Annotated in this window: 101 protein-coding genes, 2 tRNA genes, 1 other RNA gene and 3 pseudogenes (2 of these 107 running past the window's edge); 48 read left to right on the forward strand and 59 right to left on the reverse strand. The window is 42.1% G+C overall.

Annotated elements, in window-relative coordinates; translation table 11 throughout:
• Positions 1-99 carry the 3' end of a PaaI family thioesterase gene (locus MSHOH_RS18565; protein ID WP_048141909.1) on the forward strand. Its footprint begins 309 nt before the window's first position, so 99 of the gene's 408 nt are visible here — the last part of the coding sequence; the start codon falls outside the window, past its left edge; it ends in the stop codon at positions 97-99.
• Positions 100-150: 51 nt separating this feature from the next.
• On the opposite strand, the gene MSHOH_RS18570 is transcribed toward MSHOH_RS18565, so the two are convergent.
• A tRNA-Gly gene (locus MSHOH_RS18570) sits at positions 151-222 on the reverse strand.
• Between the two features lie 212 nt (positions 223-434).
• Between MSHOH_RS18570 and MSHOH_RS18575 the strand changes: the two genes are divergently transcribed.
• From MSHOH_RS18575 to MSHOH_RS18585, 3 genes are all read left to right on the forward strand, one after another.
• The gene (locus tag MSHOH_RS18575) at positions 435-2177 is read left to right on the forward strand and encodes an ATP-dependent DNA ligase (protein WP_048141911.1); all 1743 of its coding nucleotides are present in this window, start codon (positions 435-437) and stop codon (positions 2175-2177) included.
• Between the two features lie 93 nt (positions 2178-2270).
• The gene (polX, locus tag MSHOH_RS18580; RefSeq protein WP_048141913.1) at positions 2271-4025 is read left to right on the forward strand and encodes a DNA polymerase/3'-5' exonuclease PolX; all 1755 of its coding nucleotides are present in this window, start codon (positions 2271-2273) and stop codon (positions 4023-4025) included.
• A 112-nt stretch (positions 4026-4137) separates the two neighbouring features.
• Positions 4138-5400: a diaminopimelate decarboxylase gene (locus tag MSHOH_RS18585; RefSeq protein WP_048141914.1), complete on the forward strand. Its 1263-nt coding sequence runs from the start codon at positions 4138-4140 to the stop codon at positions 5398-5400.
• A 196-nt stretch (positions 5401-5596) separates the two neighbouring features.
• Here the strand turns inward: MSHOH_RS18585 and MSHOH_RS18590 are convergent, their stop codons facing one another.
• A complete protein-coding gene (locus MSHOH_RS18590) occupies positions 5597-6895 on the reverse strand; it encodes an amidohydrolase family protein (RefSeq protein ID WP_048141916.1) in 1299 nt (432 codons plus the stop codon).
• 624 nt (positions 6896-7519) lie between these two features.
• On the opposite strand from MSHOH_RS18590, the gene MSHOH_RS18595 reads away from it, so the two are divergent.
• Together MSHOH_RS18595 and MSHOH_RS18600 are read left to right on the forward strand one after the other, a co-directional pair.
• A complete protein-coding gene (locus MSHOH_RS18595) occupies positions 7520-8116 on the forward strand; it encodes a helix-turn-helix domain-containing protein (RefSeq protein ID WP_048141917.1) in 597 nt (198 codons plus the stop codon).
• Between the two features lie 109 nt (positions 8117-8225).
• A complete protein-coding gene (locus MSHOH_RS18600; RefSeq protein ID WP_048141919.1) occupies positions 8226-8564 on the forward strand; it encodes a helix-turn-helix domain-containing protein in 339 nt (112 codons plus the stop codon).
• A gap of 212 nt (positions 8565-8776) precedes the next feature.
• On the opposite strand, the gene MSHOH_RS18605 is transcribed toward MSHOH_RS18600, so the two are convergent.
• The gene (locus MSHOH_RS18605; protein ID WP_048141921.1) at positions 8777-9337 is read right to left on the reverse strand and encodes a ferredoxin domain-containing protein; all 561 of its coding nucleotides are present in this window, start codon (positions 9335-9337) and stop codon (positions 8777-8779) included.
• A gap of 146 nt (positions 9338-9483) precedes the next feature.
• Between MSHOH_RS18605 and MSHOH_RS25780 the strand changes: the two genes are divergently transcribed.
• The 8 genes and pseudogenes from MSHOH_RS25780 to MSHOH_RS23225 all read left to right on the forward strand — a co-directional run bounded on the left by MSHOH_RS25780 (position 9484) and on the right by MSHOH_RS23225 (position 18006).
• The gene (locus MSHOH_RS25780; RefSeq protein ID WP_275425540.1) at positions 9484-9615 is read left to right on the forward strand and encodes a hypothetical protein; all 132 of its coding nucleotides are present in this window, start codon (positions 9484-9486) and stop codon (positions 9613-9615) included.
• 498 nt (positions 9616-10113) lie between these two features.
• Positions 10114-10380, forward strand: coding sequence for a glycosyltransferase (locus MSHOH_RS18615; RefSeq protein ID WP_052730930.1), 267 nt, complete (start codon positions 10114-10116; stop codon positions 10378-10380).
• 174 nt (positions 10381-10554) lie between these two features.
• Positions 10555-11523, forward strand: a complete 969-nt coding sequence (locus MSHOH_RS18620; protein WP_048141923.1) for a glycosyltransferase family 2 protein — start codon at positions 10555-10557, stop codon at positions 11521-11523.
• A 79-nt stretch (positions 11524-11602) separates the two neighbouring features.
• Complete coding sequence (locus MSHOH_RS18625) at positions 11603-12820, forward strand: glycosyltransferase (protein ID WP_048141925.1); 1218 nt, start codon at positions 11603-11605, stop codon at positions 12818-12820.
• Positions 12821-12823: 3 nt separating this feature from the next.
• Positions 12824-14302: a B12-binding domain-containing radical SAM protein gene (locus tag MSHOH_RS18630; protein ID WP_048141927.1), complete on the forward strand. Its 1479-nt coding sequence runs from the start codon at positions 12824-12826 to the stop codon at positions 14300-14302.
• A 50-nt stretch (positions 14303-14352) separates the two neighbouring features.
• The gene (locus MSHOH_RS18635; RefSeq protein WP_048141929.1) at positions 14353-15381 is read left to right on the forward strand and encodes a glycosyltransferase family 4 protein; all 1029 of its coding nucleotides are present in this window, start codon (positions 14353-14355) and stop codon (positions 15379-15381) included.
• A 70-nt stretch (positions 15382-15451) separates the two neighbouring features.
• On the forward strand, positions 15452-16549 hold the full coding sequence (locus MSHOH_RS18640; protein WP_158024238.1) for a heparan-alpha-glucosaminide N-acetyltransferase domain-containing protein: 1098 nt from the start codon (positions 15452-15454) through the stop codon (positions 16547-16549).
• 400 nt (positions 16550-16949) lie between these two features.
• Positions 16950-18006: pseudogene (locus tag MSHOH_RS23225) on the forward strand (transposase).
• A 74-nt stretch (positions 18007-18080) separates the two neighbouring features.
• On the opposite strand, the pseudogene MSHOH_RS18655 reads toward MSHOH_RS23225, so the two are convergent.
• The 9 genes and pseudogenes from MSHOH_RS18655 to MSHOH_RS18695 all read right to left on the reverse strand — a co-directional run bounded on the left by MSHOH_RS18655 (position 18081) and on the right by MSHOH_RS18695 (position 29180).
• Positions 18081-19114: pseudogene (locus MSHOH_RS18655) on the reverse strand (IS630 family transposase).
• Between the two features lie 88 nt (positions 19115-19202).
• Positions 19203-20981, reverse strand: a complete 1779-nt coding sequence (locus MSHOH_RS18660) for a glycosyltransferase family 39 protein (protein ID WP_048141936.1) — start codon at positions 20979-20981, stop codon at positions 19203-19205.
• A gap of 430 nt (positions 20982-21411) precedes the next feature.
• A complete protein-coding gene (locus tag MSHOH_RS18665) occupies positions 21412-22317 on the reverse strand; it encodes a glycosyltransferase family 2 protein (protein ID WP_052730931.1) in 906 nt (301 codons plus the stop codon).
• Positions 22318-22325: 8 nt separating this feature from the next.
• A complete protein-coding gene (locus MSHOH_RS22405; RefSeq protein WP_052730932.1) occupies positions 22326-24140 on the reverse strand; it encodes a class I SAM-dependent methyltransferase in 1815 nt (604 codons plus the stop codon).
• 15 nt (positions 24141-24155) lie between these two features.
• Positions 24156-25601: a flippase gene (locus MSHOH_RS18675; RefSeq protein WP_048141937.1), complete on the reverse strand. Its 1446-nt coding sequence runs from the start codon at positions 25599-25601 to the stop codon at positions 24156-24158.
• A 13-nt stretch (positions 25602-25614) separates the two neighbouring features.
• The gene (locus MSHOH_RS18680) at positions 25615-26334 is read right to left on the reverse strand and encodes a sugar phosphate nucleotidyltransferase (RefSeq protein ID WP_048141940.1); all 720 of its coding nucleotides are present in this window, start codon (positions 26332-26334) and stop codon (positions 25615-25617) included.
• Entirely contained in the window at positions 26331-27140 is an 810-nt protein-coding gene (rfbD, locus tag MSHOH_RS18685; RefSeq protein WP_048141941.1) for a dTDP-4-dehydrorhamnose reductase, read from the reverse strand. The genes MSHOH_RS18680 and rfbD overlap by 4 nt, the downstream gene beginning before the upstream one ends.
• Entirely contained in the window at positions 27113-28069 is a 957-nt protein-coding gene (gene rfbB / locus MSHOH_RS18690; RefSeq protein ID WP_048141949.1) for a dTDP-glucose 4,6-dehydratase, read from the reverse strand. Before rfbB ends, rfbD begins: the two co-directional genes overlap by 28 nt.
• Positions 28070-28088: 19 nt before the next feature.
• Positions 28089-29180, reverse strand: coding sequence for an acyltransferase family protein (locus MSHOH_RS18695; RefSeq protein WP_048141951.1), 1092 nt, complete (start codon positions 29178-29180; stop codon positions 28089-28091).
• A gap of 39 nt (positions 29181-29219) precedes the next feature.
• On the opposite strand from MSHOH_RS18695, the gene MSHOH_RS24090 reads away from it, so the two are divergent.
• Positions 29220-29378, forward strand: coding sequence for a hypothetical protein (locus tag MSHOH_RS24090; protein WP_158024239.1), 159 nt, complete (start codon positions 29220-29222; stop codon positions 29376-29378).
• Between the two features lie 191 nt (positions 29379-29569).
• Here MSHOH_RS24090 and MSHOH_RS18700 read toward each other — a convergent pair whose 3' ends face one another.
• A complete protein-coding gene (locus MSHOH_RS18700) occupies positions 29570-29815 on the reverse strand; it encodes a transposase (RefSeq protein ID WP_048141953.1) in 246 nt (81 codons plus the stop codon).
• A 523-nt stretch (positions 29816-30338) separates the two neighbouring features.
• Between MSHOH_RS18700 and MSHOH_RS18705 the strand changes: the two genes are divergently transcribed.
• Both MSHOH_RS18705 and MSHOH_RS24095 read left to right on the forward strand, forming a co-directional pair.
• Positions 30339-35306: a PKD domain-containing protein gene (locus tag MSHOH_RS18705; RefSeq protein ID WP_052730933.1), complete on the forward strand. Its 4968-nt coding sequence runs from the start codon at positions 30339-30341 to the stop codon at positions 35304-35306.
• Between the two features lie 99 nt (positions 35307-35405).
• Positions 35406-35680, forward strand: a pseudogene (locus tag MSHOH_RS24095) (hypothetical protein); the annotation flags it as partial.
• 235 nt (positions 35681-35915) lie between these two features.
• Here the strand turns inward: MSHOH_RS24095 and pscS are convergent.
• From pscS to cofD, 8 genes are all read right to left on the reverse strand, one after another.
• Positions 35916-37076, reverse strand: coding sequence for an O-phospho-L-seryl-tRNA:Cys-tRNA synthase (gene pscS, locus MSHOH_RS18710; protein ID WP_048141955.1), 1161 nt, complete (start codon positions 37074-37076; stop codon positions 35916-35918).
• A 285-nt stretch (positions 37077-37361) separates the two neighbouring features.
• Positions 37362-37640 (reverse strand): DNA-directed RNA polymerase subunit L, encoded by a 279-nt coding sequence (locus MSHOH_RS18715; RefSeq protein WP_048141957.1) that lies wholly within the window; start codon positions 37638-37640, stop codon positions 37362-37364.
• A 113-nt stretch (positions 37641-37753) separates the two neighbouring features.
• Entirely contained in the window at positions 37754-38728 is a 975-nt protein-coding gene (locus MSHOH_RS18720; protein ID WP_048141959.1) for an exosome complex RNA-binding protein Csl4, read from the reverse strand.
• Between the two features lie 409 nt (positions 38729-39137).
• Positions 39138-39731 carry an METTL5 family protein gene (locus MSHOH_RS18725; RefSeq protein ID WP_048141961.1) on the reverse strand — a complete coding sequence of 198 codons (594 nt, stop codon included), beginning with the start codon at positions 39729-39731 and terminating at the stop codon, positions 39138-39140.
• A 67-nt stretch (positions 39732-39798) separates the two neighbouring features.
• Entirely contained in the window at positions 39799-40806 is a 1008-nt protein-coding gene (dph2, locus tag MSHOH_RS18730) for a diphthamide biosynthesis enzyme Dph2 (protein WP_048141963.1), read from the reverse strand.
• Entirely contained in the window at positions 40787-41359 is a 573-nt protein-coding gene (hpt, locus tag MSHOH_RS18735; RefSeq protein ID WP_048141965.1) for a hypoxanthine/guanine phosphoribosyltransferase, read from the reverse strand. The genes dph2 and hpt overlap by 20 nt, the downstream gene beginning before the upstream one ends.
• Positions 41360-41787: 428 nt before the next feature.
• Positions 41788-43881 (reverse strand): FmdE family protein, encoded by a 2094-nt coding sequence (locus MSHOH_RS18740; protein ID WP_048141967.1) that lies wholly within the window; start codon positions 43879-43881, stop codon positions 41788-41790.
• A gap of 276 nt (positions 43882-44157) precedes the next feature.
• Complete coding sequence (gene cofD, locus MSHOH_RS18745) at positions 44158-45087, reverse strand: 2-phospho-L-lactate transferase (protein WP_048141968.1); 930 nt, start codon at positions 45085-45087, stop codon at positions 44158-44160.
• 518 nt (positions 45088-45605) lie between these two features.
• Here cofD and MSHOH_RS18750 point away from each other — a divergent pair.
• From MSHOH_RS18750 to MSHOH_RS18770, 5 genes are all read left to right on the forward strand, one after another.
• Complete coding sequence (locus MSHOH_RS18750) at positions 45606-46823, forward strand: HD domain-containing protein (protein ID WP_048141970.1); 1218 nt, start codon at positions 45606-45608, stop codon at positions 46821-46823.
• Positions 46824-46827: 4 nt separating this feature from the next.
• Positions 46828-47208, forward strand: a complete 381-nt coding sequence (gene lpdD / locus MSHOH_RS18755; protein ID WP_048141973.1) for a prenylated flavin chaperone LpdD — start codon at positions 46828-46830, stop codon at positions 47206-47208.
• Positions 47208-47759, forward strand: coding sequence for a UbiX family flavin prenyltransferase (locus MSHOH_RS18760; RefSeq protein ID WP_048141975.1), 552 nt, complete (start codon positions 47208-47210; stop codon positions 47757-47759). The genes lpdD and MSHOH_RS18760 overlap by 1 nt, the downstream gene beginning before the upstream one ends.
• A gap of 205 nt (positions 47760-47964) precedes the next feature.
• Positions 47965-48039 (forward strand) — tRNA-Pro (locus tag MSHOH_RS18765).
• Between the two features lie 539 nt (positions 48040-48578).
• A complete protein-coding gene (locus MSHOH_RS18770; RefSeq protein WP_048141977.1) occupies positions 48579-49007 on the forward strand; it encodes a hypothetical protein in 429 nt (142 codons plus the stop codon).
• A gap of 236 nt (positions 49008-49243) precedes the next feature.
• Here MSHOH_RS18770 and MSHOH_RS18775 read toward each other — a convergent pair whose 3' ends face one another.
• The 4 genes from MSHOH_RS18775 to MSHOH_RS18790 all read right to left on the reverse strand — a co-directional run bounded on the left by MSHOH_RS18775 (position 49244) and on the right by MSHOH_RS18790 (position 53950).
• Positions 49244-51376, reverse strand: a complete 2133-nt coding sequence (locus tag MSHOH_RS18775; RefSeq protein ID WP_239451058.1) for an ATP-binding protein — start codon at positions 51374-51376, stop codon at positions 49244-49246.
• Entirely contained in the window at positions 51366-52715 is a 1350-nt protein-coding gene (locus tag MSHOH_RS18780) for a DNA double-strand break repair nuclease NurA (RefSeq protein ID WP_048141980.1), read from the reverse strand. Before MSHOH_RS18780 ends, MSHOH_RS18775 begins: the two co-directional genes overlap by 11 nt.
• A gap of 194 nt (positions 52716-52909) precedes the next feature.
• Positions 52910-53275 (reverse strand): hypothetical protein, encoded by a 366-nt coding sequence (locus MSHOH_RS18785; RefSeq protein ID WP_048141982.1) that lies wholly within the window; start codon positions 53273-53275, stop codon positions 52910-52912.
• A 177-nt stretch (positions 53276-53452) separates the two neighbouring features.
• A complete protein-coding gene (locus MSHOH_RS18790) occupies positions 53453-53950 on the reverse strand; it encodes a hypothetical protein (RefSeq protein WP_048141984.1) in 498 nt (165 codons plus the stop codon).
• Between the two features lie 449 nt (positions 53951-54399).
• Between MSHOH_RS18790 and MSHOH_RS18795 the strand changes: the two genes are divergently transcribed.
• From MSHOH_RS18795 to MSHOH_RS18820, 6 genes are all read left to right on the forward strand, one after another.
• The gene (locus MSHOH_RS18795) at positions 54400-55284 is read left to right on the forward strand and encodes a PHP domain-containing protein (protein WP_239451059.1); all 885 of its coding nucleotides are present in this window, start codon (positions 54400-54402) and stop codon (positions 55282-55284) included.
• A gap of 490 nt (positions 55285-55774) precedes the next feature.
• Positions 55775-57559, forward strand: coding sequence for an ABC transporter substrate-binding protein (locus MSHOH_RS18800; protein WP_048141988.1), 1785 nt, complete (start codon positions 55775-55777; stop codon positions 57557-57559).
• Between the two features lie 22 nt (positions 57560-57581).
• Complete coding sequence (locus tag MSHOH_RS18805; RefSeq protein ID WP_048141989.1) at positions 57582-58529, forward strand: ABC transporter permease; 948 nt, start codon at positions 57582-57584, stop codon at positions 58527-58529.
• The gene (locus MSHOH_RS18810) at positions 58526-59494 is read left to right on the forward strand and encodes an ABC transporter permease (protein ID WP_052730934.1); all 969 of its coding nucleotides are present in this window, start codon (positions 58526-58528) and stop codon (positions 59492-59494) included. Before MSHOH_RS18805 ends, MSHOH_RS18810 begins: the two co-directional genes overlap by 4 nt.
• Entirely contained in the window at positions 59491-60444 is a 954-nt protein-coding gene (locus MSHOH_RS18815; RefSeq protein ID WP_048141990.1) for an ABC transporter ATP-binding protein, read from the forward strand. Before MSHOH_RS18810 ends, MSHOH_RS18815 begins: the two co-directional genes overlap by 4 nt.
• Positions 60426-61124, forward strand: a complete 699-nt coding sequence (locus tag MSHOH_RS18820; RefSeq protein ID WP_048141991.1) for an ABC transporter ATP-binding protein — start codon at positions 60426-60428, stop codon at positions 61122-61124. Before MSHOH_RS18815 ends, MSHOH_RS18820 begins: the two co-directional genes overlap by 19 nt.
• Positions 61125-61188: 64 nt before the next feature.
• Here MSHOH_RS18820 and MSHOH_RS18825 read toward each other — a convergent pair whose 3' ends face one another.
• The 4 genes from MSHOH_RS18825 to MSHOH_RS18840 form a co-directional block, all read right to left on the reverse strand.
• A complete protein-coding gene (locus MSHOH_RS18825) occupies positions 61189-61908 on the reverse strand; it encodes a dihydromethanopterin reductase (acceptor) (protein WP_048141992.1) in 720 nt (239 codons plus the stop codon).
• Positions 61909-61977: 69 nt separating this feature from the next.
• A complete protein-coding gene (locus MSHOH_RS18830) occupies positions 61978-62616 on the reverse strand; it encodes a DUF447 domain-containing protein (protein ID WP_048141993.1) in 639 nt (212 codons plus the stop codon).
• Positions 62613-63668: a triphosphoribosyl-dephospho-CoA synthase gene (locus MSHOH_RS18835; RefSeq protein ID WP_048141995.1), complete on the reverse strand. Its 1056-nt coding sequence runs from the start codon at positions 63666-63668 to the stop codon at positions 62613-62615. Before MSHOH_RS18835 ends, MSHOH_RS18830 begins: the two co-directional genes overlap by 4 nt.
• A complete protein-coding gene (locus MSHOH_RS18840) occupies positions 63655-64794 on the reverse strand; it encodes a methanogenesis marker 9 domain-containing protein (RefSeq protein ID WP_048141997.1) in 1140 nt (379 codons plus the stop codon). The genes MSHOH_RS18835 and MSHOH_RS18840 overlap by 14 nt, the downstream gene beginning before the upstream one ends.
• A gap of 393 nt (positions 64795-65187) precedes the next feature.
• On the opposite strand from MSHOH_RS18840, the gene rnpB reads away from it, so the two are divergent.
• Positions 65188-65547: RNase P RNA component (rnpB, locus tag MSHOH_RS22430), an RNA gene on the forward strand.
• Between the two features lie 112 nt (positions 65548-65659).
• On the opposite strand, the gene MSHOH_RS18845 is transcribed toward rnpB, so the two are convergent.
• From MSHOH_RS18845 to MSHOH_RS18880, 8 genes are all read right to left on the reverse strand, one after another.
• Positions 65660-66829, reverse strand: a complete 1170-nt coding sequence (locus tag MSHOH_RS18845; RefSeq protein ID WP_048141998.1) for a geranylgeranyl reductase family protein — start codon at positions 66827-66829, stop codon at positions 65660-65662.
• Positions 66830-67172: 343 nt separating this feature from the next.
• Entirely contained in the window at positions 67173-68297 is a 1125-nt protein-coding gene (locus MSHOH_RS18850) for an NAD(P)/FAD-dependent oxidoreductase (RefSeq protein WP_048142000.1), read from the reverse strand.
• 21 nt (positions 68298-68318) lie between these two features.
• Positions 68319-69317 (reverse strand): NAD(P)/FAD-dependent oxidoreductase, encoded by a 999-nt coding sequence (locus tag MSHOH_RS18855; protein ID WP_048142002.1) that lies wholly within the window; start codon positions 69315-69317, stop codon positions 68319-68321.
• Positions 69318-69571: 254 nt separating this feature from the next.
• Positions 69572-70201, reverse strand: a complete 630-nt coding sequence (locus tag MSHOH_RS18860; protein WP_048142004.1) for a DUF116 domain-containing protein — start codon at positions 70199-70201, stop codon at positions 69572-69574.
• Complete coding sequence (locus MSHOH_RS18865; protein WP_048142006.1) at positions 70194-70829, reverse strand: DUF116 domain-containing protein; 636 nt, start codon at positions 70827-70829, stop codon at positions 70194-70196. The genes MSHOH_RS18860 and MSHOH_RS18865 overlap by 8 nt, the downstream gene beginning before the upstream one ends.
• A 99-nt stretch (positions 70830-70928) precedes the next feature.
• Positions 70929-72173, reverse strand: coding sequence for a dihydromethanophenazine:CoB--CoM heterodisulfide reductase subunit HdrD (hdrD, locus tag MSHOH_RS18870; protein WP_048142008.1), 1245 nt, complete (start codon positions 72171-72173; stop codon positions 70929-70931).
• 2 nt (positions 72174-72175) lie between these two features.
• The gene (hdrE, locus tag MSHOH_RS18875) at positions 72176-72958 is read right to left on the reverse strand and encodes a dihydromethanophenazine:CoB--CoM heterodisulfide reductase subunit HdrE (protein ID WP_048142010.1); all 783 of its coding nucleotides are present in this window, start codon (positions 72956-72958) and stop codon (positions 72176-72178) included.
• Between the two features lie 604 nt (positions 72959-73562).
• Positions 73563-74237 (reverse strand): nitrite/sulfite reductase domain-containing protein, encoded by a 675-nt coding sequence (locus MSHOH_RS18880; RefSeq protein ID WP_048142012.1) that lies wholly within the window; start codon positions 74235-74237, stop codon positions 73563-73565.
• Between the two features lie 567 nt (positions 74238-74804).
• On the opposite strand from MSHOH_RS18880, the gene MSHOH_RS18885 reads away from it, so the two are divergent.
• The 6 genes from MSHOH_RS18885 (at position 74805) to MSHOH_RS18910 (ending at position 80215) form a co-directional block, all read left to right on the forward strand.
• Entirely contained in the window at positions 74805-75002 is a 198-nt protein-coding gene (locus MSHOH_RS18885; RefSeq protein WP_048142013.1) for a 4Fe-4S dicluster domain-containing protein, read from the forward strand.
• A 31-nt stretch (positions 75003-75033) separates the two neighbouring features.
• Positions 75034-75792, forward strand: coding sequence for an RNA methyltransferase (locus MSHOH_RS18890; protein ID WP_048142014.1), 759 nt, complete (start codon positions 75034-75036; stop codon positions 75790-75792).
• A gap of 124 nt (positions 75793-75916) precedes the next feature.
• On the forward strand, positions 75917-78022 hold the full coding sequence (locus tag MSHOH_RS18895; RefSeq protein ID WP_048142015.1) for a minichromosome maintenance protein MCM: 2106 nt from the start codon (positions 75917-75919) through the stop codon (positions 78020-78022).
• Positions 78023-78166: 144 nt separating this feature from the next.
• On the forward strand, positions 78167-78457 hold the full coding sequence (locus tag MSHOH_RS18900; RefSeq protein WP_048142016.1) for a DUF424 domain-containing protein: 291 nt from the start codon (positions 78167-78169) through the stop codon (positions 78455-78457).
• A gap of 141 nt (positions 78458-78598) precedes the next feature.
• Positions 78599-79222, forward strand: a complete 624-nt coding sequence (locus MSHOH_RS18905) for a hypothetical protein (protein ID WP_048142018.1) — start codon at positions 78599-78601, stop codon at positions 79220-79222.
• 30 nt (positions 79223-79252) lie between these two features.
• A complete protein-coding gene (locus tag MSHOH_RS18910; protein ID WP_048142020.1) occupies positions 79253-80215 on the forward strand; it encodes a coiled-coil protein in 963 nt (320 codons plus the stop codon).
• A 206-nt stretch (positions 80216-80421) separates the two neighbouring features.
• Here the strand turns inward: MSHOH_RS18910 and MSHOH_RS18915 are convergent, their stop codons facing one another.
• The 6 genes from MSHOH_RS18915 to MSHOH_RS18940 all read right to left on the reverse strand — a co-directional run bounded on the left by MSHOH_RS18915 (position 80422) and on the right by MSHOH_RS18940 (position 86803).
• Positions 80422-81081, reverse strand: coding sequence for an S-layer protein domain-containing protein (locus MSHOH_RS18915; RefSeq protein WP_239451060.1), 660 nt, complete (start codon positions 81079-81081; stop codon positions 80422-80424).
• On the reverse strand, positions 81026-82003 hold the full coding sequence (locus tag MSHOH_RS18920) for a biotin--[acetyl-CoA-carboxylase] ligase (protein ID WP_048142030.1): 978 nt from the start codon (positions 82001-82003) through the stop codon (positions 81026-81028). The genes MSHOH_RS18915 and MSHOH_RS18920 overlap by 56 nt, the downstream gene beginning before the upstream one ends.
• Before the next feature lie 117 nt (positions 82004-82120).
• A complete protein-coding gene (locus MSHOH_RS18925; RefSeq protein ID WP_048142031.1) occupies positions 82121-83602 on the reverse strand; it encodes an acetyl-CoA carboxylase biotin carboxylase subunit in 1482 nt (493 codons plus the stop codon).
• Between the two features lie 22 nt (positions 83603-83624).
• Positions 83625-85346 carry a sodium-extruding oxaloacetate decarboxylase subunit alpha gene (gene oadA / locus MSHOH_RS18930; protein ID WP_048142033.1) on the reverse strand — a complete coding sequence of 574 codons (1722 nt, stop codon included), beginning with the start codon at positions 85344-85346 and terminating at the stop codon, positions 83625-83627.
• A gap of 21 nt (positions 85347-85367) precedes the next feature.
• Positions 85368-85550, reverse strand: a complete 183-nt coding sequence (locus MSHOH_RS18935) for a hypothetical protein (protein WP_048142035.1) — start codon at positions 85548-85550, stop codon at positions 85368-85370.
• 281 nt (positions 85551-85831) lie between these two features.
• Positions 85832-86803, reverse strand: a complete 972-nt coding sequence (locus tag MSHOH_RS18940; RefSeq protein WP_048142037.1) for a class I SAM-dependent methyltransferase — start codon at positions 86801-86803, stop codon at positions 85832-85834.
• Positions 86804-87130: 327 nt separating this feature from the next.
• Here MSHOH_RS18940 and MSHOH_RS18945 point away from each other — a divergent pair, with 327 nt between their 5' ends.
• Positions 87131-87355, forward strand: coding sequence for a histone family protein (locus MSHOH_RS18945; RefSeq protein ID WP_332881617.1), 225 nt, complete (start codon positions 87131-87133; stop codon positions 87353-87355).
• Positions 87356-87617: 262 nt separating this feature from the next.
• On the opposite strand, the gene MSHOH_RS18950 is transcribed toward MSHOH_RS18945, so the two are convergent.
• The 11 genes from MSHOH_RS18950 to mmcA all read right to left on the reverse strand — a co-directional run bounded on the left by MSHOH_RS18950 (position 87618) and on the right by mmcA (position 96696).
• A complete protein-coding gene (locus tag MSHOH_RS18950) occupies positions 87618-87881 on the reverse strand; it encodes a 4Fe-4S binding protein (RefSeq protein ID WP_048142041.1) in 264 nt (87 codons plus the stop codon).
• A 174-nt stretch (positions 87882-88055) separates the two neighbouring features.
• Complete coding sequence (locus MSHOH_RS18955; protein ID WP_048142043.1) at positions 88056-88568, reverse strand: COG2426 family protein; 513 nt, start codon at positions 88566-88568, stop codon at positions 88056-88058.
• A 126-nt stretch (positions 88569-88694) separates the two neighbouring features.
• Positions 88695-89699 (reverse strand): replication factor C small subunit, encoded by a 1005-nt coding sequence (locus tag MSHOH_RS18960; RefSeq protein WP_048142046.1) that lies wholly within the window; start codon positions 89697-89699, stop codon positions 88695-88697.
• Positions 89700-90011: 312 nt separating this feature from the next.
• A complete protein-coding gene (locus tag MSHOH_RS18965) occupies positions 90012-90347 on the reverse strand; it encodes a DUF4870 domain-containing protein (protein WP_048142048.1) in 336 nt (111 codons plus the stop codon).
• 47 nt (positions 90348-90394) lie between these two features.
• Positions 90395-91207 (reverse strand): Fe-S cluster domain-containing protein, encoded by an 813-nt coding sequence (locus MSHOH_RS18970; protein WP_048142049.1) that lies wholly within the window; start codon positions 91205-91207, stop codon positions 90395-90397.
• Positions 91204-91794 (reverse strand): Rnf electron transport complex subunit RnfA, encoded by a 591-nt coding sequence (gene rnfA / locus MSHOH_RS18975; protein ID WP_048142051.1) that lies wholly within the window; start codon positions 91792-91794, stop codon positions 91204-91206. The genes MSHOH_RS18970 and rnfA overlap by 4 nt, the downstream gene beginning before the upstream one ends.
• A 1-nt stretch (position 91795) precedes the next feature.
• Positions 91796-92431 carry an Rnf electron transport complex subunit RnfE gene (gene rnfE, locus MSHOH_RS18980; protein WP_048142053.1) on the reverse strand — a complete coding sequence of 212 codons (636 nt, stop codon included), beginning with the start codon at positions 92429-92431 and terminating at the stop codon, positions 91796-91798.
• A gap of 4 nt (positions 92432-92435) precedes the next feature.
• A complete protein-coding gene (gene rnfG / locus MSHOH_RS18985; protein ID WP_048142055.1) occupies positions 92436-92996 on the reverse strand; it encodes an Rnf electron transport complex subunit RnfG in 561 nt (186 codons plus the stop codon).
• Positions 92993-93892: an Rnf electron transport complex subunit RnfD gene (gene rnfD, locus MSHOH_RS18990; protein WP_048142057.1), complete on the reverse strand. Its 900-nt coding sequence runs from the start codon at positions 93890-93892 to the stop codon at positions 92993-92995. Before rnfD ends, rnfG begins: the two co-directional genes overlap by 4 nt.
• 4 nt (positions 93893-93896) lie before the next feature.
• Positions 93897-95240, reverse strand: coding sequence for an Rnf electron transport complex subunit RnfC (rnfC, locus tag MSHOH_RS18995; protein WP_052730935.1), 1344 nt, complete (start codon positions 95238-95240; stop codon positions 93897-93899).
• Complete coding sequence (gene mmcA / locus MSHOH_RS19000; protein WP_239451061.1) at positions 95218-96696, reverse strand: methanogenesis multiheme c-type cytochrome; 1479 nt, start codon at positions 96694-96696, stop codon at positions 95218-95220. The genes rnfC and mmcA overlap by 23 nt, the downstream gene beginning before the upstream one ends.
• A 115-nt stretch (positions 96697-96811) precedes the next feature.
• Here mmcA and MSHOH_RS24425 point away from each other — a divergent pair, with 115 nt between their 5' ends.
• Both MSHOH_RS24425 and MSHOH_RS19005 read left to right on the forward strand, forming a co-directional pair.
• The gene (locus MSHOH_RS24425; RefSeq protein WP_162197660.1) at positions 96812-96961 is read left to right on the forward strand and encodes a hypothetical protein; all 150 of its coding nucleotides are present in this window, start codon (positions 96812-96814) and stop codon (positions 96959-96961) included.
• Between the two features lie 852 nt (positions 96962-97813).
• Positions 97814-98839 (forward strand): FAD:protein FMN transferase, encoded by a 1026-nt coding sequence (locus MSHOH_RS19005; protein ID WP_048142060.1) that lies wholly within the window; start codon positions 97814-97816, stop codon positions 98837-98839.
• Positions 98840-98942: 103 nt separating this feature from the next.
• On the opposite strand, the gene thpR is transcribed toward MSHOH_RS19005, so the two are convergent.
• Positions 98943-99488, reverse strand: coding sequence for an RNA 2',3'-cyclic phosphodiesterase (gene thpR / locus MSHOH_RS19010; protein WP_048142062.1), 546 nt, complete (start codon positions 99486-99488; stop codon positions 98943-98945).
• Positions 99489-99923: 435 nt separating this feature from the next.
• On the opposite strand from thpR, the gene MSHOH_RS19015 reads away from it, so the two are divergent.
• Positions 99924-100799 carry a DNA integrity scanning protein DisA nucleotide-binding domain protein gene (locus MSHOH_RS19015; RefSeq protein WP_048143645.1) on the forward strand — a complete coding sequence of 292 codons (876 nt, stop codon included), beginning with the start codon at positions 99924-99926 and terminating at the stop codon, positions 100797-100799.
• A gap of 181 nt (positions 100800-100980) precedes the next feature.
• A complete protein-coding gene (locus MSHOH_RS19020; RefSeq protein ID WP_048142064.1) occupies positions 100981-101700 on the forward strand; it encodes a DUF1614 domain-containing protein in 720 nt (239 codons plus the stop codon).
• A gap of 374 nt (positions 101701-102074) precedes the next feature.
• On the opposite strand, the gene MSHOH_RS19030 is transcribed toward MSHOH_RS19020, so the two are convergent.
• The 4 genes from MSHOH_RS19030 to MSHOH_RS19045 all read right to left on the reverse strand — a co-directional run bounded on the left by MSHOH_RS19030 (position 102075) and on the right by MSHOH_RS19045 (position 109108).
• Positions 102075-104324 (reverse strand): S-layer protein domain-containing protein, encoded by a 2250-nt coding sequence (locus MSHOH_RS19030; RefSeq protein WP_048142068.1) that lies wholly within the window; start codon positions 104322-104324, stop codon positions 102075-102077.
• A gap of 329 nt (positions 104325-104653) precedes the next feature.
• Positions 104654-105706 (reverse strand): mRNA surveillance protein pelota, encoded by a 1053-nt coding sequence (locus tag MSHOH_RS19035; protein WP_048142071.1) that lies wholly within the window; start codon positions 105704-105706, stop codon positions 104654-104656.
• Positions 105703-108081, reverse strand: coding sequence for a ribosome rescue protein RqcH (rqcH, locus tag MSHOH_RS19040; RefSeq protein ID WP_048142073.1), 2379 nt, complete (start codon positions 108079-108081; stop codon positions 105703-105705). Before rqcH ends, MSHOH_RS19035 begins: the two co-directional genes overlap by 4 nt.
• 166 nt (positions 108082-108247) lie before the next feature.
• Positions 108248-109108: a formylglycine-generating enzyme family protein gene (locus tag MSHOH_RS19045; protein WP_048142075.1), complete on the reverse strand. Its 861-nt coding sequence runs from the start codon at positions 109106-109108 to the stop codon at positions 108248-108250.
• Between the two features lie 410 nt (positions 109109-109518).
• Here MSHOH_RS19045 and priS point away from each other — a divergent pair, with 410 nt between their 5' ends.
• From priS to MSHOH_RS19080, 8 genes are all read left to right on the forward strand, one after another.
• Positions 109519-110763 (forward strand): DNA primase catalytic subunit PriS, encoded by a 1245-nt coding sequence (gene priS / locus MSHOH_RS19050; protein ID WP_048142077.1) that lies wholly within the window; start codon positions 109519-109521, stop codon positions 110761-110763.
• A complete protein-coding gene (locus tag MSHOH_RS19055; protein WP_048142079.1) occupies positions 110729-111448 on the forward strand; it encodes a DNA replication complex subunit Gins51 in 720 nt (239 codons plus the stop codon). Before priS ends, MSHOH_RS19055 begins: the two co-directional genes overlap by 35 nt.
• Positions 111449-111842: 394 nt before the next feature.
• Entirely contained in the window at positions 111843-112121 is a 279-nt protein-coding gene (locus tag MSHOH_RS19060) for a 50S ribosomal protein L44e (protein ID WP_048142081.1), read from the forward strand.
• A 6-nt stretch (positions 112122-112127) separates the two neighbouring features.
• Complete coding sequence (locus tag MSHOH_RS19065; protein ID WP_011020692.1) at positions 112128-112316, forward strand: 30S ribosomal protein S27e; 189 nt, start codon at positions 112128-112130, stop codon at positions 112314-112316.
• Between the two features lie 72 nt (positions 112317-112388).
• Positions 112389-113195, forward strand: coding sequence for a translation initiation factor IF-2 subunit alpha (locus tag MSHOH_RS19070; protein ID WP_048142083.1), 807 nt, complete (start codon positions 112389-112391; stop codon positions 113193-113195).
• 6 nt (positions 113196-113201) lie between these two features.
• The gene (locus tag MSHOH_RS23230; RefSeq protein WP_082089423.1) at positions 113202-113357 is read left to right on the forward strand and encodes an RNA-protein complex protein Nop10; all 156 of its coding nucleotides are present in this window, start codon (positions 113202-113204) and stop codon (positions 113355-113357) included.
• Between the two features lie 8 nt (positions 113358-113365).
• Positions 113366-114136 (forward strand): proteasome assembly chaperone family protein, encoded by a 771-nt coding sequence (locus tag MSHOH_RS19075; protein ID WP_048142090.1) that lies wholly within the window; start codon positions 113366-113368, stop codon positions 114134-114136.
• Between the two features lie 120 nt (positions 114137-114256).
• Positions 114257-115343, forward strand: partial view of an endonuclease Q family protein gene (locus tag MSHOH_RS19080; protein ID WP_048142092.1) — the 5' portion only. It continues 317 nt past the right edge of the window; only the first 1087 of its 1404 coding nucleotides appear in the window; its start codon is at positions 114257-114259; its stop codon lies beyond the right edge, outside the window.

Below are 115343 nucleotides of genomic sequence, written 5' to 3' on the forward strand. Positions count from 1 at the left end.
TATACTGTTAACATCATTGATGACGAGGGAGACCTTGTAGCAACTTTTCAGGGGATGGTCTACAGAAAAAAGTTTTCACTTGATTTTTCTGAGGCTTAAACCTCAGAAATTAAAGTTCTGCCGTAAACAGCGATCAAAATAAAAAAATAATGCGACTGCCGGGATTCGAACCCGGGTTCTAAGCTTGGGAAGCTCAGGTCATAGCCACTAAACCACAGTCGCACACAGTCTTAAAGAACTGCTGTGTATTCTTCTCATGCATCTTTTAGATATTAAAGTTTTCGGTAAAAGTGAGAAAATAACTGAGATCACGGGTTTGCCCTCTACGGGAATGGGATTTCTGTTTTTGAAACTTGAGGGTGCAAAGCGATAAACACCGGGGCAGGGAATAATTATTGTAGAAAATTTCAAACGGCTTTTTCGGGGAGGGGGCAATGGCGCGATTTATAGAGCTTGCAGAGCTTTTTGAGGAGCTTGAAAAGATCACGTCCCATAAGGAAATTGTAAGGAAAATTGCTGAGTTTTTCAGCGGGCTCAAAGGGGACGAGGTGAAGGACAGTGCTTACCTTTTTCTTGGTAGTACAGGACCTGCCTTTGAGAACATAACACTGGGAATCAAGGACAGGCTTGCCGTAAGAGCCATTGCAGGTGCTTACGGAGTTCCCGAAGGAGAGGTCGAAAAGAGGTATGCCAGAACAGGAGACCTGGGAGATGTGGCTTTTGAATTAAATAGAGAAAAAGAGGCTTTCCTGACCATTGAGGATGTTTTTCAAAGGCTTCAACAAATAAAAGAAGCTTCAGGCAAAGGTAGTCAGGAGGAAAAGACAGGACTTCTTTCGGACATCCTGCAGAAAGCCACATCTGAAGAAGGGAAATATATAGTAAGGCTTGTACTCGGAAGGCTCAGGCTGGGATTTGGGGACCAGTTTTTGCTCGAAGCATTTTCTATTGCCTTTACAGGGGACAAAAAGCACGCAGGAAAAATAAAAGAAAGTTACGGTGTCTGTACGGATATAGGGGAGCTTGCAAAAACCCTTGCAGAGCACGGAGCCAGAGCTACAGGATTTTTCTCCATAAAACCCGGAAGACCCGTGAAGTCAATGCTTTCCCAGCGTGTTGAAAGTTTTGAAGAACTCGAGTCAAGGATTCAAGGAAAAAAAGCAGCCGAAGAGAAATATGACGGCGAGAGGGTGCAGATCCACAAAACCGGGGATGAAATCAAAGCTTTTTCCCGAAGGCTTGAAAATATCACTGCCCAGTACCCTGATGTTATTGAAGAGGTTAGAAGAAGTGTACCTGCGGAAGAAATCGTGATTGATGGAGAAATAGTTGCATATGTAGAATTTGAAAAGGACTGTAATCGGATAGAAGAATTTTACCCTTTTCAAAATCTTATGCAAAGGCGCAGAAAGTATGAGATTGAAAAGTACCGGGAGAAATGTCCTGTTGCAGTTTTCTTTTTTGATATCCTTTACCTGAATGGAGAGTCCCTTATGAAGAAACCCTACCCTGAAAGAAGAGCCCTGCTTGAAATGAATGTTGTTGAGCAAGGAATAGTCCATCTGGCAAGAAGAATTGTTACGGAAAACATTGAGGAAATTGAGGACTTTTTTAACGAAACCGTCGAAAAAGGGCTTGAAGGGATCGTAGTCAAATCAATGAGCAGCAAATCTGTTTACGAAGCAGGAAAAAGAAGCTGGTTCTGGTTCAAATGGAAACAGGAGTATTCGGAAGGGATGAGAGAGACCTTTGATCTCGTAGTTGTAGGAAGCTATTACGGAAGAGGAAGAAGGAAAGGATCATTTGGTGCTCTTCTCTGTGCGGTCCTGAATGAAGAAGAACAGCGGTTTGAAACTTTGACAAAAGTGGGTACGGGTTTTACCGAAGCAGATGCAGAAGAAATCAACCGCCTGCTTTCAGCCCATATAGTCAGTGAAGCTCCAAAGAATGTTTCCATAAAAAAAGGAATGCTTCCTGATATCTTCATAGAGCCGGCCGTAGTTATTGAAGTCCTTGGCTCGGAGATCACAAACAGTCCAGGGCATACGGCAGGAGAAGGAACTGAAGAAACAGGACTAGCACTGCGTTTTCCCCGTTTCTTACGCATACGGTACGATAAAGCTCCCTATGATGCCATGACAGTTAAGGAAGTAAGGGACTTGAAGGAAGGAGTTTGAACGCTGGCAGGATAACGAAAAAAGAAAAAAATAGAGTATAAGGAAAAATATTGAAAAGGAGCGAAAAAAATACTGAAAAGGAGTGGGGAGCCATTGAGAAACCGCGAGATTGCCGAGTTGTTGTATGAAACTGCTGATATTATGGAGTTTCAGCAGATCGAGTGGAAACCGCGAGCCTACAGAAGGGCAGCTCAGAACATAGAAAACTTTGGCGAGGACATTGAAAAAGTCTACGAGAGAGAAGGAAAAAAGGGGCTGACAGAGATTCCTGGCGTAGGCGAGTCCATTGCCGACCATATAGCCGAATACCTGGAAACAGGGAAAGTAGAAAAATTTGAAGAACTGAAAGGAAAAGCTCCTTCAGGCACCACCGAACTGATGGAGATCAGAGGGCTTGGGGCAAAAAAAATGAAAAAGCTTGCCGATGAACTTGAAATAAAAACCATTTCAGACCTGAAAGACGCGGTTAGTACTCACAGGCTCAGGAGACTTGAAGGCTTCGGAGAGAAAAGCGAAGAAAATATCGCCAGAGCAATTGAAAACTATGAAAAAAGCCACTCCAGAATTCCACTTGGAAAAGCACTTCCGCTTGCCGAAGAAATCATATCTGCCCTGAAAACCGAACTGAGGATAAGAACTCCAGATATTGACCTCTCGAAGATCATCTATACAGGATCTCTTCGCAGGCTAAAAGAGACTATAGGGGACATTGATATCCTTGCAGAAGCGAAAGAAAGAGACGCAGGGGGGATGATGAATGCCTTTGTTTCCCTTCCAGAAGTAGGGCAGGTTGTCTCAAAAGGCAAGACCAGAAGCAGTGTGATCATCAAGGAAGGATTCGGCATAGACCTGAGGATAGTCCCTCCTGAAAGTTATGGGGCAGCTCTCCAGTATTTTACGGGCTCAAAGGAACATAACATAGAACTCAGAAATATTGCCCTCAGAGAAGGTTACAAGCTTTCCGAGTACGGGCTATACTCCAAAGATTCAGGACAACAGGTTGCAGGCAGAAGTGAAGAAGAAATCTACAGGAAGCTCGGGCTTAAATATATTGCACCTGAACTCCGAGAGAACAGAGGAGAAATCAAAGCTGCAGCAAAAAATGCCCTGCCTGAACTTGTGGATGCAGAAGACCTCAGAGGAGATCTGCATATGCATACAAAGTACAGTGAAGGGGCAGAAAGCCTTGAGACAATGATAAAAAAAGCCGAAGCTATGGAATATGAATACATTGCTATCACAGACCACTCGCGCTCTCAGAAAATTGCAAACGGGATGGAAATCGAAACTATGAAAGCTCAGTGGAAAGAAATCGAAGAGATGTCAAAACGTTTCAGAATGAAAATCCTCAGAAGTTCGGAAGTTGAGATTCTTAAAGACGGAAGTCTTGACTATCCCGATGAAATCCTTAAAGAGCTTGACGTTGTGGTCGGAGCTGTGCATTCGGGCTTTGCAGTATCGGAAAGAGAGATGACAGGAAGAATAGTTACTGCTCTTGAAAACAGGCACCTTGACATACTTGCCCACCCATCAGGCAGGCTGCTCGGGAAAAGGGAGGCTTACGCGGTTAATTTCGGAAAGGTGTTTGAGGCGGCAGCAGCAAACGGGAAAGTGATGGAGATTAATTGCCAGCCTTCAAGGCTTGATCTTAATGATGAGCTTATTTTCAGGGCAAAGGATTATGGACTGAAATTCTGCATTTCAACGGACAGCCATGCCGTATCGGATCTGACTTCTATGCGTTACGGGCTCGGGCAGGCAAGAAGAGGCTGGCTTGAAAAAGAAGATGTTGTAAATACATACCCGTACTCGAAGCTTAAGGGAGTTTTCAAAAAACTCAGAGACTGACAGGAATAATCAATTTTCTCCATGCCTGAGATAGAGGAAAAACTAATAAAGGAATAAAAGTTCAAATTGATGTAAAACCGATTAAATAAAAATCAGGCAAAAGGTTAAGATAATGGTTTCAAAGGACCTACCCTTCACAAAAGAAGATATCCTGAAAATAATGGAGAAATATCCCACTCCTTTTCATATTTACGATGAGAAAGCCATTCGGGAAAACGCCAGAAGAATGAAATCAGCTTTTAAAGACGTCCCCGGCTTCAAGGAGTTTTTCGCCGTAAAAGCTCTTCCCAACCCCTTCATCCTTAAAATCCTTAAAGAAGAAGACTTCGGGGCAGACTGCAGTTCCCTGCCGGAGTTGATCCTTGCGGAAAAAGCAGGAATGACCGGCGATGATATTATGTTCAGTTCCAATGATACGCCGTCTGAAGAGTTTCTAAAAGCAAAGGAACTTGGCGGCTTTATCAACCTTGACGATATCAGCCACATCTCTTACCTGGAAAAATACGCAGGACTCCCTGAGATAGTGTGCTTCAGATATAATCCGGGACCCCTGAAAGAAGGAAATGCTATCATCGGAAAACCGGAAGAAGCAAAGTACGGTTTTACTCGGGAACAGATGCTTGAAGGGTACAGGATCCTCAGGGACAAAGGCGTAAAGCGCTTCGGGATGCACACAATGGTTGCCTCGAATGAGCTTAACCCCGATTACTTCGTTGAAACTGCAAAGATTCTCTTCGAACTTATAGTTGAGATCTCAAAGGAACTTGGAATCCGGTTCGAGTTCGTAAATCTCGGAGGAGGAATAGGCATCCCATACAGACCCGAGCAGGAACCGGTCTCCCTTGAAGCTGTAGCAAAAGGTGTAAAAGAGGCTTATTATGCCACCATTACAGCTAATGGGCTTGCCCCTCTCAAAGTATATCTCGAATGCGGCAGGGTTATCACAGGTCCCTACGGCTACCTGATTTCACAGGTCAGGCACTTAAAAAGCACTTATAAGGACTACGTGGGCCTGGATTCCTGCATGGCAAACCTTATGCGTCCAGGAATGTACGGAGCTTACCACCATATAACCGTGCTCGGAAAAGAAAAGAAAGCTCCTGTCCATAAATATGATGTGACAGGCTCCCTCTGCGAAAACAACGACAAATTCGCAATTGACAGGATGCTCCCGGAAGTAGAAATCGAAGATATCCTGGCAATTCACGATGCGGGCGCGCACGGGCATGCGATGGGCTTCAATTATAATGGAAAACTGCGCTCTGCCGAGCTCCTGCTTAGAGAAGACGGAAGCGTTGTACAAATCAGGAGAGCCGAAACTATTGAAGACTACTTTGCAACTCTTGATTTTGAAGCCCTGAAAGAGTTCAAGTGAGAGACACTTCAGTAAAAACACTGAAATTTAAAAATAGTCTATGATAGGTGAGTAGTATAAAGTTTCAACTGCTACACCTGAACAAACTTTTTCTTTAGAGTAGTTTTATACTTTTACCACTAAGAGCCTATCCGAAAAGTATTATTTTAATGTCTGGTATTCCTGAGGATATTCCTTAATATCAGGCATTTTTTAATCAGATATTTACTCTTGATACAAGCTCTTCTACGGCTTTTTGAGTTTCTTCCATTACTTTTTGCTCATCCAATGCAAGCACTTTGTAGTCGTCCATCAGGATTTTCCCGTTTACTATTGTCGTCCTGACGTCGCTTCCTTTAGCAGAGTACACGAGGTGGGATGCAACATCAAAACAGGGAGTAAGATGCGGTTTTCTCATGTCCACCAAGATCAGGTCTGCCTTTTTTCCTGCTTTCAACATACCGGTTTCCGGGTCAAGAGCCTTTGCCCCCTTTACCGTACCCATCTCAAGTACCTGCCTGGCAGGAAGGACAGTCGGGTCGAAAGTGTTTACTTTATGCAGCAGGGCAGCAGTTTTCATTTCTTCAAAGAGGTCCAAGTTATTGTTTGAAGCACAGCCATCAGTGCCAAGGCTAACGTTTATACCTTTTTCGAGCATCTTATGCACAGGTGCAATCCCGGAAGCTAGCTTCATGTTACTTATGACGTTATGGGAAATATTGACTCCCCTTTTTCTTAAAATTTCCATATCGCTGTCTGAAACCCAGACACAGTGGGCGGCAAGTACATGAGGACCTAAAAATCCTATATCGTCCAGAAGGCGAACCGAACACTTCCCGTACTTTTCTTTCACTTCAGTCAATTCGGCTTCGGTTTCGAGGAGATGTATATGGATTCTGGCTCCATCTCTGCTGGCTTCTTCTCTTACCTTTGCCAGATATTCCTCAGAACATGTGTTCGGGGCATGAGGTCCATACATCGTTTCTATTCTGCCTTCTGCTGCTCCCTGCCAGGCTCGAACAAAACGTCTGCCTTCCTTAAGGTCGTTATCTCCCTTTTCTTTATTCCCGAGCTCTGTGAGGCCGTGGGAAAGTGAAGCCCGAAGCCCGGATAGCTCAACAGCTTTTGCGGTCTCATCCATAAAGAAGTACATATCTGCAAAAGAAGTAGTCCCTGACTTGATCATCTCAAGGCAGGCAAGCAGGCTGCCTTTATAGATATCTTCGGCAGTGACTTTGGCTTCGGCAGGCCATATACATCTCTCAAGCCATTCCGCAAGCTGCATATCGTCGGCATAACCCCGGAAAAGAGTCGTTGCTGCGTGGGTATGGGTATTTACAAGCCCTGGCATTACTACCGAATGTTTTGCATCAATTATGGTTTCAGCATTTTCGTTCGTTTCTTTTCCTATTTCCGTAATTCTTCCGTTTTCAATGACAACGGTCCCGTTTTTGAGGTCACCAAGATCCGGGTCCATCGTTAAAACGTAAGCATTTTTTATGAGTATATCAGCCATATGATCATATCCGTCAGGTGATTAATTAATTTTTTAGAAAGTGTGCTCAGCATTAGATTAAACCGGGTAAAGAAGTTATCCTGAGTCATTTTGCCTTGAGAATTAAGGGCCTATCCGAGAAGTGTTATTGTATATTATTACTTTTTCAATAAGTAACATGTACAATTGAAAGAATACTCGATATTATGACCTTTTATAACTTCTATAACATGCCATTATTGACGTTCCGGATAGGTCTTAATCATACCTGGGGTTGAGAAACTTTTCTGTACCTTGTCGTACTCAAGCATTTCTTCACAAGTCCTAAACCCACAGGTTCCACAGTCCAGATTTTCAAGAACGGGACTTTAAGCTCCAGAATTTTTCTAAGAATTGAAAAGATAATCCCTTAATAAGCTACCGAATTCTTTTTACTCTATGGATGGATTTTTTTAATCTGAAAAAGAATTTGATATATATAAATAACGATATGTTCTTATATTATAATCTCTAATTACAGAGAGACTAATAGAATAACAAAAGCTATTCTAGAATTTCCAATCTGGCTAAAAGTTAAGAGCTCGGATTTTGAATCCTCCTTTCTTAAAATTTATTTCTGCATAAGCACGTATCCTGGTGACTTCAATGAAACTTGTACTGGACGAAGAAGAGATTTTGGTCCTAGAATGCATCAAAGCAGCTCATGTAGACTGCGGTTTCCATATTCGTGATGTAATCAAAAGGGCAAAATCAGGGTACGGGATATCCAGATCAACAGTTTATGAAATAGTGGGCTACTTTGAGTTCCATGGTCTGATAAAAACAAATAAGTCAGGTTGTAGGGAGCTAGATCAAAATATTCCCTATTTTATAACATGTCAGAGATGCGGCAAAGAAACTCCGGGAAATGAATCCGTTAAAGAAAACGGTAGGGCAATATGTGAAGATTGTTATCTGGAAGAGCACCAAAAAATCAAATTTGCAGACCCTATGGCGGTGCGTTCCATGAAACTCTTCAGAAAGCAGCATGGGCTGGTAGGGACAGAAGGACTTACAGAATTGCAAAAAGAAATCTTTGATTTCATTCTGGAAGAAGGGGGAGTTACACCCGAAAAAATCTCACAACTTTTTGGACTCACACTTCAGGAAACGATGAACCAGCTTGCAATATTAAGACATTGTGAGTTGGTGAAAGGACGGAAGCTTGGGGATGAAATTTACGTTGTACCTTTTGATTCTTAATTTCCTAACTAAGTTTTAATAATAGGAAAAAATCGATATGATTGAGAAAAGAGCAGCTTTGGTCAGGCAAATACCGGGAATATGAGTGCTTTTGGAAAGGTGATCGAACATGGACTCCGATGAGAATGCCAGAAGAAAAAAAGAGTGGCTAGAACAACTGGAACGTGAAGGTAAGTTGACGCGAAACCCAACAGAGGATCATAAATTCGGGCTTAAAGTCCTCCAGAATACCTTAAGAAGAGAAATTTTAGTCTCTCTCGGAAGTGAAAGGATATCCTTTGAGGGAATAAAAGAAAAATTCAACCTGGATGACCATATGGCAAATTTTCACCTCAATATGCTGGAAGATGCTCTTTATATCGAAAAAAAGGAAGAAGAAGGAAAGATATTTTATATTCCAACCCTTCGAGGAGAAGGTTATCTGGAAAATGTGGAATCGAAAAAATAAAAATTTAGATAACCATTCAGCCTGGACAAAACAATATCATTAACTATCTTGTTTAAGATTTAATAAGTAAAGTTATCTTAAGTAATTTTCGTTAACCATTAGCTAACGATTGTTTTTTTCTTTTTTAATAGGTTGTATTACACCTATTTGTTATATTAAAACTGATGTCGATCAGCTGACTTTAGTAGACTTAATAGTTAAAACTGTAGACTTTATTTTTCAACTTTTCTAGTGGACTCCCGATCAAAGAAGATGTTTTTTCCTTTCACACTTAGAGGAAGCCCCATAGCTACATCTGCATCTATCATTTTGAAGTAACAGGCTGTAGCACCTGCAGAATAAAGGACACGATTGTCAATGCAGAGGTCTTTTGCCTTTGCAGCAGCCGAGCCCACAGCAATTCCCAGGTCAAGGTACTTGATCATGCACTGAGGACCGAAGAACTCCTTCTGTACTTTCTCATATTCAAGCATCTTTTTGCAGGTCTCAAATCCGCAGGCTCCGCAGTCAAGGCCGGCTACTCCGGAGGCTTTCAGGCCGATCAGGACAATCGCATCCGCATCACTTACATTATTTGCATCCCTGATGAAAAACTTAAGGTCCTTAATCTCGCTCAGTTCTTCCATCCTGCTGGCAAGTTCGGATTTCTCTTCAGAAGAAAGGAGGCAGGTCACAATATCATCGATCCCTTTACCCTTTGGGGCTGTCCTGGCTGCGGTAAGAATAATTTTTGCAAGCGTTTCAATAGATTCGATTTCAGGGTTCAGTTTCATGGAAAGAAATTGGGAATTATGATATTTATAAGTGAATCCGAAAAAGAGCCTGTTTATGAACTTATTTACATATTCAAGTCAATATATTAATGATTTGTAGGACTCCCGAAGAAGCTGCAAAAAAGAAAGAAGAATGACTCGAGCGAATGAAACGTGAAGGTAAACTGACGAGAAATCCGACCGAAGACCATAAATTCGGACTCAAGATTCTTCAGAATACCGTGAGAAGAGAGATCCTTATCTCGCTTGAAAGTGAGAGAAATCTTTTGAGGAAATAAAAGAAAAATTTGCCTCTTAAATTTTATTTTAAGAGTAATAAGTCTGGTTCTATATCATGAAAACAATTCTGGAAATTGTAAATGAGTAAAAGTGAAAAATGGCTTTTGGGATGAGCTCAGTAAATAGGACTTACTCAGTTGAAACTAGAAATCAATAGCGTTAAACCTTCGACTATCTAACACTCATATTTAACTATAACGTCTATGTGCTTTATTTTGTATTTCAAGTGCGTATAGTCCTAATGATTTTAAGCCATATTTTTAATTTTAAATATTATTTTAGTATGACTTTTACTTTATATATTATTTTATTATCAGTTTCTAAATAATTTTATATAGTTCTTCCGCGTATTACATTGTAAAGAAAGTGTGATAGTGGAATTTAAAGTAGTAATTTCATCCTTCCAGCTACCTTTCAAATTATTTTCGTCTATATGGAGGCTGAACATTCTTTATGCAATTTCAGTTAAGTTCTAAAAAATATCATGGATGTATATCATGGCTTTAACAATCGATGCAATGCCAGCTTATAACGAATCCGAATCAGTCGCGAACGTAATTCTGGACTGCAGAAAATACGTCGACAAAGTAGTTGTAGTCGATGACGGTATCTTGGATAACACTATCGAGCTCACTGAATCCTTAAGTGCCTACGTAGACCATCATGAAACAAATAAAGGCCACGGTGAAGCTCTCAAAAACTGTTTTGAAATAGCCTGCAAACTCGAAGCACATTCCATGATTATTATAGATTCCAATAGCTAGCACAATTATCATGAGATCCAAAACTCCTTCATCCTCTGAAAAACGGTTTTGACCTGATAGTCGGCTCAAGGTATCGTAAACGGCAACGGTAAAAGCGTTCCCTTCTACTGAAAAGTATACCGTTAAACGCCATTAATTTAATCAATCTCTAAAAAACATTAGGGGGTTATTTGAATGAATAATGAACTGATTATGGGCAAGAACACTCGGTTAACACTAAATAATGGGGAAATTCAAGACGTAAAGAATACATTTTCTCAAAATATAACCGTGGTCCTCCCCGCTTTCAACGAGGAAGTCTCCATCGGCAGCATAGTCCTCCTTACGAAGCACCATTGTGACAACGTAATTGTGGTCGATGATGGCAGTTCAGATCGCACAGCTGCAATTGCCAGGAACGCAGGCGCCCACGTGATTGTACATGAGGTTAACAAAGGCAAAGGAGCAGCTCTCAAGACCGGATTTGAAGCCGCAGCCGAACTGGGTGCAAATATTATAGTAACTATGGACTCGGACGGCCAGCATAACCCCTCCGACATCCCAAGGCTGGTAGCCCCCATCAGAGACGGCTATGCTGAAATGGTCAACGGCAGCCGCTATTTAAGCCACAATGACAAAAACACACCCATTTACCGTCGTGTCGGCCAGACCGTTCTCGATACAGCCACAAATATGAACTCCGGCCTCAGAATAACAGATTCTCAGAGTGGGTTCCGTGCCTTTGCAGCTTCAACAAAAAATATCTTCCGCTTCAATGCCCAGGGCATGGCAATAGAAAGTGAGATGCTTGCCGACGCAGGCAGGTCCGGGCTGCGAATCAAGGAAGTAGAAATCAGAGTACGTTATGACGTTGACTGCTCAACTGTAGGTCCGATAAAACACGGTTTAAGTGTCCTTTTCATGGTTTTGAAAGACATTAAATTTAACAAGCCTCTTTATTATTTTACAGCACCTGGCCTTGCTCTTGATGTGGGAGGACTGTATATAGGGGCTCATTTTCTGTATGAATTTACCCCTGGCAGAGATCTGGATTTCGGGCCTACAATGATTATGATTTTACTTATTATAGGGACTTTTATGGCACTGACAGGAATATTGTTGCATTCGGTGTCTGCTGTTACGAGGAAAACGAAGGCGGCTTAAACTAAACTATTAAAAAGGGACTTTTCTTCTTGAAAATACTGCGATTTCTTATTTGCTTCAAAACTGAAGGATGGTTCAAATGGTCATAGAAATTTTGTATTTACTCTCATTTTTATTTATTTGGCAATTTGTGGGTTATCCTGCATTTACGGCTGTTGTTTCTTATTTTTCAAAGCCTTGCGAAAAGGATTACAATTACAAGCCTTTTGTTTCTATTCTTATAGCAACTTATAATGAAGAATCTGTTATCGCCAGTCGATTAAAGAATTTGCTTGAGTTAGATTATCCTAGAAATAAGTATGAAATTCTTGTCATAAATTCAGGTTCTACAGATAACACTTCATCAATAGTTGAAAGCTTTACGAACTGTCCGAAGTTTTCCAATCCATCTATTAAACTGATTGAAGAAGATGAGAGAAATGGCAAGGCGTCAGCGATTAACCTTGGCCAGAAATATGCCAGGGGTGATATCATTCTGATTACTGATGCAAATTCACTTTATGATAGATCTGCCCTTAGAGAAATAATGCCGCATTTTAAAGACCCTTCAGTTGGTGCTGTAAGCGGGAAGTACATCGTCTCAAACCCATATAGGGCTCTTCCGGCTTCAGAGGCTTTTTACTGGGAAATCGAATCCATCATGTTTTCAGGCGAATCATATCTGGATTCGGTTTCTACAGTAATAGGTACAATAAGTGCATGGAGGAAGGAGCTAATGAATTTCAACAAAAAAACGTTATCCGAAGATCTGGATATGACAATTCAGGTTCGATCCAAAGGCTATAAAATTAAGTATGAGCCTGAAGCAACAGTTTATGAACTATCTGCAATCACATCCGAGGAACAGATTAAGCAGAGAAAGCGAATATGTATTGGAACTATCCAAAATTTCTTCCTGCACATTCGCTTCTTTTTGACTTACCCCAGTTTATTTACATATGTTATTTTTCCGTCTCATAAAATGCTAACAATGTTTTCTCCATTTGTGCTTTTATCTATCCTGTTCCTGTATGCTTTTAGCTGGGATTTGAAGGTCATAGTTTTTCATTTAATGATTAGCATAAGTGTTTTCATCTTAATTTTTATTTTACTAATGTTTTTAAAATCGGGATTTATAAAAAACACTAAAACGAAGTATAAATTCTCTATCTCAGCTACTCCAAAAATTGTTTATTATGTTTTGTTGAACGAGTATCTTATACTACTTGCATGGTTTGATTTCATCTTCGATAATTATTCCGTATTATGGGAGCGTGCAGATTCAACCCGTCAGGATATTTTAACTCAGGAAGGTTAAAAAATGAAAGTATACTTTTTAAACCCACCATTTGTTCCCCGGTACAGCCGCAGCTCTAGATGGGCTGCCAGATGCAGGGGTGGAGCTCTCTATTATCCTATCTGGCTGGCTTATGCTGCCGGAGTGCTTGAAGAAGAGGGGCATAAGATCAGGCTTGCGGACGCGCCTGCTTGGGGATGGGATGTCGAAGCTGTATCAGAAGATGCCAGGAAATTCAAGCCTGAAGTTATCATTTCGGAATGCAATTTCCAGAGCCTGACAAACGACCTGGAAGTTTTGAACAAAATCAAGATCGAATCTGGAGCAACATCGGTCGTCGTGGGCCCTCCCACTTCCCAGTTCCCGGAACGAATCTTGGAGTCTGGAGCCGATATTGTAACAAGGTTTGAGTATGATTTTACGATAAGGGATATCGCGGATGCCCTTGAAAATGGGAAATCTCTGGAAAATGTTAGAGGGATTTCCTTTGAAAAGAAGGGCAAAGAAGAAGAAGGGGGTAAAATTGTCCGCACTCCAGACCGCGAACTTCTCAAGTCCTCAGAACTCGATTCAATTCCTTTCGTGTCAAAAACATACAAAAAATACCTCAACTTGGAAGATTACTTCCTGGGCCATACCCTTGCCCCCATGGTGCAGATCTTTACAAGCCGCGGCTGCCCTAACCTATGCACGTTCTGTTCCTGGCCATCAACCCTGATGGGCAGAAAATACAGGGCAAGAAGTTCGGAAAATGTCGTTGACGAGCTTGAATACATCTCAACAGAGCTTCCTGAGGTCAGGGAAATCTTCATCGAGGACGATACGTTTACTGCAGACAAAAAAAGAATTCTTGATGTCTGCAATGGAATCAGGGAAAGGGGCCTTGACATTACCTGGTCCTGTAACGCCCGGGCAAACTTAGATTACGAGTCCATGAAGGCGATGAAAGTAGCAGGTTGCAGACTCCTCGACGTAGGCTACGAATCCGGAAATGACCAGATCCTTAAAAACATGAAAAAAAGGATCACAACAGCGGAGAGCAGGCAGTTTACAAAAGACGCAAAGAAAGCCGGCCTTATGATCCTTGCGGATTTTATCCTCGGCATGCCCGGGGAAACGAAAGCCACAGCCGAGCAGACAATCCGCTTTGCCAAAGAGATAAAGCCCAATATCGTCCAGTTTTCGGTCGCAACACCCATTCCTGGCACCGAGTTCCACGATATTGCCAGCAAAAACGGCTATCTGCTCGTCGACGACATCGAAAAGTCCCTGGACTCCGAAGGGTTCCAGAAATGCATAATTTCCTATCCCGATTTCACAAAAGAGGATATCGAATACTATGTGGATAAAGCCCTGAAGGGCTATTACCTGACTCCTGCCTACGTTCCGGTTGCATTCTCTAATATCATGAGGAAGGACGGAGTTCATGAACTCAAGAACATGGCAACGTCGGCAAAAGGTTTCTTCAAATACCTGGGCAGGGACAAAGAGCCAAATGTTTGATTAGATTAAGGAAGTTAAAACCTGCCATCTTTGCATCCCGGAGATACTTCATGAAAGTTTTATTCACCCACGAAATATTTATGCCCGATTTTCACGGTGGGGGCGAATTCCTTACATATGAAATAGTAAAAAGAATGATAGATAAAGGCTTCGATGTTACGGTTCTGACCACAGGTGACCCAAAAATCGAGAGTTATGAAAATATCCGCACTATCAGGTTCCCGGTCAACCGCTATTTCATGAACCTGACCGGTCCCTGGATTGCAAAATACGCAAAAGGCTTCGACCTCATCCAGTCAAACAACTACAATGCCTGCTATCCTTCCCTGATGGCAGGCAAGCTGGTAAAAAAGCCTGTCTACTGCATGGTCCACGGCATGTACGGCAAAAAATGGCTTTCCATGCGGGGCCCCTTTTTTGGGAACCTCTCTCGTGCCATAGAAAAGTTCCAGGTCTCTGGAGATTACGAGAAAATAATCTTTTTCAGTGAATTTGCGAGAGATGCAGGTGTTTCTGTCGGGATTCCGAAAGAACAAACAACTGTAATCCATCCCGGCATTGAATACGATAACTTTTACGTAGGTGAAAAGGAACCCTACGTGCTCTTTGTGGGTAGGCTCTCAAAGCAGAAAGGAATCACCTACCTGATTCAAGTAGCAAAGGAACTGCCCCACATAAAATTCAAAATCGCGGGCCGGGACGAGGAAGAGGGCTGGATTAAGAAAGAGGCTCCTAAAAACGTTGAGTTCCTGGGTTTTGTGAGCAATGAGGAGCTAAGGGAGTTATATTCTAAGGCGCTGGTTTTCTGCCTGCCATCGGTTGCCGAAACTTTCGGGCTAGTGATTCTGGATGCTATGGCTTCGGGGTGTGCGGTTGTGTCGACAGTCCCTCTTGACTATGAGGGGTTTAAGGTGGATGTGGGGGATGTGGAGCAGTTGAGGAATGCTATATCGTATCTTTTTGATAATGAAGAAGTTGCAGTTTCAATGGGGCTTAAAAATAGGAAGAAAGTGCAGAGTTATAGCTGGAAGAATTGTGTTAAGGAATTATCTGAGTTGTATATGAAAGGTTTGATTTGAATCTAACTGCCCTTAATATAAAAATTCATAATATGTGAGTTTTGTTTCGTAATTATAAGGTGTTATGTCTATGTCTCAAAATATCTTTAACTCAAACAATAAATCAAGCTTACGAATTCCTTCAGTTGATATACTTAGAGGATTAGCATTACTACTAATGATTGAGGCTCATATCCCTATATCCGTAGAATGGGCATCTAAATGGTCAAATATTTTGGCTGCGCCTTTTTTTTTGATTATTTCAGGGTTGAGTTACGACTTATTTTTATTATCTAGAAAGCGGAAATCAACTGAAAAAAAATATTTGTACATTGAAGTATTATCTAGAGGTTTTCTGATATATGTGCTTCCCTTAGTTCCATACATCATAATCAGTGTCCTTTTTACAATCCCATTTGTTCAGCTTCCATATGTACAACATTATTCAATTCAAGTTTTCCATTGGGGTGTGTTCCAAGTTATTGGAGCGGGATATGTTTTAGGGGCAATTATCCCCAATAATTTGAAATCAAAAGTTTTCTTTGTAATTTTTACATTCACCTCGGCTTTCATAATTAGTAATTTTTATCAAAATGTGTTTTACTTTCTGATTAATGATATTTACGCATTTTTCCCTTGGGTAGGGTATTTTCTATGCGGGCGTATTTTTTACGAGTTGTACAGTAGATCTTTCAAAGATGAAACCTTACTTGGATTTTCACTTTTATTTTTGATTTCAAGTTTATTGATCATGAAAATCTTAAAGATGGATTTTCTATTATCTGCTCGCGATCAATTTCCGATGTTTTTATTTATATCTAGCTTTTGTTTTATTATATTCGCCCTGATGATTATTTTCATAGATCGGAGACATTTTTATCATAGCTTTTTTAATTTGTTTGAAAATATAGGAAAAATTTGTTTTACCAGTTATTACATTCATTTTCCAATTTTATTTTTTAGTATTTATGTTTCTAAAGTTTTCTTTGGTGGTACAATTTTCTTAGAATATTTTAGCTCTTTAACTCTGAACATAATCATACTTTTACTTCTCATCATAATTCTATCCTGTACAGAAGAAAACTGGAGAAACTATAATTATATTTTTGGGTTTGAATGGTTTATCAGGGTAGGATCACAAATTTTGATAAAATTGGTCGCCAAAAGATTTCCCAAAAGATTCCCCTAAAAGGTTCTCCTAGTATTATCTTTGGCTGCTGTACGACTCAGTACCAAAATTAAGTAATGAACGTAAAATTAAAAATCACTAATTTTGTAATTGGTTATAATCCTTTGAATACGTCCTCTCTACTGAAGTCTTTTGATACCAAATATTGAGTTTGATTGAAGAACAGATTCTTCCTGCAAATTCAATATTTCAATCGAAAAATGCAAAAGTCACTAGATTTTTAGGATCTAAAAAAACGACTTGAGATTGAAAAGCATATTGATGCTTTATTCATAAAACAAGTGTTTAATCGATACTCCTTAAAAAATACCTTTCGTTTTTATTTTAAATTCATTTTTATCTTGTAAAAAACTGTAAAACTTATTGAGGAGGATTGATAATCCTCCTCTAGTGTTTGTTTGTGAAGCCTCCGCTTATCCCGATAAACGGAGATCATAAATGGAAATTGCTTTCAGAGATATTAAACGTTTTTGATTTACGATCTACCAAGCAAATCTTGCACAATACAGGATGCTACCTCTTGAAAAATCGGTACCTGCCTTGAAAATCGTCATCTTGAGCATGTATTTTTGCCTTGAAATTTCCTATGTAGTCAGAGAATTGAACAAAAAGAGAAAATTAAGGAAATTTATGAGAATCAAGTCAGTACCTTCTGAAGATGAAGTTTATAGCATCATGAGTAGCTTTGATCTAGATCAGTTTATCAACTTTGCTATTGGAGTGCTTAACAACATTTGTTCTCGTCGTAAAAGAGGTACAAGCCAAACAATAACTGATAGTACAGACATTAATCTCGATTTAACTGATTTAAGAGGAAAATTAGCCAAAAGATGCTAAAAGATCGAGATTTTAAATGGGGTCACTCTAAGCATAGAGGTTATTTCATAGGGATGAAACTAAGTCTTGTCCTAGAATATCCAAGCTTAAAACCGTTAGCTTTCGTCATTAATGAAGCAAACGTTAGTGAATACACAGTTTATCCACAGATTCTTGAAGAAGTAAGTAGAAGGAAGAAAATAAGAGCAGGAGACGTACTTTATTTCGATAGAGGTTATTACTCATATGAAAATTATGTGATAGAAATAGCAAAATACAAAATAGTTTCTGTTATTTTTCTAAAGATTAATTGTAATTTTAACAAATTTTCAATATGCTAAGCTATCCTCTGAATATATTTGATTCAAGAAGAAATACAAAAGAAGAAAAGGAGCTTTACAAGAAACTGGTTGTAAAATTGAAATCATTGATCGAAAATTGGGGAGGACTTTAGACCTATTAGGTCTCTAATAGAAGATGTGTTTAAAGTAACTAAGAAAGCATGCAATATGGAGAACTTACATAGATATGCGATGCGTTCTGTAAAAAAATATTGCTCTTTGGCGGTATTTTTGACAGAGGTAGTTATAGCTTTCTTTGTTAGCGATAAAAAGGGATTGCAAAACTTTGCTGAGAGTTAAGAAAAATAGCACTATATAATTGTGTTAAGGAATCATCTGAGTTATACATGAAAGTTCAAATTATAGTCTTCAACTCAATAAAGTACATTTTTAATTTGTGGATAGAGTGTTTCCATCCATTTCTTTGCAAACGATAATGATGCTGATATTCTGTAAAACTCGTTTCTGATTATATTTTTCATCTGTTCTTTTGATTGAATAAACGACAGATAATTCTCTCTTTATCGTTTTCCATACAAATTCAACCGGATTTAAGTCTGGTGAATAAGGAGGAAGGAACACAAGTGTTTTTTAGTTCTCTTGCTTTCTTTATCGTTTTATCAGCATGACGTGATTTTGAATTATCCAGAACCAGAATTATTCTTTTCTTTTGATTGTGTTCCACAATTTTTTCCAGAAACTCACAAACGTTTTCTGCTTTTGAAAGCTCCATAAAATCTATGAAATTATTACCGTTGATAGAATAAAATGCGAATGCATTTGCTTTTATGTAATCTGTGTTTTTTATCATCAAAGGTTTTTTAAATAACCACAATCGTTGCGTATTTGCCTTTTTCTGTGGTGAAGATTCATCTAGAAAACCGATAATATATTGCTTGTTTGGATCAATATATTTTGGAACTGCTTCGGCTAACTTTTTTAAAATTTCTTCTGCGTTTTCAGGTCTTCTGTAGTCAAAAGTATATGGCTTTGAGTGATACATGTTAAAACTATGCAGTATAACTCCTATTTGTTTTTGTGAGTACTCTATACCATATTTTTCCTTTATTAGCTCCATAACTTCTCTTGTAGTCCAGTAAACTTTATTTTCCAACAAAGCTCTTAACTCTTTTATTTGCTCATCTGTAAGTTTTGACTTTCTTCCTCCTCCAAAATTTGGTGTTAAGGCGGTATAGTCGCCTTTATTCCATTTTTCTTGCCAGTAATATCCTGTTTTCTTAGTTACTCCAACTTTAGTAGTAGCTTCTTCTACAGAATCTCCCGAAAGCCTGAACTTGATGAAATAGAGACTTTTTAGCACTCTTGAATTGTTCTCATGTTTTATTAGAGAGTTTATCTCATCAAGAGTTACCTTTTGATCAGTAGGAATTTGTTTCTTCCCTACCATAAGTGAATATAGGCTTTAATATGTGTAATAAGTTGCGTTGGATACTATAATTCTCTGTTTGACATTCTTAGAAAAGCTTTTTATCCATTTATTTGAGTTTTAGAAGTTTATATGCACCTTCATTGTAGACGAGATAATTATCTTTAATCTTTTCATTTAAATTTATGAATTCTGTATCATTCAGTGTTTTCAAAAATGAAGTAGCTGAATGCCAATTTTCAGGGTAATCTACAAATTGCCTCTCTTCATATAGGGACTTCCTCATAAAAATAAAGGTATTCGATGTATAATTATCACTTTCTTTTTCGAATAGTATTTTGTCATTAAGTTCAATTGAGTGTGCGTTTCTTGACCTAGATAATGAAAAAACTCTTGCTCCTGCTAACTGCATTTCCAGTGCCAACGTAGAGTTATCCGGTAAATTTCTATCTATTCGATCAAGTGTGTTTATCTCGTGCGTACTTCTGATATTGTACATTTCACTTCGTAGCTCGGATGGATAAGGCTCGGGTGTGAACGCCATATACTCTGTTGCAATCCACTGGCTTATCGGATATATAAAAAGAAGGACAATTACCATTAAAGCAATAATTTTATTCATTTTTTGTTTATCTGGCTCAACTTTTGATTTCATTCGAACACTAATATATCCTACAGGAATGCATCCCAGAATAATCCCAAACCTCATGATTCTTGTAGGAGACAGCGAATTAGCAAGAGAAGGGACAACGGAGCTCAGGGCTATGAGGCATACATCAAAGAATGCCACAACCGCAAAAATACGCTGGTATCCCGATAAATTACGTATCTGAGCAAGCAGATAGAAACTCCCAATAGCTATATAAAAAGCCTGCAACTTATATAGTGTCTGCACAAAAGAGAAATCGGAAAGAATTTTCGTAGTTTCACTGCTCGACGAGATTTCCATTTCCTTTGATTTAAATAAATCGGTAATGCCTCTTAACATGTGATCCGCAATACGGATATCCCCCTGGTGATGATAAGTTAGATCGAATATCCACAAAAAAAGGACCGCGGAAAAAAACAGAACATAAAAATTTCTGTATTTTTTTGAGTCCTTATTTTTCGTCTTCGAAAAATGTAAAATAAATCCGGTTAAAAATAGTAACGACAGTGTCAGCAGATTAAAATAGGAGGTTGTATAGTGTGAAAATATCAAGGCTGTACAAATTATAATGTAGACAAGCACTCCTGAAGGACGATTCCTTTTTGCTTGGATCTGCATGATATAAATGGATGTAACTAAAAATAATGTTCCATAATTTTCTCTTGTCATTGAGAGACTGTAGATCGAAACTGCGGGATTATACATGTATGCAATGCATGAGATTACTGCAATGTCCCTGTCAAATATATTCTTTATTAACAGATAGAGAAATATGACTGTCAATGCATGGGAAAATAGGTGGGTAAAATTCCAAGACTCGGCTATTGGATTTACATTTGTTATTGTTGATATCATATAAACAGATATATATGAAAGTGGGAACTCTGTAAGAGCATTTGAAGTAAGTTCAAAAGTCGGTTGAAGAAACAAAGATTTAATTACGCCAAATTCCGCAACAGAGTCGCATCCCAGATATAAACCATATTTAATGTGAAGGCCCAGGACTTTGATTATTGCGACTAAAAACAGCAATGATGCTATGATAAGATTTTCATTTTTATTTTGTGAAGTAGGGCTGAAAATAAATAGCGATGGCGAAAGTCCCAAAAGTAGTGACGAGATTATAAATGTCAATTGAGAGTATGTACTTGTGGTACTATGAGATGAAATTAAAATACCTGCAGTCCCTACAAGAAAACATATTAAAGCTGTGCAATATAATATTTTTTCGGGTTTCATATTCAGCCAACTTTTATCTGACTTTCCGCAGATGTCCTTACAATTATCACAATTTTTTCCGTTGTTGTTTTTTCTGGTAACTGCATATGATGTGAGAAGAAAAAATTTTTAAAATGTCCTACAATTTTCGACATTTTTACCTTCATGAAAACTTTCAACTCGATTTTCCAGAACTTCAGTTGAGATGATAACAGGAGATTTTTGAGAAATTCTCCAAAACCGACAGCAGGAAAATTGTTGTTTTTTTGAGAACATTTGCGGAAAGTCAGTTTTATATTATGAAATAAAAAATATCATTAGCTATTTAGTTTATTTCTGGAAAAAAAACGGTCCAGCTTTTGTAGACTATATGTTGTTTTTAAGTATTGTTGATATCATTTTCATAAGTGTAGTAGTATCTATTACCCATGCCTCCTGAGAGAAATTTCATTTATATCTGTGCCCCAAAGCGTCCAATAAAAGCATCCTCAATCCCTTTAAATATCATACTGCATGCTCTAATGTCTCTTCTAAAAATCAACAAATACAATGTACGAATCCCAAAAACAGCCATGATAACAATAAATGCAGTTAGCAGTTGTGGCATATGAAAGTGCTTTCTTAAGAATAATAACTTGTTCCGCGTATTGTAATATAGGGAAAAGGGAGATAACGCACCACCACTTGTTCTGGATACTTTATGATATATTTTTGCAGATGGTACATACCGTATACCACACCCATTCTTTTTTGCCATCAAGCATATATCGACATCTTCAAAATAAGCAAAATATCTCTCATCCAGTAAGCCGATTTTTTGAAATAAACCGGCTTTTATTAACATAGCACAACCTGATACAAAATCGACATCTTTCTCACGGCTATATTTTTCTGTATCCCGTTTATCCATCCCATGGTATGCAACGAGACATATCCAGTAATTAATGAAGCCACCAGCAGCCCATATTTGGTCAGTAGCATCATAATAATTGATCTTAGTTCCAAGGATTCCAATATTTTCATTTTTCTTTGCCACGGATATCAATTCATCAAGAAAGTCAGGTTCAACTGCCACATCGTTGTTCAGGAGGAGAATGTAGTCAGCACCATCGGATATTGCTTTTTTTATTCCTATATTGCACCCTCCGGTAAATCCCAAGTTCTTTTCATTCTCAACAATTTTAATTCCTGGATAGTGTTCTCTGAATAATTCTGCTGAACCATCAGTCGAGCCATTGTCTACCAGCAATATCTCATAGTTTGGGTAGGTTACCTGCTTCAATGATTCAAGGCATTCTATTGTATCTTTCTTGCCGTTCCAGTTAAGAGTAATGATGGTTACTTTGGGTATGGACATAAGATTCCTCAATCTCTTGAAAATGAATAGAATATTTTTAACCAGACCCTATTTAACGTGTTTCTCGATATAGATTGAAGATTATTTGGCAACATATACCAAACTTTTATAATTAGTTGCTTCGCAAAATTATGATGAACTAATGAAAGGATATCAAGAGAAGTTACCTTAGATCTATTTGCTCCATTTGAAGTGAGGTTTTGAAATTCATCTTCCGTTTTCTTGTTTTTATTGTGCCTGGACTTTCCATATTGTGGGAATAAATTTTTAAGTAACTCCATTGTGAATTTATCTCTATTTTTAATTCTTATACTTGCTATGTTGGATATGTCAAGAATACATCTATAAACAACAAAATCAGCAGGAATATTTCCTTCAACGCACCATTCTATATCTATTGGAAGTAATTTATTTTCCTTGTTTCTTATCATGTTTTTTAATATTATGTCAATAGAACAACCATCTAAGAGTGGATACCCTTCTGCATCCTTATCACCATGGTGATATCTATTGATTAATTCTTGATAATATTCTCTCATAACTTTTAAAATCTCACTTTTAAATTCCTTTATATGTTGTGCTTTATATATATCAAAAACTAACGAATCACCATCATACCATGGAGAATCGTAAACTTGATGTGTAACTTGTAAATGTATGTCGCCGACTTTCAAAGTTCCAACTTTCTTTTTATCAATTTCCCCGTTCAATCTTTTTTTGCTGATATATTTTTCAGGATTTTGTTTCAATATTGTTACACATTGGTACTGATAACTACGATTTAAACTAAACTTTTTAGCAACCCAATCTGGTTTGTTACATATGTATGATTTGTTTCCAGCGATAATTAAGAATGAATTTGAGAATTCCCTTAATAAACCAGCTTCCGAAAGTGTTTTTAATGCAAGCCCCTCATGAAAAGTATTTTTCCTTTGAGTATTATATGCTGAAAACGGGATACTGATCCAGTTATGTAAATATTGTTTTCTATCATCTCCAACATTACTGAAAATATCAGTGGCAAATTTATAGTCCGGGAACTGATAGTAAAAATCTATGTCTTTAAATCCGACTTTACTCAAGAGGTCGTTTATTTCCGCTTTAGAAAATGTTTTAGGAGTGTTTTCTATAGGATATCCGTGAATGCTATCATAAATTTTTTCAGTATGATCCTCCTGGCAACCGCTCCAATATTTGATTCCTATTTTGTTTTCAATTGCGATAATTAGGATTCCATCTGGTTTAAGAGCAGATTTAGCTAATTTGAGAAAAGAAATAAAAGGATCTTCTTTATTATCACATAAAGCATAGACTGGAGAGTATTCTAACACTCCTATCAGAGTGACCATGTCATAATTCTGTTCAAATTTTATTTTGTTAATATCCGAGCAAAAGACTTTTACATTATTTAAATCTCTACATCTTTCTCGAGTAATTTCTGCACGTAAAAGACTGCCCTCCACACAATCAACAGATTTAAAATTTTCTCCTAAATATCTCGTTATAGCTCCACACCCGGAGCCAAGTTCTAAGACTTTAATTTGAGATTTCAAATCTAAACATTTTAGCACATTTGACCTGCCAATTCCTAAGTGGTAATAAGATGGCCAATCTTTTGCTAGTCGCATAAGTTCTTCAGAACCGTCACTTAGGTCATTGGTTCTTTTTATAGCTGATAATATATATTTTTCAACATTTCCATCCGAATAATTGTATTCTTGTTCAAAATTCCTGACTTCTTCAGGCAATCTAAAAAGCTGTAATTTTTCGTCATATTGAAATTCAGATAAAGAAATTTTAATATTTTCATCTTTACATTTCATAATACCTTGTCTCCTTTAATTAGCACTAACATATAAACTTCTAAATAATCTCAAATCTTCTTTATCAAATGCACATAATACATATAATGTAATTATGTATGATGTCATAGACACAAAAATTGTTAATATGAAGTTTACATTATGCATGAAAATGACAAGTATGCCCATAATTAAACTTGAAGCCACTGATTTAAACAAAATATTAAGTAAAATTTTATTTTGTAGATGATATCCAATTTTTGAAAGAACAATGAATTCCATATATATGACAATCAATCTAGTGAAGTCAGTAGCGAGGCTTGCGCCTACATAACTGTATTCAGGGATAAATATTAGATTTAGTACAATGTTTAAAATGGCTCCTATTCCTACTATTTTTGTAAGTGTTCCCTGTTTATTGATAGAATTCAATAAGTATCCAAAAATCCCACCAATGGACGCAAAAAGAAATGACCAAACTAAAATTTTAAGGATAATTATAGATTGAGAATACTCAATACCGAAAGTTAACAAAATAATTCTATCCGATAATAAGATCGTCCCTGTTACAATTGGTATACATAAAATCAATATATATTTTAAGGATTTTTCTAAAACAAATTTCAAGGTATTTTCCGATGTTTTGTGTAATTTTGACATTATCGGAAACATTGCTGTTGTGTACATACTCGGAATGATTAATAAAATAAGTACCATCCTATAAGCTGCATTATACCAGCCCACTACCTCATCACCGTTTGAAATCATTATCGAGAGCATTACGGAATCTATGTAGTAGTATATTACAATAAATATACTTGAAATGCCAAATGGAAGTGATTCTTTCAAGGTTTTTTTAATAAAAGTGGAATCAATTTCTATGTGAAGTCTAACAAATTTTCTTAAACAAATTCCAAAATTCGTCATGAATACAATAATACTTACTAAAAGATATATCATCGAAAAATGTATGACATCAAATCTTTGACTTATAGCAAGCAGTATTCCAGAATACATTAAAGTGCTGTTTAAGCCTTGGCCTAATGACTGATATTCCATTTTTTCGTATGCTTGGAAAATAGAATAAAAAGTGTTAGAAAACGAATTAAAAATTACAGACAAAAAAATAATATACACAATGAACTCTGTCTGTTTTGAACATCCAATTAAGTTTAGTGATGGTATAATAAAAATGAATGTAATAATTGATAGTATAATTTTCATTAAAAGAATATTTGAAAGGTATTTCTCAGATAATAACTCATTTTTAGACACTTCTTTTGTAGTTAATGTTGTCATTCCTATGTCAGTAAAAACACCAAATATAGCTGTAGTAGCTAATGCAAAACTCAAAATCCCAAAGCTTTCAGCTCCAAGATATCGAGCCATATACATTGTATAAAAAAAACCAAGCCCTAAGCAAATTATCTGTGCGCCAAATAAAGAAAACATATTTTTTGCAATTCTTTGAACAGTATCCAAAAGAGACTACTCCTCAATAGTTGTCATTTTTCCTACTGTTTCTCACTATCATACTCGCCTTCAATAAACTTTCAAATGTACCCGCATCACTCCAAAATCCCTCCAGCATTCCGTACTCCATCATCCCTTTGCTTATGTAATAGTTATTTACATCTGTAATCTCAAGTTCTCCTCTTCCTGAAGGCTTGAGCGTTTTAACTGTACCAAAAACATTGGAATCATAAATGTAAAGGCCCGTGACTGCAAAATTGGTTTTTGGCACTTTTGGTTTTTCTTCGATGCTTATTACCTTCTCACCCTTAAGTTCCGCCACTCCAAACCTGTGAGCATCAGGCACTTCTTTTAAGAAGATTTTCGCACCATCGTTGAAGTTTGCAACATCCTCTTTTATGTTGTCCTGAAATATGTTATCTCCAAGAATAACAGTTACATTGTCTCCATCAACAAAATCTTCGGCTAAACTAAGCGCCTGGGCAATACCTCCGGCTTTTTCTTGAATTTCATAAGTGAAATGAACTCCGTAATCTACCCCGGAACCTAAGAGTTCAAGAAAATGTCCTGCATGTCCTTTGCCAGATACGATCATGATGTCTTTTATCCCGCCGTTAATTAGAGTCTCCATTGGGTAGTAAATCATTGGTTTATTGTATACTGGTAAGAGATGTTTGTTAGTAACTTTGGTTAGAGGATACAGTCTGCTGCCTGTACCGCCTGCAAGTATAACTCCTTTCATATATTTCTCTCCTGCAAATAGGCTTTAAGTGCTTCTCTCCAGTGTCTCATAGGTTCAGTTTTAGTATTCACAAGGACAGAATATTTTGGTCTTTTTGCTTTTCTCGGGAATTCTTCACTGGTACAGGGAGTCACATTATCGATAATAGAAAAAGCAAACTCATACCATGAACAGATTCCATCGTTTGTAATATGATAAATTCTTGGGTTAAGGTCAATTATTTCTCTTATTTTGCAGGCAAGGTCCATTGTATAGGTTGGTTTGCCGAACTGGTCATTGACCACTTTTACAGTATCCATTTCTCCGGATGATCTCAGCATAGTTTCAACGAAATTTTCCCCATGAATTCCAAAAAGCCAGGAAATTCTTACAATCCTGTAATCATTGATGTTCTCAATAATTTTCTTTTCACCGAGAAGTTTTGAGTCTCCGTATACATTAATCGGACTTGGGACATCAGATTCCATATGTTCTTTTTTAGAACCGTCAAAAACGTAGTCAGTGCTGAAATGGACAAGTTTAGCTCCAACAATAGAACAGGCTTCTGCAATGTATCCAGGTCCAGATCCGTTGACCTGAAAAGCAAGTTCCTGATTATCTTCACAACCGTCCACATTTGTGTAGGCAGCTGCGTTTATGACAATGTCAGGTTTTGTTTTTAAAACCGATTCAATAACCTGCTCTCTGTCTGTGATGTCGAGGTTTTTATGTGCTAATTTGATAGCGTCAGGAAAAACTTTGCAAAGATCTGATCCAAGCATTCCGCTGGCACCGATGATCAGTGTTTTAATGGCTCCCACCACCATCTGTTTTCAACATACCACCTGACTGTTTGCTCAAGGGCAGTATCAAAATCATATTTTGGTGTCCAGCCCATTTTTTCCAGTTTGCTGCCGTCAAGGGAGTACCGGAAGTCGTGACCTTTTCTGTCTTCAACATATTCAATTGAAGCTTCGTTTTTACCAAGCATTTTTAGAAGGCGGTATGTGATTTCAAGGTTTGTAAGCTCGTTTCCACCGTCTATATTGTAGATTTCACCGCTGCTTCCGTTGTGGAGAACAAAGTCTACTGCAGAGCAGTGGTCTTCAACATATATCCAGTCCCGGATATTCAGGCCTGCACCGTACACTGGAACTTTCTTTCCTTCCATTAATCTGCTGATGAAAAAAGGAATCAACTTTTCAGGATACTGGTAAGGACCGAAGTTGTTTGTACATCTGGTTATGCAAACAGGCAGTCCATAGGTTGTATGGTAGGACATTGCAAGAAGATCCGAACCGGCCTTGCTTGAAGAGTAAGGACTTGAAGGGTTCAGGTTATCTTTTTCTGTAAAAGAACCTTCCGCAGTACTGCCGTATACCTCATCAGTTGAAATATGGATAAACTTTTTGATGTTATTTGCAAGGGCACTCTGGAGAAGAATGTTTGTACCTAGCACATTTGTCCTTACGAAAACTGAGCCATCTTCAATTGAACGGTCAACGTGACTTTCGGCTGCAAAATGGACAACCTGATCTACTTTTTTCATTACTTCATTCACGATAACAGGGTCACAGATATCGCCCTTAACAAAAGCATAATTCTGGTTATCTTCTAGGTCTTTGAGGTTAGCAGGGTTTCCGGCGTAGGTCAGTTTGTCAAGGTTTACAATATGATAATCTGGATATTTTTCCAGCATATAGCGGATGAAACTGCTGCCTATGAATCCACAGCCGCCTGTAACCAATAGTTTCAACTTAGTCACCTTTGTGTTTTTAGTCACCTTTATGTTTTCGATTTAGTTTTTGAGTAGATGATAAAGCAAAAAGATACGAAATATTTTTTAATTGGAGCGCTCTCTTTTCGACAAGATTCCATGAAAGGAATGCAAAGAGAAAAGTTATTGGATAGGAAAAAACAAATAATTTTAATGATGTGATATTATTTTGGAACAAATGGACAAGTGTTTGTTGTATTGGGAATGCATATATGTATAATCCGTAGGAAAAGTCCCCTCTTTCTGTAAGCGTTTTCAGATATTTTGTGGGTATAAATGCAAGATGGAAAACGATATACGGTATAGAAATATATGAGACAATTTCGAAAAATTCTGTACCAAATGAAATTATCCACAATATCAATGCAAAAATAAATATATCTTTTCTATATTGGATTTTATCTCCATATAAATAGTAGCATGCTCCGATTAAGTAATATGTCACATTGTTCACATTGAATATTATATACATGCATCTGATTTCGTTTTCGTTAAAATGATGGATTCCGATGTTATATAATATAATTTCTGCTAAAATAAATATGAGCAAGAACCATTTTTTCTTAAATATTCCTAATAAGCCAATAACAGCTGTCACTATGTACATTGTTGTTTCTCCAATTAATGTCCATAGTGATCCGTTTACTGAATTTGGATATATATTTTGACTAAAAACTCCGGGTAAATATTTCTGGCGTAATGTAGCCATATATATTAGTACGTTTGGGATATCTATATTCTTGAAATATTCTAATGGATCTAAAGATGAAACAAGAGGCCCGATAACGAAAGTTGAAAATAAAATCGAAACTATCAATCCTGGATAAATCCTTAAAATTCTTTTCCAAAAATATGAAAATATATTCGGGTTTTTATTCCAACTTTTGGTTATTAGGTATCCGCTGATCATAAAAAATATGCATACACTTAATCTCCCAAATGTCATGCTCTGCGTCAATAAATAAAATGGTTCTTTCTCGTGATTTCCTAATGAAAGAACATATGAATGTGAAAATATTACTAATGATGCAGCAATAAGTCTTAATAAATCAAAATTATTTTGATTCCTATTTATATAGTCAATTTTCATAATTAATCTCTCTTGTGCCACCTTTTCGGCTTCAGGGTGATGGTACTCGTTGCACTTGAAGCAAAAACAGCAGCTTCTTCAGGAAACAGCAGCTTCGTTCAGGACGGAAAAACCATGGGCAAAACTATTGTTGGTTTTATCATGTTCGTCTGCTTTGCCCTATGTGATTACCTCTTAAACTGTACGACAATTTTATAACTGTATCAATTTCTAATGAAATACATTCTCCAATTATTTAAACTGTTCGATTACTGTTTATCCTTTATCAATCTTGCTTTTTCTTATTAATTTCTCGCAATTAATAGTCTTATTTTTGCTGTAATAGTAAAGCTTTCATGAGGGTTTTTCCAATAAGGATCTACACACTCGATGCATAAAATCAAACACAATCAAAGTTGTGCTGGCGCACTCCACTGCAAGCAACGGCGTATGTTTATATCCAGAACACCAGGTGCGTATTTGCTTTTTAATTCCTTGAAAAGCAGCTCTATATCCCATCTTACTCTACATAATTTTGCAGTGTCTTTTGCGTCTGAAATATCCTTCTGGATATTTGTGATATGTCTGATAATTTTCCTCTTCACCGTAATATTACAACAAGACTTACTTTCAATAATCCTATTTTTGTTTGCCATCATATGTTCTGTTTTTTAAAACTTTATTATTACAACATCAAGACCTTTTCCAGAAAGTTGCTTACTATATTCACCGCAGGCTTTCCAGTGAACTCTTGATTTTTTATTAGAAAACCCCTCTACAACAGTAGGTGGGGAACGAGTAGGCATAGATACGCTAATGTTTAGATTATTAAAAAATGCACATACAAGAGTAATTTCCTAACGCTTAACCGGCATTGTATATATAAAAATCTGATTATATATAACCTAAATATATAGAGAAAAATATTGTTTTTTATAGTCATATAGGCTCATGAAGGAAAAGTTCTTAAATGATACATTATAATATTATTTACAAACTTACGAAGTCTTCCATAACTAATCATTTTACAGCTGCGTTTGGTTGAAGTGACTAACCTAACTCGAAAAAACCTCCCACTTCAATGAACTGCTATATTCCCTTTATATAAAACCAGTCAAACTCGAGGTTTTTCAAAATCCCATATAAATTTAGTGATCCATATACTGAGGCCTAAAATGAATGAAATGTGATAAAATATGTAAAAGACAGATTTACAAAAAAATTTTATTGATAACGGCACTTGAATTTTTAATACTGGTGAGTATCGCAGGCGCATCGCCATTTGCATATATTACAAATGGGGATAGCAATAGTGTCTCTGTAATCGACACAGACACAAACAAAGTCACAGCTACGATACCTGTAGGATCCAATCCTATGGGAGTTGCAATTAATCCGAATGGAACAAAGGTATACGTGGTAAATGCCAATAGCAATGACATATCTATAATTGACACTTCTACAAACAAAGTTACAGCCACGGTGCCTGTAGGATCCAATCCTATGGGAATTACGATTAACCCGGATGGGACAAAGGTATATGTAGCGGTCCGCCTCAAAAACACTGTCTCTGTGATTGACACGGCAACAAATACTGTTACAGCTACAGTGGATACAGGAAAATCTCCTAAGGGCGTCGCAGTTAGTCCTGATGGAAAAAAAGTATATGTGACAAACGAAGACGACAAAACTGTCTCTATAATTGACACGGCAACAAATACTGTTACAGCCACGGTGCCTGTAGGATCTAATCCTGTGGGAATTGCGGTCACACCGGACGGAAGTAAGGTATACGTAGTGAACTATGGTAGCGGAAGCGTCTCTGTAATTGACACTGCTACAAACAGTGTTATAGAGATAGTGAAGGTAGGGCGAGCGCCTTTTGGAATTACGGTAAATCCAGATGGAACAAAGGCATATGTGACGAATAACGATGAATATGTTAGCACTGTCTCTGTGATTGACACCGCAACCAACACCGTTACAGCCACGGTGCCCGTAGGATCCAATCCTATGGGAATTGCAGTCAGCCCGGATGGGACAAAGGTATATGTAGCTATCCACCTCTACAACACTGTCTCTGTAATTGACACCGCAACCAACACCGTTACAGCCACAATGCTTACAGGAAATGGCCCTTATGCTTTAGGTCAGTTTATAGGTTCCATTCCGGAACAACCAGTTTATCCTTTAGCGAATTTCAGCAACAATATCACGTCAGATTACGTTCTCCGTTCTGTGCCTGTGCAGTTTACAGATTTGTCAAAGAATGCAACCGAGTGGAGATGGGATTTTGGAGATGGATCTAATTCAATAAAGCAGAACCCCATGCATACCTATTATGCAGCGGGAATCTATACTGTCAGGCTGACAGTAAGCAATTCAAACGGCACAGATTCAAAGCTTGCTACAGTGAATGTTGTACCAATAGGTTCTCCTGCACCCTCATATGCATATATTACAAACTTCAACAGCAACACTGTTTCTGTAATTGACACCGTTATAAACGAGGTTACAGCCACGGTGTCTGTAGGAAACAAACCTTTGGGAGTTGCAGTCAGCCCGGATGGAACAAGGGTATATGTGACGAATGTCAACCACGGCAGCATTGATACTATCTCTGTAATTGACACCGCTATAAACAAGGTTACAGCCACGGTGCCTGTAGGATACAAATACAGTCCTTGCGGAGTTGCAGTCACACCGGATGGAACAAAACTATATGTGACGAATCGCGACATCAACTGTGTCTCTGTAATTGACCCCGCTATAAACAAGGTTATAGCCACGGTGCCCGTAGGATCTAATCCACTGGGCGTTGCAGTCACACCGGATGGAACAAAACTATATGTGACGAACCGTCATAGCAACGATATTTCTGTAATTGACACTGCAACCAACGCTGTTATAGCGACTGTGAAAGTTGGATCCGGCCCTTGTGGAGTTACAGTAAACCAGGAAGGAACAAAACTATATGTGACGAATTGCGAAAATAGCGCTATTTCTGTAATAGACACGAGTTCAAACACTGTTACAGCCACAATCCCTGTAGAAGAATGGCCTATGGGAGTTGCAGTCAGCCCGGATGGAACAAAAGTATATGTGGCGAATGAAGGCAGTAGCAAGGTCTCCGTGATTGATACAGCCACAAATACTGTTACAGCGACTGTGAATGTCGGAAAAAGTCCTTACGGAATTGCAGTCACGCCGGATGGAACAAATGTATACGTGGCAAACTATGGCAGCGAAAGCGTCTCTATAATTGACACAGCAACAAATAAGATTACAGCCACTGTACGTGCAGGGTCCAATCCTATCGCTTTCGGCCAGTTTATAAGTCCTCTCCCGGCACAACCAGTACTTCCTGCTGCAAACTTCAGCAGCAACCTCAGATCCGGTTATGCTCCTCTTTCTGTCCAGTTTATAGATCTCTCGAAGAATGTAGATGAGTGGAACTGGAACTTTGGAGACGGATCCAATTCAACACAGCAGAATCCGGAATATACTTACCCCGTAGCAGGGAATTACAAAGTAAGGCTTAAGGTAAGCAATACAAACGGTACCGATTCGAAATTTGCCACAGTAACTGTTCTGGCACAGCCAATATTTTCTGCAGCCCGAACTTCAGGAAAAGCACCGCTTAGTGTTAGTTTTGCTGACCAGAGCACAGGATCTCCAACGTTATGGAACTGGACTTTTGGAGATGGGGCTTATTCAACGGAAAAGAATCCTGTTCATATATATAGAAAATCAGGAAAATATTCTGTTACTTTGACATTAAACGAAACTGGGAACAAGAGTACAGTAACAAAATCAGGTTATATTACTGTTTCAAACGGTTTTGAAGCCCCTGTTGCTGCTTTCTCTGCATCTCCAGTTTCAGGAAACGCGCCTCTTACCGTTAGTTTCACTGACCAGAGCACAGGATCTCCAACCTCAAGGAAATGGACTTTTGGAGATGGTACCTATTCAACCGGGAAGAACCCTGTACACACATACAGCAAAGCAGGATTGTACTCTGTTACGCTAACAGTGAGTAATGCAGATGGCAGTAATACGTTAACAAAATCCAGCCACATTACTGCCTTAAATGTTGTAGATAGTCCTGTCGTCAGCTTTTCTGCATCTCCCACTTCAGGAAAGGCCCCTCTTACTGTTAATTTTACAAGCCAGGTCAAAGGATCTCCAACTGAATGGAAATGGGCTTTCGGAGATGGAAACATTTCAACCGATAAAAATCCTGTACACATATACAATAAATCAGGCCTATATTCTGTCACATTGACAGCAAGTAATGCAAAAGGCAGTAATACGTTGACTAAAACCGGCTATATTGCTGTCTCAAGTGTTTTGAACACTCCTGTTACCAATTTCTCTGCATTCCCTACTTCAGGAAGCATGCCTCTTACCGTTCAGTTTACTGACCAGAGCACAGGATCTCCAACTTCACGGAAATGGACTTTTGGAGACGGAAACACTTCAACAGAAAAGAATCCTCTATACACGTATAATAAATCAGGCCTATACTCTGTCACATTGACATCAAGCAATGCAAAAAGCAGTAATGTGTTGACTAAAACCATTGCTGTCTCAAGTGTTTTAGCTGCTCCTGTTACCAATTTCTCTGCATCCCCTACTTCAGGAAGCATGCCTCTTACCATTCAGTTTACTGACCAGAGCACAGGGTCGCCAACTTCATGGAAATGGACTTTCGGAGACGGGAATACTTCAACAGATGAAAATCCTGTACACATATACAATAAAACAGGACTTTATTCTGTTGCTTTGACAACAACTAATGAGGGAGGCAGTAATGCTGTGCAAAAATCCAGTTATATAAATGTAACTTCTGAAAGCGATAATGTGACGTCGAATCCAGGCTCTATTGTCCCTGTCACCGACTTTTTTGCAACTCCGACTTCAGGAAACACGCCTCTTACCGTTCAGTTTACTGACCAGAGTACAGGGTCTCCAGCTTCATGGAAATGGACTTTTGGAGATAGAAACACATCGACAGAAAAGAATCCTGTGCACACATACAATAAATCAGGCCTATATTCTGTCACATTGACCACAAGCAATGAAAACGGCAGTAACACGCTGACAAAATCCGGCTACATTGCTGTCTCAAGTGTTTTAAACACTCCTGTTACCAATTACTTTGCATCCTCTACTTCAGGAAGCATGCCTCTTACTGTTGTTTTCACTGACCAGAGCATGGGGTCTCCAACTTCATGGAAATGGACTTTCGGAGACGGAAACACTTCAACAGAAAAGAATCCTGTACATACCTACAATAAATCAGGCCTATACTCTATTACATTGACAGCAGATAATGCAAACGGCAGTGACACGCTGACAAAATCCGGCTACATTGCTGTCTCAAGTGTTTTAAACACTCCTATTACCAATTTTTCTGCATCCTCAACTTCAGGAAAAGCACCTTTGAAAGTTCAGTTTACTGACCAGAGTACAGGGTCGCCAACTTCATGGAAATGGACTTTCGGAGACGGGAATACTTCAACAGATGGAAATCCTGTACACATATACAATAAAACAGGACTTTATTCTGTTACATTGACAACCAGTAATGCAAACGGCAGCAACACGTTAACAAAATCCAGCTATATTGCTGTCTCAAGTTTTTTGAACACTCCTGTTACCAATTTCTCTGCATCCCCTACTTCAGGAAGCATGCCTCTTACCGTTCAGTTTACTGACCAGAGTACAGGGTCGCCAACTTCATGGAAATGGACTTTCGGAGACGGGAATACTTCAACAGATGAAAATCCTGTACACATATACAATAAAACAGGACTTTATTCTGTTACATTGACAGCAAGCAATGCAAAAGGCAGTAACACGTTAACAAAATCCAGCTATATTGCTGTTTCAGACCCCCTTGTCGCTGCTTTTTCTGCATCTCCAACTTCAGGATCTGCACCGCTTAGTGTCAGTTTTACTGACCAGAGCACAGGGTTGCCAACTTCATGGAAATGGACTTTTGGAGATGGAAATTCTTCAACAGAAAAGAATCCTGTACACGTATACAATAAGATAGGACAATATACTGTTAGTTTAACGGTAAATAATTCGGGAAGCATTAGTACTGAAAGCAGATCTAAATATATCGCAGTTAGTAAGTAAATCTTTATGTCGAAAAAACAGCTTTGTAGAAGTCTATACTAGTGTTTTAGCAACTTAAATTTGGTGCACCATCATACCTTGAATGTTTATAAATCTATGATGGCGCAAATCAAACTTGAAGAAGATGAGAAACAATACCTCTGAGGCTTTGTTAAAAAGGGGCAGAAAGATGCACGAGAACTAACAAGAGCACGAACACTGTTACTTGCAAACAAGAATAAAAAACACATGATATTCTTCGAATAACAAGCCCAAAAAGATATAGAGATCATTGAAGTACCGGATGTCAGCAGGAATACTGTTGGGAAGTCAAGAAGCGCTACTTGGAGGAAGGTCTCCAAAGTGGTATTGAGGATAAACCAAAGTTAGGAAAACTTAAATTTGAGTTGCCCACGAGAAACAGCGAAGAGCCAATATTTTCTGTCTCTGCTGGACTATTAGAAAAGGAAAGAAAAAAATGAACAAAAACAACAAGGAGCAAATTAAGAATAAGGAAATAAAGTAGCTTGAAATAAGGAAATAAAGTGATTAAGAAATAGAACAGCCCAGAATCTAAAACTTCAATTGAGAAATAGATTCAGGCGTCAAAAAAAGACAATTTGAGCAGGCTTAAATGCCCTCGTATTTCGTCAGAATGTCATCAAAAGCATCCGCAACAGTACCGAGTTTTTCTTTTCCGAGTCCGAAGGTGCTGAGTTTGAAATATTTAGTAAGTCCGGACTTGATGCCGTGGATGTTGCGCTCTTTGAGCTCCCTGTAAAGGAAATACCGTCCATTCTTGACTTTCTGGGATATCTCATAGAAACCCGGGGCTTCAAAGAACATGAGGTCATGAGAATGCGGTTTTTGCCCGCGCTGGATAAAGCCCATGCCTTCAAGCCTTGAAGAGAACCAGCGGGCGTTTTCGACTTCCTGATCCCAGTTTCGGGTTCGTTTTACAACCTCGGGGAAAGAAGCCATCAGAGTCATAACCGTTGCCCCGCGGGCAGTACATCCCAGAAGTTCGACTTCCTTTACTTTATTATGAACGGATTTCCGGAGTACGATAGGAGCATATTCTTCACTTACTCCGAGAACTCCGACAGGACCGGACGCCGCCATAGACTTATGCCCGCTGCCCACGATGAAATCAGCCCCGATTTTTTTTGCCGAGACCGGCATTCTGCCTACGGAGTATGCCCCATTCAAAAGAAGAGGCACATCATATTCATGGCAGACAGATGCAATCTTCCCGGCGTCAGGAATATTTCCGTAACTTCCGTCAGGATAAGTAACAAGTGCCAGAGCTGGAGGTTTTCCGCTTTCTTTTGTAACTTCTTCGATTGCCCTGCCATATCCCTCCGGATCAATATGATATTCCGGGCTGCCTGCATGCGGAACTACTTTAATATTCAGGCCGGCTCTTTCGGCTGCAACATAGGAAGAATAATGGGCAAGTCCGTCAAGCACAATCCAGTCTCCGGGTTTTCCCATGGAGTGCATCACTGCAAATTTTGACTCTCTTGCTCCGTTTGTAACTCTTGCCTCATCGCAGCCCAGAAACTCGGGAAGAGCCTGATGTACGAAATCATGGATAGGAGGCTTTTTGATCAGGTCGAGAACTCCACCACAGAAGTCACAGACAGAGTAACCATCTCCCCATTCAATAAGGGAGCGTTTAGCAGCCTCGGTCAAAAGTCCTCCTGTCTGAAGAGGGTCGATATTTATGCTGCCAAGGGTTTCTCTCTTTATAAAACCAAACTTCTGTAAGGATGAGTCATCAAGTGTCATTTTCTTTATACCTCATGTAAGAACTGTAAATTCCTGATTTATAGTGTAAATTTAGCCTAAAATTCAAAAATAATTTACCGGATAGGTTTATATTTCCCTTAATTGAACTCTTAAGGCTCTATGCACTCAGTGATATGCCGAGAACTCATAAAAAAGTATTCCAGAAACAATTATAAAAAGAACTAAAAGACAGTAGAAGCAGACGCCCGAACTTTATCATTAAAATCCCCTTGATAAAAAAGAAAAGGAGAAAAACGCCTTAAAAAGACGTCATGCAGTCCAGCTTCAGGCATTCGCTGCCTTGCTGAAGACATCAATAAATTCATCGCATTGAGAAACGATGATTTCTGCGGTCTCCTTTAAAACCAGAATCGGATCCGTGCCATCGGTTTTAATATAAAGGACAGGTTCACTGATGCTCACATATTTCATGTCGTAAAAAGCCGTTTCAACCCTTTCATCTTTAATCAGGAGGTCCTTAAGAAGATTGAGAAGGGTATGAGTTTCGCCTCTGAGCTCGACTTCAAGCTCGTTATTTGTTTTGTTAAGAATGTTCAGTTCCACTGGTGACCACCTGTAAATGGTGAATAATATAGCTGGCTATGACTAGTTGCCGTAAAATACATGATTGCCATAAATGCCGAAACCCGCATAAAGTAAGATAGGGAAGGAGAAATTTATTTGATTCCCTTCCCGTACTCGGTTGAGATCTTACGGGTTTCAGTCATATTGCAGACAGGGCATTTAAGCTTTTTCCCTTCCAGCACGAGTTCTCCTCTGCAGTTTGAGCAGTAAGCTTTTACAACTCCAAGAGAATCTTCAGCTGTGGTAAGGCGCATTCTTTCAACGTCAACAACCCTGGCTCTTACGATATCGGAAGGTCTGAACTCATCTGCCAGCCTCTTAACGTAGGAGTCCCTGACATTGGAGACATGAATATCTCCGGGTCTTACATTGACGATTTCCCTGTTCTCTTTTCCTTCGATTCCTGCAATTTCCACCATTGCCCCGGACTCGCGCACGTCAGTGATTCTGCCGTATACGATGTCTCCTACTTTCAGGATATTGGGAGTAAGAGTATTTGGCTTTACAGAGACTACTCTGGCTTTTCTGTCAATGAATACATTGCCTGTAACAGTAGAATAAATGTCTCCACCAATTACTGCTGTTCCATCGCCTGGTTTGAACTCCTCTGTAGTGCCGACAAGCTCTCCCGGAAGTACAAAACCCCCTTTCTCAAGATCTTCTTCAGATTTCACGGCTTCTCCGGCAGGCGGCCTGAAACCCGGTGCTTCCTTTCTATCTCTCGGACCTTTCTTGGGGTAGGGGAACTTTCTCTTTTTGTTAGGATCACCTTTGAACTGGTCCCTTGATTGTCCTCTGGGCTGATCCCTGGACTGATCTCTGGACTGGTCTCTGGGTTGAGCTTTAAACTGAGCCCTGGACTGGCCTTTAAACTGGTCTCTTGACTGGTCTCTTGGCTGGTCTCTTGGTTGACTTTTAAACTGAACCCTAGGCTGGTCCCTTTGCTGGCCCTTAAATTGATCCCTGCTTTCTTCATTTGCTGGAACCGACTTATCAGTTCCAGGCTTTCCTTCACCAGGACCCGTTAATTTTTTCCTAGTAGTTTTATTTTTTCGAATTCTAATCATGATCCCTCATTCGAATTATCGCTATTAGTGATATAGATAATCATTGTAACAATTTTTCTAATCATTACGGAATTTTTGGCAGAAATGAATCTTAGTTCACTCATTTCAGAAATGGAAAACATTTTGTTTCTATATTCTTTTCCAGCAATTCTTTTTTTTTCAGTACGCATTATACTTACTGTATAATGCACAGAGGCTATTAATTATGAGTACTCGCTCAGAGTACACCTGAGATTATTCATCCCGATGTGCAATTTATATCGTACATTTATTTTCTATATTATGGATTTATTCTCTATCTTATGATCTTTTCTTTGTTCAAAAGACTTATTAATTCTACCTTTTAGAATGGAGCATGAAGATGTAAGCTGTAAAACATGATACCTTAAAGGATTCCTGAATCCAGGTTTTATTCATGAACAGCAATTCTGTAAATCTCTACCTCAATGATTTCTCTTTCTTTTTGGTGAAAGTCAAAAGTTCTCTTTAGAGGGAACTTCGCAACGTACGAGTGTGTAATGACCGCAGGCTTAATGAACTTTTGGATAAAAGCAAGGCTTCCGCGGTTGTGGATGGAATATATTACTTCACTTGTTCTTAATGCTGACGAAAGAAAGGGTCTATCCCTGCCTTTAACTCTTGCCCCGAAAGGAGGGTTCATAAGTGTGGTTTTTACCCGTTCCGAAACTTCCGTGATATCGGAACAAACGAATTCAACTTCCACTCCAAGTTTTTCGGCATTTTTTCTTGCAATCTCAAGAGCTTCAGGATCCTTATCGTATCCCACTACCTTCCTGGCTCCCAGAAGTTTCGCTCCTATTGCAAGAATTCCTGTACCGCAGCCCAGATCCTGAATGGAGTCGGCAAGATCTCCCTGCATATAAGCGAAATGGAGTATTTCCGCAGCAAGAAGAGAGGGAGTCTGGTATTGCTCCAGTTCAAGTTCGGGATCGGAAAAACCTTCTATTTCTTCAAGCAGAATTTCAAGTTTTCTCTGTTTCATATCTTTTGATTTTTCTCAATTACTCAATTATATGTCTGATAAAATTATGAAACCATAGATCTGGTGATTACACAGGCTCTTCGGTAATTTCATCCAGCACAAGCTTTTCCCACTCACGTTCTCCAAGCACGATCTCAAACTCCTGAGGCGTCAGCATAGGGGCAGGAAAACGTCCGACTTCATCCACAGCAAGCCTCGGGCAGGCAGTATTAACGAAAGCGTCTACCTTAAACTGAAGCAGCTGGTCCGGGGTTACCAGATCAATAAGGATCAGGTGTGCTTCCTTCCCGTGATTTTTTGCAAGTTCTTTTAAAGAAGAGGCAAGCTCCATTCTCTTCTGTCCGTTTTTGCTTGAAACAATTATTCCAAAAGTCTGTGCATCCAGAGATTTTGCAATTACCGCACTCCTCTGGCGCAGAATCCTTGAAGGGTCTACCTTACGGACTTCTCCGGAAAAAGGATCGGCTGCAAGGACACGCTTCTTTGTGGAAAGAGCTACTCCCAGGGGATGGAAATCTCCGCTTCCGATATAAAGGTATTCGTCACAATCTTCATCTCGCGCCGCCGAAAAATTGCATCCGAGTACCTGTCCTGCATAGGCGATGCGAGAGTCACCGTGTCCTATAACGCAGGTCTTTCCCAGGCTCTCGAGCACATTACACGCATCAGGAAGCTTATGGACATGCTGGACAGTGGTAATCAGCCCTATCTTCTGCCCGTTAAGTTCAGGGACAGCCATTTTAACAACAGGCCGAACATCAATTGAGGAGCGTGTTTCGATAAAGTATACTTTATCTGAAAGCTTTATATCTTCCAGCTCTGCATGCCCGAAGTGGAAAAGAATATCAACGTGGTCAAGAAGAGTCCTGTCCAGGTCGCAGGCTCCGAAACACGGATCCCCTGAGATAATAATTTCAGCCCCGGTAGCTTCCTCAACCGCTTTTGCCAGCTCCGGACCTTTGCGTTTTAACCCTTCAGGGAACTGAAAGCCTACGAGTCTTGCTTTCGTATCTCTTATTACGCTGATTATATAGTCAGGTCTCAGGTCGAATGCTTCACTGATTCCTAAAGGCATCTTTGATCTCCACACCTTTCTCGCTCACATCAATTGTAACGAGAATCTTGGGTTCAACTCCGAGCTCCCTCAGTTTAAGATAACCATCTCCGCGCCCTATAACGGAGATTACATCCGTTACCTCAACGCCCATGTTCTGCAGCGCCCTTACAAGGGCAAGGAGAGTTCCCCCCGTACTGATAACGTCGTCAACGATAATTACTCTGTCCCCTTTTTTGAGCCCGTTTATATAGAGGGCACCCTTAGAATACCCTGTGCTCTGGGAGAGTTCCACTTCCCCTTCAAGGAAGTAAGGCCGTTTCCGGACAATAGTAAGAGGAATTCCGGTTTTCAGGGAGAGTGCATTTGCAACCGGAATGCCCATAGCCTCAATCGTAAGAATGGTATCAATTTTTTTAATATTGGTAATCTGCAGAATATATTCAGCGATCTCCTCAACCAGGTGGGGATCGATAGAAGGTACGCCATCAGAGATAGGATGGATGAAATAGTTGTATTCCCCTCGCTTGATCACAGGGGAATTAATCAGTGAATCTTTCAGTCTTTCAAGCATGGTTTTAACCTTTCTGGCTGTCTCGATATTCCGGGAAGTAGAAGTCTGAAATTAAGCCTGCTCCCTCAAGTGTAATGTTTCCCGGAGATATGTGTACAGGTATGCAGATAAAGTGTGCAGACCTATTGCCGGGAAAGATAAATCGCTTTCAAGGAAACATCAAAGTACTTGATATAGCTTTGGTTTTCCAATTCGAGCCCGTTTATGTTCAGGGTGCAGGAAATTTATAACAAATAGGTATCTCAGTATTAATAAATTTAAGGATAATAAAGGTAAGGAAATATGTAAAAAACTATAAAAATAGAAAAAAGTCAGGGTAAAAAAGAAAAAAGTTAAAAACCCGTCAAAAGCCTTTAATCATCTGTACCTGACATTCTGCTCTACTTTAAACTTATTCATCCAGTTACCGATTCCAGGAATTTAATTTTTCAGGTACTGACACTCCCTGACGAGTTGAGAAGTCCGAGAACTTCATAAGGATTTGTATCTGCCTGTTCCATTTCGTTCAGGGTTGCCTCATCAATGTCAATGACTGCGATCTCCGTAACAAGGCCATCCCAATTTTCAGGATTCATAAGCCAGAGGTCTTTTTGGTATTTTGAAACCCAGGAAGGATCGTCTTCTTTTGCCCCGCACCGCTCACTCACAGTATCAGAGTTATACCCGAGCACAACAGCCTTCAGAGTTCCGGCATTTTTATCCTTAACAACGAAAATTCCAGCAAGGGAGTCGTTAATTGCTTCAATTTCTTCGTCGGGAAGTTCAGAGACCCAGATTCCTCCTTTTCCGGGGGTAGCATCCCAGCGTGTTAAGAAAACATCATCCTTACACCACTGAGGGGAAGAGAAAACCGTATAACTTACTCCCTCCTCAAGCGGGTAGTTTTCTTCCATCCAGTTTGCAAGTACAAAGCCACTGGAAACTCCCGGACAGAAGTGGTTGTGTATTTCAAGGCACTGCATCAGTTCGTAATCAAAGTCTCCGGTTGCCCAGGCATTGCAAATTGTAAGAATAGCAAACTCGCGCCCATCAAAAACCTTTGAGTTTACTTTTTCATTCCAGGCTGCTACGGACTCCTCGTTTTCGGAAAGTACATCAAAGTCGATATTTTCCGTCACCTGGTAGCTTATCTCATTTTTCTCTCCGTATGAAACCTCAATATAAGTACAGTTTCCGCTTGATTTGTCAAAGAAGGCAAACCAGAGGGGAGCATTTCTTGCGTTCTGGACTACAAGCAGGTTCTTTGTATACTGTAACTCCCTTTCATAAAACTCCGAATAGAAGTCATTTAGAAAAACATCGGATTCAGCAGGAGTACCCATGTCAGTCAATACAAAGGTGTTTTCAGGTTCGAGAGTTCCAAGCTCTTTTTCGGCTGCAGCAAAGACCTGAGCCATCAGTTCCTTGTTATCAACTGGAGGATTAACATTTCCAGTTGAGTTGAGAAGCCCGAGAACTTCATAGGGATTGGAACCCGCCCGTTTCATTTCACTCAGGGTATCCTTATCAATGTCAATGACTGCGATTTTCGTAACAAGTCCTTTCTCATCCCAGTTATCCCTGTCCATAAGCCAGAGATCCATCAGGTATTTAGAAACCCATGCAGGATCATCTTCTTTTGCCCCGCATTTCTCATTCACGACATCAAAATCAAACCCGAGAACCACTGCCTTCGTTGTTCCTGCGTTCTTATCCGTAACCACAAAGATTCCGGCAGGAGAGTTCCCGATTGCTTCTATTTCTTCATCCGTAAGCGCAGAGACAAAGATCCCTCCTTTTCCGGGGGTGGCATCCCAGCGCTTTATAAAAACGTCTTCTTTGCACCAGTTAGGGCAGGAAAAAACCGTATAACTTACCCCTTCCTCAAGAGGGTAGTTTTCTTCCATCCAGTTTGCAAGCACAAAGCCACTGGAAACTCCCGGACAGAAGTGGTTGTGTATTTCAAGGCACTGCATCAGTTCGTAATCAAGGTCTCCGGTTGCCCAGGCATTGCAAATTGTAAGAATAGCAAATTCACGCCCGTCAAAAACCTTTGAGTTTACTTTTTCATTCCAGGCTGCTACGGACTCAGGGCCTTCGGAAAGTACATCAAAGTCGATATTTTCCGTCACCTGGTAGCTTATCTCATTATTCTCTCCATATGAAACCTCAATATAAGTACAGTTTCCGCTGGGTTTGTCAAAGAAAGCAAACCAGAGGGGGGCATTTCTTGCGTTCTGAACGACAAGAAGATTGTCTGTATATTTCAGGTCCCTTCCATAAAATTCCGAGTAAAAACTGTCCAGAAAGACATAAGATTCTGCAGGAGAGCCCAGATCCGTAATTATAAGGGCATCTTCAGGCCCAAGAACTCCCAGATCTTCTTCGGCTGCGGCAAAGACCTGAGCCATCAATTCCTGATTATTAGTTTCAGTTGCCGCCCCCGGAATGGAACCAAGGGAAAAAATGAGTACTGTAAGGAAAATAAAACTTGTGACTTTTGCTTTGATTTTCCTGTTGGCAAACACACTTCTTCTAATCATACTCTTACCTCTAATTGCTTAATTAATCTGACAAAAGTAACATTTGCCAGATGCGTTTAAATTAATAATTAAGATAAATTGTTATTTTTATGTTTTTTAGTGTTACAAAAAATTAAGAAAATAATACATAAAACTTTCGGATTTTGTTAACGCTGAAGACAGATACTGGTTAGAAAAAGGAGAACGAAACTTACCGGAAGAAGAGGAAAAGGAGAAAAAATTAAGAAGAGAGAAGGAAAAAATTAAGAAGAGAGAAAGAAAAATTAAGGAGGAAGATTAAGGACAGACAATAGTATCAAAAAGTCCTATTACTATCTCTGCCAATTCTTTGCTCTTTTCAGTTGAGGTCATGAGGGTGTCGGCACGGGCAGCTCGGCATCCAATCCTTTCAAACGCGAATTCATCTGCCTGATCTCTTTCATCGAAAACAAAAGTATCCAGGAAATCCTGATAATATTCCGCAACTCCTGCAGAAGAGACTTCAAGCCCGCAGGCTTGCATCAGCTTTCCGGCAGGCCCGCTGACAGGGGCATTGCCAATAATCGGACTAACTGCTACGACCCTTTTCTTTTGCAATATTTCCTTCATTCCGGGAAGGGAAATAATAGGACCTATGCTCGTAATAGGGTTGCTTGGACCTATAAGGACGTTGCCATCCTTTTCAAGGGCTTCGAGTACTTTTGGAGAAATCGAAGCTTCAGAGACTCCCCTTATATCGACTCCCAGCACATCGGGTTCTCCACGTTTTCCTATCCAGAAGTCTTGAAAATGCATTACTCCCTCAGCGGTTTCTATGTAAGTGGAAACAGGATCATCAGACATCGGCAAAATCTTTGCATCAATTCCGAAAATGGAAGCAAGTTTTAAAGTTGCCTCTGTCAGAGACGCTCCACCCCTGATAAGGTTCGAGCGGATAATATGAGTTGCCCTGTCCATATCCCCGAGCTTCATGCTCTCTTCGACTCCGAGTTCCTGCATGCGTTCATAAGTCCTGAAGGTGTCTTTTTCTATGCCCCACCATTTTTTCCGATCAATCTGGTCTGAGAAAAGATAGAGCACTGTATCAAGGTCTGGAGAGATCAGGTTCCCAGAAACCCACAGGTCTTCGGCAGTGTTTACAACAACGGTCAGTTCCTCCGGCGGGAGGATTTCCTTGAGCCCGTCAAGGAGTTTGGGAGTTCCGGTGCCGCCTGAAAATATAATCATGATAATACCTGTTTCTAATGCCTTTTTCTAAATTTTTTTCAGCATTCGGGCAGCAGGTGCCCTGTAATTTGCTTATCAAAGCAATAGCATCAAAGTAATAGATACAACAATATATAATGACATCTGTCTAAAGATTAGTCAACTACTTTCGACTTCAGTCGAAAGCTTGTAAGTAACCGTTACTTTGGTAACATGTTCCTACGTTTGGACGGTTGACACAGGGTTTACCAGACCCGTAGCTTTCGAAAGCACGCCCTACACTACCAAGAACCTTTAAAAATTATTTCAGAGAGATTGTTACCAATCACTTTACCTGATAGGCATTGTATTTACCCCGAACTTCAACCTCGCCTCTTCTGTTTCCTCAGAAGTGCCTCGCCTCAAAAGAGGTATCGGGTAATACATAATATATAAATGACTTAATACAGAAAATAATTAACGAGGTGGAAAAAAGGCAGCAAGGGGATGTTGACGCATTCCTCCCATGACTAAAGTCACGGGTACCCTGCTTATTTGTCATGAAAGTAGTCCTTGATCCCGTACATGGTTACATAGAACTGGATGAAATCGTCCAGGAACTTCTGGCTATCCCCCAGATGCAGCGACTCAGAAGAGTCAGGCAGCTTGGCTTTTCAAACCTTGTATACCCGGGAGCAAACCATACCCGTTTTGAACACTCTCTCGGAACCATGCACCTTGCCTCTATGCTGATGAAAAACCTCGACTCGATTGACGAGGATAAAAAAATGGAGATCAGAGCTGCTTCCCTTTTGCACGATGTAGGACACGGCCCTTTTTCCCACGTAACAGAGAATGTTATTTATAAATATACAAGGCGCAGGCATGACGAGATAAAGGAAATTGTAGGGAAAGAGGAAATAAAAGAAGTCCTTAAAAAGTACGGGATTTCCCCAGGAGACATTGCAAAACATGTCGAAGGCGAAACCTCTTTAGGACAGATCCTCAGCAGTGAAATAGATGTGGACAGGATGGACTACCTTGTCCGGGACGCTCATTATACAGGTGTTGCTTTTGGGGTTGTTGATTACAATCGCCTGATTAACCAGATGCATTTTCACGAAGACAGGCTTGTCATAGATTACGGGGGACTTAAAGCAGCCGAGTCTCTTCTGGTCTCCCGCTTCTGGATGAATACCTCGGTTTATTATCATCATGTGACCAGGATCTCGGAAGCTATGTGCTCAAAAGCCGTTCAGCATATGATCGAGAACGGAGAGCTTGATCCATTCAGGCTAAGACAGATGGACGATATAGACCTCGTAGCAGCCATGCGAAACGCGAAAGGGTATGGGGGAGAACTTGCCAGACGGCTCGATACACGAAAACTCTATAAACGGGCTCTTTATATAGGGCTTGAGGAAGCAGGAAAAGGTGTACTCAAGCATAGGGATAAAATCGAGAGAGCTGAGAAGGAGATTGCAGAACTTGCCGGGGTAGACCAGCAGTGCGTGCTTGTGGACATTCCAAAAACTCCTGAAATGCTTGAAATGAAAGCAATGATAAAGACAGACCGTAAACTGATCCCCCTTAATGAAGCTTCACATTTTGTGTCCATACTGCAGGAAGCTCACATGGATAACTGGAGAATGGGAGTTTACTGCCCAAAAGAACACTGTGAAGCTGTGGAAAAAGCTGCAAAGGAATACTTTAACGTAAAAAAAGTCACGAAACAGTTTAAGCTGAGCGATCTGGAAGAAACTAAAGTGCAGGAGTAAAATTTTGTTTAAAATAACAAAAAAAATCAGCCGAACAGAAATCACGCTCGAAGTAAAGAAACTGGGGGAAGACTATCTGCTGACCCTTACCGGCGGAAAAGAGCATGTGGGTGCAGTTGCAGTGGGAGTGTTTGATGAAAAGAGCGGTAGAGCCAGTTCTTCCGTACTTACACTGCCAGGACATAGGGAAGAACAGCTTGCTCTTGACAGCGCAAGGAGGGTCAGCAGAGCAACAGGGAAAACATCGGTAGTTGTTGCCGGTATCCATGTGGATAACATCAGCCTGGAAGAGATAAAAGAAATAGTCTCAACTGCAGAGGAAATGGTTGGAAGCTTTATCGCATCCTGTGAAAAAAGTGATATGACCGCAAGGAGAAGCAAATAATGGAAATAACTGTAGGTATCAGCGGGGCTTCAGGGGTTCAGTATGGAATCCGCCTGCTTGAAGTACTGGCAAAAAAAGGGATTAAAACCCATCTTGTACTGACAGAAGCTGCAAAACAGATAATCGAGATCGAAACCGATTACTTACCCATAGAAGTGGAAAAGCTGGCAACATGGAATTATTCTCAGAAAGACTTCTCAGCTCCCATAGCCAGCGGCTCTTACAAAACTTCAGGGATGGTTATTGCTCCATGCAGTATGAAAACCCTCGGGGCAGTTGCAAACGGGATATCCGATACCCTGATAACACGGGCCGCAGACGTTTGCCTCAAAGAAGAGAGAAAACTGATCCTCATGACAAGAGAAACTCCCCTGAACCTTATCCACCTCGAGAACATGCTCAAAGCCAAAAAAGCAGGAGCAAGCATTCTTCCGGCATGTCCGGGCTTCTACTCCAGACCGAAAACCCTGGAAGAGATCATAGATACCATGGTTGGCAGGGCACTTGATCTTTTAGGAATCGAAAATGACATTTATCAGCGCTGGGAGTGAAAAATGGCAGAAGGACAAATGGATTCCTTCACAAATTTAAAAGTTAAGTAAATCCGGAAGTTAAGTAAGGAAATCCTGAAATGAAGCAAAGAAACTCGAAAGTTAAGCAAATAAAACCGATTTTTGATTCTTGAAGTCAGAATACAGCCGTATGATCTAACGAAAGCTATATAAAGGATAACCTCCTTTGAGAGGAAGCCCTTATGGGATAGTAGGGTAGCTTGGTCCATCCTCGAGCGTTTGGGACGCTTGGACCGCGGTTCAAATCCGCGCTATCCCATCATTTTTACTTTTGTGGAAATTTTTCGAAAATTTGGAAGAAAAGAATTACTTAACAGTTTTTAAATCCTTTTTAATTGTTTATTACTTTTAATTCTGTATTACCTTCAATTCTGTATTACCTTTAATTCTGTATAACCTTTAGTTCTGTATAACCTTTGACCGCTTTTATAACTTTAACTGTTTTCATCATCTTACCAGGGGTTTATCAATCAGACATGCAAAAATACGTAAGCACTGAAACTTATATTCCCATCTAAAAAACATTAACTCTGACGTAGTATTCTAAAACGAGGCTTAAAATTGCAGCTTAAAAAATATTAATTCTTAAGTAATATCTTTATAAATGACGGATAATTTTAATACTGAAAAGCATCTTATCATATTTTAAGCGTGAGTTAATAGCTTCGTAGAACTGACTGATTTAGAATCATTTTAATACAGAAACTGATTACTTATTTTAGGTGTGAATAAGTATTTCCTGGAACTCACCCTTTGAAATTATGCTATACCAGTTATTTTATGTAGGGGTAAAATATCATGAAACAGACTCTCGAAACATTAAAAGGAAAGATAGCTGAAAATACCCTGACATCCGAAGACATCTTTTCATTCACTGAAAGGCTGAAAGAAAGTATGCGGGAAGGAAACCCGATTGTCAGGAACGTCTCGTCTACAAACATCAGCCTGCTAGAGGTATATGCATTTGCCCTGCGGAAGATGGAGATGACACAGGAGGACAGGGGAAGCGAACTCAGGGCTGGAGACTGGAGGGACAGTATAGACGATCTCAGCCAGCTCAGATATTTTATAGATGAGCTGGAAAGAAGCGAGCTTGTCAAAAGTGTTGCGTGGAACGTTCATGCAAACGTAATATATGATATCCCAGATCCTGCTGCATATAAGAGATATGTATACTGGAAGATCAAGTCAGTCCTCGACAATATGGAGCTCTTCGAGCAGCTTTAAGCTAAAAACGAAGGGACAAAATTCCATAAAGAGGGAACAAAACTCAATAAAGGAATTGAAAAGGAAAAATAAGCACGAAAGAAGAAGCACATGCCTGTATCTCATGTGACAGGCATGCGCTAATAATCTTTTCCTGAAAAATCAGGTTAGTGCATTTTCAGAGATTCCAACTTTTTCGTTCTTGTATCTTATTTATTATTTCATGTTTTATTTTGCATTTTCTATCTTATGTTCTTTTAGCGGTGCCTTACAACGCAGTTTGAAAGCCCAAGGATTTCTACGATATCACTGTTATCAGGGCTGTGGATTATCATCTGCCCTTTTTTAAGATAGGGAATTCTGCGCTCGTATTCTTTGGGGACTTTTAAAGATGAGATTGCAGCATCATTGTTGAGGTTGAGAATCAGTTTTGTGTTGACCTGCTTGATGACAGTGTCATCGATATCCTGAGGATCCTGAGTGATTAAAAAGAGCCCGAGCGCTTCTTTTCTGCCCTGGCGGGCCGCGTCTGCGAAGCGAGAGATAATAAGGCGGGCATGCTCCCCGTTTGCCTTTGAAAGATAGCGGTGAGCCTCATCCAGTGCCAGGATAATCGGGGTTTCTTTGATGGCATCAATCCCTGTGGTATTGAGCTTGTTGTCAACAATAAGGCTCATGATTGTGAGCACTATGAGGTCTCTGATTCTTGGAGAACTTATGTACTCTGTCGGGAAAACAGAAATCTGTCCCGGCTTGAAAATTTTGTCAAGAACATCAGTAATCGGGGTTGCATCCCGGTCAAAGACCTTTGAGAAAAATTTGCTGTTTACTCTCCGCACGATACCGTCGTAAGAGGACTCATGGATTCTATTGCTGTCAACGTAGTAAGAACGCGTACCCTCGTTTTCAATGTGGCTGATAAAGTTCTGGTAGGTATGAGGCACACTTAATTTGAAGAAGTCCACGAGGAGCACTTCAAGCCCTATATATTGAAGCTCGGACATCCCTGCTGCTGCAATCAGCCAGGAGTTATGTTCCACAAGGGAAAAAGGAATAGTAAATTCTATCTGCTCTGCCCTTGACTTGTCTCCTGGATATTTCTGCCCATCGATTTTTGCCACAAAAGCCTTTGTTGACTGAACCCTGCCGTAAGTAACGTTTTCTGAATCAAACCTGAATTTGTCGTCATCTGTCAAGGTATCATTATCTTCGAAAATCTGGGAATACTCGTCCTGAGGGTCCATAATTACCAGGCAAGGATTTTTCTTCGCTTTATCAGGAGAGCTGCGAAGTCTGTACCGGTTACCATCAGTCATGAACTGGCGCAGGATATTTTTTGAAAGGAAGGTCTTTCCTGTTCCCGTGCTCCCGCAGATAAGCATATGCCTGAAAATAAGGGGGTCGCCCATCGAATAATCATTTCTGAGGTAATAAGCAACTGTTTCGGGCTCGGAGTGGGTCTTTAAAAGTTCCCCTCCAACACTGAGGTGCCCAAGAAAAACTCCTTCTTCCGGAATGTTCAGCCCGGTCTGGACTTCAAGCCTGTCCGTAACAGGCAGTATGGGCGTATTAGGACGGGGAATTCTGTCTGCCATCCTGCGCGTGAGTTCACTTTCTGCTCTTTTTCTGTAAAGGATACAGAGAGGATCAAGGCAGGCAAGGAACTTGTAGTCGGCTTCGTTTATAGGGCTTGCCCGGGCATTCAGCATGCGCCTTGAGTGGATTTCGGTTGCATCGTCCACTGCAAATTCCTGCCTGTACTGGAGTTTGCCTACCCTTGCAAAGAGCTTTTCTTCATCCTCATAAGGCACGACAACATATGTTCCGAGCCTGATTTCACTCCTGTGGGCAGAAGAAATGTATCCTGTAATCGTAGCTCCCGAAGGAGTTATTTCCAGGGGTTCTATACCGGTTGTAACAATCCCGAAAGCCTCAACCGGAGAGAGAGTAGCTATGGAGACTCCAGGATCGTACTTTTCAAAAGTTTCAAACGGAAGTTCTTCTTTTTCGGAAAAATCAGCAATCGATAAATCATCAGGGAAAAAAGAAGAAACCGGCTCAGGAACAGCTCCAGAAAGGCCAGAAGGACCGGAAAGACTTTCCGCGAAAATTTTTGAACCAGTATCTGAAAAATTCTGTGGATCATTTTCTATGAGTGTTTCAGGTGAAGGAGCAGGAAACTCTTCAAAAACTGGCTGTGTATCTGGATCAGAGGTTTCGTTAAATGAGTCCTTTTTCCGGCCCTTTGTCTCATTATCTGGACTTTCCTTTGATGCTGTGGTTTTACCTGAACCCGCGTCTTTTTCGGAAATAGTGGCATTTTCAGGAGCAGAAGTCTGTTTCATTTTATTGGGAATAAAAGCAAAAATATCGGCGTCTTCATATTTCATTGAGCTTACCCCACCGGGTGTCATTATAAGTTATATCAGGACTCATATTTTCAAAGAATTTATCGATCTCCTGCCTCTCCACTTTCCTGATTTTTGCTAGGTGGTCTGCCTTTGTGAGGGTAAGGGGAAAACCGTGCAGAGAAAGGTCAAAGAGAACTTTTTTAGTAATTTGCATGCGCAGGAAATCATCTTTAATAAGCCCGTAAGGGGCTTCAACCTTAAAAACCACATCCTTTGAAGGCACATAAAGCATGAAAAAGCAGAGTGCATAATCTTCAGGTGAGAACCTGTGCCTGAGCTTTTGCTGAATCATGTCCCCGGCTGCAAGAGGGGAAGTTCCGTTAAGCATCCTTTCATAAAACCTATTAGGCTGTAAAAACCAGTTAGTGTAAGTGATGTAAGCGCTTCTGGGGCCATTAAGCTTGCCATTGTTCCCGTTATTCCCGTTATTTTTTGAGTTCCACCCGTTATGCCCGTTTTCGGAAGTCCTGCCGGCTTTATCCGGCGAGAGAAGGTTTCGGAAAAACTGGGCATCAAGCAGCCATGGAAGATCAAAACCTTCTTTTTTCTTCCGGACACTGTCCATAATCTGTACATCAGTAGGATTTTTTACAAACCCTACTACAGGACTCTTTTTTTCCAGAAAATGATCCATAACATCAATATAGTTCTGGAGGATTTTTCGGGCATCAGGATTTTGCCGAATCCTTACCTCGTCGTCGTCCAGTACCATCCAGTACATGAGCTGTTTCGGATAAATAGGCCCGTCCATTATGAAAAAGCTCTCAGGCTCTATCCTGTCCTTCATAAAAAGCAGGTGCTCGGATTCTGCAAGGTACATGGCAAAACTATGTACCATGTCAGGAGCCTTTCTTTTCAGCTCATCCGGAGCAATTGTGACCAGCTTTGCCCTTCCCAGTCCTTCATCAAAGGTTTCCCAGCCTGATGTCGCCCGCATTGCTATTTTCTGCGAAGAGGAATAAGCAGCACAGACAATTGTCCTGCACCTCTGGACATCAAGATCAGTAGGTGTTGCAGCCAGCCCGCAGTGGCAGAAGTCTACAAAAAGCCCGCTGTCATAAGTCCTGGGGTTCGTGCTCCCACTGTCGCAGGCATAGGTAACCGGATAAGGGTCCTCGCCCTGAGCCATCAGCTCGGTTCTGACCATGCCACGAAAGAGCCTGTCTACAGCCTTAAGAATTACCTTCCCGTCAATCTTCAATTCTTCAAGCAGCTTATAAATATCCGCTGCCGTTTTCGGGTCATCAAGCTCAAATGATCGGTCAATTCTTTCTGCAAGCTCCGAGATCTTATGCATATGCACGGGCTCAAGTGTCATGAATAAAAGATACTTTAAACAGTAATATATATTTGTTGAGTGAATAAGAGAAAAATAAAATACCAGCAGTATTAGAAAAAATATGCAGGAAAAAGATAAAAAGATACAAACTTATTATTCACTAAAGGTGGTTCTCAAGCAGAAAAACTATAATGTTTAACCCAAGCTCTTGGTTTATTTTTACCTGTTTGATTTTACTTATTGCTTTTACTTATCTCACCCTTTATTTCTGCTAATTTACCGCGAACATAGCTGTACTCGCTTCTTAAGTTATCAATATCTACTAGCACAGTTTCCATCCTTGATTCTATCAGTTTTCTCATCTGCTCGTTTTCGATTTCATCGGATATTTTGCAGCTCAGGTCTTGCTTAATATCTTCTACTTCTTCCATGTATTCGTTGAATTTATCGACATAATTTTCCATCTTCAACTCTCTTGCCACAGCCTGCAGACTCTCCAATTCGTCTATAAGAGCATTTGCAGTGTTATCCAGATTATTCATTTTCCTTTCTAATCCGGTCAGTCTAGACAGTACATCCTGCTCAGTTAATTCGGACAATGCAGTTCCCCCTTAAATTATCAATCATCTGCACATGAATTGGCATATAAATCAAATAACTCAGAAAAATGGTATAGCTAAAAATTGATTTTGATGCTCTCCCCAAAAGAGCTGTTTATGAATATTAAATTTCCATGTATTTAATTTAAGGAGAAATAAAAGAATTGAATCTAAAAGTTATTTCAACACTCCTTTTTTCCAGGAGAAATTTTTCTTCGGGCTCCGTTCAAATTTCTCACAGAACTCCGGAGGAAGTGCAGGATACTTTGCTTCTTCGAGAGGAATACAGAAGATCCTTTTTGGCTTTCTGGCTTTTCCACCGAGTCCGATAACCACAAAAAAAGGGACGAGGTTATCGTTTGCAAAGGTTCTGTAACGCCCCAGCTGTTTGGGACTTGACCACTGGAGTTTACCTTTGAAGAGTTTTGACCTGAATTTGCATTCCACGCAAAAGATTTCATTGGTGCGCCTGTGGCGGAGGACGAGGTCTGGACCGCAGTCGGATTCCACATACCTGGTATGTTTTCTTGCCATATCCGTAGTCCACTGCACAATGGAAAAGTTTTTTTCATCAAAGAGGTCTACCACACACCTTTCGAAATCATCTCCTTTTTGTTCGGACTCATTCTCAAGAATGATACTCAGGATTTTCCTTAGCTTTCTAAACAGACCCATAGTTACACCACTATTGTTTTTGAGAAAATAGTGGGATATTTTAACATATTTATAAATGTGGTGGTATGAAAATATCAAAAAATAGAGACTGTGCTCATAAGGGAAGCATCTTACAAAGTCCAGTATAAGAACACTCTTTTTTATTTTCAATAAGAACTACATCAGTTCCGGTTTATGCCTATTTTTTCTCAGAATTGAAGGGTTTAATAAAGTGTCTTTTGGATTTCCGGAAAACCTTAATCTAAAAAAAGGATTATACTATAATAGTAGAAATATAAAACTTATTTAAAATAATTAAAGAAGAATTTAAATCTCAGGACTCTACGCCTATAGGGGGAAGGCACAGGAACTATGAAGAAAAGCTGATAGCACCGGAACAGGCAGCTGAGCTTATAGAAGAAGGATGGAAACGGGCAGACCTGCATGTACATACAACCTGTTCTTTTGATGTGCTTCCGGCAAAGGACTTGGATCCCAAGAGTCTCTACAAAAAGTCTCTTGAGATGGGCATGGATTTTATAACATTTACTGATCACAATACAATGGAGGCATATGAAATCCTCGGATGGGAACATAAGAATCTTGTCCCGGGGGTTGAGATGACCATATATGATCCGGAATTTGCAGGACATACATTACATATTAACGTTTTTGAGCTTGACAGGGAGGAATTTTCGGAACTCAGAGAAATAGCAGAAATAGAGCATGACCTCAAAGGTTTTATCGGATACCTCAAGAGGCACAGGCTTCCTTTTGTTTACAATCATCCATTCTGGTTTGAGTTCCATCAGCAACAAAATCCTTCTGCAGTACCGAAACTGGCAAAGCTCTTTCCCGTACTTGAATATAATATGCATGAGCTCAAGCAGAAAAACGAGCTTACGATAGCTCTTGCAGAGAGGTTTGGCAAAAGCATTGTTGCGACAACTGATACTCATTCCGGAAAAGTGGGGCAGGTATATACCCTGGCAAAAGGAGACAGCTTCAGGGAGTATTTCAGGAATATAGAAAAGGGGAAAAATTACATCGTTCCCGAAAACCTTACAAGAGAGCTCCTGATCGAAGAAATGAATACCTGGATAGACCTGATCTTTGAAAAGAGCCAGAAGAACCGGGATATAAAAAATTACCTTACAGGAATAAAGTCCCTGGATACAATTGTAAAAATCTCAAGAAGCGCTCTTTTAAACTATTCTCCAAGACTTAACCGGACAGCTATGAACCTGTTCTATATGATCTCAAATACAGGGATTCCGGCTTCGTTTTACATTCATTCGGAAAAGAGTTTTGCCAAGAAAATCGAAAAAAAAATTGAGATTAAAAGCCAGAAGTAAAAATTCATTTTTTCCTTTTTCAGCTTTTTTTCAGCTTTTCTTTTTTCACATTTTCTTTTTTCACATTTTCTTTTTTCACATTTTTTAACTCCAACTTTCTTCTTCTCAAGTTTGATAAAGCCCCAAAAATAAAAACATATTATATAGAGGCTGATTTCAAATATATGAAAAAAATAGAAAGGTTTATTTACGAAATTGTTTAGAATTTATAGCATAAAAATCAAATTTTTTGTATGATTTTTGAATACTCAGATATCTAATATTAATAATGGATGCAAATAAGTTTGAAGAAAAGGGCGCATTGAGGTTACATTATTTTTCCAGCTCATATTTTACGCATACTTCATGAATTGATGTTTCCAATGTTCCTGTTGATCAGCAGAAAATTGGAGAAGAATGAGCAGAACAGAAATCATTTTCAAAGTAACCTGAACCTTTGGAGCGATTTGCGTAATCCAGGAGAAAATTCGAGACAGGAAGAGGCTGCAGGATGAAACAAAGAAAAAATTTCACTAAATCAGAACTAAACAGAGGGTTAAAGCAGTGGTTGATTTTTGCCGTACTCACGATTATTGTTTACTCAAACATATATCCGGCAGTAGCGGCAGAACCTGAGAATTCCGAGGAAAACCTTACACCCTCAAACGACGGGATTTTTGACAGAATTATAACATATATAAAAAGCCTGCTGGGAGACGAAGAAAAAACGCAGGTCTCCGGAGCGGTTTCTGAAGCGGCCGCCGCAGGTATGCAGCAGTCGGCAGATACTGGAGGAGCAGTCCTGAAAATTGCAACTCCAAGCGTAATAAAATCTCCGTCCTTTTTAGGAGACTCAAACCTCGGAGTTTTTGCCCATCTTTCAAATCCTCCTCTCATGAAAATGGATTCTGAAGGACATCTTGTCGGCCAGCTTGCAGAAAGTTACGAGGTCTCTGAAAATAATACCTGCTGGACATTTTACCTTAGAGACGACCTCTACTGGAGCGACGGAGAACCTGTAACTCCGAAAGATATTGAGTTTTCAATCCGTTATTACGGAAAAGAGGCACCCTCAGCCAGATGGATAAATGACACCCTGGAAAGTGCGGCTGTTTCGGAAGCAAATAATTCCGTGACCTTCAAATTTAACAAGCCTTACACCCGCATTGACCTGGAGTTTGCGACCTACAATATCCTCCCTGCCCATATATGGGAAACAATTGAAAACCCGGTAGAGTATACAAACAACGGTCCCTATGTGGGCTGCGGGCCTTACTATCTCAAGCTGATAGACCTTAACGCCGGAAAACTTGTTTTTGAGAAAAACCCTTACTGGAAAGGAAAAGCTCCGGAACCCGAAACCGTGGAGATCCATTTTTACTCAAGTGTTGATGTTGCCACCCTTGCCCTTAAAAACGGAGAGATCGACACTTATTACAAATATGCAGGTTCGTACCCCTATTCCGGTATTGAGCAACTTGAAGAAACAGGAAATTTCGACTTTATTGAAAAGACAGATATAGGGCTCGTGTTTCTGGCTCTCAATTTGAAAAAAGCTCCCTTCTCAGACACAGAATTCAGAGAAGCACTGGCTTATGCAATAAATTACGAAGAGATTGTAAGTCTCGAGACACTGGGGTATGGAGAAGTTCCAAATCGCGGTTTTGTGCCGTCTTCCATGGAAAATTTCAAGGAAACCGAAAGACTTGAGTACAGCCCCGAAAAAGCCAGGGAAATTCTGGAAAAAGCAGGATACTCGGACAGTAACGGAAACGGAATCCTTGAAGGAAAAGACGGGAAAGACATCAAGCTTGAAATCCTTATCCGGCCGGAATATTCCCGTACAGGCGAGCTTCTTGAAGAATATCTTGAGCAGGTTGGTCTTGCCTCAGACCTGAGGACTGCGGATGCAGATACCTGGGTCACTCTCAAGGATAACTACGAATATGACCTGACAGTAACCCGCTCCACCCCCTGGGGCATGCTCATGCATGCAAGCTGGGGAAGCGGCTATTTTGATTCAAGGCGGACAGGACAGGGAGTTATGCATAATCTGGATGACCCCGAATTCATGCAGCTCTGCGATAATATTCTCGCAACCACAGACTCTCAAGAACTCCAGAGCTATGCATACGAGCTTCAGAACTACTATGCAGAGAATCTGCCTGCAATTCCTCTCTACTGGAGCAGCATTGTTACCCCATATAACAGGCACTTTGAGGGCTGGTACACTGACCCTCTTTACGGGATCTATAACCTGGACAACTTTGTAAATGTGAGGAAAATAGAGGCATAAAACAAAATAAAAAATAAGAGCAATGTCAGGAATAACAAGAAAAGGAATCAGATACCTTTCCTCACTCGTACTCATAATCATCATTAATTTTACCCTTCCCAGACTCATGCCCGGTGATCCGGTAAAAAACCTGATAGGGGAAGATGTTTATGTGTCCGAAAACGTGATGGAGGAGCTGAGGGCAGAACTCGGGCTTGACAGGCCTCTTTACGAGCAATTTGCGTCCTTCCTTTCGGATCTCCTGCATCTTGATCTGGGGTATTCTTATCACCTTCACGCTCCTGTTGCAGAAATCCTCCTGGATAGGCTGGGCTGGACCCTATTGTTTGTGGGAATATCAGTTCTTATCGGAGCCTTCTTGGGAAGCCTGTTTGGGGCCCTTGCAGGGTGGAGACCTGAAAAGAGAATGAGCCGCTTTACAGGTCTAGCTTTTATTGTGCTCTCCTGCACCCCGCCTTACTTTCTTGCCCTCCTTTCCCTCTATCTCTTTTCTTTCAGGCTGGGGCTCTTTCCCTCGAAGGGATTTTATGATGTCCTGGAAATAGGGAGTATTCTTCATCATCTCTTTTTACCTGTCTGTGTAATGTCTGTGTTTTCAGCGTCCAGAAATTATCTGGTAATGCGCGGAAGCGTAATCCAGGAGAAGGAACAGCTTTACGCGCTCTATGCCAGAGCAAAGGGCCTGAACGATATCGGCATACTCTTCAGGCATATAATAAAAAATGCCTCACTCCCGATCATCACCCTTCTCGCCCTGGACTTCGGGTTTCTCTTCAGCGGGGCACTGTTTATAGAAATCATCTTCTCCTTAAACGGCATGGGGACCCTTATATACGGTGCAATAATGGGAAAGGACTATCCCCTGCTCCAGGGAGCTTTTCTGGTAATTGCCCTCACAGCCCTGCTTGCAAACATGCTTGCTGACCTGTTCTATTCTTTAATCGATCCCAGGGTAAGGAGACCTACATGAGTACTGAAGCTGCCTGTATTGAAAGTTCCTGCATCACAGAAGCCTGCGCTGAGGAGCATCCTGAAAAACAGCAGGAAAACTCCAACCTTAACTTTAAGTTTCCCGGAGAGCCTTTATTCAGGGTTTCCAGAAAGCTAGAAGGTCTCCTGGGGCAACTGAATCAAGGAGGAATTCTCCTTTTTATTTTTTTCCTGTTCATGGCGTTATTTCCTTCCTTTCTTGCCCCCTATGCTCCAAACGAGCGATTCACACACTATGAAGAGCCTTCCTGGGATCACTTCCTCGGGACAAACGACATAGGAAACGATATTCTCTCCGAACTTGTGTACGGATCAAGGATCTCAATGACAGTGGGCTTTGCGGCAGCTCTGATTTCAACCCTGATGGGGATTGTACTCGGGATCTGTGCAGGCTATTTCAGGGGAGCTCTTGATGAGGTGCTCATGGGCTTTACCGATGTTGTCCTTATTATCCCGAAAATTCCTCTAATCATAGTGCTGGGAGCATACCTGCAGCCGAGCATCTGGATCTTGATCCCTGTACTTGGTCTCCTGTCCTGGGAGTCTACCGCCAGGGTTACCCGTTCAAAGACCCTCCAGCTCAGAGAGGCAGGCTATGTTAAAAGTGCCCGATGCATGGGCTTTTCTTCCTGGCACATAATGAGCACGGATATTTTTCCCAACCTCTACCATGTCCTGCTGCCCAAATTCATGCTGGCAACAGCTTCGGCAATGATTTCTGAGGCCTCACTTTCTTTTCTTGGACTAAGCGACATAAGCATGAAAAGCTGGGGTACCATGCTTTCTTTTGCCTTTTTCAGGGGTGGCTTTATCCGTGATATGTGGTGGTGGTATGTTCCTCCGGGGATCTGCATCACTCTCTGCGTGATATCTATTGCACTGATAGGGTTCGGGCTCGAAACACAAGGAGAGGAACACGCAGGAGAAGGGGCGGATGCAATGTGAGTGCCGGTATTGTTAACGCGCTGCTTGAAGTAAAGGATCTCCAGGTCTTTTTTAAGGGAATAAAAACAATAACCGCTCTTTCAGGGATTTCTTTTTCGATTGGTGAGAGCGAAACCCTGGCTCTTGTTGGAGAAACAGGATGCGGAAAATCTGTGGTTGCACACGCAATCATGCGCCTTTTGCCCTCTGAGTCCAGGGTAAAAGGGATTGTAAAATTCAGGGGAAAAAATCTGCTCGAACTGAGCGAAAAAGAAATGATAGAGATCAGAGGAAAGGAGATCGGGATCATTTTCCAGAATCCGTCCCTTGCCCTTAATCCCGTGTATTCCATAGGACACCAGCTTGCAGAACCTCTGCATGTGCACAGAAAGGAAAAGAAGGAAAGAGCGCTTTCCATGGCAGCAGGAGCCTTGAAAAATATGGGTTTTGCAAATGCCACCGAGTATGTTCGTTATTACCCCTCATGGTGCTCAGGGGGGATGAACCAGCGTTTTTTGATTGCAGCTTCAACTATGCTTGACCCTGCCCTCCTTATAGCAGATGAGCCCGGCAAAGGGCTTGACAGGAAATGCATGTCCGAACTTGAAACTGAGCTTAAGAAATTGAAAGTGGAAAAAAAGACTGCTCTGCTCCTTATAAGCCATGACCTCGGTTTCGTAAAGAGGCTTGCAGATAGGGTCGCAGTAATGTATGCCGGAGAAATTGTTGAAATTGCAGATTCCTCAAGCGTTTTTGAGAGTCCCCTCCACCCGTACTCAAAAGGGCTCCTGAACAGCCTGCCCGAGAAAGGCTTCATTCCCATACCCGGCTTTTCTCCTTCTCTTAGTAACCCTCCTTCAGGCTGCAGGTTCCACCCGCGCTGCTCCCTGAGAAAAATGCACTGTACTGAGAACCATCCAGACCTTACAGAAATTAATGGAAGAGCTGTGAGGTGTTTTTTATATCACTGAGAGCGGACAGGCTTTCAAAGACTTACGGGTCTGGCCTGCTGAGTATGGGAAAATGCATTTTCCAGGAGGTTTCGTTTGAAATCAGGCCAGGAAAGACTTTCGGACTTATGGGGCCATCCGGAGAAGGGAAAAGCACTTTAGGAAGAGTCATTGCCGGGCTTGAAAAAGCCACAACCGGCTCCGTATATTATAAAGGTACCCTTCTTACCGGGATGGAAAAAATTGAAAAAATAGCCTTCCGCCGTAAAGTCCAGATAATGTTTCAGGATCCCACGGATGCTTTTAACCCCAGGAAAAAGATAGGACATTCGATTTTTGAGGTCCTGGCACTCCTCAGGGTTCCCGAAGGCAAATATGCCTCAAAGACAGAAGAGGTGCTTATAACCGCAGGCCTCCCTGAGGAAGTACTTTCCCGTTACCCCTCCCAGCTTTCAGGTGGTCAGCTCCAGCGCCTTGCCCTCAGCCGGATTCTCCTGCTAGACCCGGAATACATTGTCCTTGACGAACCGACCTCTGCCCTTGATGTTTCAGTGCAGGCACAGATCCTTCACATGCTTAAAAAGGTGCAGACTGAACGAAACACAGGCTATCTCCTTATTTCCCATGATGAAGCTGTTATCCGCTTTATGTCCGACAGCTATGGAGTGCTTGAAAACGGGCAGCTGAAGATAATCGAGTAACAGCTTTCAGCCCCGAGTTTCGTGTAGGGAAAAAGGTAGAAGGAGGAGAACTGAAAGCCTGGGTTTAAAACAGATCCAGAACCGCTTCAGGGCTTTCAAGTACAGTGATTCCCTGCAGCCCTTTTACAATCTCAACGTTTCTCATATCCACGTCCCTGACAAGGACTTCAACAGGCCCGCCCTTGATGGCATTGTAAGGACACAATTCCTTGCAGATCCCGCAGCCTTTGCATTTCAAAAGTTCTATCTGGTCTGTGATGCCGTCTTTTTCAGTGATTGCGCCGTGAGGGCAGTTTTCCCGCGGGGGGCAGGTTTCACAGTGCCTGCATTGTTTCCTGTCAATATTGTAGGGCATTTCAGATATGATCGAGCCTTCAATATCCACAGGAACGATATAGACCGGGACCCTTCCTTTCACAGCCTGTGCAACGGCATTGGTTACAAGGGAATCGGCAATCCCATAAGCTATTTTTGAAACCGTGTTTGAAGTTGCAGGGGTAACGAAGAGGGCATCATATCTGTCAAGAAGAAAACGTCCGACTTTGGGGGAACTTGAACCCTGCTCGGTTTCCCGGAAGATTTCCTCAAGGTAGTCTCCTCCCGAGATTTTCACAAGCTTTTGTTCAAGCCCGTACATCCTGAGCACCTCTTCAGCTGCCCTGGAAATATAAGTGTTTACTGAAAGTTCGGGGTTCCTGCGTTTGAGTTCTTTAAAGACCTGGTAACTGCGATTCAGGAAATGACCTGCTCCTGTAATACCCCATGCAATGATCTGAAAGCTCATGAAAAGAAGTCATGCCTAGAGAGATAATATAATTTTCTAAAACAGAACAATCGGAATGAAAAAGAAAACTCAAAGCCCGAGAACTTCATAAAGCAGTTTCATAGCTTTCTTTTCAGCATCGCCACCGCATTTGGAAGCAAGGGACTCATAGTGCGTTATCCAGTCAAGGTATTTTTCTTCTCCAGAAAGCTGGTAACGGGTTGCGTGAACAGTAGCCTCAATCACGGCGTTAAATCCTCTATTGGGCACAGGAAGCTCTTTTCTGTTAAGTTCGTTAAATCCCGCATTTATGGGAACGAGATCTGCAACAAGCGCTTGATCCGTATTTTTAATATTTATGCATTCGAAAACAACCCAGGATACGGCTTCTTTAAGGATCGGAAACTTAAGCCCGCCTGAAATTACATACTCAAATTCTGAAGGTTCAAGGTCGAAGAAAGTCGAGCGCACAAAGAGCAGGGAATCATAGACAACGTTTGAAACCAGGTATCTCTCTTTAAGGACATTTGCCCAGGTATGGCTGCCTTTGAAAAGGCGGACAAAAGGTCTTCCGCCCTTTGTGATAATACCTATCGGAGCGGCATTCGGGTATTCAAAGCCTGTACTCACTATTACCTCGGAAATTCCCTCCCTGATCCCGAATGAAGGAAGGTCGATAGCATAGTGAGGTTTTTCAAGTTCCCTGCAGTCAGAAGAGAATCCGGTCAAAATCTCAAGCCTCCGAGAAGGGCAATAAAAAGCCCTGCAATAATTATATCTGCAGTAGAGCCGGGATTAATCCTTTTTTCCAGGAGCTCGGAGTCAAACTCCTGTACTTTGGGAAGGATGGAGGCAAAGTCCCTGGCTGTTTTCCCTGAAGCTTCCCAGCCTAAAAAAATTTCGCCTGCTCTGGAAGAAACATAATCTGCAGTTTCGGTATCAAACTTGGTCTGGATAAAGGTATCCCTGTGCCTTGAAAGCAGTTTAAGGAAAGTGTATACTACAGCCTCATTGATTCCTGTGCCAGAACAGCTGGAAACCGAACCCCCGGTCAAAGCTTCTTTTCCGCAGTTTCGTGACTGCATAAACTCAAGGATGCTTTTTGCTCCCTCAAGGCAGCGCCCGAACCCAGAGGTCCACTCGTTTGCGATCAGGTCATATCCTCTGGCGATCTCCATAAGGGAGTAAAGAGTAACATTCTGTTCCCTTAGATCGGCAGTTGCTTCAGGGTCTTTGAGGTCAAATTCATCCACATTATTTACCCTGACTCCTGCGTGCCCGAAAGCCCTGTAGAACTCAACAGCATCTTCACAATCAGTTGCCCGGACAAGAGAATGTGCACGGGAAGCAAGTTCCTCAAATTCCTCTGCCTCAAGCCGGAAACCTGCTTTTCCGCAGCGAACCTGTTCTTTTTGTTCTCTTGAAAGTTCGCCTGCAGCCATTGCCAGAGGGACCAGGAGTAAAAAAGCCCCGAAATGGGTGTTTCCTCCCTGCTGCCAAGTAGAGCTTTCGTAAACCGCACTCCTGAGAAGCAGTCCTATCCTTTCCGTGCTCTTTGCAGCAAGCTCAAGAACAGGATAGACGGAAACCGAAGAGGCAACAAAATGCTCAAAACATGTATCAGGATAGTTATGTTCCCTGTCAACATTCCCTGGCTTAGGAGAAGCCGATACCTCAAGCAGCATGGCAAGCTGTGCACAGCGCGCGATCATGCTCGGGGTAAAGGACTCTCCTGACCATTCAGAAGTATGGCAGGAGAAAACAGTATTAGTGGGATTCATTTACCGGAATCCTGGCGTGGTCAAGGATATATTTTGCCAGCTGTTCTTTAAGCTTCATGTATTCTGCATCGGATAGATCGAGAGTGTTCAGTACACCGTCCCTGATCCAGCAGGGCTTTGTAATCTTACAGCACCAGACAAGGCTGCCGAAACAGGTATCTTCTCCGAACTCGAGCATTGTGCCCCTGGCGAATTCCATTTTAGTTCTGGCGAACTCTTCTGCGGTGTATCCCAGCTTTCTGAACTTCTCATGCACAGGGCAGGGCTTTACCGGAAGGCAACAGAAAGCCAGAGCTCTGAAGTCTCCTTCACTGCAAACGTGCTTGGGAGCATTATACCAGCCTATTGACTCCTGATAAGAAGTGACACTTTCTACAAGTTCCTTTATCAGCTCAGGGTTTTCCATGGCACCTCTTGCAACAGAGACCATGTCGGCTCCCCGGGAAAACATGTCCTTTGCCGCGGCAAAGTCAGTAACCGAATTGTTGCCTATAAGGAAGAGCCTTGTAGCATCCCTGTAGCTTGTGATCGCATCAAGATCGGCTCCAAAGCCTTCGAGCATGGCATCCACATGGATAATGTCAGCCCCGGCCTTATCAATAAGCCTGGCAAGTTTGACATCATCTACTACATTTGCTCTTACCTTTACGGAAAGCACAACTCCGGTCTCTTTTATTGCCTTTATCCAGGCAGAGAGTCTTGGGAGGTCGCGCAAAAGGGCTTCACCTATGCCTGCCTCAAGCATTTCAGGCTGCTTGCAGTGGGCATTTAGTTCAAGGATTGCCCCTTCTTCCTTTACAAGCTTTGCAGCTTCAATCAAAGGCTCAAGGGTGGTGCTTCTTACGTTTACAGCAACAGCGCTTCCGGAGGTTACTGCCCGAATTTCCTTTTTTATAAGCTCCAGAGGTTCGTCGGAAATGAACTCTTTCCTGCCCCGGGCTACAAGGTCTGATGCAACTTTCATAGACCCCTTATCCAGATTGAAGGCTCCGAGTACTACGAGCCCGGCATCACCTGCATACTGGTTGGCAAAGGCGCTGTCGGCAATTCCTGCCATAGGTGCCAGTGCAATAGGATTTCTAAAACGAACATACCCAATATGCAAATCAAATAGACAATCACTCATGTTTTACCTCTTAAAAATAAGCATGGAAACTGAACACAAAAATGATAGTTATAGTCAGATATTAAACTAACGAATTTTTTAAGCTTATGAGAATCTTTTTTCAAAGAATTCGCGAGAATGGAAAATCCATCTTATTTTCACGATTACAATACATATATATTAATATTTGGGAATACCTCCAGGAACGCAAAAGTTATATAGAGTACGCGGAAGAAATGCACCTGCTTAATTCAGACCCTTAGAGAACTGAAACTAGCCAGAAAAATCAACCCGAATTTGATAAAGGTGTTCTGACCATAAGCTCTTTTCAGTCGATTCCCCTGTATAGAAATATCCTCCCATAAATATATATAGCATCAAAAAATAGATAGAGCCAGCTAGTCAGTAACGTGCGAGAGAGGCTGGACGGCTGCCGGACCTTCAGGTCTGAGGAAAGTCTCCCCACCGCTCCGGACACACGAACGTCTATAAAGGATGTCGGGCGAGAGCCCGGGCCCTGGCACAGAAACGAGAACCACCCCCTGCAAATGCGATGATGCCGTAAGCTGAGGTCGCAGGGAGAGTGGATGAAACGGCGAATCCTCGTGGGTGCAAGTTGGAAATCGGGAAAAACGAGCAGTCCGGAATCGTCCCGATTGGTTTTGGTAACGCTTAGCCGAATGCCGTCACTGCAAGGTTCTCAGGAACCATTTCTTACACTGATGGGTGTAAGAAATCTTTGCAGGAACAGAAGGGAGCTTACACGCCTCACTCGCACTTAATCATTCTTTTTATTCAATCTATTGTTTATCCGATATATCTCATCAAATTAATCGTTTTACTCAAATTGTTTTTCTTATTTTTTATGTTTTTCTTATTTTTTATATTACTGATTCTTCTCTGTAATGGATCTCATTTTAGATGCAGGTTCAGACAGACTGAAATTGAGCAGCAACCACCTGACATAGTCTTTGTGGCTTCTATTTATCATAACCTCATCCAGGTACTTATCCAGAATTTCTTTCCTGCTGAGAGCAAGTCTGAAAGAGGTCTCAGGAAAACGGTGCATAACCTTTTCAAGTTTAAGGGAACTGACAAGGAAATTCCCGAATTCCTGCCTGCACCTTGCTTCGTATTCTTTAAGATCACCCAGCCTCTGGTCATAGAGTACAAGTTCAGCTACTTTCTCCGCCGCAAGCTGCCCTGACCGGACAGCATAAGCAATACCCTCTCCCAGGAAAGCATCTGCGAAACCTGCAGCATCTCCACTCAAAAGAATCCTTGAACTTACGGTTTTTCGTTTTATCCCTCCTACAGGGATAATGTGGGAATGGATCTGATAATCTCCTGAAAAACCGTTTGTCTGCAAAAACGCCTGCATTATTTCTTTTGGATGCTCCAGATACTCAGCTGTTCCAACAACTCCCACGGAATAATACCCTTGATGAGGGAAAATCCAGCCATACCCTCCGGGTGTGATCCCGAAACGAATATCTATGAGATCCGGAAACCGACTACTTATCACCTCGTCCTTTTCAGGAACTTCCGAAACAAGGGCAAGATCATACTCTGTCCTCCTATCTCTATGCCGCCTGACATTGTGCTTAAGCGTGCCTTCCGAACCTTCCGCAATAAGAACAAATTTTGCAAGGTAAGTGTTCTGAGAGGTCTTAACCTCAACGCATCCTTCTCTTTCCTCGCAGTTCAGTACCTTTTCCCCTAAATGGATATCAATTCCTGTTTCTCTGGCTTTATCAAGCAGGAAATTGTCAAAAGCTGTTCTGGAAACAAGCAAAGCTAATCTGTAGTCTTTTTGCCTTTCAGTACAGAGTTCCCTGAAATGAATCCTCACCTTTGAAATATCCCTCTCGATTAAGTATTCAGGGAGTTCGAAATCCAGGCATGAGAGAGCATAAGGAGATAAAGCTCCTCCGCAGGGCTTATACCTCGGAAAATTTTCTTTTTCGAGCAAAAGAGTTGAAATTCCTGCTTTTCCGGCTGTTCTTCCAGCAGAAGATCCCGAAGGGCCTCCACCCACTATAATGAGATCGTACATACCCAAAACACCTGCTTATAGATTAGAGGCATGTCTTTAACAGACAGCCCCAAACGAATAATTTACCCCATAAACTAAATTGGTGTGGAAAAATAAAAAGATAGGGGAAAAGAAGAAAGTAGAAAGAAAAAATGAAGAAAAAGACTCTATTAAAACTATTGAATGACTTTCAAATCTCAGATCATACCTCAGATTAGACTGCCATTCCCCGGTTTCAATTTTCTTTTTTTTATTTTGAGAAGAGCCTCCAGACAGACTGAGTGAGAGCTTCAGAGAGAAAACTGAAGGATTACAGCCCTGGTTCAGCGGGCATAGATCAACCGTTAACCAGAGACCATATTGATTATCTGAGTTTGAAATTCAGAAGAGACCAGCGGAGATAATCCTTATAATCAATGCTGAAATCCACAACTTCAAGGTATTTATCAATCATTTTATCGCTTGATGTGAAGATTTTAAATGTCTTTTCCGGGAAGCGGTGCATTATTCTGGAAAACATAAGGGAATACTTAAGGTGAGTTCCGAACTCGGCCTGGCAGAGAGACTCGTATTTACTCAGGTCTTTTAGTCTTCCGCCACACAAGCAGATTCCGGCAATCACTTCAGCAGCAAACTGCCCCGAGCTTATGGCATAAGCAATCCCCTCGCCTGAGAAAGCGTCTACGAATCCTGCGGCATCCCCGCTCAGAAGAACTCTTGAGCCCGTAATCTTTCGCTTAACCCCGCCCAGAGGGATTTTATGCCCTTTTAGCTTGTAATTGCCGGAAAAGCCGTTACATTTGAGGAACTCAAGCATAGTCTCCTTAGGGTGAGGGAGGTCTTTAATAAGCCCTCCAATTCCAACTGAATAATAAGTTCCGTGAGGGAAAATCCAGCCGTACCCGCCGCCAGCCACTCCGAAATACATATCAACGGTTTTGCCGATCTTCTCTTTGATCTCCTCTTCTTCAGCTGGAATTTCGGTAACCACACAGACTCCACATTCTTCTTCGTTATCAACAGGTCTTACACAGGTCTTAAGAAGTCCGTGTGCCCCTTCAGCAATGATTGCAAACCTTGCCTGATAGGTCTCTTTTTCTGTCGTGACCTCCACATATCCGGGAGATTCCGCACATCGATAAACTTTTTCTCCGGTATGGACTTCGGCTCCTGTCTCTTTTGCCTTTTCAAGAAGGAGGTTATCGAAAACATCCCTTGATACCATTGTGGAAAGGCAGTGGTCTTTATGTACTTCAATTGTCTGCTCCTTAAAAGAGACTCGTGCTCCTGTAACTTCCCATTCAATGATATCCTGAGGAAGCTCGAAATCAAGATAAGAAATCGCGTGTCTCGAAAGCCCTCCTCCACAGGGTTTGTACCTTGGGAATTCTTCTTTTTCAAGCAGCAGTGTATTGAGGCCAAGTTTTCCTGCCCTTCTTCCGGCCGAGGCTCCGGAAGGCCCTCCTCCGACTATAATTAGATCATACATGTTAAGACGCCATCTTTAAAATTATTTGTAGCACATATTCAAAAATTGAAGGGGATTCTTACTGGATGTAAATGTATAATAGATTATAGGGTACATTAAAGAGCCCATTATTTCAGAAATTAGTCTGTTTCTTTTTGAATGCTTCAATTTTTTAAGTAAATGTTCTTTTATCAAATCATTATACGACTCGTTCTCTATTATACTTCTTGCAGCAAGATTAGCACTCTGAAAGGCGTATCTCATTCCAAATCCCCATAAATAGTCCTGAAATCCCCCTGCTTCTCCAATGAACATTGTTCCTTTTTCGTCATAATAGTTTTTCTTTATTTCAAAACGCCCGTAGCCACCGAATTTTTTTCCGGCAGAAAGCTCTTTTTCATCAAGAAAATCTGAAAAATAGTTAATTGTGTTTTTAAGGAACTCTTCCGAACGAGGAGCGCTCTTGCGTCCAAAAACAGTCGCAATTGTTCCATGCCCATTTTTAACCAGAAGATAGGAGTAGAACCCTCTGGCTATATCCTTGCCAAAAGCCATATGATAACCACAGTCCAGGTTCGTATTGAATTTAATTCCCCTTGCAAGGATATTTGCGTTTCTGGGACCTTTTGCATTTACCTGAGCAGGCAGATTATTCTCCTGCTTATAGTTTAGATGAATTTTTACTCCCAGTTTTTCGGCCTGCTCAAACAAGGCCTTATCCAGGCATCCTTCTGTGCCTCCCCTTCTCACCAGATAACAGGCATTTTTTCCTCTGATAGTTTTTAGTTTCCCTGAGTAATGGATAACTAACTCCGAAAGAGGTTCGTACTCAAAAGACAAATCAATACCATATGATTCTACCTGTTTCAGGACGTCAATTTTCTCAGACCAATTTTCTAACCCTTGCCAGTCCTCGTTGAACCGTTTACCGATGTAACTGCCCTTTTCATAAACATTGACTTTGTAATCATTTTGACAAAGAATTATTGCACATGCAAGGCCGCTTATCCCTCCGCCAATAATATTTATCTCTCTGTCCAAGTAAACACCTGCAGACAGTGGAATTACGAAATATTTATATTTTTTCTTTTGTAAAGAGCCGGGTTACAAAAATTAATTAAAAGATGACGATTTTTGCGTAATGAACAGGTTATTACTTGAAGAATAATAAAAAGCATGATGAGCAGGTTTCTAATCAAATAATTATGATACGATTTTCAATCTATGATATAATTTTCGACATATAACTCTTAAAATCTGAAAAATAAATAAAAAATAACTCCGAAAAAGCGATCTCAGTAACGGGAAATATTAAACGTTTCAAAAACATCAAGCACGTTTTGATAATCCACAAATGTCCCGAAGCAGCCATCGTTTTCCATAGGGACCCCGTAAGTAATCACTTTCTTCCCTTTGAGAGCACGCATAACTTTGTTGATTTCATAATCGCAGGCGATAAGAAGGACTCCGTCTGCAGCTTCCATTTTTAAGATATTCTTCACATATGAAGAGCCTGTCAGAATAAAAACTTTATATCCGTACTTTTCGGCATCTTTTTTTAACTGAGTAAAAACACACTTTCCACAGGACTTACACTGGATTCCTGTCTGTGTGGAATGGGCAGGACAGTCAAGGTTACGCATGCAGTGAGGGGCAAGAATGATTCTTTTCTTCGTTCTTTCAAAGGCAGACTTATGAGCCCGATTTTTTAGAGAGGCCATCCACTTGTCCAGAACGCGCGTATCCGAAAACTTGAGAAAAATCTGTCTCAGAGGCAGATAGAAGAAGTCGAGAACATTAGCGAAAAAACCTGCCAGATAAACACTGCGTGTAAGGCTCCTCCGGCTGACCAGCAGAGCAATCCCTGAAAGGATGAAAGATGCCAGCATGGAGATAAAAAGAGCCTGCCCGATAAGGTTATACATTGCACATCTCCATTTTTTGAATTATTTCCTCAACATTTGCTTCCGTGTTGAAGCAGCCGTCCTTTAAGAGAAGAACTCCCTGAACAGGGACAAAGGAGACAGCCTGCATGTTCTCGGAAAGCTCATTATAACAGGCAACCCCCAGACAGGCTTCAGGCCTGTATTCTTTGAAGATCTTTTTAACAAAACTCCCCCCCGGAACTACGAAAACCTTAAAATTACACCTGTCAGCAGCGTCACAGAGTTTTGCGATATCACAGAGCCCGCACCGCTTGCACTCATAACCATAAACAGGGTCGCACCTTGCCTTACAGCTAGGATGGCGCAAACACTGCGGGAGAAGAAGAATTCTCCTCCCTTTGATATTAAGGAAATCATCATACATAACAGCATTCCGGACATCGATCAGGATATCATCAACAAGGGTATCTCTAATCCGGAAAACTCTGCAGATCCATTTTGCAGGAGAATAGAAAAGATACAGTGTGAACAATACGAACTCCGGAAAAATGATTTTGTGCTTCTTAAACGAGTATGCTCCTATAAGAAGGGCAAGCCCGGTACCTGCAAGGGTCAGGAGCAGCATATAAACGAAGATTTTTCCTAAAAATTCGTAAGGGATCTGCATATTCAAGGGGAAGAATGTATCGGTATTTAAACTTTGCTATAAGACAGTAAAATACAGGATCATGAAAAAGAGAAATAAAGAAAGCTGGAAAACCAGCCTTCAAGCTTTTTTGGGTTCTTCTGTACTGAGACCAAGGGCCTGTGCAACCAGTACAATTACATCCTCGACTTCGATGTTAGCTTTGAGAGAATCGCGGCCGTCCATAAGATTCCTCTTACAGAAAGGACATGCACTGGAGAGGATGTCCGCATTGGTTGCAAGGGCATCCTTGACTCTGGACTCTGCAACACCGACTGCAAGGTCAGGAATACCTGCCTTTACACCACCGCCAGCTCCACAGCAGCGCTGGAACTCTTTTACTCTGTCCATTTCGACGAATTTAACACCCGGAATGTGGGAAAGCACAAACCTCGGGGCATCAAAGACACCAACGTGGCGTCCAAGGTGGCAGGGGTCGTGATAGGTGACAGTCTTGTCGAGAGACTTTTCCCATTTAACCTTGTCCTTTTTGATAAGATCTGCAAGGAACTCTGTGATGTGAACAACCTCAAAAGGCAGTTCTTCACCGATGAGTCTCGGCCAGTCAACCTTTGCTGCGCGGAAACAGCCTGCACATGCAAAGAGAACCTTTGTGGCACCTTTTGCCTTAATGGCTTCAACATTGTGTCTTGCAGTTTCACGGGGAACGTCATTTACGTGGACCTGACCTGTCCTGATAAGGGCAGAGCCGCAGCACCATTCATCCTCTCCGAGCATGGCAAATTCAATGCCTAGCTTGTTAAGCACACGGGAAGTTGCAAGGGCAAGAGCAAGCTGTTTGTATCCCGCAGTACAACCTGTGAAGTAGACGATATTTGCTTTATCTGCAATCTTCACGTCTGGAGGTACCCAGGCAAGCCTGTCTTTCTGGTCAAGCAGATAGGGGTTGTGGTACTGTCCTATGAGTTTTGGGAACATGTTTTGTTTCCCGTAAGGACCGATTCCTCTCTTGACAAGGTTTGTCCTCAGGGATTCCCAGAGTTCCACGGTGTTAATGCCTGATTCACATACTGTTGCACAGATACCGCAGGTGGTACAACCGTGCACGTCGTCTTTGAATTCTTCAAGCTCTGACTGGGGAATTTCAGTTGGGCCGAAGAGTTTTGCTTTAATCCCGTAGGATTTGTTCATGTACTGCCTCCAGCGCAGAATCTTGTCCCTGGGTGCTAGCCCGGGCTTCTGGCCGGAAGCGGCATAAGTTGGACACCATTTTACACATTCACCACAGCGGGTGCATGAGTCGAGCTCCATGAGCTGAACTGCTGTAAGGTTCTTGGTGTCAATTGATGGAGTTTTTTTTGCCATATTTATTCTCCTCCCTTATTTGCAAGGATTGCAAGGGGGGTAGCGATTACATGTATGTATTTACTGTATGGGATGTATGCGATACAGAAGAACAGGGAAATCACGGAGTGAAAAAGAGCTGCAGGGGGTGCGGTTGCGGGGTCAAGTCCGAAGCCCCAGACGATCCCAGTCCGGATACCATCGGCAATAAAACCGGAAATCGTGACTATGAAAACTCCTCCAAGCAGGACCCAGTCATACATGATGGAAGCTTCCCTGACTTCAGAAACAAAGAGTCTTCTTACTAAGGCAATAATGACTCCGATAAGCAGGACATAGCCGAAGATATAGTTCGGGAGGGACAGGAACTCTCTAAATTCTGCGGGGGTGAACGGGAGTTCTATTCCGAACTTTTCAGTCATTTCAACCGCGAACATCATCCCGGACAGGGCAAACAGAGTCATCCAGCCTGCAAAAATCGTGAAGTGCATGAACCAGCGAAGAGGGCTTCTTTTAAGGATCCTTCTCTGGAAGAGAACATCAAGGACGAGGACTTCAAGGATGGGTTTTCCATGTCCGTGATGAGACTCTTCTTTAACCTGTTCCCACCAGGTTTTTAAGAATCTGATTGCACTTCCTTTCTTTCCTTCCTGAGGCTCAAGGGCGTAACCTGTCACTCCTGCACCCCATTTCTGGAGGTTACCGATCATACCGTATAAGAAAATCACAATAGCTATTGTGCTGAGTATCATAATCTGGACAAACGTAATCCTGAGCGCATCCGAGAATCCAGAGAAGTATTCCATCTCAAGGCTAATAATTTATTCCTCCTATATATGGGTAAAAACTGAGAACTGATACTGCTTTAGAATTATCATTCATGTTACAGAATATCAATAACAGTAAAGACAGAGCGAGAACCGTAGCGACTGTCTGTATAAGGTTTGAATAGTCTGTTAGTCTTTGTATCTATTATATTTAAACGTTATCTTTAATACATAATGCATCGAAAAGCTCGCAAGAGCCGCGAAAACAGAGTAGCATTAAAGCCATTCGAAAGTAAAATAAAAAGAAAGCCTGAAAAATAATGATAAAATTATAATATAGAGATTATAAATCCATTTACTGAAACTCTTCCTGACTGTAAATGAAAAAATCCGACTGCAGAGAGTTTAAAAAAACGCAGAAAAATAGCAGGTGCGATCAGAAAACATAATAACAGACTGGAAAAAGCTGGAGAAAAAATAAAGTTCAAATAAATTGTTATAAGATATTTGAAAGCATGATTCTTCTGAAATCGAACTGTCCAGCTTTTTCTTAAACTACTTGGAAACAGATTTTTTGGAACCAGTATTTGAAATCAGACATTAACTGATTCAACTAAATTGGCTCGTGTTATAAAAGGGCTATTTACAGCCCTATACCTTCTTTGAATTTCTCAATCCCGATCTCATCTATAACTTTTCCGAGCCTTTTGGGCTTTCCATAACCTTTGTAAAAATCAATTATCTTTTCAACAAGATCCAGCACCTGTTCCTCGGAAAGATCCTTTGCCACTAAATCTCCAAGCCTTGGACTCGGACCTGCACTGCCTCCAACGGTCAGATTAAAGCCCTTTGCCGTGCCCATGATACCTATATCCTTTATGCTCGTTTCGGAACAGGAATTAGGGCAACCTGAAACAGCCATTTTGAATTTGGAAGGAAGCTGCATGCCGTGGTATTTTTTGTCAAGCTTCAGGCCAAGCCCGACTGAGTCCTGCTTACCTCTTTTACAAAATGTGGTTCCCGGGCAGATTTTGACGCTCCTGACACAGAGACCGATGGCAGCTCCCGGGCTCATACCGAGTTCACCCCATGCTGCATCCAGGTCTTCCTCCTTGAGACCTACAATTGCAATTCTCTGGGCTGAAGTAACTTTCAGAGCCGCAGCGCCATACTTGTCTGCAATGTCTGCGATCTTTCTGAGGGTCTCTGGATATACGATCCCTCCGGGAATGTGCGGAGCAATAGCATAAGTTTCCCCATCTCTTTGCAGAATTGCAGCCTTCTCAGGAAGATCCCCCTTAACGTACTCTTTCGTCATAGTTTTACACTCTCCAGGTGGATAGTTTCAAATTTATCTCAGGATCTAATTATCGCTTAGCCTGAGCCTGAAGTTCAGACATCAGGGCAAAAACTGAGTTGATGAACAGGCCGAGTTTCCGAAAAAACCTGATCTGCAAATAAACAGATCCGAAAACCTGTTTAACCAAGGAAATTAGACCCCTACATAACTGCATAACCTCAATAATCCGGCACCCTTCCGGATTAGAGGAATTAAACTTCTGGACCCGTAAAAGAGAGTACCAGTTCAGAGAATATATTGCTCGAAACAATATAAAATAGTATGTGTACAAAATGACTTTTTTTTCGGGTCATTGTGTTTAATTTCGTTAATGCATTTAAATACCCAGTTTAACCCCATAAATTAATTTTAAAGCGTACTCTAATATATCAAGGAAATGAATAAGACCTCTGCATACTTTGATAAAGAAATTACAGTAGATAGAATTATAAAAGTGCAATAAAATAAAATGTAAATATATAAATTGAGTTATAAGATATTCTAAAAAGATAAGAAATACATTAAAACGGATGGAAAATAACCAGCATGAAAATTTATATTGATGAGGAAAAATGTACAGGCTGCGGAGCATGTAAGGCTGCATGCCCTAAAGGCCCGAGGGTTTATTCCATAGAAGAAAAAAATGGTAAAAAGGTCTGTGTTGTGAAGGACCCCTCTTACTGTCTGGCGTGCAGGATGTGCACGACTGTCTGCATGGCAGATGCAATTACCCTTGAAAACTGATTTTAAAAAAACACATTCAGGATTGAGAAATTTGTCACTTGAAATTAGGGTAGTACTCGTGGAACCCATGTATCAGGGAAATGTTGGGTCCGTTGCAAGAGCGATGAAAAACTTCGGATACTCCGACCTTGTTCTGGTAAATCCCTGTGAACTTGAAGGGCAAGCCAGAGCAATGTCTTCTCATGCAAGGGATGTACTCGAAGGGGCAAGAATTGCCTCAACACTTGAAGAAGCCGTAAAAGGTGCAGACCTGCTCATAGGGACTACAGGAGTCTCAAGCCTGAAAACGGGAGAACATATCCGCCTCCCTCTTTATACTGTAAAGGAATTAAAAGAAAAGCTTAAAGGCCACAGCGGTACTATCGCAGTCCTTTTCGGGCGCGAGGACAACGGCTTTAGAAATGATGAACTTAAAAAGTTTGACATGCTCATCACAGTCCCTACTTCGGAAATATATCCGATTATGAACCTTTCTCACGCCGTTGCAATTGTGCTTTACGAACTTTCTGAGCTTGAAGGAGGAAGCAACCCACTTGCCGAAGGCTTTGACCTGCAGCTTCTTTACGGGCACCTGGATGAGCTGCTTGAGGAAATAGATTATCCGGCTCACAAAAAAGACAAAACCTCTCTGATGTTGAGGAGGATATTCGGAAGAGCAGGACTTACTCCGAGAGAAGTCCAGACTCTGAGGGGCATAATAAGGAAAAGCGAGAGAAAAATGAGGCTTGCATCAGAGGCAGAAGCCCTGCAGAAAGCGGAAGATTCGGAAAGCATAGAAAAGTTCATATGATAATAAACCTGTTTTACATCAGAATCTATTATACGTTTTTTGACTTTTTTTAGGATCGTTTTCAAGTAGAAACAACCTGATCAAAGATAGAAGTTTTACATAAAAGCCAACTTTTGAGAATGTTATGACTGAAACAGAAAGCAAGTGGGACGAGAAACTAAAAAGATTCTTCAAAGACTACTACTGGAATGAAATCCTTCAGCTGGCAAACGAATATCCTGACCAGCGAAGTCTCGGAGTCGATTTTACAGATATAGAAAAGTTTGACAGGGAGCTTTCGAAAGAATTTCTTGATCAGCCCGGAGAACTCATACTTGCAGCTGAAGCTGCCCTGAAAGAAATCGACCTGCCTGTGGAAAAGAGCCTTGAGCAGGCTCATATAAGGGTTATAAAAATCCCGAACAGGGTTCCTATCAGGGAACTGAGAAGCAAACATCTCTCACGCTTTGTTGCAATCGAGGGCATGATAAGGAAAGCAACAGAAGTCAGGCCAAGAATCACGAAAGCTGCCTTCCAGTGTCTCAGATGCGGGCACCTGACCATTGTGGAGCAGAACAGCTTCAAATTCGAAGAGCCTTTTGCAGGCTGTGAAAATGAGACTTGCGGAAAGAAAGGACCCTTCAAGGTTGCAATTGAAGACTCGACCTTTATCGATGCCCAGAAACTTCAGATCCAGGAATCTCCGGAAAACCTCAAGGGAGGTTCGCAGCCCCAGAGTCTTGAAGTGGATGCTGAAGACGATCTCACAGGAAATGTTACCCCCGGTGACCGTGTAATAATCAACGGAGTCCTGAAATCAAGGCAGCGAACCCTTAAAGATGGGAAGTCCACTTTTTACGACCTCGTACTGGAAGCAAATTCCATCGAGCGCCTGGACAAAGATTTCGATGAGCTTGAAATAACTCCCGAAGACGAGGAACAGATCCTTGAGCTCTCCCGTGATCCGGCAATTTATGACAAAATAATAGGATCCATTGCACCGTCTATCTACGGATATGAAGATATCAAAGAAGCCCTTGCGCTCCAGCTTTTTTCAGGAGTTGTGAAAAACCTTCCTGACGGCTCGAGGACAAGAGGCGATATCCATATGATGCTCGTAGGTGACCCCGGTATTGCAAAAAGTCAGCTGCTTCGCTATGTGGTCAAACTTTCTCCAAGAGGAGTCTTTGCTTCAGGGCGGAGTGCATCTGCAAGCGGTTTGACTGCCGCTGCCGTGAAAGATGACATGAATGACGGCAGGTGGACAATAGAAGGTGGAGCCCTTGTCATGGCTGATATGGGGGTTGCTGCAGTTGACGAAATGGACAAGATGAGGACAGAGGACAAGAGTGCTCTGCACGAGGCAATGGAACAGCAGACCATAAGTATAGCTAAAGCAGGGATTATTGCAACCCTGAAGTCAAGGTGTGCCCTTCTTGGAGCTGCAAACCCGAAATACGGCCGCTTTGACAGGTACGAGGGACTTGCAGAGCAAATAAATATGCCTCCTGCCCTGCTTTCACGTTTTGACCTGATCTTCGTTTTGCTCGATACCCCAAACCATTCTATGGACAGCAGAATAGCAAACCATATTCTCCAGTCGCATTATGCGGGAGAGCTCTCCGAACAGCGGCAAAAACTTCCCGGGTCTACCATTACAGAAGATTTTGTTGATGCAGAACTGGAAGTAATTAAGCCTGTGATAGAAGCAGAAATTATGCGGAAGTATGTTGCATACTCACGAAAAAATGTATATCCGGTAATGGAAGAAGATGCGAGACATCACCTTATCGATTTTTATACAGGCCTCAGGAAAAGCGGAGAAGGTAAGAATACGCCCGTACCCGTGACAGCAAGGCAGCTTGAAGCGCTGGTTCGCCTCTCCGAAGCTAGTGCACGGGTCCGCCTGAGTAATATAGTCACCCTTGAGGACGCAAAACGAACTATCAGAATAGTAATGAACTGTCTTAAAAATGTAGGAGTCGATCCAGAAACAGGAGCTCTTGACGCAGATATACTTGCTTCGGGCACAAGCATGAGCCAGAGAAACAAAATAAAACTCCTTAAAGATATAATAAAAAAGGTCTGTGAGAGGCATCCAGGGGCCAAAGCTCCTCTCGAAGAAGTCTACGCAGAGGCTGAAAGCGAGCACGGGATAGACAGAGGCCACGCAGAGGAGTATATAAAAAAGATGAAGCAGAGAGGCGACATTCTCTCTCCGGATCAAAATCACATCAGGCTCATTAATTAAGTAAAAAACAACGATATCTCATAATCCGGGAAAGTTGCTGCATAGCATAAGTTCTCGCAGCCGGGAATTTCTGCCCGAAGATAAAACAATGATGGTTAAGCTGTAAATACTAAAAGGGCGAAATATTATTTAAAAAGGGGAAACATGTATTTAAAAGTCTATAAAAATGGAGGGCATATACTTGTTGCAGCCTGTGACAAGGAAGTGCTCGGAAAAACCCTGAAACATGGTAATACTACAGTGGAAATAAGCAGAGCTTTTTATGAAGGAGAGCTTGTTTCTGAAGAAAAACTCCAGAAAGCTCTGGAAGAAGCTACTACTGCAAATCTCTTCGGGGAAAAAACAATCAAATGCGCCATAAAGTGTGGGTTTATCGACCCTGACTCCGTAATTATGATCGATTGCGTACCTCATGCCCAGGCCTTTAAAATTTAAAAAAATCTGGCGGCCTTCAAAAGTTGTGCAAACGGCTGAAAGAGCGGGTATGGCAATTCCCTGGATAACTTCCGGGCTGGCTCTGCCAGAGCTTGATAAAAACGTAGAACTATAAGAAATAAACTGCAAGATCGTGATACTGTGAGCGAAAATATCGAAGAAGCCGGGATCAGAATACTGACAGAAGGGGAACTGATTCCCAGAGTTGTGGAAAAACACAGGAGATTCCTGGAAGAGTACCGTAAGGAGTTTGAAGAACTGGAAAGCAAACTGAACCGGTTTGAAGAAGACACAAAAAATGCCAGGATCTCCAGAACCCGGATGGCAGAGCGAAAAGAAGTCCTGAAAGAAAAAAGACAGCAGTATTACCATCAGGCAGAAGGACTGCTCGAAAAAGAGCTTTTCCCAAAGCTTGACCCTGTAACTGCTGATAAAATAAAGGAAGATATCAAAAAACTCAAAGGACAGATCGAACCCGAAGAAGAACAGAAAATAAAAGACTCTTTTATGGAAAACCTGCGCGAACTTTCCAGAGAAAAAGGAGTGGGAGATGCTCTTCTCCTGCATATTGGCGCCAGATTGGAGGAAGCCAGAAACTCAAATCTGGAGTTGAAAGATATAAAAGAGTCAGAAAAACAACTTGAAGAGGATGACGGCAGCAAAAACAGCGAAATTTCCAAAAATAAACCCCAGCACAAATGGCTCGGCAGTAAAATAAAAAGTCACGAAGAAGCCCTGAGTTACTGGGAAAAACAAAAAGTATGAATGTTTTCGAAAACACGTGGGTGGTAGGACATGAACAACGACGTTTCAACAGCGGAAACTGCAACGGCCGACCTTTCAAACCTTAACGAACGGGAGCTCAAGGGCAAGGTGAACGAGCTCAGGAGCAGGATAGAGAAAAGCGAAAGGCAGTTGGCTTCGATTTTCAAGGACCTGAAAATGAACAGGACCGATATCGACGAACTGAAAGGAAAGAGGGATGCTCTGAATCAGCAGGTAAAGGAAAGGGTTGCAAAAGCACAGGCACTTAGAGATCGACGGGACGAGATTAATAAGCAGATTGGTGACTACAAGGAGAAAAGAAGCGGCATAAACTCCAAAACCCAGGAGCTTTTTTCTGGAATTGCGGACCTCAAGGAACAGCGTGATGAGTGTAATAAACTCTCTCACGGAAGTGTAGAATCCCTCTCAAGAGCGTATGAGGCAGAGCTTGATGCTTTTTTAAACAAAGATCTCCCCCTTGCTGTGGAAATCAAGATATTCCAGAAATTAAACGACCTGAGTAAACGCCTTGAAGCTGCAAAGAAGGCAAATGAGCTGCACGCACAGATCCAGGACAGCTATAAAGAGTCAAAGGGAATCCATAAAGAAGGGGACGAATTCCACGAAAAAATCCAGGCACTTTCGGATGAATCTCAGGCCTGTCACCTGGAAATGCTCGAGAATTTCAAGAACGCAGACGAAATTCGAAAAGAAGCAAACATATATCATGCTCAGCTTACAGACAAAATTGCAAACATAAATTCCATTAAAGAAAAAATCGATCCCCTCAAAAACAGTATTGCCAACAGTCGGAAAGAGCTTTCGTTATATCTTGACAGACTGAAAGACCTTCAGCTAACAAAAGATGAACATAAAGTAAGCCAGAAGCACAGCGATGCCCGCGAAAAGCTACAGAAAAATGCTCGTCTCAGTCTGGAAGACCTTAAGCTTCTCATAGAAAAAGGAGATGTAAAGTTCTCTACAAACGAATGAGAATCAGGAAGAAAGAGCAAGGAAAAGGCAGTAGGAAGCCGGTTTTAAGAAGTCTGTTTCAGACTTTTCTTTTTATTTGGGACTTTAGTCCGAGATTTCGGTTCCCACACAAAATACCGACTTCTGCTTTATATAATTATGATAAATCAGTGGTTACTAACCTCTTTTTTAATTCTCTTTTCAAAAAAAATCACTTTTTCTTAAAATCACTTTTTCTTATATGCTCCCGCAAAAACGCCAGTAATCAAAAACACTGCTCCAATGCTCAAAAGAAAGATAGGCAAATCAAAACCTTCTGCCTGATTTTCAAATACAGGAGGAATAGAGGAATTGTTATCAGAGCTGCTGGCAGGAGGATTCACCGGTGTCTGGGGCATAGGAAGTTTAGGGTCAAGGTACTGATAGACTGGAGAGAACTTTACCAGCACTCCGTTTGCCCCACCGTATATGGTTTCCACTGTGAGATTCAGAATCTCTGTAGAATTATTAGAATATACAAAAGTGTCGCCCACGCCGACAATAGCGTCTTCAAGGAAAACTTCGTTTCTGCGCAGTTCTATCCATACCCTGCTATCTTCAGAATTGGCGCCTTTTACATAAATTTGATAACCCTGTAAGAAAGTGTAGCAGTTGCCTGACCGCACATAAATCTCGTCACCATCAATTAAAATAATAGAAAGTCTTTCGTCGTCCGCACCTGCGGCAGGAAAGACTGCACAGGAGAAGAGAATCGAAAATAAAAAAAAGACAGTTACGGAAAAAAAAAGTCCAGGGATGAGTCTCATTCCTTTCCTGCTCTTTCTTCCGTATTCATTTGGGGCGCGCATAAATGCATCTACCTGCAATAATTTCTTCCTTCGTATCATCTGCCTTCCTGATTATAAGTGCTCCGTCAGGAGTCACTCCGATAGCTCTGCCCTCAATAATCCTGGAAGGTGTGGTGACCTTTACTTCTTTACCGATCGTGTCCGAGAGAGCGAGCCAGTCATTGAGGATATGGGAAAACGGCTGAGTTTTGAAGCTTATATACTGCTGCTCAAGCTCTAAAAGGAAGTCCTGAAGGAACGAAACCCTTCTGATGTGTTTTCCGAGCTCCACTTTCAGAGTGGTCGAACCTGCACGGAAAGACTCGGGGATATCTTTCAGATCCATATTTACATTGATTCCTATTCCCAGCACCACATAATCCACTCTGTCCACTTCGGCTTTTGCTTCGGTAAGGATTCCACAAACTTTCTTTCCATTAATACGGACATCATTTGGCCACTTGATGCGGGCGTCAAGCCCTATTTCACGGATAACGTTTGCAACTGCAAGCCCGGCAACAAGGGTCAGCCTTGAGGCATGCCTGAGAGGAATCCCGGGTTTAAGGATTACTGACATCCATATCCCGCCGTGAGGTGAGACCCATTCTCTGCCCATGCGGCCCCTGCCTCCTTTCTGGATCTCAGCGATAACAAGGGTTCCTTCTTCTTCTGAAGCTGCAATTTCTTTAGCAACACTGTTAGTGGAGCTAACTTCCTCGAAGTAGTGGATTTTCTTGCCCAGAAGAGTTGTTTTGAGCCCCATCTGGATCTCATCAGGGTACAGGAGTTGAGGCACGGATTTCAGGACATAACCCCTCTTGGGGGACGATTCGATTTCATATCCGTCGGCCTGGAGAGACTTTATGTATTTCCAGACCATTGTCCTGGAAATTCCAAGCTTGAGCCCGAGTTCTTCTCCAGAAACAGGGGTCTTCTGTGCATCTTTAAGTGCCTTAATAATTCGAGATCTTTTATCTCCCATCCGTGCACCCCATACAAATGTATATGTTCCACCTTATATATTCTCTTAGTCCAGACATATGCTTCATCCATAAAAGGCTGGAATTTCTCTTTCCTGTTTTCCGAAGAGTAAACGGCGTCACCGCTGTGTTTTCTGGGCCATGTTAACATAGGCGTGTACCGCAGCTGTGATCGCTGCAACCTTCTTGTCTTTTGCCTCAAGAGCCGAAGCCAGGGTAGCCCCTTTCTCGCTATCAGCCTTGACAACATTTTCCACAGCCTCAAGAATATTCTGCTCTTCGATGAAACCGGTTGTCAGGTCACCTCTACGGAATGCCGGATTCCTCATGACAGCTTTATGGAAGGGAATATTGGTTTTTACTCCTACAACCACATACTCGTAGAGTGCCCTTTCCATCCTGGCAATAGCGTCTTCTCTTTTTCTTGACCAGACGCAGAGCTTGGAAATCATGGAGTCATAATAAGGAGAGATCGTATAACCGGTATGCACACCACTGTCCACTCTTACTCCGGGCCCTCCTGCAGAACGGTACCTCCGGATTTTTCCTGGAGAGGGAGCAAAATCGTTTAAGGGATCCTCAGCGTTTATTCTGCATTCGATTGCATGCCCGTCAATGACTATATCTTCCTGCCCGAATTCGAGTTTTTCGCCCCAGGCAACCCTGAGCTGTTCCCTCACAATATCAATACCAGTGACCATTTCGGTGATCCCATGTTCCACCTGCAGACGGGTATTGACTTCGAGGAAATAGAAGTTTCCTTTAGAATAAAGGAACTCGACAGTTCCTGCGTTTACATAACCGATTGCTTTTGCAACCTTTACGGCAGCTTCTCCCATCTGCTTCCGGAGTTCAGGGGTCATAATAGGGGAAGGAGCTTCTTCAATTAACTTCTGGTGTCTTCTCTGAATGGAACACTCCCTGTCCGAAAGGTAAACCGTATTACCGTAAGAGTCAGCGAGAATCTGGATCTCGATGTGCCTGGGTTCTTCTACGTATTTCTCAATAAATACTGAGGAGTCCCCGAAAGCAGAACCTGCCATCTGCCGCGTTGAACTTAAGGACGTAGCAAGCTCTTCTCTGGAATGAACGACTTTCATCCCGATTCCTCCGCCTCCGGCAGACGCTTTGATAAGGACGGGATAACCGATCTTTTCCGCAACTTCCATGGCTTCGTTAGGGTCCTCAACCGCATCTTTTGTTCCGGGCACAACAGGCACTCCGGCTTTCATCATCAGATGCCGAGCCCTGATTTTACTTCCCATTTCAGCGATTACATGACTCGGAGGACCTATGAAAATAATACCCTCTTCTTCACAGCGCTTTGCAAAGACAGGGTTTTCGGAAAGAAAGCCGTAGCCGGGATGGATTGCATCGGCTCCGGTATTTTTTGCAACTGCAATGATGGCTTCCATGTTCAGATAACTCTGGCTGGAAGGGGCAGGTCCTATTAAATAGGCTTCATCTGCATATTTGGCAAAAAGGGCATTTTTGTCGGCCTCGGAACAGATGGCTACAGTTGAAATTCCGAGTTCCCGGCAGGCACGCATAACCCTTATCGCTATCTCACCGCGGTTTGCAACGAGTACTTTTTTGAACATGATACCTTCCACCCTGTCCAATTTACTCGATTGACAGTATTATGTCACCGGGAGCGACAGTGTCCCCTTCGGCAACAAAGATTTCCTTAACGATTCCCGCGTGCGGAGCATGAACAGCATTTTCCATCTTCATGGCTTCAATAACAGCTACGGTATCCCCTTCTTTGACAGCATCTTCTACTTTAACCTTAAGGGAAAGCACCATACCCTGCATTGAACAGGTAACTCCTCCTTTGACGGATTCGGCACTTGGCTTTTTAGGAGACGCTTCGGAGATGGAAACGCCGCCGCCGAGAGGCTCTACCTTAACTTCGTAGACCTCATCGTCTACCTCGACCTTGAAGTGAGTCGGGATTGAATATTCCCTGGGAGCTGCGGGAGCAGGGGCGATAACTGCCAGGGTCTCTTCTTCCATTTCCCCTTTCAGGAATTTGGGAGCAATTGCCGGGTAAAGGATGTATGTGAGGATGTCCTCTTCGGATTTTGCAATGCCCATTTCCTCTGCTTCTTTTTTCCTCTTCTCATACTCAGGCTTGAGAAGATCTGCAGGACGGCAGTGAATCGGTTCTTCATCGCCTATGATCTTTCCTATGATCTCAGGGCTTATCGGGGCAGGAGAACGTCCGTAGAGCCCGCGTACATAGTCTTTTACCTCTTTTGGAATGACCTTGTAGCGTTCTCCCATGAGCACGTTGAGCACAGCCTGTGTGCCTACAATCTGGCTTGTAGGAGTAACAAGAGGTGGATAACCGAGCTCTTTCCTGACTTTTGGCATCTCTTCAAGTACTGCCCCGTATTTATCAAGGGCATTCTGCTCCTTTAACTGGGAAACCAGGTTTGAGAGCATACCTCCCGGGATCTGGTAGATAAGAACATTCGTGTCGATCTGTTCGGAAATGGGATCAAGAATTCCACGGTACTTTTCTTTCAGGTCTTTAAAGTACCTGACAGCCTCTTCAAAAGCTCCAAGGTCAAGCCCTGTATCATATGGAGTTCCCTGAAGGGCTGCGACAACTGTCTCTGTAGGAGGCTGGGAGGTTCCCCATGCCAGAGGAGAAAGAGCTGTATCCAGAACATCTACCCCGACAGCGCAGGCTGCCATATAGCTCATGGGAGCCATTCCCGAAGTGCAGTGGCAATGGAGAGAAATAGGGATAGAGATTTCTTTTTTCATGGCACTGATTATCTGAGTAGCTTCATAGGGAGAAAGAAGCCCTGCCATATCTTTGATACAGAGGGAGTCACATTCCAGCTCTTCAAGCTGTTTTGCAAGTTCCACATATTTTTCTACAGTATGTACCGGGCTTATGGTGTAACAGACCGTGCCCTGAACATGAGCTCCCAGTCCTTTTGCCACCTTGATGGAAAGTTCCATGTTCCGGATATCATTGACCGCGTCAAAAACCCGGAATATGTCAATGCCGTTTTCATAGGCTTTGGTGACGAACTTTTCAACCACATCGTCCGAATAGTGCCTGTACCCTACGAGATTCTGGCCGCGTAGCAGCATCTGGGCATATGTGTTGTCCATCTTTTTCTTGAGATCCCTCAGGCGCTGCCAGGGATCTTCGTTAAGGTAGCGAATACTGGAGTCGAAGGTGGCACCTCCCCACATCTCGAGGGAAAAATACCCAATCTGGTCCAGTTGTTCCACCACTTCGAGCATATCCCTTGTCCGCATTCTGGTTGCCAGAAGGGACTGGTGTGCGTCCCGGAGGACGGTTTCAGTAATTTTTACGCGCATGGATGAGCCTCTTAAATCGAATCAAAAAACGAGATCTATTGAAATAATCATGTATTCTCCAGAGAGACTGTTTCGGATTTCCGGAGTATATTGGACCTGTTTGAGCTTGTCTTTTGATCCGGTTCTGTCAAAGCATAGAACTCTCCTGATAGCGGTCGATTGCAGGAACCTGCAGTTACCTGGAGAGGGGATTAGTCCGGTCATATAGAACCGAATCTCCGGTACCGCATAGTTTAGCAGGAGAAAATTAATATTACGGATATATACTGCAAAACTCAATGAGTCTTGCGTCGATATGAATATTTTTAATAATACCATTGTTAACAAGTAAATACTTTTCGCTGCCGTTAACATTAGGAAATGACCTATTAAAATGAAGCTTCTCAGGCTGAAAAATAATTACAATAAAAAGACAAAAAGTTCCTGAGCCTGATAGAAAAAAGGAAAAAAAGAGGATATAAACAAAAGGAAAATTCTACAAAAACTCACTGTATGGATAATGCACTTTTTTGTTTCCGCCCCACAAAGAGCCACTGGTCATAAGCACCCTCTACATCTTTATTATCCACAATCTCTCCCTCAACCCCTGCCTTAGAGAGAGCGTTGGCAAGAATTTCAATCTCAGGTTTGCTGCTTACTGTAAAAAGTAGGACTGCCCCATCAGCTGCAACGGAAACAGCCTCTCTTATAATGCGGATCCAGAGTTCTTTATTAAATTCATAGATAAGCCCCAGCATAAAACCCATTACTGCATCAAAACTCCCAGGGTCGAAGTATCTCGAGACGGCTGTTGCATCCATGACCATAACTTTTTGAGGGTTCAGTACCTGCTGCTCGAGTCCCTGACAGACAGTACACTTATTGATTTCTATTGCCAGGGGATCCAGCCCGGATCTGTAAAGTGCAAGCGTTGACATCCCATTCCCACAGCAAACCTCAAGAAGTCTGCCTTCTGGATAATAACCTTTTTTTCGTAGAAGCTCAAGAATTTCTGTGACTCTGTTTATGCGGTTTTCTGAAAAAACACTGCTGTAAGACTCTGGTCTGACAGAACAACTCACACAGAGATTCCGGTTAACAAGCATAAGAGAGTAATATTCATTTACTGCGCTCAGCCAGGTTTCGTAAGAAAGTTCAACATTCTTTTCAGGAGGGTTAAGGGCAAGAAGGGAATCTGCAAGGGCTTCAAATCTGGCTTTCAGAGCAGCCGGGGCAAAGGCTCCGGTAAACACTGACCAGAAGTCTACAGGAACGTCTCCGTCTGCAGGATTGAAAAACAGCAACCCCAGTGTGTGCCCTGCCTCCCTGACCCTTATAACCCGAGTGTTCCCTGAATCGGGGAAGTTTCGGAATCTGTTAAGATACTGGAGCGTACGCTCAGGAGTTCTCTGGGAGGTATAACTTTCTTCTATAAGGTAGATCTCTTCATCTATGCCAAGGAGTTCCTGTAAGAGCATGTTTCACTAGATTCGAATAATCCAATATCAAGATTTCGAAAAAGAGATTCAAAATAAAGTAACAGGAATTTGAAGCGAGAACAAATTAATAAAATTGATAGGATAAGAGTCGAAAAGATTTATAGAAATTTATCGGCATTGATGAATCCTTATAAAAATAATTTAAAATAAAAAAAGAGAAAAATAAGCTTTACAAAGTAAATAAAGGGGAAAAAGAGCATTAAAAGCTGAATAAGATGGAAAGAAAACTCCGATATAAGCAAAAGTATTTATAGAATCTGATTACAAAATCAGAGATTAGAAGGAATTACATTAAAGAAAAGAAGCTTGGAGGATAATATGGCAGCAAAAGTTATACCGTTCGCACCAATCGAGCGTTTAATAAGGACAGCAGGTGCCCACAGAGTGAGCGAGAGTGCAGGAATGGCTCTTACGGAGATCCTGGAAGATTATGGGCTTCAGATATCAAAAGAAGCTATAAAACTTGCAGAACACGCCGGCAGGAAAACCGTAAAGGCTGAAGACATAAAGCTAGCTAAAGAAATGCTGTAAATTAAAAGAATGTTGTAAATTAAAGAGATCTGCCTGGCAAACAATTACAGGTTAAAAGGACATGAGTACGCAGCCTCATCCCTTAGCAGCAACTTGACGGATAATACTGCAAAGAGTATTGAAAGAAACCCGATTGCCAGTGTATGAAATACTGACTCAAGAGTATGGGCTCAAGAATAAGAATCTGCTGTAAGGAATGAAAAAGAACTAAAAAGAACGAAATGCTGAAAAACAGCATTTTCCATATTTTTACGTAAACTAATTATGCAGTTGCGGACTCAAGCTCAACTACCGTGAGGGATTCCACAGGACAATTCTTTGAGCAGGCTCCGCAGCGAATGCAGAGCTCATCGCTGATTATTGCCACACCGTCAATGATCCGGAGTGCAAGCTCGGCAGTTTCGGGGTCAAAATCATCGCTTTTCATTAATTTTGCATTCACAGGGCAAACGGAATAACATATCCCGCACCCAATACACTTTTCAGACTGAACTATTTTTTTGTTTTTCTTATCTGCCTTTGCCATTAAAAGTCACCTCAAAAAACTCCATAGAATTGCCAGACAACGGGAAACAGATCGTGTTAGAAGCTGTAAAAGCAGGACTGGCTACAAATATAAAGAGAAATTTATATTTGTTCTGTTGATGATATAGTTGATATTTTTAAGGTATATGAAGATTTCGAAAGCCTGACCTCAAGGTCATGACCCGAAAATAAGGTCAGCCAGGCCCATGCCTGTCATTGTAACAGCAGTTACGATAATTCCCGCTATCATTACACCTGCAGCGATTGCCGGAAAAGAATGCTTGAATCGAATTCCGAAGACAAAAGCCGCTGCACAGCCTGTCCATGCCCCGGTAACAGGCAGAGGCACGGCAACGAAGAGTGTCAGGGCAAGGAGCCCGTATTTCTCAAAGTTTTCACTGTGATTTCTACGAGTTCTCGAAAAGAGCCACGTGAAAAATATATCGAAGATCCGGTAGCGGCGCAGGTTCTTCGAAACCGGCTCAAGGAAAAGCAGGAGAGGAACCACAGGGATTAGATTTCCGAGCACCGAAAGGAAATAAGCTTCAAGAGGTCCCATTCCATAGATACCCATGGCAACAGGGATTGCACCCCTCAGTTCGGAAATCGGAAGAGCCCCTATAACCATGACTGAAAGCCAGTGGGGCACAGAGGCCAGCATTTCTACCAGTAAATTTTCAACGGACATAATAATCAGAAGTGATAATTAGAATCTTTTAAAAGAAAAAGGCTCGCTTCAGTCTGCCTCTTTCATCTATCTCAGAGATCTGGATCTGAGCTTGCGACAAAACCGTTTTTCAGAAGTTCTGAAACCTCAGTCTTCTCTTGAAAGGGCAAAATGTGCAAGCAGAGCTTCCAGCTGGATTTTCTCACTGGCTCCTTCGGTTAGCCTGAAGTCGGTTTCTCCGATGATATCCACAAGGGCGACAATATCCCTTTCCGACAGTCCAAGGTCAAGGATCATCAGGTTATCCATTTCAGAAACTACCCTGTAGATCTGTCCTATGATATCTTCTCCGGAAAGTCCTTCTTCATAAAGCAGCCTGTTAAGCTCTTTTCTGGCAGCCCTGAAATTTCCGCGCAGGGCAGTCTCGATAAGGTTCTTAATCTCTTCAGGATTTGCAGTTGCCGTGGTCCTGTAGATGGTTTCCCTGGAAATAGGCTTTTCCGTATCAATGAAGGCAGCAGCCTGCAGAGAATTGACGGCTTTTCGCATGTCTCCCTGAGCTACATAAATCAGAGCTTCATACCCGCCTTCGGTAATGGACAGGCCCTGGTCTTCTGCAATGTATTCAAGTCTTTCTTTAATGGCTTCATCGGAAAGCCGCCTGAACCTGTAGACTGCACACCTGGACTGGATAGGTTCAATGATCTTGGAGGAATAGTTGCAGGAGAGAATGAAACGGCAGTTGCTGCTGAATTTTTCCATAGTTCTGCGGAGTGCGGACTGTGCATCCGATGTGAGGGCATCGGCTTCATCAAGGAAAATGATCTTGAAAGGAGCTCCGCCTATAGGAGCGGTTTTTGCAAAGTTTTTAATCTTATTTCTAACAACATCAATACCCCTTTCGTCCGAGGCATTGAGTTCCGTAAAATTTTCTCGCCATAAATCTTCCCCGAAAATCTCTCTTGCAATTGAAACTGCAGAAGCTGTTTTCCCTACACCCGGAGGCCCGGAAAAGAGGAGGTGAGGAAGGTTTTTAGTTGCCACATAAGACATCAGGCGTTCGATTGTTTCTTCCTGTCCAGCTACCTGACTCAGCCTGACAGGCCTGTATTTTTCAATCCAGATCTCTTCTTTAATCTTAAAGTCCTCCATTTGTGCTTGCACCTTAATTAGAGAAGATAATATTTAAACTTTCGAATGTTTGCGATATTTAAGTCACATCGACCGCATTTCGAAAAAAAGAATACCTAAGGGAACGCTGTCCCGAAAATATAATTTTGGATTTAAATTTTACACTTAACTCGTGATGTATAAACAATAGAAAAAAGGAAGATATAAAACAGTTACATCAGAGTGAAAACAGTTACATCAGAGTGAAAACAGTCACATCAGAATGTATGTTAAAAAGAAAGTAAAATTGCCCCTTTTCAGGACAATTCGTGTTTTCAGGTTAAATCTGTTTATTTACTCACCATAGGCAAAATCGTAGGCAATCTTTCCTATGATAGGGATTTTGAACTTTGAACCCCTGAAAGCCATGTACATCGGAATAAGGATAAGCAGCATAGCTGTCATCCCTGCACCGTCCGCAATGAACCAGCCAATTACAGGAACCCATGCCACAAGGAAGATAAAGAGAGCAAGCGGCATGAAAAGCAGTATTGACTGCATTGCGTGGAAGCGGACGAACTTATTCTTGCGCTCAAGGAGCAGGAAGAACAGGCCTGAGAGCCAGCCAACAGGGTAGCAAAGAGCAGCCACTATATTTTCAGGTAAGCCAAGGAAAGTTTTGTACGGCATATTTTTCACCTCTGTATTTATTTCAAGGTCAGAAAAATGAGCCCGGATTACCGGAGCTCAATTGCTTTCTGCGGACAGACTCCAGCACAGGCTCCGCAGCCTGTACATTTTTCCTGGTCGATTTCAGCCAGGAATTCCGTGACCTTAATGGCCCCCTGCGGGCATTCTTTTTCACACTTCTTACAGCCTATACATCCGACTTCGCACACTGCTTTGACATCTTTACCTTTATCATGGGAGCGGCAGAGCACATGCACTTTCTCGGAGTCCATGGCAAAGGTGAGCACGCCGTTCGGGCAGGCTGCGATACAGTTTCCACAGCTTGTACAGAGGGCTTTGTTCACAACCGGAAACCCGTTTTCTCCCATTGAGAGAGCTCCGAACTGACAGGCCCGTACACATGTTCCGAGACCAAGGCAGCCGTAGGTACAGCCTTTCCTTGAATCGCAGAGCATAAGGGCAGCTTTACAGCCTTCAACTCCCTCATAGTCGTAAAGGGTTGTACAGTTCACATTGCCACCCTGGCAGCGGACAAATGGAAACGACTTTTCAGTCTCTGAAACTTCCTGCCCCATGACTGCACCGATCAGTTTTGCAACATCAAACCCTCCTACAGGGCAACTGTTGATAGGTGCGCCTTTTAAGACAATAGCTTCGGCACAGGCAGCACATCCGGCAAATCCGCACCCACCGCAGTTAGCTCCCGGAAGAAGGGAGGCAACCTCATCGACCATAGGATTGGTTTCCACTTTAAAAACTTTGGAGGCGATTACCAGCATGGCGCCTACTGCAATGCAAAGCCCGACGAGTACCGAAACGGTGTTTATGAGTACAGGCATAACTTCTGACGCAACGATCATAGCGGAATCACCTTGAAGTAGTTAGCAAAGGACATCGACATGATCAGAGCAATGAAGAAAGCATACGTGACGCCTCTTCCAACTGCTTTTGGGACATACACTACATTACTCCATTCACGTATGGAAGCCATGATGAGCATTGCAACTGTGTATCCAAGCCCGGCAGCAACCCCAAAGGTGAGACTCTGAATGAATGTATATTCATTCATCACGTTAAGCAATACGGCTCCGAGCACTGCACAGTTTGTGGAGATTAGAGGCAGGTAAATACCAAGCGACCTGTATAGAGGGGGCATAAACTTCCGGACAATAAACTCTACCAACTGCACAAGCGCTGCGATCACTATAATGAATGCGATTGTAGTAAGGTAGTCCAGCCTCAAAGGTACAAGAACGTACGTATACAGGAAGTACGATACTAAAGCGGACATCGAGATAACGAAGATAACCGCTCCTGACATCCCTGATGCACTTTTTACGTCTTTTGTGACACCCACGAAGGAGCAGAGCCCGAGGAACTGGACTATAAGGAAGTTCTTAAGGAATACTCCATCCATGAATACTGAAAACAGAGATGCGTCTGCCATTTTAAGCACCTCTCATAGCTTTTACGATTCTGCGGTAGTTGACCATAGCCATCAGAACCGCAATGGTCAGGAAAGCTCCCGGAGACAGTGTCATCATGCCTATCGGATTAAACCCGAGCGTGGATACCAGGTCAATTAATTGCATTCCGAAGAGGTTGATTCCGCCTGTTCCCAGAAGCTCCCTGATTCCTCCGATCAGCATAAGCATCAGCAAAAAACCTGTACCTACACCTAACCCATCGATCAGTGAGTAGAATACTCCATTTTTCAGAGCATATGCTTCGGCACGACCGATCACAATACAGTTCACGACGATAAGCGGGATATACACACCTAAAGCTGCATATATATCAGGCGTGAACGCTTCCATTACCATGTCCACAATCGACACGAAAGTGGCTATGACAATCAGTTCTATTGGAATCCTTACTGAATCAGGGATTTCGTTTCTCATTACAGAAACCAGCAGGTTTGAACCGACCAGGACAAAAATAGTGCCCGCGGCCATACCAATCCCGTTCGCAACGGAAGTGGTGACCGCAAGAGTCGGGCAGAGCCCGAGCACGAGGCCAAACGTAGGATTGTCCTTGGTGATTCCTCGCATAAATTCACTTGCTACATTCCTATTATCAGCCATATGATCACCCTTCCACAGCTCTTACATTATCAATTCCGGTGTGCAGAGCGTTTACCACTGTAACAGAAGAGATTGTTGCACCGGAAATGGCGTCAACTTTTCCGCCATTTTTGCTCAGGCTCAGATCTGTAACAGGCAGGTTCAGGAACTGAGACTTGAAACCGGGCTCGGTGATCTTTGCTCCAAGCCCCGGAGTTTCGGAGTGGGACATAACTTCCATTCCTGTCACTGTACCGAAATCCGCAGTTACTCCACCGAGGATTTCAACTAACCCCTGTGCACCGGGTTGAGTATTCCTGAAGGCATACCCTACAATATTTCCGGAAGAGTCAACCCCACGGAAGTACAGAACAATGGGTTCACCGTCTGCATCTACCTGGTCTCCGGTCACGGGCTCGAAATCTGCAGCCTGGGGAAGAACAGCCTTTAACGCCTGTTTCTCCTGTTCTGCCTGCAGCACTTTTAACTGCGCCTGCGTAGGAACGAAAGTCAGAGCAAGAAGCACAGCTGCAAGGGCTGAGAGCGCAATCATTTTGACAATTATGTTTACTGGTGTATTTTTCATTCTTCTTCACCTCCAGCGGCTCTAGGAGCAGCGGAATGTGTAATTACCGGAGCTGAGAAGGGCTTTGGTAAGGTGGCGCGCTCGATTAGCGGGAAAATCGCGTTTGAAAGGAGCAAACCATAGAGTGTTCCTGAGATATAGTCCCCGGTAAAGTACCCGTAAATCACTGTCAGAAACCCGCAAACTACTCCATAAACAAACCTTCCATTTCTGGTTATAGGGGACGTGGATGTTTCCGTCGCTATGAAAAACACTCCAAGTAAGTAAGTCCCGGTAATGATGTAAGCCAGAGGGTCCCCAAGCAAAATTACCAGTATGACTGTTGTCAATAAATAAGCTAGAGGGATTTTCCAGTCAACATACTTTTTGGCGATCAAAACCAGCACACCGATCATGGCAATCGGGGAGGCATCTGCCAGGAATCCTGCTCCTGTTTCAAGGATCAGGTCAGAGAGCGAGCCAAGCTGGGGAATTGAACCCGGAACCATCAGGCTAGCCCAGGAAAGACTCAGGAAGACCCAGGTAGCCAGAGCGGGATGGAACATATAAGAGCCAAGCCCTCCAAAAGCATGCTTTACAATTCCTACCCCGAAGACTGCCCCTATAAAAGGCATCCAGATTGGAGCCGAGGGTGGAACTATCAGTGCAATAAGCAAGCCCAGGTACGCTGCGTTTCCGTCACCGATCGTTACTTTCTGATGGAATATCTTTTGGATTGCCAGTTCGATAAAAACTGCGCCCAGCACTCCGGAAATAAGAATTCCGAGAGCCGGGAGTCCAAATAAGTAAATCGAAGCTAAACACAACGGGAGAAGAGCAATAAATCTCCCCCACATTAATGCTTTAACCGATACACCTTCCTTTATGTGAGGAGGTGGAGATATTGTAAAGGCCATTTATTTAGTCGCCTCCTCTTGCTTCAGCGGTACACATGTTCTGGATCTGAAGCTTTGAGTATCTTATCAATTGTACAAGATGTCTTTTCGAAGGACACACCATAGCACAAGAACCGCATTCAATACAGTTCATAGCGTACAGGTGTTCACATTCCTCGTATTTTCCAAGGTCCGAGTACGACGCAATTCTGGTAGGAAGCAGGTTTACTGGACAGGCATCTACACAGCGAGCGCAGTGTATGCAGGCAGATGTTACATCCCGCAGGACCTGTTCTTTAGTCTGAACTACTATTCCGGTAGTGTTTTTGACTATCGGAGCCTCATCAGTATATACTGTTATCCCGCCCATGGACCCGTTTACAATAATTTTTCCGGGCTCGCCCTTGTAACCGCCACAGGCTTCGATAACATCTTTTATCGGGGTTCCGAACCTGACTATTACACTCTTCGGGTTATTAACAGCCCCTTTAACCGTTACTACGTTTTCAAGGTACGGTTTGCCCTCGCATATGGCATCGTAAACCGCTTTGGCAGACTTTACTCCGCATACTACCACATGTGCGTCTGAAGGCTCGCCTCCCAGAGGAAGCTTCCTGCCCATCACATTGGCCGAAAGCAGGTTCATCATTGTTGGGGTGTAGGTGATATTTCCTGCAGCAACAACGATGATCTGATCTTCCACATCCTCAAGGTAGTAGTCAGCATGCCTTTTTCCGATAATAGGAGCTACAGTGAGCGGTTTACCGTCAACCTTCGCACTCTTGAAGGCTTTAATGGATTCCTTATCGTCTGCTCTTACAACAATTACCCCTCTCGGAATCCCACTTGCTTCAAGCATAAGCCTGAACCCTTCAAGAACCTTATCAAGAGAGTTCAGGTAAGCATGGGTAATAAGGGGAAAAGTTGCATTCATGAGCAGGGTATCGATCCTCTTTCCGGGCTTCAGGGCAAGGTATGTGGGCTTTTCGTAATATTCTACAATTCCCGCTTCCTTGATTATCTGAATTAACCTTGAAGGAGGTGCATTTTTCTCAGGCACGAAATCAACAGATTGTGCACACTCCGAAGGTGTAAGCACAACACTGAGAATTCTTTTTCCACTGGGATTCGGCATCAGCTCTATTGAGTCTACAGTCCCGCAAAAAGGGGAGTGGACATAGGCGAGGTCACTTCCCTCGCATTCCCCCAGCTTCTGGCCGACAATAACTGCTTCACCTTTCTTAACCAGAGGAGCACAGGCAATTCCATCGTGCTGCCTCATGGGTATAATCGCCTTTTCAGGCAGTTTATCAAGTCTAACAACGTCACTCAGGTTCGTCACCTCCTTAGAACGCAGGTTTTGTTTCAACCTCTACAGGTCTCGGCCTGGCATAACTAATGTCAATACTCTTCACTGCTGACGCCTCTCCTCCAGGGTCTTCCGTATAGCCAAGAGATGCCCAATCAATCACGGATGCATTCCCGTGGCAGTCCTTGCAGGTGTAAGGATTAGCTATTCCAACATCACTGCTCACAATGTTGTGGGATACCTGGTAATAGAGATCCACTGTTCTTAATATCGCATTGGGATAGTCAGCCTGTCCGTCCTCATTTGCATCGTAAGCCTGCATCTCTTCCACTGTGACTTCACCGTTTCCATCAGCATCTGCTGCCTTTACATATTTTATCGGGATTGGGTCTCCCGTAGAGACACTTGTATTCGGGCTTGCGAGTATTTCAGGGTCAGTGCCTGCATCCCACCAGGTTCCGGTGATGTTGTTGAAAGGAGTTACCTTTACATCGGAATCATTCCTTGTGTCCACACTCGGCAGAACATCTCCGAAATTCCCATTGTACCAGGCAAGGGTGGGCTGGAATTCTTCCTCCCAGTAAACGTCTTCACGTTCTCCATTCTGCCAGCTGAAAGCTTTAAGAGGCTTGCCTCCGGCGAGTTCCCCTCCAGGAAGCTTGGGGATATGGCAGGCTTCACAGGCAAGGAATTCCATGTGAGAGTCTGCAAAGGGCCCGTGAGAGATACCTGCGTGACAGTCTTCATCGTCACAGCTGCGCATTGTATCATCAAAGTGACTATCAGGAAGGTCTGGAGTACCGGAAGTATTTCCGCGCCCGATCTGATGGTCCGAGGTGATAATGAAACCTTCAGTGTGGTGGCACTCAGCACATTCGACTCCTGCTTTTGCATGGGCATCAAGCTCTTCATAGGTTTCCTCATTGCCCCAGGCTACAGCACTCTTTTCAACATTCCGGATGTGACACTTTTGAGCACAGGATTCGTGTGAAGGAGCTCCGTTTACATCGTCATGGAAAACGATAAGCAGGGGATAGGGGGTAAGCAGGTTAGCATTGTAGACGAAAAACTGCACGGGATTGGTCCTCGCAGTATAGCTTGATTCTACCATGGCTGCTTCGTTTGCATCAGCATATTCTCCATTTTCGATCTTCTCGGCACGAGCTTCGAAGTCATAGAGACCGTACTGCTCATGACACATCATGCAGTCAATGCCAATACCATATGCTGCAAGCGGACCTCCGCCAGGGTGATACTTCCCGAACTCTTTGACCCATTCCTCTTCTCCAGATGTTTCAAGATCAAAATTTGTGAGGGGAGACCACCTGCTCATGTTTACCTGTACATGATAAGAATGATTGACGTTTTCGTAGACGTCGAAGTGACAGCCTCCGCAGACCGTATCGGACCATTCCCCCTTGGTCATGTAATGGGATGCAATTTGATCATTCCCTGCATATCCAAGAGAAGAATAGGCACCAGCAGCCACAAGAAGCAGCACAGCGACTCCCGACACCAACAGATTTAACCTATTCATAACGACCACATTCTCTTTTTTTGTTCACGTTGTTATGTTCATACTCGGAAAGAAACAAAGTTCAAAGTTCAACAACTTGAAACTTATATTGATAATGAATGAGATTGAAGGATATTTACGGCTGAATCGTACACGGCCAGGAGGTGTACACTGCCGTTCCTTCCAGATCCCCAATGACATTATCCAGAGACTGAAAGGAAAATCAATTAAACGGAAAACTGAAGCTGAGAAGGAACTGGCATGAACGGTTAGCCTAGCCCTTATTGGCATCACTGGTTTTCCTGAATGTTTTTTGATCACCGGCTTTTTTCTTTCCTTGCTTTAGATAGCCATTTTACTCCGAAAAACAAAGCTAAATTCCACTTCAACGAAAAATGTTTGCGTGAGGTAATACTTATTTCTTTCGAAATAAGTTTGAGGGAATTGAATAGATTTTTATAAAGTAATTAAAATATATACTTTATATATAGCACGTGACGTATATTAATCAAATATATAAAATATTTGAGATATAAGTTAAAACTTATACTTTTTTTATATATATAGTTTTCCGAAGAAAATATACATGATTATACATTAAAAACAGGTAGAGTCCCTGCACAAATAGTCTAAGGAAAAAGAAATGTGATTGACCTCTCGTAAAGGAAAAAAGCCCCATTGAACATATATAACATAAGATTTATATAAAATTTGTCATGTATTTAGTAACCGGCAATCAATAAATAATTAATAATTAATCATGAGGCATAAGGGAATTAAAGAGAGCAACTGAAGAAAGTCCTGCCCATAGTCAGGAGAAAAACACAACAACAAAATAGACAGCAAGAGAGCACAATAGATTTCTCATCAACGAAAATAGACCACAAAGAACAAGCAAAAAAATTGGTAGGAAGGAAAACTTGAGAGTAAAGGGAAGACATTATAAACAAAAAGTAAATCAAAAAAAAGATAAAACAAGATCTTCCTTTCAATTTTGTTTTTGCTAGTAAAGATGAAAAAAGATCGGAAAGAGTAAGAAAAGATTTGAAAGACTTCAGAATCTAAGAGAAAAAAAATAACCCAAACATATAAAACAAGCAGGTAAAATTGATAGAGCATGAATTCCAAATACAAAATACTATTTGCGTTTTTATTGATTATATCGATTTTAGTATCAGGCTGCGTGCAGTCTGAATCCCAAGAGAACGGAGAACTTCAGGAGTTCCAGCAGACAAGAAGCATTATGGATACCACAGTTACTGTAGCTGTATATGCTTCTAATGAAAGCGAAGCTTCAAAAGTAATAGATGATGCCTTTAATGAGATTTACAGGGTTGACGACCTTATGAGCCCCTCAAAAGAAGACAGTCAACTCAATATTCTGAACACCAGAGGAGAAGTCGAAAACGCTGACCCTGCTTTTATCCACGTACTGGAGCAGTCAAAGTACTATTCAGACAAAAGCGGAGGAGCCTTTGATATCACTATCCAGCCTGTACTAGATCTCTGGAGAAGTAAATTCCTTCCAGGCGGACCTCAGGAACCACCTACCGCAGATGAACTGAACGAAACTCTCAAACTTGTAAACTACTCGGAAATAAACATCGAGGATGGAAATATAAGTCTCAAACCCGGGATGAAAGTAGCCCTCGGCGGGATTGCAAAAGGATATGCTGTTGACAGAGCAATTGAGTCTCTGCAGGAAAACGGGATTGAAAACGCTTTCGTGAACGCAGGAGGAGACGGAAGGTATATAGGTCAGAAGCCAGACGGGACACCTTGGATGGTAGGCCTTCAGAATCCTGACAGAAGCGGACAGTATATTACTGCAATTGAAGCTCGTGATATTGCAGTAGCAACAAGCGGAAACTACGAACGTTATTTTAACGAATCTGCGCGGGTGTCCCATATCTCGGATCCGAGAACAGGGTATCCTTCCGAAGGCATAATTAGCAGCACGGTAATTGCCAGAAGCGCTATTGATGCCGATGCTTTTGCAACCGCAGTCTTCGTGATGGGCGAAGAAGAAGGGCTTGAGATGGTAGAAAATCTCGAAGGGGTTGAATGCCTTATAATAACCGAGGACCGCAGGCTTGTGTATTCAAGCGGGTTCAAGGAATATGAAGCAGAAGGTTCTATCTGAGATCAAATCAATAGTAGTGCTATCGTTCAGGTGCACAAAAGCAACTGGTAGATTAAAAAGAATTGATATGCAGGACTGAGACAGTTCAGCGCAAGAAAAGCTATCAGTCCAGGTATACAGTGTGCAGAGTCTCATATATAGGACCATCGGGAGTTAGAGTGCTTTTTTTCAGAAGCACTTTATTCACCCGCATACTGCCGAGTTCGATATCTTTTAATTCTTTCAGAACATCTGCAAAAGCATTTTTTTGATCTTTATTAAGGAATTTTGCCCTGGCAAGGGTAGCATGGGCAGTAAATGCCCTCTCCTCCTCTTTGAACTTAAAGGGCTTCAGTACTGTTTCCACATCAGCATGAAGGGTTTCGAAGTTCCCTGTTGCTCCCAACCAGAGGACTTTAGGGTTTGAAAGTTTTGGGAAAGCTCCAAGACCTTTAATTCTTGCTTCAAAAGGCTCACACATAATGGAATCAAGAGCTTCTGCAATTGGGGCGACCATTGACTCTTTAATGTCACCGAGAAACTTCAGAGTTATGTGAACAATTTCGGGGTTAACAAACTTCAAATCAAATCCGGAAAATCTTTCCTGAATCTGGCTGATTTCCTCCCTGAAACTCGGGTCCAGTTCCACTGCTATGAATGTCCTGATCAAGGTTTTCACCAGTATAAATTAGAAGGAAGAAACAGAAAAAGATTTCCGTAAGCCTATATTTCTGAAAAAACAGGCTCAGCATATAGTTTCCCTGAGAAATTGTGAACTAGTGAGCTGAACGACATCTGGAAAAAGAAAAGAAAAGAAAATAAGTAATGGAAGTTAAGAAAAAGTTAGTAGCGAAAAAGAGAAAAATAAGAGCAATTACAGAATAATTATAATATATCAGATATTACACTGGAGAATAAACAGGCTTATTATGTACATAATTACCGTTAATGTTAACTCTGAGAAATAATGTTAACCCATGGAAATAACATTAGCCCAAAGAAATAATAATTAATTTCAAAATCAACAGCAGATTATAAATAAACTCTGGACTAAAACAGCAGGACTGCAAAAATGATTGCGTAAAAATAAAAAGGGATGGATGACATGGAAAGAGCACGTATAATTGCAGAAGCGGCAGCCCATATTTCCCAGGAGCTTGGTGCTGCCGCAATCATGGTCTCCGGAGATCTGAGTTTTGAGGGGATCGAAACCGGGGAAGTTCCGGTTTATTATATCTCCATGCGTCCCAAAAGTATAATAGACCATCTTGTAGCAACCAGTAAAGATGGAAAAAATCCTGCAAAAGAGCTCAGTGACCAGCTCAACAGAGAGGCTTCAGGCAATGTTGACCACCTGCAGCATGCCACAGCCATAGAGTATGTGCTTGAAGGTCCCAGAAGCGGAATTGTAGTCGGTGTTGTTGAAACTCGCGGTTCCAGCTCTATCATAGTTCATAACCTGGATGAGAACCCCCTTATAAAAGCAATGAAAGAATGTGAAGAGAGGGTCAGACCTGAAGTTATGAACGCAGTTCTGAAAATTGCTTTTGATATTGCCCTCACAGGCAGAGAAGGAAAAAAAATAGGGGCAGCCTTTATTGTAGGAGACTCCGAAGAAGTCCTTAAACGCTCTCATCAGATAATTCTTAACCCGTATGCAGGCCATGAGGAAATCCATAGAAATATCCTTGACAGAAAAAACTGGGAATCCATAAAGGAATTTGCCCAGCTTGACGGGGTTTTTGTAATAGATGAGACAGGCATTATCCATGCAGCGGGACGATACCTTGACGTGGACGGAAAAAATATTGACATTGAAAAAGGACTTGGAGGGCGCCATGTTTCAGCTGCGGCCATCAGCAGGGATACGGTAGCAATTTCAATTACAGTATCAGAGTCAGGAGGAGTCCTCAGAGTATACAAAGACGCAAAAGAAACTATCTGTATGGAGTCCTTACAACCTGCATCAAGATACCTCTGAAACTTAGAACACCAGAGGAAAAAAATATTTAGCGGTTTTTTAACTGCCCATATTTAATTACCTTTTTTATAGAGTCCCCGATTCCAGGCATGGAAACTCGAGGGAAAAACGGATACTCATTAATAAAGAGAATGCACATACCTCTTAATATGCAAAAAACCAGAGAACCAAGAGTGATTCCATGAGCAGACAAATTTTCTACATGCCTTTCAGCCTGAAATTTCTTTTCTTATTAATACTCATAATGATCTTCGGGCTCGGGTCTCTGTTTCTGGGAGTGATCGTTTCTGCCTTTATGAAAATAGGATTTTCTGCAGAAGACGCGCTCTTAATCCTGCTACTGTCTCTTCTTGGAAGCGGGATCAATATCCCGCTGACAACTCTGAAGTCTGACATTCCGGTTGTCAAAGAAAATTATATAAAGGTCTTCGGGATTTCCTATAGAATCCCCACAAGACAGATAGTCAGAAACGAAACTGTACTTGCCATCAATGTGGGAGGGGCAGTTATTCCGGTCCTGATTTCCGCTTACCTTCTTACGCAATTCCCTTCTTCATTCTATCTTGCAGGAATCGGTGTGGCGATTGTTTCAATTATAACCTATTCCGTAGCAAGACCAATTAAAGGGGTAGGCATCGCAACTCCTGCTCTGGTTCCACCCCTTACAGCTGTTCTTACTGCAGTCCTGCTCACTTCGGCTATCCAGATTCCTGGCTGTCCTGCCGAACCCTGCCGTGTTATCATTGCTTATACAGGAGGAGTGCTCGGGACTCTTATAGGAGCTGACCTGCTTAATCTGGGAAAAATTAAAAACCTGGGAGCTCCCATTGCAAGCATAGGAGGAGCAGGTACTTTTGATGGGATTTTCTTAAGCGGATTTATAGCTATTCTCCTGATCTGAAAAAACGCAGGTTCAGATTAGCCGGTTAATCCGTTCCAGATCCGGAAGGAATTTTTCAGCCTTTTTTCCTGCACCGCAGGGAGCTGGAGCCGGCCTGCAGGTAAGAGAAAAATATTCTGTAAACCAGCATTGCAATTAAAAAAGAATCACTTCCGAAATCTCTCTAGCTGACAGATCACTTCCCTTTGCCTGGAAAATAACTTTCAATTCAAGCAAGTATAAATTTCTCTGTAAGCTTGCCTGGAGGCTCTTCCCAGAAAAAGAAAAGGTAAATAAAAAGAGACAAGAGAGATAATTCTCAAAGAGAATAAACTCCAAGAGAATAACCTCTAAGAGAATAAACCTTTTATTAGATTTTCACCTTAGAAAGCAGATTAACTCTTTTTTCTAAGAGCCAGACAGGCTATAATCCCTAAAATTCCGGAAAGTATTCCGAAACCCGGAAGTTTTACAGATGATCCTTCTCCTGCTCCTTCTTCAGGGTGGTTATTGTTTTCTTCAGAGTCTTCGAAAGATGCTTCTGAAGTGGATGTCGTTCTGTGATCAGGAGATATACTTTCAGACTCATTTACAATCGAAACCGTATCTGTCACATTTGCCTCTTCTGTAATAGTATTATTACGTTCAGATTCGGTCGCATTTTTATCTTCAACGGTAATATCCGTTGCCGGGTAGATTACGTATCCATTAGAAGAAGTACTGCCCTTTCCCTCATCTGAAGTCTGGAAATACCATGAGTCAGTAAAATAGTTCTTTTTATCCTTGTCAAGGTTCAGGGTTATTGACTTTGAGTTTTTGAGAACAATACCGTCTTTAGAAGTTTCCTTTACTTCAAATCCCTGGTACTCGTCCCCATTTTCAATAACCAGAACGTTATCTTTGTCTATTAACCAGGTATACTTGAAGACTGCAACTGAGTCGGTGGCACTCACAAAAACAGAGTCAACATAGGTAATGAAATAGAGCTGGTCCTTTCCGTCTCCGAAGTCTGCAGTTGCAGTGAAAGTCTGGCTTTCTACAGTCCCATCTGCATTCACAATTCCGGACTCGAGTTCTTCTCCATTTTTGGACAAGGAGAACCAGACTTTATCGCCCTCCACATCAACCTGATTCACTGTCAGCGAATAACCTTTTCCAAGATCCCAGATATCACCGGCTTTAAGTGTTTTTTTGTCCTTGCTGTCCTGGTTGATAACAATGTTTGCAAGCTGGGTGGGATCATTATCGACGGTAACATACGGTTTTCCGAACCAGTGAAGCTTGTAATAAAACATTCCACCCAGTTCTGAAGGAGTTGTATTGGCATTGAGTCCGAGTTCGGAAACAACTTTGTGTTTTTCGGAGAACTGCCTTGTAGAATACAAAAGCTCTCCTTCGCCAATGACATGGTTTCCGGGGTTGTTTCTCCCAAGTTCGTTCTGACTGTCACTCTCAACGTATTGCAGGCGTTCTCCCCACCAGTTTTTAGAAGCAACGAAATCCTTGTGTTTGTTTATAGGGTAATTAAAGCCTCCAAAAGTGGTCGCATCCCAGCTAAAACCATCTGCTGAAGTAACAGCAGTATCAACCGGCACTCCTCTCAATGTATAATTTCCAGGTTTGTCCAATTCTTTTGCAGGCAGGATAATGTATCCTGAAGGAGAAGAGCTGCCTTTTCCTTTATCCGAGGTCTGGAAATACCATGAGTCAGTAAAGTAGTTCTTTACGTCCTTATCAAGGTTAAGAGTAATAGACTTTGAATTTTCGAGGACAATCCCGTCTTCGGAAGTCTCTTTCACTTCAAAACCCTGGTATTCATCCCCGTTTTCGATAATCAGAATATCATCTTTGTCAATAAGCCAGGTATACTTGAAGACAGCAACGGAGTCTGTGGCACTCACAAAAACAGAGTCAACATAGGTAATGAAATAGAGCTGGTCTTTTCCGTCTCCGAAGTCTGCAGTTGCGGTAAAGATCTGATCTTCTACAGTGCCGTCTGTGTTCACAATCCCTGATTCAAGTTCTTCCCCTTTTTTGGATAAAGAGAACCAGACTTTATTGCCCTCTACATCAACCTGGTTCACTATCAGCGAATAACCTTTTCCAAGATCCCAGATATCACCGGCTTTAAGTGTTTTTTTATCACTGCTGCCCTGTGTGATAACAATATTTGCAAGCTGTGTGGGATCGTTATTAACAGTAGCATACGGTTTTCCAAACCAGGGAAGCTTGTAGTAAAACATTCCGCCGAGTTCTGCAGGGGTTATGTTAGCATTAAGCCCGAGACTGGAAACAAGTTCATACTTGTTTGAGAACTGTCTTGTAGAATATACGAGCTCTCCTTCACCTATTACATGATTTCCGGGGTTGTTTTTTCCAAGTTTGTCCTTGCCGTCTTTCTCAATGTACTGCAGGCGTTCTCCCCACAAGTTCTCAGAGGAAACGAAATCCTTGTGTTTGTTTACGGGGTAGTTAAAGCCACCGAAAGTGGTTGCATCCCAGCAAAAACCATCGGATGAAGTTTCATTGGTATCAAAAGAAATACCGCAGATAACTGGAGCTGCAAGACCAAGCTGAGGAAGCATCAAACAGATTGCTAATGCAATAAAAAGCGAATGCAATAATTTACGGATACTGAAACTCATAAATATCTCGCTCATTTTTATTAGATATTGTTAATTAATCTATACACAGAAGGAAGACAATAAACAATTATTGTTATTAACTAAAGTAAAAGTAACAACAAATAAAGAGGATTGGTTAATAAATCTTACTAATTTAAATTTAAAAAAAATAAAATAGTACATGATAAAAAAATATAAAACAAAAAATAAATTGGTGATGTTTATAAGGGAAATGAAAAAAAAGAGATTAATAAAAAAGAACAAAAATAAAAAAGAAAACCGAAATTAAACAGGTACGGATAAATCAGAGTCGAAAGTCTAGAATTAATACCAGCTTAAGTCTTTCAGGCTCAACCAGTCACCTTAAAGCGAAGTAGAGCCGCAATCCCTCCAAGTTTGTGAAGCTTTTCTCCGGGCTCAAAGGCTGTGCTGAATACAACAACCTTTCCCTGAGCCTGCTCAACCTCCATAAGAAGTTTGTCGATATCCTCTCCTTTTTCCCGCCCTTCCCGCAGGGTTTCATCGGCAATGAGCAGGGTTTCGACAGCCCCGTATCCAAGCGCATTTTTCACATCTGCAAAACCATAAGCGGCTTTGCCGTCCATTGAGATCTCTCTGATAAGGTCTTCCATAAGAGAGGATTCCCTGGCTATACGGGACTCCTGCATGATCCGGTCAACAGCTCCTCTGCGAAGCACTTCCTGAAACCCGGACATTCCTATCATGGATGTGTCCTCAGTCAATGCCTTTGAAGCCATTCCGGGTTCGGTTTCATGGAAATATTTCAGGAAATCCTCTTTTGTAAAACCGGGCCCTGCGATCACTATAGAAGCATCTTCGGGAACCGCATGTCTGAGCTGTTCAACAATTTCCTTAAAAAACTCGTTCCTTAGTCCTGTCTCCCGTTTCCCGGATGACTGCGTGATATGTGAATATACTTCAATTCCGTAGTGGCGTACAAAACCAATATCTGCATCCCCTTCTTCGACTGCTACAATAACAACTTTGGGACGTTTTCCGGCTTCTTCTGCATCTTGAATGCGCTGGAGCTGGTCGTTTTTCCAGTGCTCCTTAATGATGGAGATGTTAGTCCCTATTTCCACATTGAGAGTATGATAGGAACCGGCATCCATCCCGTGCTCAATTGGCCCGTGTATTCGCAGCCGGTTTGCAAATTTGTGGAATTCCAGTTCCTCGACCCTGATCCCTAACCTTACTTTTACTTTCTCGACCTTTTCCGGGCGGAGTTTATCACTTGCAGTATCAGCTTTCCTTTTGGTCAGGGCAAAGACCAGGTCCCCTTTTTCAATAATATATTTCAGGTGCCAGAGGTCATCAAGAGTCTCGGCTGTTACGGCAATTTCCCCTTCCCTGCCTTTCAGAGAACGGTTTGTGACTCTCATATCTTTTTCACTCCAGGTACTTCAATTTCCGTACCATTTTCCTCTCTGGCTTCGGTCTCAGTTTTCACCTCATTGCCTTTTACGGTTTCTTCTTCAAACTCCTCTCCGGCTTCTTCTCCGAATTCTTCTTCAGTTCCTCCTTCAACATCTTCAAATTCGGCTTCCATTTCAGGAGTTATATGGCCTTCCAATTCTGGACCGACTGTCTGGCCTTTCCTTTCCGGCTTCTGGTTCCTTATATCGGATTCGCCAGCCGGGATCATCATAGCCACCTGGTCAGGTGACGCAATCTGCTTTACGAAGCGAGAGTCATTAAGTTCATCCGCATAGATCCTGTAGATCTTTTTCGAAATATCATTCTGATTGAATTTTCCAGGGATGATTTCAAGAATATAGTCCCCATGCTTCCGGACTGCAGAAGCAGGCCCGCCTATAACCCTTGTTTCGCCTTTCAGCTCAAGCCCGACTGCAATGCCGAGAGGTACGTCTTTGAAGTAATTACGCTCCCCACGGATAACAAATGCTCCTTTTTTCAGGTATTCTCCGGACTCAGGAGTCTTTGTTACCTGTTCGGATTTAATCCAGTAACAATCCCCGCTGAACTGCCCGGCTTTCCAGAGGCTTGAATAAGAAACCGCAAACTGGGCAGCCTCCTGAAGTGTAGATTCCGGTACTTCCTCTCCCCCTGTCTTTACAACTGTCAGAGGAGCACCCGGAGTCTGCGTATGGAAGACAATATCTCTCTTTTCCATGTATTTTTTGAAAATTTCCTCGTTAGTATCGGCGTCCCTACCTCCTACAACAAGGAAGCCGTCTGAAGATACAAACCACCTGAACCGGTCGTACCAGTGTTTTTTCCTGGACGCCTGTAGCTTCCTTCCAGCCTTTGCAGCCTTTGCAGCAGCCTTTTTCTCCATAGCCTTTTTAGTGTCCTCAATAGCCCTGACAGCTCCATCCCTCTTTTTAGTGAACTTTTTGACCTTCTCATAGTATTCCTGGGCATTCTGAGGTACAGTTTTACGGATATCAAGGTTTACGCTTCTCCCGTCAAGGTCTACCGTTACAGTCCCGGTTTTAGGGTCAATGTTCGTGATCTTCTGAGCAGCGGGCACGGTCTTTTTTGCCTGCTTCAGGATGGTACGGATTTCATCCCATGAGTAGCCTTTTGCCCTTGCACCGTTAAGTACGGAAAACAGCTCTTCGATAATCTGGTAATTTGCATAAGTTGTTTCTGCAAGGGTATTATTTTTTTCAATATCTTTTTCAAACTTTTTAAGGCTCTCTTCCTGCTGGAGCAGACGTCTTTCGTATACACCGAGAGTTTTCTCCTTTTTCTCAGCTTCCTTTACCTCTGCCACCTGTTCAAGAGCCTTTTTCCCGAAAAACTCATCAAGTGCAGTATTAAATGAATCAAAGTACTCTTTTTCGTACTCAGAATAACGGTTCAGGTCAAAAGGAACTACATCGAAGGTTTCCATTTTTCCGTTAATTTCTTTCTTTACATGCTGAGGCCTGAGTCCGGGGATCTGAGATTTAATAATCTCTTCAGGTCCGCCTTCAATTTCAGAGCTGGCTTCAAGCCCGGTTTCAATTATAGTTTCGGCTTCGAGTTCAGCTTGAGTGCCAGTTTCAAGTTCGCCCTCAACTTTACCGGCAGCCCTCGCTCTGAACAGAGGAGAAAAGAGGTTCTGAAGCGCATCACGGAGCTTTTCAGCATCCCCTACGGTGGCTTCTTTTGCAGGTTTCGACTTGTTAACTCCTGCACGGGCACAGGCTTCTTCTGCAAGAACTCCTCCGAGATTGAATCTTGTAGCAATAGTCCGGACGATATCAGCCGTTGATTTAGAAAACGCATCCATAAGGTCCGAAACCTTAGCTTCAATAGGGCTCAATTGCGCTTCAGGAAGCTCGTAAACTTCTCCGCTCCTGAGCCTGCGATCCTTGAGAGTTACGGGATTCATTGGCAGGATGATTTTATTTTCCGAATCCACTATCAGGACATTACCTCGCGCAAACAGTTCTACAATAAGGGTGCTTCTGACTCCAGCCCTCTCAATCCCTATCTTTATGATCCTGTCAAAGTCATGCTGCTCGACAGATACTATCCTGCCCCCCATCAGGTATTTTCGCAGAAGCATGGGAAATGCCTGAGGAAGTGTTGGGCTTGCCCGAATGTGCTTGGTCATATGGAGGCGCTTTCCTGCCTCGATAACCAGGTTGTCCCTTCCCTGATGAAAAACGTAAAGATTGATGCGTATCTCCTCGCTGGCCGGCTGGTAGATCTTCCCGATCTTCGCATCAATAATAGATTTGGGACCTGCTGACAGTTCGGCAACAACTGCAGCAACGTCTGCACTTGACATATCCTGTTTCATGAAGTGGATATAATAGAGGATTCACGTATAAGTTTTGTTCTCCCAGTCGAGTTGCGGCTCGACGGTACGCTGTCCTTTTCGCTTCGCTCAAGAGGACTTATTGTTGGTGGCAGTCTATGGAGAAGTATTTTTAGGATACTCGGATGAGAAACTGAGTAGAAAGTACTTATAATTCCCTCACCAGTCTAAACCCAAGATTGGCAAAACGACTCTCAGGTGCACGGCTGAAGCGAGCAGCCGAGCGGCAGGAATCGGGATCACAGTACCAGCTTCCCCCACGAGAGACACGATTGGAGCTAGTTCCTTCTTCCCATGCACTGCCATCACAAAGGGAACCGTTATAGTTTTCGTGCCATTTATCCTGAACCCATTCCCAGACATTCCCATGCATATCATAAATTCCCCAGGAATTTGGTTTCTTCTGGCGAATGGGGTGAGTTTTACGACCTGAGTTTTCAGTGTACCATGCATACTCACTGAGTTCGGACTCGCTACCGCCAAAGTAATACCTGCTTTGTGTACCGGCTCTACAGGAATATTCCCATTCGGTTTCCGAAGGCAAACGATATTTGTCAGTATTTTCTGCTGCATTCAGTTTTTTAACAAATTCCTGGACATTTTCCCAGGAAACCATCTCAACAGGGCGAGCTTCACCCTTGAAGTGTGAAGGGTTATTTCCCATTATAGTCTTCCATTGTTTTTGTGTAACCTGTGATTTGCTCATGTAAAAATGGCTTTTAATCGTTACTCTGTGGGTCGGAGATTCGAAGTCTGACCTTCCCAACTCATCAGAAAAGGAACCCATATCAAACTCCCCGGTCGGAACCGATACAAACTCCATACCGGTGGACAAGCTGATGAATGTTTCAGGAATTTCTGAGTTTCCAGATTTTGCAGCAATGGATGAGTCTTGAATTGAGTCTTGAATTGAGTCTTGAATTGAGTTTCTGGCTTCTTCCTTTTCTCCCTTTTTCAGATAACACCTAACTGCATTGATGTGATTTATAATACTGATCTTGCTTCCCACAGAACCTCCCCCCGAAAGTTCTTGCTTCTGGCAGTTTCTATAGTTTCTCCCTATTTTTCACATTATTGGCAGAGACAATAATAGAGTCATATATTGGCGGAAACTCATTTCTAAGTTTCATAGCTAACTTATTTATATAGTCCATGTACTTTTTATTTAGCGCAAAATTCTCCACTTTGACTTATAAGAAGCATATTCAATGACAAACTTGCGTTAAATACAGATTTTCATTTTTTAATTGCTAATGAGCTGTGGTTTTTCATCAAATACGATATTTCCTGTCTCTCCCTTAAACCTGAACTGTCGGGAAAAAGGTTTCAAAAAAACTCATATAAACAAAAGTAAAATATGAGTTAGTCTATCATAAGTGACCCCTACCCAAGATCTAAAAAACCTGAAGCCCTAAAACCATGGACAGCCGAACCGCCCGTTATTTGAAATCCCATTTTCAGAACTATTATAAAACTGCTGAGATAAGCCTCCCAGACCACCTGCCTAATAGAGAATGGGCTTTTATCTTCTACGACGACATGCCGGAAAAGATGATGCACAGGCACAAGTCTTTCGGCTCATCTGGAGAAGCTCTTGATTACCTTTACGGCATGGCTCCTGCGCATGTTTACAATTCTACTGCTTATTACGAATATCCTGATGCGCGGAAAATGAACGAAAAGAACTGGCTTGGGGCAGAGCTCATTTTTGACCTTGATGCAGACCATCTGCCCAATGCCCCGAGAAACTATGCGGATATGCTTGAGCTTGTGAAGAAAGAGTCTCTTAAGCTCATGGACTTCCTTTTAGATGATTTCGGATTCTCAGAACAGGAGGTTGAGCTTGTTTTTTCCGGAGGGAGAGGATACCATTTCCATATTACCAGTCCGAAAGTCCTGAAGCTAGGGAGTTCCGAAAGAAGGGAAATCGTGAACTATGTCAGCGGAAGGGACATTGATTTCAAGTACTTTTTCAGAGAAGTTGCAATGGACGGAGATTTCGGGACAGGCTCAAAGACATTTAAAGGTATTAAGAATGTACCGATGAAATGCACGCTCGTGGGATATGATTCGGGGTGGGGAAAGAGGGTTGCACTTTACCTTACTGACTACATGAAAGCAGAGTGCGGGAAGAAATACAAAAAAGATATGTTTCCTGAGCTTCGAAGGCATGAGAAGGTCGGGGATACGACAATCAAAAAGCTGATTAACATTACTAACAGTGAAAACGGCTTAAAGGATATTCTGGAGAGAGGAAGACTGGACTTCGACGTAAGAAATTTTAAGGAGATCGCCGCATATTTTATGCAGGAATCGATGGGAAATTTCCTGCACAGGTTCGGAGCTAGCGTTGATGAACCCGTAACTGCAGATATCAAAAGGCTTATCCGTGTGCCAGGGTCCCTGCACGGCGGATCAGGGATGCTTGTTAAGAAACTTGCCCTGTCCGAACTGGAAGGGTTTGATCCGCTTAATGACGCAGTTGTTTTTGGAGAAAGGCCGGTAAAAGTGACTGTTTCAAAGCCTTTTTCAGTACAGTTGAAGGGCAAGGATTTAAGAATAGAAGAGGGCATACAGGAAGTTCCCGAGTATGCAGCCGTATATCTGATTTGTAGAGGTGTTGCAGAGTATGGATATAGAAGAAATCAGCCAGACGCTGTATAAAGAAAAAAACCAGACATTAAAAACAATTCCGGCTGATTTTTACCTGGAAGCCGAAAAATATATCCGGGAACTCGAGAAAGAGATAGGTAAGATAAATAATCCACGTTCTCCGGAATCAAAGATGCTCAATGACGAGCACGAAAGGGCACTTTCCGACCTTGAGACTATCTTTATGAAAAGGATAGGAAAGGTCATAACCAGGGCAACTATCCAATCTCATGCTGACAAACCTATCTCAAAGGATATTGAAAAGCTGCTCCCTATTGAGAAAATGCTCTACGATCTTGTGCTTCAGGGAATAGAAGCTGCAAAAATAGAGCTTCTGGGCCCCATTCTTTATCCAGATTCCGGAAAGATTGCTGTCTGGCCCGGAATGGGGGAAGCAAAACAGGCTTCTGCTGCTATTCTTGTAGAAGCAACGACAGGTAGAGGGGTAACCGTGGCTGCAGAAGGAAAGGGAACTGAGTCGGGCAAAAACAATATAAGTGAAGAATATGTTGTTGTTCGAATACTGAAGGACCTGCCTACCTTCACAGGTGCGGACGGCCGGAACTATACTGTCAATGCTGAAGATGTTGTTGTTTTGCCGCAACTGAATGCGAAAGGGCTGATAAAGCGGAATGCAGCAAAAATGATTGCTGCCGGAGATGAAAACTCCGGAGAGAAGAATTCCGAAAAGAATTGATTTCTTGAGACATGCAGCTTGTTTTAGCCAGAAAATAGTTGGGGACAGATATTTCAGAGATACTGCAAACAGCAGGTTCATGTCTTATGAAGAAGATAGCGCTTCAGGCAATAGTATTAGTATTTATATGTGTAGCTATATCTGTGTAGCTTAACCTTGTTAGCGTGCTCTGACCTCATCTCCGATAGAGACCGCCACTCAGGATTCGAGACAAAAAGAGGTCAAGACGATTCAAACTCATCAAATCAAAGGCTTCCCAAATAATAGCTTCTCAGGAAATAAAACGCCATACGTAACGCCATACGTATATTCAATAAATATAATTAAACGATGCTTTTCCGCAAAAGCCGGAAATGCACACCAAGTACCAATAATCATCAAAAAGGTGTAAAGAATGAAGATTCCAAAGAGGTTCAGAACTTACTGCCCATTCTGCAAAACCCACAACGAAGTCGTAGTTGAAAGGGTCAAGAAGGGCCAGGCTTCATCAATGACTCACATTGCAAGGCAGAAGAAGAGACAGCAAGGCATAGGGAACAGCGGAAAGTTCTCCAAGGTACCCGGTGGCGACAAGCCAACAAAGCGCATCTGGCTCAGGTACCGCTGCACGGTATGCAAGAAAGCCCACCAGAGACCTGGATTCAGGGCAAAGAAGTTCGAGTTCAAGGAGTAAGATAAAATGGTAGACTACACCCAGAGACCAAAGAGCAGGTTCCTGCGCGTAAAGTGCAACGACTGCGAAAACGAACAGATCATATTCGGAAGCGCAAGCCGCAAGATTACCTGCGTTGTCTGTGGAAGAACCCTTGCCGAACCAACCGGTGGAAAATCTACAATTACAACTCACATCCTGGAAGTGCTTGAATAACCGGACCGGTAAAAGCACTGCACAGGAGTACAGTAGAGAGTAATAAAAGACAAAAATCGAGAAGTGGTACGAATGGGAAACGATAACTGGCCCGAAGTCGGAGAGTTTGTTGTCTGTACGGTGAAGAATGTAACTGATTTCGGAGCCTACGTCGAGCTTGAGGAATTCGGAGGACGGGAAGGTTTCATCCACATCTCCGAAATTAAAGCAGGCTGGGTCAAATACGTCAGGGACTACGTCAGGGAAGGGCAGAAGATCGTCTGCAAGGTCCTGAACGTGGACCCTTCCCGCGGCCACATAGACCTTTCATTGAAAGACGTGAACGAGCACCAGCGGCGGGCTAAAATCCAGGAATGGAAGAATGAGCAGAAAGCCGCCAAATGGCTCCAGTTCGTGGCTGAAGAGACAAAGACCGATGAAAGCGGCCTGCAGGCTCTGCATGAGAAACTTGTAGAAGAGTTCGGAAGTGCATATTCTGCCTTCGAAGAAGCAGCTATCGAAGGAGAAAAAGCCTTTAAAGGGCTCAAAGTCAACAAGAAGTACTTAAAGAGCATAGCCAAAATCGCAGGAGAAAATATCAAACTGCCCTTCGTGGATATCGCAGGGTATGTGGATTTGACCTGTAATCTTCCAAATGGCATAGAGGTCATAAAGCAGTCCCTCAATGCTGCAAACTCCATCAGTGATGTAGATGGAAAAGATGTCAGGCTCGAGATAAGCTACACAGGGGCTCCGAGATACAGGATAAAGGTAATAGCTCCTGACTATAAAAAAGCCGAATCCGTCCTTAAGAAGTCTGCCCAGACGGCAGTAGACACTATTTCCAAACTTGGCGGACACGGGACCTTCAAACGGCATATCGAATCGACAAAGGCGTGATACCCTTTGGGACAAAAGATCCGCAAATGCAAAAATTGCGGCAGGTACACTTTAAGGGAAAAATGTCCGGTTTGCGGGGGAGATACCTTACCCGCTATTCCGGCTCGCTTTTCTCCTCAGGACCCTTACGGTAAGTACCGCAGACTGGCAAAGAAAGGATAAGGATTTTTATGCAGCAAAGTACACTTGTCCGCCTGAAAGAAAAACTTGAGCTCAAAAACCCTATACTGGTAGTCGGACTTCCGGGTGTAGGGCTTGTGGGCAAGCTGGTGGCAGAACATCTGGTAGACGAACTTGAGGCTGAAAAGATTATGGAGGTTTATTCCCCACATTTTCCACCTCAGGTCCTTGTCAATAAAGATTGTACGATCCGCCCGGTAAGTAACACCATATATCATGGGAAGGCAAACGAAACTGATATTCTATTTCTTGTAGGGGATCACCAGAGCACTACCTCACAGGGGCATTACGAACTCTGTTCTCTATATCTGGATGTAGCTGAGGAACTTAAAGTACCCAGGATTTACACACTCGGAGGCTACCCGACAGGTAAGCTCACCTATGAAGAGACAGTCCTTGGAGTTGCTAACAGCACTGACCTGATCGAAGAGATTAAAAAATACGGAGTCGAGTTCAGGGAATCCGAGCCAAGCGGAGGAATTGTAGGAGCATCCGGCCTGCTTGTTGCTTTCAGCGGAATGAGAGGTATAGATGCCGCCTGCCTTATGGGAATGACACCCGGATACTTGATGGATCCTAAAAGTGCCCAGTCTCTTTTGAAAGTACTGTGCAATATCTTCGGAATTGAGGTAAATACAGACTCTCTTAAGAAAAAAGCCGAGGAAATGGAGAGTATCCTTGAAAAACTGAAAGAAAAAGAAGAGCAGCAGAATTTCCCCGAGGTTAAACCCACGGAAGAAGACCTGCGTTACATAGGGTGAATAAACAGCTGGATAAACACGGTTAGAAGTTCCAGGTTGAGAGTATAAAGGATCAGGAATCCGGACAGATACACAATTAAAGAACCTGATAGTTAAAAACTTCTGGCGAAAGGTTCGGAAATGAAAGTCAATGCAGACCTCCATCTCCACTCAAAGTACTCTATGGCATGTTCCGCAAAAATGGAACTGCCCACAATTGCAAGTGAAGCCTCGAAAAAAGGGATGGAGCTTATCGGTACAGGGGACTGCACCCATCCGAGATGGCTAGAAGAGATTAAGAAAGCAGCCATTTCAGACGAAGAAATCCGGATAGGAAATATATTTTTTATCCCGACTACAGAAATCGAAGATATAGACAGGGTTCACCATCTCCTGATTTTACCTTCGATTTCAAAAGCCGAAGAACTGGCAGAAAGAATTGCTCCTTTCGGAAACCTTGAAGCGGACGGACGCCCTACAGTTAAACTGGACGGCTGTGAGATTGCTGAGATTGCAAAGGATCTTGAAGCTCTTATCGGCCCCTGCCACGCTTTTACTCCCTGGACTGCTCTCTACGGCTACCATGACAGCCTGGAAAGCTGCTATGGGAGTATGACAGATTATGTTTCTTTTGTTGAACTTGGCCTTAGTGCAGACAGCAATTATGCTGACAGGATTGAAGAACTGCACAGACTGACCTTCCTTACGAACTCAGATGCTCATTCCCCTTCTACAAATAAACTGGCAAGGGAATTCACTCAGTTCAATGTCCCTGATATCACCTTTGAAGGACTCAGGAAAGCAATTCTGAGGGAACAGGACTACGGAGCTACTCTGAATGTCGGTTTTTTCCCTGAAGAAGGAAAATACAACCGGTCTGCCTGCATCAAATGCTTTACTCAGTATACTCTGCCCGAAGCCGAAGCTATTAAATGGCGCTGTTCTGTATGCGGAGGCATTATAAAAAAAGGAGTAACTGATCGGGTCAACGAACTCGCGGATTTTGAGGAGCCAAGGCATCCTGCCTACCGCCCTCCTTACCTTCACCTCATCCCTCTTGCCGAAATCATACAGATGGCACTCGGTCACGCAAGCGTCCAGACAAAAGGCGTAAAAACAGCCTGGGAAACCCTTGTAGAACATTTCGGAAATGAGGTTGAAGCCCTTATTTATGCAGAACCCGAAGCCCTGAAAATTGTGGACGAGAAGATAGTAAATGCAATTCTCG

It is taken from the genome of Methanosarcina horonobensis HB-1 = JCM 15518, from assembly GCF_000970285.1.
GTDB lineage: Archaea > Halobacteriota > Methanosarcinia > Methanosarcinales > Methanosarcinaceae > Methanosarcina > Methanosarcina horonobensis.

Bases quoted from the DNA above. Each gene is read 5' to 3' on its own strand.
- MSHOH_RS18585 (WP_048141914.1), top strand. From the start codon at position 4,138: ATGGTTTCAAAGGACCTACCCTTCACAAAAGAAGATATCCTGAAAATA.
- MSHOH_RS18880 (WP_048142012.1), bottom strand. From the start codon at position 74,237: ATGACGAAAGAGTACGTTAAGGGGGATCTTCCTGAGAAGGCTGCAATT.
- MSHOH_RS18695 (WP_048141951.1), bottom strand. From the start codon at position 29,180: ATGAAAATTGACTATATAAATAGGAATCAAAATAATTTTGATTTATTA.
- rnfD (WP_048142057.1), bottom strand. From the start codon at position 93,892: ATGGCCTTTACAATATCTCCACCTCCTCACATAAAGGAAGGTGTATCG.
- MSHOH_RS18595 (WP_048141917.1), top strand. From the start codon at position 7,520: ATGAAACTTGTACTGGACGAAGAAGAGATTTTGGTCCTAGAATGCATC.
- MSHOH_RS19035 (WP_048142071.1), bottom strand. From the start codon at position 105,706: ATGAGAGTCACAAACCGTTCTCTGAAAGGCAGGGAAGGGGAAATTGCC.
- oadA (WP_048142033.1), bottom strand. From the start codon at position 85,346: ATGCGCGTAAAAATTACTGAAACCGTCCTCCGGGACGCACACCAGTCC.
- MSHOH_RS18885 (WP_048142013.1), top strand. From the start codon at position 74,805: ATGAAAATTTATATTGATGAGGAAAAATGTACAGGCTGCGGAGCATGT.
- MSHOH_RS18920 (WP_048142030.1), bottom strand. From the start codon at position 82,003: ATGGGAGATAAAAGATCTCGAATTATTAAGGCACTTAAAGATGCACAG.
- MSHOH_RS18635 (WP_048141929.1), top strand. From the start codon at position 14,353: ATGAAAGTTTTATTCACCCACGAAATATTTATGCCCGATTTTCACGGT.
- MSHOH_RS18725 (WP_048141961.1), bottom strand. From the start codon at position 39,731: ATGAAACAGAGAAAACTTGAAATTCTGCTTGAAGAAATAGAAGGTTTT.
- MSHOH_RS18935 (WP_048142035.1), bottom strand. From the start codon at position 85,550: ATGACCGGACTAATCCCCTCTCCAGGTAACTGCAGGTTCCTGCAATCG.
- MSHOH_RS18960 (WP_048142046.1), bottom strand. From the start codon at position 89,699: ATGGAGGACTTTAAGATTAAAGAAGAGATCTGGATTGAAAAATACAGG.
- MSHOH_RS18750 (WP_048141970.1), top strand. From the start codon at position 45,606: ATGAAAGTAGTCCTTGATCCCGTACATGGTTACATAGAACTGGATGAA.
- MSHOH_RS18700 (WP_048141953.1), bottom strand. From the start codon at position 29,815: ATGGCAAACAAAAATAGGATTATTGAAAGTAAGTCTTGTTGTAATATT.
- MSHOH_RS18720 (WP_048141959.1), bottom strand. From the start codon at position 38,728: ATGATTAGAATTCGAAAAAATAAAACTACTAGGAAAAAATTAACGGGT.
- MSHOH_RS18860 (WP_048142004.1), bottom strand. From the start codon at position 70,201: ATGTATAACCTTATCGGGCAGGCTCTTTTTATCTCCATGCTGGCATCT.
- MSHOH_RS24090 (WP_158024239.1), top strand. From the start codon at position 29,220: ATGGTACTCGTTGCACTTGAAGCAAAAACAGCAGCTTCTTCAGGAAAC.
- MSHOH_RS19005 (WP_048142060.1), top strand. From the start codon at position 97,814: ATGAATTCCAAATACAAAATACTATTTGCGTTTTTATTGATTATATCG.
- MSHOH_RS19060 (WP_048142081.1), top strand. From the start codon at position 111,843: ATGAAGATTCCAAAGAGGTTCAGAACTTACTGCCCATTCTGCAAAACC.
- MSHOH_RS18665 (WP_052730931.1), bottom strand. From the start codon at position 22,317: ATGTCCATACCCAAAGTAACCATCATTACTCTTAACTGGAACGGCAAG.
- rnfE (WP_048142053.1), bottom strand. From the start codon at position 92,431: ATGGCTGATAATAGGAATGTAGCAAGTGAATTTATGCGAGGAATCACC.
- MSHOH_RS18605 (WP_048141921.1), bottom strand. From the start codon at position 9,337: ATGAAACTGAACCCTGAAATCGAATCTATTGAAACGCTTGCAAAAATT.
- dph2 (WP_048141963.1), bottom strand. From the start codon at position 40,806: ATGCCTTTAGGAATCAGTGAAGCATTCGACCTGAGACCTGACTATATA.
- MSHOH_RS18740 (WP_048141967.1), bottom strand. From the start codon at position 43,881: ATGATTAGAAGAAGTGTGTTTGCCAACAGGAAAATCAAAGCAAAAGTC.
- MSHOH_RS18590 (WP_048141916.1), bottom strand. From the start codon at position 6,895: ATGGCTGATATACTCATAAAAAATGCTTACGTTTTAACGATGGACCCG.
- MSHOH_RS18925 (WP_048142031.1), bottom strand. From the start codon at position 83,602: ATGTTCAAAAAAGTACTCGTTGCAAACCGCGGTGAGATAGCGATAAGG.
- MSHOH_RS18790 (WP_048141984.1), bottom strand. From the start codon at position 53,950: ATGGGTCTGTTTAGAAAGCTAAGGAAAATCCTGAGTATCATTCTTGAG.
- MSHOH_RS19055 (WP_048142079.1), top strand. From the start codon at position 110,729: ATGGATATAGAAGAAATCAGCCAGACGCTGTATAAAGAAAAAAACCAG.
- MSHOH_RS18780 (WP_048141980.1), bottom strand. From the start codon at position 52,715: ATGACACTTGAGCCCGTGCATATGCATAAGATCTCGGAGCTTGCAGAA.
- MSHOH_RS18835 (WP_048141995.1), bottom strand. From the start codon at position 63,668: ATGAATCCCACTAATACTGTTTTCTCCTGCCATACTTCTGAATGGTCA.
- MSHOH_RS18615 (WP_052730930.1), top strand. From the start codon at position 10,114: ATGGCTTTAACAATCGATGCAATGCCAGCTTATAACGAATCCGAATCA.
- MSHOH_RS18850 (WP_048142000.1), bottom strand. From the start codon at position 68,297: ATGTATGATCTAATTATAGTCGGAGGAGGGCCTTCCGGAGCCTCGGCC.
- MSHOH_RS18950 (WP_048142041.1), bottom strand. From the start codon at position 87,881: ATGGCAAAGGCAGATAAGAAAAACAAAAAAATAGTTCAGTCTGAAAAG.
- MSHOH_RS18865 (WP_048142006.1), bottom strand. From the start codon at position 70,829: ATGCAGATCCCTTACGAATTTTTAGGAAAAATCTTCGTTTATATGCTG.
- hdrE (WP_048142010.1), bottom strand. From the start codon at position 72,958: ATGGAATACTTCTCTGGATTCTCGGATGCGCTCAGGATTACGTTTGTC.
- MSHOH_RS18810 (WP_052730934.1), top strand. From the start codon at position 58,526: ATGAGTACTGAAGCTGCCTGTATTGAAAGTTCCTGCATCACAGAAGCC.
- MSHOH_RS18800 (WP_048141988.1), top strand. From the start codon at position 55,775: ATGAAACAAAGAAAAAATTTCACTAAATCAGAACTAAACAGAGGGTTA.
- rfbD (WP_048141941.1), bottom strand. From the start codon at position 27,140: ATGGTGGTGGGAGCCATTAAAACACTGATCATCGGTGCCAGCGGAATG.
- pscS (WP_048141955.1), bottom strand. From the start codon at position 37,076: ATGACACTTGATGACTCATCCTTACAGAAGTTTGGTTTTATAAAGAGA.
- MSHOH_RS18620 (WP_048141923.1), top strand. From the start codon at position 10,555: ATGAATAATGAACTGATTATGGGCAAGAACACTCGGTTAACACTAAAT.
- MSHOH_RS18915 (WP_239451060.1), bottom strand. From the start codon at position 81,081: ATGATACGAAGGAAGAAATTATTGCAGGTAGATGCATTTATGCGCGCC.
- priS (WP_048142077.1), top strand. From the start codon at position 109,519: ATGGACAGCCGAACCGCCCGTTATTTGAAATCCCATTTTCAGAACTAT.
- MSHOH_RS22405 (WP_052730932.1), bottom strand. From the start codon at position 24,140: ATGAAATGTAAAGATGAAAATATTAAAATTTCTTTATCTGAATTTCAA.
- MSHOH_RS18840 (WP_048141997.1), bottom strand. From the start codon at position 64,794: ATGAGTGATTGTCTATTTGATTTGCATATTGGGTATGTTCGTTTTAGA.
- MSHOH_RS18760 (WP_048141975.1), top strand. From the start codon at position 47,208: ATGGAAATAACTGTAGGTATCAGCGGGGCTTCAGGGGTTCAGTATGGA.
- MSHOH_RS18625 (WP_048141925.1), top strand. From the start codon at position 11,603: ATGGTCATAGAAATTTTGTATTTACTCTCATTTTTATTTATTTGGCAA.
- MSHOH_RS18640 (WP_158024238.1), top strand. From the start codon at position 15,452: ATGTCTCAAAATATCTTTAACTCAAACAATAAATCAAGCTTACGAATT.
- rqcH (WP_048142073.1), bottom strand. From the start codon at position 108,081: ATGAAACAGGATATGTCAAGTGCAGACGTTGCTGCAGTTGTTGCCGAA.
- MSHOH_RS24425 (WP_162197660.1), top strand. From the start codon at position 96,812: ATGAATGAGATTGAAGGATATTTACGGCTGAATCGTACACGGCCAGGA.
- MSHOH_RS18705 (WP_052730933.1), top strand. From the start codon at position 30,339: ATGAAATGTGATAAAATATGTAAAAGACAGATTTACAAAAAAATTTTA.
- rnfA (WP_048142051.1), bottom strand. From the start codon at position 91,794: ATGGCAGACGCATCTCTGTTTTCAGTATTCATGGATGGAGTATTCCTT.
- MSHOH_RS18775 (WP_239451058.1), bottom strand. From the start codon at position 51,376: ATGAAATATGAAGACGCCGATATTTTTGCTTTTATTCCCAATAAAATG.
- MSHOH_RS18845 (WP_048141998.1), bottom strand. From the start codon at position 66,829: ATGTACGATCTCATTATAGTGGGTGGAGGCCCTTCGGGATCTTCTGCT.
- MSHOH_RS18600 (WP_048141919.1), top strand. From the start codon at position 8,226: ATGGACTCCGATGAGAATGCCAGAAGAAAAAAAGAGTGGCTAGAACAA.
- MSHOH_RS19075 (WP_048142090.1), top strand. From the start codon at position 113,366: ATGCAGCAAAGTACACTTGTCCGCCTGAAAGAAAAACTTGAGCTCAAA.
- MSHOH_RS19030 (WP_048142068.1), bottom strand. From the start codon at position 104,324: ATGAGTTTCAGTATCCGTAAATTATTGCATTCGCTTTTTATTGCATTA.
- MSHOH_RS18895 (WP_048142015.1), top strand. From the start codon at position 75,917: ATGACTGAAACAGAAAGCAAGTGGGACGAGAAACTAAAAAGATTCTTC.
- MSHOH_RS18970 (WP_048142049.1), bottom strand. From the start codon at position 91,207: ATGATCGTTGCGTCAGAAGTTATGCCTGTACTCATAAACACCGTTTCG.
- hpt (WP_048141965.1), bottom strand. From the start codon at position 41,359: ATGCTTGAAAGACTGAAAGATTCACTGATTAATTCCCCTGTGATCAAG.
- MSHOH_RS18805 (WP_048141989.1), top strand. From the start codon at position 57,582: ATGTCAGGAATAACAAGAAAAGGAATCAGATACCTTTCCTCACTCGTA.
- MSHOH_RS18575 (WP_048141911.1), top strand. From the start codon at position 435: ATGGCGCGATTTATAGAGCTTGCAGAGCTTTTTGAGGAGCTTGAAAAG.
- rnfG (WP_048142055.1), bottom strand. From the start codon at position 92,996: ATGAAAAATACACCAGTAAACATAATTGTCAAAATGATTGCGCTCTCA.
- MSHOH_RS19015 (WP_048143645.1), top strand. From the start codon at position 99,924: ATGGAAAGAGCACGTATAATTGCAGAAGCGGCAGCCCATATTTCCCAG.
- MSHOH_RS18955 (WP_048142043.1), bottom strand. From the start codon at position 88,568: ATGTCCGTTGAAAATTTACTGGTAGAAATGCTGGCCTCTGTGCCCCAC.
- MSHOH_RS19065 (WP_011020692.1), top strand. From the start codon at position 112,128: ATGGTAGACTACACCCAGAGACCAAAGAGCAGGTTCCTGCGCGTAAAG.
- MSHOH_RS19020 (WP_048142064.1), top strand. From the start codon at position 100,981: ATGAGCAGACAAATTTTCTACATGCCTTTCAGCCTGAAATTTCTTTTC.
- MSHOH_RS18825 (WP_048141992.1), bottom strand. From the start codon at position 61,908: ATGAGCTTTCAGATCATTGCATGGGGTATTACAGGAGCAGGTCATTTC.
- MSHOH_RS19070 (WP_048142083.1), top strand. From the start codon at position 112,389: ATGGGAAACGATAACTGGCCCGAAGTCGGAGAGTTTGTTGTCTGTACG.
- hdrD (WP_048142008.1), bottom strand. From the start codon at position 72,173: ATGGCAAAAAAAACTCCATCAATTGACACCAAGAACCTTACAGCAGTT.
- MSHOH_RS25780 (WP_275425540.1), top strand. From the start codon at position 9,484: ATGAAACGTGAAGGTAAACTGACGAGAAATCCGACCGAAGACCATAAA.
- cofD (WP_048141968.1), bottom strand. From the start codon at position 45,087: ATGATTATATTTTCAGGCGGCACCGGAACTCCCAAACTCCTTGACGGG.
- MSHOH_RS18660 (WP_048141936.1), bottom strand. From the start codon at position 20,981: ATGAAACCCGAAAAAATATTATATTGCACAGCTTTAATATGTTTTCTT.
- MSHOH_RS18940 (WP_048142037.1), bottom strand. From the start codon at position 86,803: ATGCTCTTACAGGAACTCCTTGGCATAGATGAAGAGATCTACCTTATA.
- MSHOH_RS18770 (WP_048141977.1), top strand. From the start codon at position 48,579: ATGAAACAGACTCTCGAAACATTAAAAGGAAAGATAGCTGAAAATACC.
- MSHOH_RS18910 (WP_048142020.1), top strand. From the start codon at position 79,253: ATGAACAACGACGTTTCAACAGCGGAAACTGCAACGGCCGACCTTTCA.
- MSHOH_RS18680 (WP_048141940.1), bottom strand. From the start codon at position 26,334: ATGAAAGGAGTTATACTTGCAGGCGGTACAGGCAGCAGACTGTATCCT.
- MSHOH_RS18965 (WP_048142048.1), bottom strand. From the start codon at position 90,347: ATGCCGTACAAAACTTTCCTTGGCTTACCTGAAAATATAGTGGCTGCT.
- MSHOH_RS18630 (WP_048141927.1), top strand. From the start codon at position 12,824: ATGAAAGTATACTTTTTAAACCCACCATTTGTTCCCCGGTACAGCCGC.
- MSHOH_RS18900 (WP_048142016.1), top strand. From the start codon at position 78,167: ATGTATTTAAAAGTCTATAAAAATGGAGGGCATATACTTGTTGCAGCC.